Here is a 113,048-nt window from a genome sequence, read left to right on the forward strand (position 1 = left end):
GGCGGCTGCTGGTGGGCCTCGGCGCCGCGCCGACGCCGCTCGCGGCCGAGACGGCGGGTGCCGCCGCGGCGCTCGCGGCCGGCGCCGTGACGGAAATCGCCCTGGTGGCCGATGCGCTGGATCCGGCGCTGGCGGCCTCTCTCGCCGCGGGCATCGCCCTTGGCGCCTGGCGCTTCGATGGGTTGCGCACCCGGGACGTGCCGGCCCGGCTGAAGCGGCTGGTGGTGCATGCCGATGATCCCGCCGCCATCGAGAAGGCCCATGCGGCGCTCGCACCCGGCGTCGCGGGCTGCCTGCTTGCCCGGCAACTGACCGCCGAGCCCGCCAACCGCCTGACCACGCGGCGCTTCGCCGAACGGCTCGAAGCGCTGGAGGAGGAGGGCATCGAAGTCACCGTGCACGGCCGCAAATGGCTCGAACGGCATGGCTTCGGCGGGTTGCTTGCCGTGGGTGGCGGCAGCGCCAGCCCCCCGCGGCTGGTCGTGCTGCGCTGGCGCGGCGTCCTGCCGCTTCCGCCCGTCGCCTTCATCGGAAAGGGCATCGTTTTCGATACCGGTGGCATCTCCATCAAACCGGCGCAGGGGATGGAGGCGATGCGCGCCGACATGGCCGGGGCCGCGGCCTGCGCGGGCGCGATGCTTGCGCTGGCGCGGCGGAAGTCGCCGGCGCCGGCCATCGCCGTGCTGGCGATCGCCGAGAACGCGACGGGTGCCGCATCCTATCGCCCCGGCGACGTGATCCGCACTGCGTCCCGCCGCACCGTGGAGGTGATCGACACCGACGCGGAAGGCCGCCTGGTGCTGGCCGATGCGATCCATCACGCGATCAAGGAGTTCCGTCCGCGCGCGGTGATCGACCTCGCGACGCTGACCGGGTCGATCATCACCGCGCTCGGCCATCATCGCGCCGGCATCTTCGGCAGCGACGCGGCGCTGATGGCGGCTGCTGTGGCGGCGGGGGAGGCGGTGGGCGAACCGCTCTGGCCCATGCCGATCGGCGCGCGGCACCGCGAGGACCTGGCGTCGGACATCGCTGACCTCAAGCAATGCGCGCCGGCGGGCAGCGGCGCCTTCGGCGGGCGGCTGATCCCCGATGCCTGCCACGCCGCCGCCTTCCTCCGGGAATTCGTCGGCGACCGATCCTGGGCGCATCTCGACATCGCCGGCGTCGAAACCGCGGAGGCGGCCCATGCACTGGGCCCCGCCGGGCCCACCGGCTTTGGCGCGCGGCTGCTCGACCGGCTGGTGGCGATGCGCTTCGAGGCCGAGCCGTGACCGAGATCGGCTTCTACCACCTGACGCGCACGCGGCTCGACCAGGCGCTGCCGAAGCTGCTCGGCCGCGTGCTCAGCACGGGCGGGCGCGCCCATGTTCTGTGCGGGGAGGTGGAGCGCGCGAAGGTGCTCGACGCCGCCCTGTGGACGGTGCCGGACCCCGACTGGTTGCCGCATGGCATGGCCGGCGGGCGGGACGATGCGCTGCAGCCGATCCTGATCGGCACGGAGGACGCAGCACCCGGGAACGGCGCGCGCTTCCTGTTCCTGGTCGATGGCGCCGGAAGCGCACGGCTGGACGATTATGACCGCGTGTTCGACCTGTTCGACGGTGCGGCAGTTGTGGCTGCGCGGGGGCGCTGGTCCGCGGCGAAGGCGGCGGGCCACACGCTGACCTATTGGCAGCAGGGCCAGGGCGGCTGGGAGAAGCGCGGCGGCTGATGCCGGCCGCGCTTCGATAGGCAGGCCGGGATCAGCCTTCCAGCCGGATCCCGGTCAGTTCCACCAGCCGCCGCCAGCGCGCCAGTTCTTCCCGCTGGAAGGCGGCGAATGGTTCGGCCGGCATGGGCGCGGCGACGAAGCCCTGGCCATTCAGCCGTTCCTGCATCGCCGGCTGGGCGAGGATGCCGACCAGCGCATCCGACAGCCGCGTGATCACCTCCCGCGGCGTGCGCGCCGGGCCCCACAGGCCGAACCAGGCATCGACGGCGAGATCCTGCGCGTTCAGCTCCGCGAAGGTCGGCACGTCGGGCGTCTCTGGCAGCCGTGCCGGTGCACCGATGCCAAGCGCGCGCAGCCGGCCGTCGCGCACCAGGGCCACCACCTGCGGCCAGGTCGAAACGAAGAAATCCACGGTGCCCGAGACGGTGTCCGTCGTCGCCTGCGCGCCGCCGCGATAGGGAATGTGCGTCGCATCCATCCCTTCGCGCCGCACGAAGGTCTCGGCGATGACGTGGCTGGCCGACCCGGCGCCGGAGGAGGCATAAGTCACGCGCCCGCCATTCTTCCCCTTGGCGGCAAGTTCGGCGAGCGTGCGCGGCCCGTTGGCCGGGACCACCAGCGCGTGATGCACGGCGGCAAGGCGCGCGATCGGCGCGAAATCCGCGACCGGGTCAAAGGGCAGGGAGGGCAGCATCGCGGCATTGGCCGCATGCGTCTGATTGTTGCCGAGCGCGAGCGTGTAGCCATCCGGTGCCGCCTGCGCGACGGCCTGGGTGCCAACCACGGCGGCCCCGCCCGGCCGGTTGTCCACCACGAAGGTGCTGCCGGGAATCGAGTCCTGCAGCGCGGCGGCGAGGGTGCGGGCCAGCACATCGGTGGATCCGCCGGGCGGATAGGCGAGCACGATGCGCACCGGCCGCGCCGGCCAGGCCTGGGCGCGCGCGACGGCGGGCAGGGCGATCAGGGGCGTGGCGAGCAGCGCGCGGCGGCGGATCATGGCGGTTTCCTCCCGGATGGCGCGGATGCGCCGGACCTTGTGATCCTGTTGGCGCATCGCGCGGCGCCGGTCCAGCCGTGCCATGCCGTTGTAACCAATCCGTTCGTTGAATTCCCTCGCAGGCACAGCCTAGGGTTGTCGTCACAGACGTGGAGGAGGGCTTGATGGAACGCATCGAACCACCTCGGCCGGCCGTGCAGGCCGCCCGCATGCCGCCGGCGAAACGCGACGTCGCGCCGGAGCCATCCACCGGCCGCGCGCTGTGGCCGACCTTCATGCGCCGCACCCTTGATGAGGATCAGGTCCGCGCCACGATCCGGGAACCGCGCAAGCAGGCCTGAGGCACCGCTCTACGCAGCGTCGAGCTGCGCCGAGAGGTCGAGCCATTCCTCCTCCAGCGCTGCCACGTCCTTGGCGATGGCGGCGCGGCGGGTGTTGGCCCAGGTGATGTCCTCGGGCTTGAAACGAGCATAGGTCGCGGGGTCGGACAGGCGCTTCTCGATCAGCGCATCCTCGCGCGCGAGGCGGTCGAGCGCGGACTCGACCTCCTTCAGCCGGGCGCGCAGGGGGGCGGTCGCGACGCGCGTGCCGGCGCGTTCGCGGCGCGCTTCGGCACGGGCGCCGCCGGCCTCGCCGCGGCCATTCGCACCGCGTGCCCGTTCGGCGAGCAGCGCGCGGTAGTCGTCGAGGTCGCCGTCGAAGGCGGTCACCGCGCCATCGGCGACCAGCCACAGCCGGTCGGCGGCGAGTTCCACCAGATGCGGATCGTGGGTGATCAGCACCACGGCACCGGCGTAGTCGGCGAGCGCCTTCACCAGCGCCTCGCGCGCATCGATGTCGAGGTGGTTGGTCGGTTCGTCGAGGATCAGCAATTGAGGCGCATCGCGTGTGGTCAGCGCCAGCAGCAGCCGCGCCTTCTCGCCCCCTGAGAGCGCGGTGATGCGGTTGTCCGCGCGGTCGGCATCGAGGCCGAACCGCGCGAGCTGGGACCGGCACTGTGTCTCGGTCGCCTTGGGCAGCGCCGCCTGCATATGGGTGAGCGGCGTGCCGGCGAGGTCGAGTTCCTCCGCCTGGTGCTGCGCGAAATACCCGACGCGCAGGCGCGGGGAACGGAAATGCGTCCCGCCTTCCGGCTGCAGCCGGCCCGCGAGCAGTTTCGCCAGGGTGGACTTGCCGTTGCCGTTGGCACCCAGCAGCGCGATCCGGTCATCCTGGTCCAGCCGCAGGTTCAGATTGCGCAGGATGGGCGGCCCGCCATAGCCGACGGCGCAGCCATTCAGCGACAGGATCGGCGGGGCGAGTTCCTCCGGCGCGGGGAAGGCGAAGCGGACGGGGTGGTCCTCGACCACCGCCTCGATCGCCGGCATGCGTTCCAGCGCCTTGATGCGCGACTGCGCCTGGCGCGCCTTGGATGCCTTGTAGCGGAAGCGGTCGATGAAGGACTGGATATGGGCGCGCTCGGCGGCGATGCGTTCGTTGGCGGCGGCCTGCTGCGCCGCGCGCTCAGCGCGCATGCGCACGAAATCGGCGAAGTTGCCCTGGTAGAGCGCGATCCGCTGCTGATCGAGATGCGCGATGGAATCGACGCAGCGTTCCAGCAGGCCGCGATCGTGGCTGACCACGATGGCCGCGCCCGCGAAGCGCTGCAGCCAGGATTCCAGCCACATGGTGGCTTCGAGGTCGAGGTGGTTGGTCGGTTCGTCCAACAGCAGCAGTTCGGGTTCGAGGAACAGCGCGCGGGCCAGCGCCACGCGCATCCGCCAGCCGCCGGAGAATTCCCGCGACGGCCGCGCCTGCGCCGACGCGTCGAAGCCGAGGCCGGAGAGGATCGCGCCGGCGCGGGCCGGGGCGCTGTCGGCGCGGATGGCGATCAGGCGGTCGTGGATCTCGGCGAGGCGCGCGGGGTCGGGGTGGCTGTCGGCCTCGGCCAGCAGGCCAGAGCGTTCGGTGTCGGCGGCGAGCACGACGTCGAGCAGCGCCTCATCCCCGCCCGGCGCTTCCTGGGCCACATGGGCCATGCGGGCGCGGGCGGCGAGGCGGATCTCCCCACCATCGGGCTGCAATTCCCCGGTGATGGCGCGCAGCAGGGTGGACTTGCCCGCGCCGTTGCGCCCGACCAGGCCGACCTTGCGGCCGTCGTCGATCTGGAGGCTGGCGCCATCCAGCAGCGGCCGGCCAGCGATACGGATGGTCAGGTCGCGGATGGACAGGACGGTCATGGCGGCCCGCTTCTAGCCTGGGCCGGCGCCGCTGTCAGTCCAGGTCAGGGGTTGCACGCGCCGCCCAACCCGCCTATCCGGCGCGCCGAACCTGCCAGAACCCCCGAGGACAGCCACCATGGCCATCGAGCGCACCTTTTCCATCATCAAGCCCGACGCGACCCGCCGCAACCTGACCGGTGCCATCAACGCCGTGTTCGAGAAGAACGGCCTGCGCATCGTCGCGCAGAAGCGCGTGTGGATGTCCCGCGCCCACGCCAAGAAGTTCTACGAGGTGCATGCCGCCCGCCCGTTCTACAATGACCTGGTGGACTTCATGGTGTCCGGCCCGGTGGTGGTGCAGGTGCTGGAAGGCGAGAACGCCGTGGCGAAGAACCGCGACCTGATGGGCGCGACCAACCCGGCCAACGCCGCCGAAGGCACGATCCGCAAGCTGTTCGCCGAGAGCATCGAGGCGAATTCCGTGCATGGTTCCGACAGCCCGGAGAACGCGGCGATCGAGATCGCCTACTTCTTCGCCGGCACTGAGATCGTCGGCTGAAGCAAACGGCCGCCTTTGGCGGCCGGTTCTGTTTGACCCTCAGACGGCGGGCGCGGCCCATCCGGGCCGCTTGCCTTCGCGCCATGCGCTGGGGGGCGCGGGCGGTCTGGGCGCGGTCGCGCTGTGCACTCCTGGCCCGAGGCGGTTGCCTCGGGCCGTTTTGATTCGGCCCTCGGACGGAGGGCCGTTTCTCGCCGTGAGTGTTTCGGCGGCAGGGGTCCCTGCGGGACATGCCGCGCCGATGATCCGCGCAGCCCTCGAGTCAACGCGGATGGATCCGCGTGGCCTTGTGCTCGAATTGCCGGAAAGGGGCGGTGGCGCGTGACATCGCCGCCATGCTTCGCGGGCTTGGCATCGCTGTCGCACTGGATGATTTCGGCGGGGTGCTGGGATCGGCGCGGGTGCTGCGCGATATCCGCCTCAGCGCGGTGAAGCTCGATCGGCTGCTGACCGCGGGCATCGACCTACGCGCACCGGAATCGAACCGCCCCCGCACTGCCGTCGCGGCGGCAGCCGGCATGGTGCACGCCCTCGGCGCCGCCATCCTGGCTGAGGCGGTCGAGACCGCGGAACAGATGCGCGCGCTGCACGCCGCCGGTTGCGACGCCTTGCAGGGGTGGCTGCCTGGCCGGCCGGGCGCCGGGCCGGCTTGACCGCCTTTTCAGCCCAGGAAGATCAGCATCAGCAGCAGGATGACGGCGATCGCGCCCGTGGACCACGTCACGAAGGTCGTGAAGCCGTGCCATTCCGATTGCCGCTCGGCCAGGATGTCGCTGGCCTTCACTTCGACGAAGTCATAGGTGGTCTTGTGTTCGGCCACGTCACGCCCTCAACGCTCTGGTGTCCCGTCAGCGTTTAGAAAGCGCGGGCGCGGAGGGCAAGGGGTTCGCGAGGCAACCCGCCGCCATGCCGACACCCGACAGCCGCGCCCGACCCTCGGCGACCCGCACCAGACCTGCGGCCAGCCAGGCGAGCGCGGCCGGATAGATCCGATGCTCCTCGGCCAGCACGCGTGCGGCGAGGCTGCTTTCCGTGTCGTCCTGCAGCACCGGCACGGCCGCTTGGGCCAGGATCGGCCCCTCATCCACCCCGGCGGTGACCAGGTGCACGGTGCAGCCATGCAGCCGCACCCCGGCCGCCAATGCGCGGGCATGGGTATCGAGCCCCGGGAAGGCGGGCAGCAAGGAGGGATGGATGTTGATCATCCGCCCGTCCCAACGCGCGACGAAACCTTCGGTCAGCACGCGCATGAAGCCGGCCAGCGCGATGATCTCGATGCCGTGGCGGGCGAACTCGGCCTCCATGGCCGCCTCGAATCCGGGGCGGTCGCCGCGGAAGGCGCGGCTTTCCACCACGGCGGTCGGCACGCCGCGCGACGCCGCATGGGCAAGCCCGGCGGCATCGGCGCGGTTCGACAGCATCAGCGCGATCTCCGCCGGGTAGGCGGGGTCCTCCGCCGCCGCGAGCAGGGCGGCCATGTTGGACCCGCGACCGGAGATCAACGCCGCGACGCGGCGGCGGCTCATCCCGGCCAGCCGGGGGTGAGGCCGTCGATGCGCACTGCGGCGTCGCCCGATCCGGCCTCGATATGGCCGATGCGGCAAACCGTCTCGCCATGTTCGGTCAGCAGCGCGGTGGCGGCCTCCGCGTTCTCGGCAGACACCACCAGGGCCATGCCGATGCCGCAGTTGAAGACGCGCAGCATCTCCTCCGGCGCGACCTCACCCACCCGCGCCAGCCAGGCGAAGACCGGCGGCGGCGTCCAGGCGCGCGCATCCAGCACTGCGACGGCGCCATCGGGCAGCACGCGCGGCAGGTTGCCGGGCAGTCCGCCGCCGGTGATGTGCGCGGCGGCCTTCACCAGCCCCGCGCGATGCAGCGCGAGCAACGGCTTCACATAGATCCGGGTAGGTTCCAGCAGTGCCTCGCCCAGCGTCCGGCCTGCCGCGAAGGGCGCAGGCGCGCCCATGCCCGCATTGCCGCGTTCCAGGACGCGTCGCACCAGTGAGAAACCGTTGGAATGCACGCCCGAGGACAACAGCCCGAGCACCGCGTCGCCCGGCCCGACATCGCCGGTCGGCAGCAGCGCGCCACGTTCGGCAGCACCCACCGAGAAGCCGGCGAGGTCGTAGTCGCCCTTGGCATACATGCCGGGCATCTCGGCCGTCTCGCCGCCGACGAGGGCGCAGCCGGCGATGCGGCAGCCCTCGGCGATGCCGGCCACCACCTGCTTCGCGGAGGCCACGTCGAGCGCGCCGGTCGCGAAATAATCCAGGAAGAACAGCGGCTCGGCGCCCTGCACCACCAGGTCGTTCACGCACATCGCGACGAGGTCGATGCCGACCGTCGCATGCAGCCCGGCATCGATCGCCACGCGCAGCTTGGTGCCGACCCCGTCGGTGGAGGACACCAGCACCGGATCGGTGAAGCCGGCCGCCTTCAGGTCGAACAGCGCGCCGAATCCACCCAGCCCCCCCATGGTGCCGGGCCGGTCCGTCGCCTTGGCCAACGGCTTGATGGCATCGACCAGCGCGTCGCCGGCCTCGATGTCCACGCCAGCCTGGCGATAGGTGAGGGGGGAAGACGGGGAACTGGTCAGGGCGGCCTCCGATCGGGTAATGGCTGGCACGGAAGTGCCGCGCGGCGCGGTGCGTAACGTCGGCCGGCTGGGCCGGCCAGAGGGAGCGGGGACGCGATGCCGGTCAGGTCCTGCTCCGCGCGGGCGCGCGGAAAGAACCATGTGGCGGCGATGATCGCAACCGCCCTGCTTGCCTTCACCCCATTGGCGGCCGTCCGCGCACAGGACGCGCCGGCCCCCGTCAGCTTCACCCAGCGCGGCGTGCCCGCCGAGGCGACCGCCGAGAACGGCGTGGTGGCGCGCGAACGCGCCCTCGCCAGCGGCCGCCGCGCGGCCTGGGAGCGAATCGTCGGGCCGGGCGGGCGCGGCCTGTCGGACTCGCAGATCGAGGCGATGGTGACCTCCATCATCATCGAGGAGGAACGCACCAGCCCGACCCGCTACACCGGGCGGATCACCGTCAACTTCAATCCGGGTCGCGCGCGCGCCTATACCGGCGGGGCTGGTGTGGCGGAAGGCGGCGGCTCGGGTGGTGGTGGCGGTTCCGGCACAGCCGAGGGCGGCGAGCGTCGCGCGGTCAGTTCGGGCCCGGCGGCTTCGACGATCGAGGTGGTCGCGCTCTACGGCACGCTCAATGAATGGCTTGAACTGCGCCGGCGCCTGCGCGGTGCCGCGGCGCGGCTCGACATCGTCGCCATCTCGACCGATCGCGCGCGGCTGCGGCTCGGCCTGCGCACGGCGCCGGCGGTGGCGGCGGAGGAACTCGCCGGCCAGGGCATCACGCTGACCCCGGGCTCCGGGGCGCCGGGCGATGCCTGGCGCGTGGGTCTTGCAGGGCGATCCTGACAGGGTTCGCCGGCCGGCCAACCCGGCCTCGGTCGATGTCGAGGCAGGGTTGTTCACCCTGCCCAACCTCATCACCTTTGCGCGGCTGTGCTGCGTGCCGGCGGCGGTCTGGCTGATGCTGCAGCATCGTCTCGACATCGCCTTCCTGGTCTTCGTCGGCGCCGGCATCTCCGACGCGGTGGACGGCTGGCTGGCGCGGGTGTGGAACGCGCGCTCGGCGCTCGGCGCGCTGCTCGACCCGGTGGCGGACAAGGCGCTGCTCGTCTCGGTGTATGTCACGCTTGCGGCGATCAACGTGCTGCCGGATTGGCTCGCCATCCTGGTGGTGTTCCGCGACCTGCTGATCGTCGGCGGCGTGATCCTGCTGTGGGTGCTGGGCGTGCCGGCGCGGATCAAGCCGCTGATGATCTCGAAGGCGAATACCTTCGCGCAGCTCGCGCTGGCCGCGCTGGCGCTGCTGCTGAAGGGTTTCGACCTGTCGGCGCCGCTGCTGCTCGATGCCATGATCTGGCTGGTGGCCTGTACCACCTTCGCCTCCGGCGTGGCCTATGTGCTGCAGGCGGCACGACTGACGGGGGAGGGCAGGCCCTGAGCGACCAGCCGCAACCGGCGACCCGCGCCGAGCCCGCCATCCGCCCGGCGGCGGCGCGTTTCCCTGCACCTGCCGCGCCGCGCACCGCGACGCGCGCGCAGCGCACCGCCCTGGTGGTGGGCCTGGGCGGCGCGCTGCTGTTCAGCCTGTGGCTGTTCCAGGGCATCCTGACGCCCTTCGTCCTGGCGGCGGTGATCGCCTATTTCCTCGATCCGGTGGCAACCCGCCTGTCGCGGCTCGGCATCCGCCGGCCGCTCGCGGCCTTCCTGCTGATCTTCCTGCTGATGGCCGCGACGCTGATCGCGGCGCTGCTGTTCTATCCGCTGATCCTCGCCCAGATCGGCATCCTGGTGCAGCGCCTGCCCAACTACATCGCCGGCGTGGGCGCGCTTCTGCGCGACGGGCTGGAGCGGCTGGAGGAAGCGCTGGGGCCGGAGATGGTGGACCAGCGCCTGCGCGACCTCGCCATCAACCAGGCGGGCAGCATGCTGGCCTGGCTGGGGACGGCGACGACGCGGCTGATCGGCGGCGGCTTCGCACTGTTCCAGGTCTTCACCCTGGTCATCGTCGTGCCCGTCGTCGCCTTTTACCTGCTGCGCGATTGGGGGGCGATCCTGGCGCGTATCGAGTCCTGGCTGCCGCGGCGCAGTGCGGCGGTGCTGCGGCAATTGGCGCGCGACACCGACCGCGTGCTGTCCGCCTGGCTACGTGGGCAGTTGCTGTGCTGTGCGGCGCTCGGCGTCTTCTATGCGGTCGCCTTGCAGATCGCCGGGCTCGAGCTCGGCCTCACGGTCGGGCTCATGGCGGGCGTGCTGACCTTCATCCCCTATGTCGGGTCGCTGACCGGCTTCGCCGCGGCCGTGCTGCTGGCGATGGGCCAGTTCGGCACCTGGAACGAGGTGATGGTCATCGTCGCGATCTTCCTGGTCGGACAGACCATCGAAGGCTACGTCATCTACCCCTACCTGCTCGGCGACCGGGTCGAGCTGCACGCGGTCTGGGTGATCTTCGCGCTGTTCGCCGGCGGCGTGGCCTTCGGCTTCCTGGGCGTGCTGCTGGCGGTGCCCATGGCAGCGGCGCTCGGCGTCGTCGCGCGCTACTGGCTGCGGCGGTATCTCGAGAGTCCGCTCTACCTCGACCCGCCACGGACCGGGACGTGAGCTCGCCGGCCAGCGGCGGGGCGCGGCAATTCACCCTGCCGCTGCCGCTGCCCGTTTCCTCCGACCGCGCGGATTTCCTCGAGGACGCTTCGAATGCCGAGGCGCTGGCCTGGCTCGACGAGCCGGGTCGCTGGCCGGGCGGGCGGCTCGCGTTGTTCGGCCCGGCCGGGGTGGGCAAGTCGCATCTCGCCCGGGCCCTGGCAGCCGAACGTGGCTGGCGGCTGATCGAAGGGCCGGTGCTGCGCGGCCTGCCGGACCCCGCCCCCGGCGGCACCGTGCTCGACGATGCCGATGCGGTGGCCGAGGAACGCGCGCTGCTGCATCTGGTGAACCTCTGTGCCGAGCGCGGCGAGCATCTGCTGCTGATCGGGCGGGAGGCGCCGTCGCGCTGGCGCGTGGCGCTGCCCGACCTCGCCAGCCGGCTGAAGGCGACGACGGCGATCGGCATCGTCCGGCCGGGCGACGCGCTGCTCGGCGCGCTGCTCGCCAAGCATTTCGCCGACCGGCAGCTGCGTGTCGCGCCCGAGGTGCAGGCCTGGCTGCTGACGCGGCTGTCGCGTGAGGCGGGTGCGCTCGCCGAGGCCGCCGCCCGGCTCGACCGCGCCGCCCTTGCCGCCCGCGCGCCCATCACTCGTGCGCTGGCCCGCGCCGCCCTGGCCGGCTGGGACGGCTTCGGGGAGGGGGCGGAGGATGACGCTTCCGAGACAGCCGGAAGCCTGCCCTCGCCGGCCATGCCGGCGCTGCTGTAGGCTGGCCGCATGAACGACGCCGTACCGACCGCCGATGCGGAGCTGCAGGCGCTGCTGGCAAGCCCTGCGCGCTTCGCCAACAGGGAACTGTCCTGGCTGGCCTTCAACCAGCGCGTGCTGGAGGAAGCCGCGAATCCGCGCCATCCGCTGCTCGAACGGCTGCGCTTCGTCGCCATCTCGGCCGCCAACCTCGATGAGTTCTACTCGGTTCGCGTCGCGGGCCTCGCCGGGCAGGAACGGGCGGGGATCGCCAAGGTCTCGCCAGACGGCAAGACGCCGGCGCAGCAATTGGCCGCCATCCATGACCGAGCGCAGATGCTCATCTCCGGCCAGCAGGACGCCTGGCGCGAATTGCGCGACCTGCTGCGCGAGGCGGGCCTCGCGGTGGTGGAGCAACAGGAACTCGATGGCTGCGACCGCGAATGGCTGGAAGCCTGGTTCATGGAGCGGGTCTTCCCGATCCTGACGCCGCTCGCGGTCGATCCGGCGCATCCCTTCCCGTTCATCGCCAACCTGTCGCTGTGCATGGTGCTGAAGCTGGTGCGGGAGGAGGATGGCGGCACGATGCGCGCGCTGCTGCCGCTGCCGCCGCAGGTGCCGCGCTTCATCCGGCTGCCGCCGCGCGAAACCGAGACGGTGATCCGGTTCCTCCAGCTCGAGGACCTGATCGTCCTGTTCCTCAACCGGTTGTTCCCTGGCTTCATCCCGGCGGAGAGCGGCCTGTTCCGGCTGATCCGCGACACCGACGTGGAGTTCGAGGAAGAGGCCGAGGACCTCGTGCGGTCCTACGAGACGGCGCTGAAGCGCCGGCGGCGCGGGCGTCCGATCCGGCTGTCCGTGACCTCGGCGACGCCGGCCGACATGCTGCAATTCGTCGCCGAGGAACTTGAGGCCCCGCGCGGCGAGATCTTCCTGGTCGAGGGCCTGCTCGGCCTGTCCGACCTGACGCAGCTGATCGTCGATGACCGGCCGGACCTGCTGTTCACGCCCTATACGCCGCGCTTCCCCGAACGCATCCTCGATTTCGGCGGTGACTGCTTCGCGGCGATCCGGGCGAAGGACATCGTCGTCCATCATCCCTATGAATCCTTCGACGTTGTGGTGCAGTTCCTGCGCCAGGCGGCGCGCGACCCGAATGTCGTCGCGATCAAGCAGACGCTGTACCGCACGACCCGCGACAGCCCGATCGCCAAGGCGCTGATCGAGGCGGCGGAGGCCGGCAAGTCGGTCACCGGCATCGTGGAGCTGAAGGCCCGCTTCGACGAGGAGCGCAACATCGCGCTGTCCCGCGAGCTTGAAGCCGCCGGCGTTCAGGTGGTCTTCGGCTTCGTCGAACTGAAGACCCACGCCAAGGTGTCGCTGGTGGTACGACGGGAAGGGACGCAGCTGCGGTCCTACGCGCATTTCGGCACGGGCAACTACCATCCGGTCACCGCGCGCATCTACACCGACCTGTCCTATTTCACCGCCGACCCGGCGCTGACGCGCGACGCGGCGAAGCTGTTCAACTTCATGACCGGCTATGCGCGGCCCGAGAGCATGGAGAAGCTCGCCTTCGCGCCGCTGACCATCCGCCCCTCGCTGCTCGCGCTGATCGAGCAGGAGATCGCCTTCGCGAAGGAGGGCAAGCCGGCCGCCATCTGGATCAAGATGAATTCGATGGTGGACGAGACGCTGATCGATGCGCTGTACGCCGCATCCCGCGCGGGGGTGAAGGTGGACGCCGTGGTGCGCGGCATCTGCTGCATGCGCCCGGGCGTGAGGGGCATGAGCGACAACATCCGGGTGAAGTCGATCGTCGGCCGCTTCCTGGAACATTCGCGCATCTGCGTGTTCGGCAATGGGCACCGCCTGCCGTCCCGTCGCGCAAAAGTGTTCATCTCCTCCGCCGACTGGATGGCGCGCAACATGGACTGGCGCGTCGAGACCATGGTGCCGGTCGAGAACCCGACCGTGCATGCCCAGGTGCTCGACCAGATCATGGTGGTGAACCTCAAGGACACGATGCAGTCCTGGCAGCTTGGCGCGGATGGCGACTGGACGCGGCTGAATGCCGGCGACAAGCCGGTTTCGGCGCATGACTATTTCATGACCAACCCGTCCCTGTCGGGCCGTGGCAGCGCGCTGAAGGGCGCGCCGCGGCGCCCTCGGCAGGACCGCGTGATGCAGGACTGACAGTGGTGGGCACCACGATGCGAGAAGGCCCGGCCTGGTCGGGTGACGGCCAGCGACTGCCGCGTGCGGCAGTGGTGGACCTCGGTTCCAATTCGGTGCGCCTCGTGGTCTTCGAGGGCCGCGTGCGCAATCCGCTGACCATCTTCAACGAGAAGGCGGTGCTCGGCCTCGGCCGCGGGCTGGTGACGACCGGCATGCTGAACGAGGAAGCGGTGGAGCAGGCGGTCACGGTGATGGTGCGCTACCACACCGTCGCGCGCGCCATGGGTGCCGACCCGGTCGAGGTGCTGGCAACCGCTGCGGTGCGCGACGCGACCAACGGCGCGGCCTTCGTCGCCGCGCTGCGCCAGCGCCTGCCCGACCTCACGATCCGCGTACTGACCGGGCAGGAGGAAGGGCTGCTTTCGGCCGAGGGCGTGTTGCTCGGCTTTCCCGACGCGGATGGCGTGCTGGGCGATATCGGCGGCGGGTCGCTGGAACTGGTGGAACTGGCGCATGGCAGGGCCGGGCGCGCGGTCAGCCTGCCGCTCGGCGCGATCCGCCTGTCGGAGCGCGCGGATGGCGACATCACGCGCGGCCGTGCCATGGCGACCGAGGAATTCAACCGCGTCCCCTGGCTGTCCGAGGCGACCGGGCGCGACCTCTATCTCGTCGGCGGCGCCTGGCGCGCGCTGGCGCGGATGCACATCGCGCAGACCGCCTATCCGTTGTCGATCGTGCATCACTACGTGCTGTCGCGGGAGGAAGCGCGCGACCTGTCCGGCGTGGTGATGGCGGCGACGCGCCGCACGCTGGAACGCATGCCCGGCGCGCCGACCAAGCGCGTGCAGGATCTGCCCTGGGCGGCGATGGTGATGCGGCGGCTGCTGCGCGCGTCAGGCGCGCGCCGCGTGGTGTTCAGCGCGAACGGGCTGCGCGAGGGTTGGTACGCCCGGCACATCAGCGCCGCCGAGCGCCGTCGCGACCCGCTGCTCGCTGCCGCGCAGGATCTGGCGAGCCGTTTCGGGCGCGATCCGCGCCTGCCGCCGGCCTTGGCGCAATGGACCGCGCAACTGTTCGAACGTGAGTCGGCAAGCGACACGGCGCTGCGCGCGGCCGCCTGCTGGGTCAGCGACATCGGCAGCCACGACCATCCTGACTATCGCGCTGAACACGCCTATTTCCGCGTGCTGCGCCAGCCGGGCGTGGGGCTCGACCACCATGCGCGCGCCTTTCTCGCGCTGGCCGTGGCGCTGCGTTACGAGGCCGGGCCGGACGTGCCCTTCCTCCAGGCCGCGCGTGTGCTGTTGGATGTCGCGGCGGTGCGGCGGGCGGAGATCCTCGGGGCGGCGCTGCGGCTGGCCTACACGCTGTCGGGCGGCACGCCGGAACTGCTCGCCGGAACATCGCTGGAACGCCAGGGTGGGCGGCTGATGCTGCGCCTGGTGGAAGGCAGTGGCGTTTTCGCCGGGGAGAGCGTGCTGCGGCGCGTCGAGGCGCTGGGCGCGGTGCTTGGGCTGGAGGCAGCGGTCGAGATCGCCGGCTGATACGCCCGGCATCCTTGCCGGGCGCATCCGCGCGCGGGGCTGGTGGAGCGGCCGCCTGCCAAACCGAGGACACACGCCTTTTCGTTGACCGCGACCGCCCTGGCGGCGGAGGCTTCCCGCGGATGGCCGGCGACAGACCGGACCGCCAGGGAGGACACCGATGCTGAAGGGGACGGTCGGCGCCGCATGCGCCGTGCTCTGCCTGTTGCTGTCCTGCTCGCCGGCCGCGGCGCAGCGGACGCTGACCATCGGGGCGCAGACGCCGCCCTCGGCGCTTGACCCGCATTATCACAACACCACCAACAACACGATGATGCTCATGCAGATCTATGAGCGTCTGTTCGAACTCGACAACCAGGCGGTGCCACAGCCGCGCCTCGCGGAATCGATGCGAGCGATCGATGCGCTGACCTGGGAGGTGAAGCTGCGCCAGGGCGTGCGCTTCCACGACGGCACGCCCCTGGAGGCCGACGACATCGGCTACACTTTCGCGCGCATCCCGACCGTGCCGAACAGCCCCGCGCTCTATACGCCCGCGGTGCGCACCATCAGCGCCATCGAGATCGTGGACCCGGCGACGATCTGCATCCGCCTGCATGAACCCAATCCGCTGATGTTCTTCGACATGGCGGCCCCCTTCATCCTGTCGCGGCGCATCCATGGGCAGAACCCGGCAACGAGCGACTTCACCTCGGGGCGGCTCGCCATCGGCACGGGACCGTATCGCCTGGTGTCCTTCGCGCAGAACGAACGCATGGAGATCACCCGCAACCCGACCTATTGGGGGCCGGCCGAACCCTGGGATCGCGTGACGATCCGCTTCATCCCACAGGCTGCATCCCGCACCGCCGCGCTGCTGGCCGGCGAGGTGGACCTGATCGACTACGTCCCCGTGCAGGATGTCGGGAACCTGCGCCGCGATCCGCGCTTCGCGCTGTTCGAGGTGGACAGCGTGACCTTCGTCTACCTGTTCCCCGATTCCATGCGCGACACCTCGCCCTTCGTCGCCGACCGTGCCGGCAATCCGCTGCCGCGCAATCCGCTCGCGGACAGGCGGGTGCGGGAGGCGCTGTCGCTTGCCATCAACCGCGAGAGCATCGCCACGCGGCTGTACCAGGGGCAGGCGACGCCCGCGGACCAGTTCGCCGCCCCAGTCGCCGAGCACCGCCTGCCGAACCTGCCACCGCTGCCGCATGATGTCGGTCGCGCCCGCGCGCTGCTGGCCGAGGCCGGCTATCCAGACGGGTTCCGCCTGACCATCCACGGGCCGAACGGCTTCTTCCCGTCCGACCAGAACCTGCTGCAGGCGCTCGCGCAGCAGTTCACGCGCGTGGGCATCGAGACGACGGTGCAGGCGCTGCCGCCGGCCAACCTGTTCACCCGCGCTACGAACAGGGAGTTCTCATTGTTCATGACCTATTTCAGCAGCTACCTGACCATCAACCCGCTGCGGCAGGTGGTGGCGACGCGCAACCCGGACATCGGCTTCGGGCCTTTCAACCGCCAGCGCTACTCCAACCCGGCGATCGACGAACCGGTACGCCAGGCGCTGACCACCATGGATCCGGAACGGCGGCAGGTGCTGACGCAGGAGGCGGCGCGTGCCCTGCTGGACGACAAGGGCGTCCTGCCCGTGATCTTTTTGCGCAACACCTGGGCTGGTCGCCGCGACAGGGTCGTCTACGATCCATCCCCCGTGAACCACACCTCGGCGGTGCATGCCCGCCCGCCGAACTGAAGGACAGTGTTACCCATGTCGGATGCCGAAGCCCTTTCCCGCATTGCTGCCGCCATCGATGCCGGCTTCGACAGGCAGGTAGCCTTCCTGCAGGACCTGGTACGCTTTCCCTCCCTGCGCGGGCGGGAGGCGCCGCTGCAGGATTGGTTCGCGCGGCAGATGGCGGAACGCGGCTATGCGGTGGATCGCTTCTCCATCGCCGATGTGCCCGACCACCCGAAGATGGCGCCGATGGTCGATGTCGATCCGGCTGGATCGATCCAGGTGGTCGCCGCGCATCGCCCGGCGAATCCGACCGGGCGCAGCCTGATCCTGCAGGGCCATATCGACGTGGTGCCGGAAGGCCCGCATGAGATGTGGACCTACCCGCCCTACTCCGCGACGATTCGCGACGGCTGGATGTATGGCCGCGGCGCGCATGACATGAAGTCGGGCGTGGCCTGCATGGTCTTCGCGATGGATGCGATCCGCGCCGCCGGCTTCGAACCTGCTGCCGACGTCTATGTCCAGACGGTGACGGAGGAAGAGAGCACCGGCAATGGCGCGCTCGCCGCCCTGCTGCGCGGTTATCGCGCCGAGGCGGCGCTGGTGCCCGAGCCCACCGGCCATTCCATCACCCGCACCCAGACCGGGACCATCTGGTTCCGCCTGCGCGTGCGCGGCGTGCCGGTGCATGTCGCGGTGGCGCAGGATGGCACCAACGCGATCATGTCGGCCTATGCGCTGATCAATGCGCTCTACGCGCATACGAGGACGCTGAACGAGGCCGCGAAGTCCAACCCCTGGTATGCGGACATCAAGGACCCGATCAAGTTCAACCCAGGCATCATCCGCGGCGGCGACTGGGCGTCGTCCACCCCCGCCTGGTGCGAGGTGGATTGCCGCATCGGCCTCGTGCCCGGCACCACGCCGGAACAGGCGATGGCCGGCATCGAGGCCTGCGTGAAGACCGCCGCGAAGGGCGACAGCTTCATGGCGAACAACCCGCCCGAGATCGTCTGGACCGGCTTCCAGACCGATCCCTATGTGCTGGAACCTGGCAGCGAGGCGGAGACGGTGCTCGCGGCCGCCCATGCTGCGGTGCATGGCGGGGAGATGCCGGCGCGCCGCACCACGGCGGTGAACGACGCGCGGTATTACGGACTCTATTTCGGCTTCCCGGGACTCTGTTACGGTCCCAAGGGCGAAGTCGCGCACGGCTTCGATGAACGCACCTCGATCGAGGACCTCCGCTCATGCACCAGGACGATCGCGACCTTCATCGCCGAATGGTGCGGGCTGCGCCCTCGCGCCTGACGCGCCGCGCGCTGCTGGGGGCGGCGGGGGCAAGCCTCGCCGCGCCGGCTTTCGCGCAGCAGGATTGGCCGAACCGGTCGATCCGCCTGATCGTGCCCTTCGCACCGGGCGGGTCGTCGGATGTGCTGGCGCGGCTGATCCAGCCCGGGCTCGGCGCCGCGCTCGGCCAGTCCGTGGTGGTGGAGAACCGCTCGGGCGCCGGGTCGATGCTCGGCACCGAGGCGGTCGCGCGTTCGGCGCCCGATGGCTACACGCTGCTGCTGGCGGACCTTCCCTACGCCATCGTGCCGGCGCTGCAATCGCGCATGCCCTATGACGTCGAGAAGGATTTGGTGCCGGTCGCCATGGTCGGCGCGGCGCCGCTGCTGATCTTCGGGCATCCGTCGCTGCCCGCGCGCAATGCCGCCGAGTTCGCCGCGCTCGCGAGGGCGCGCCCGAACCACTACACCTACGGCTCGGGCGGCGTCGGCGCGGCGTCGCATATGATGGGCGAGCTGTTCCAGATCGCCACGGGCACGCAGTTGACGCATGTGCCCTATCGCGGCGGCGGGCCGGCCATCCAGGATCTCGCGGCGGGCAACCTCAACACGGTCTTCGTCACGGTTGCCTCGGCGGCGCCACAGCTTATCTCAGGCCAGATCACCGGGCTCGGCGTCATGGCGGCGGAGCGCATGCGCAGCCATCCGACCATCCCGACCTTCCGCGAACAGGGCATCGACCTCGTCGCCGAACATTGGTGGGGGCTGCTCGCGCCCGCGCGCACGCCGGATGCGATCATCCAGAAGATCGCGGCCGCCATGCCGGGCGTGCTGTCCGCGCCGGACATGGCGCCGCGGCTGGAGGCGCTCGCCGTCATTCCGCGCAGCGACGGGCCGGAGGCCTTCGGCCAGCGCATCCGGCAAGACATCGCGCGCTATGGCGAGATCGCGCGCGCGCGGGGCATCACCGCGCAGTGACGCTCGCGGATTTCCTTGGGCGCGTTGCCGCGGATGCGGCGCTGGCGGCAGATTTCGCGGCAATCTGCGACACCGGCGGGCGGTTGCAGGGCAGCGAGAGCGCGGCGCGCGGCTTCGCATTGCTGCATGACCGGCTCGCGGCGATCGGGCCGGTGCGCGACGAGCCGGCGCCCTATGCCGGCTGGCGATGCGAGGAGGCACGGGTCACTGACCTCGCCAGCGGGCGGGCCCTGGCCTGCGCGCCGCTACTGGGGGCAGCCGCGACGCCGCCCGAAGGCATCGTGGTCGATACACTGGATTGCGGGCGCGGCGCACCGGGCGCCTATGCCGATGCTGCCGGCCGTGCGGTGCTGGCGCGGCACGAATACCCCTTCGCTGCCTGGACGGTGCATCGGCGTGTGAAGTTGCAGGCTGCCATGGCGGCAGGCGCGGCGGCCTTCCTGATCGTGCAGCCGGAACCGGGGGTGGGGCCTGTGTCCGGGTCCTCCGGCCGTGGGGGCGGGGAGGGGATTCCGGCACTCGGCATCAGCGCCGAGGCCGGCGCGCTGCTCGCCGAAGGGCGGCGCGTGCGGATCACGCTGCGCGGGCAGGATCATGCGGCGACGACGCCGACGCTCGTCCTCGACCTGCCGGGACGCAGCGAGGACCGCGTCGTTCTGTCCGCGCATCTCGACGGGCATCCGCTGGGGGAGAGCGCGATCGACAATGCCACGGGCCTTGCCGCCGCGCTGTCCCTGGCGCGCGCGGCGGCGCCACTGGTGGGCGATTGCCCGCGCGGGCTGACGGTCTGCATCTTCGGCGCGGAGGAATGGGCGCTGGCCGGGTCGCGCGCCTGGCTCGCCGCGCTGCCGGAGCAGCAGCGCGCGCGGATGGCGGTGAACATCAATCTCGATTCCATCGCCGGCGGGCCGTCGCTGACGGCGCTGACCAGTGGCTTTGCCGCACTTGCTCCCTTCCTGCGGGATGCGGCGGCGCAGGCCGGATTGCCGCTGCGCACGCATCTGCCGCTGATGACGAATTCCGACCACGCGAACTTCGCCGCGCATGGCATCCCCGCGGCGCGGCTGGTGGCGGGTTTCGACGCGCCGGACAGCGCGCTGCGCTACCTGCTGACCTCGGCCGATACGCGCGCCATCGTGCCCATGCAGGAACTCAAGGCGGCGACGATCACGGCCGGGGCGCTGCTGTGGGCGGCGTTGAACGCGCCGGCGGAGATCCTCGCGGCCTTGCGCTGAACCCGCCCCCTGGCGCGCCGCGCGGCAGGCAGTAGGCTCGCGGCACCGGAACGGGGGAAATGGGTTTGTACGATTACATCATCGTCGGCGGCGGGTCCGCCGGCTCGGTGCTGGCGCATCGCCTGTCCGCGCCTGGCGCCAACAAGGTGCTGCTCTGCGAGGCGGGGCCGGACACGCCGCCGGGCAAGGAACCGGCCACCATCCTCGATACCTATCCGGGCCAGGCCTATTTCGATCCGCGCTTCCACTGGACGGAACTCAAGGTCCGCACCCAGGTCGTCTCCCACAACAATCCGAATGCCGACCGTCCGCCGCTGCGCAAATACGAACAGGCCCGCGTGCTCGGGGGCGGGTCGTCGATCAACGGCCAGATGGCCAATCGCGGCGCGCCGCATGACTACGACGAATGGGCCGACCGCGGTGCGGCCGGCTGGAACTGGGACGCCGTGCTGCCTTACTTCAAGAAGGTCGAGCGCGACGTCGATTTCGACGATGAATGGCACGGCCGCAGTGGCCGCATCCCGGTCCGCCGCATTCCGCAGGAACACTGGTCGAAGCACGCCAAGGCATCCGCCGAGGCTTTCCGCCAGGCTGGCTTCAAATACCTGCCCGACCAGAACGGCGCCTTCGAGGACGGCTATTTCCCGCTCACCGTGAATCTCGGCGACAATGCGCGCGTCTCGGCCGCGATCGGCTACCTTGATGCGGAAACGCGCAAGCGCGCCAACCTGACGATCTCGACCGAGACGCAGGTGATGGGCCTGATCATCGAGGGCACGCGCTGCTTCGGCATCCGCGCCCTGGTGAAGGGCCAGGAACAGGAATTCCGCGGGCGGGAGGTGATCCTGTCCACCGGCGCCATCCACTCGCCGGCGCATCTGATGCGTGCGGGCATCGGCCCGGCGGCGCATCTGCGCGAGCACGGCATCGGCATCGTCGCCGACCTGCCCGGGGTGGGGCAGGGGCTGATGGACCATCCGGCGATCTCGCTGTCCTGCTTCATCAAGCCGGAAGCGCGCATCGTCACGCCGGTTACGCGGCGGCACATGCTGGTGGGCCTGCGCTTCTCCTCGGGGATCGAGGGCGCGCCGGCGGGCGACATGTTCATGTCGGTCGCGTCCAAATCGGCCTGGCATGCGGTGGGCGAGCAGGTTGGCTCGATGCTCACCTGGGTGAACAAGACCTATTCGCAGCGCGGCCAGGTGCGGTTGGTCAGCACCGATTGGCGGGCGCATCCGGATGTCGAGTTCAACCTGCTGTCCGACCGGCGCGACCTCGACCGCCTGATGATCGGCTTCAAGCTGGCGGCGGCGCTGAACCTGTCCGCTCCGCTCGCCGCGGTCTCGGCGGATCCCTTCCCGGCCTTCTATTCCGACCGGGTACGGCGGATCGGCGTGGTGAACACGAAGAACCGCATCCTCACCTCGATCATCGCGAAGTTCCTCGATGGGCCGGCGGCGCTTCGCCGCGCCTTCATCGACCGCTTCGTGATCGAGGGCTTCCGCTTCAAGGAAGTCATGGAGGATGAGGAGGCGCTGGAGGATTTCATCCGCAAGGGCACGATCGGCGTGTGGCACGCATCCTGTTCCTGCCGCATGGGGGCGGATGGCGACCCGATGGCGGTGGTGGACACGGCGGGGCGGGTGCGCGGGGTGCAGGGGCTGCGGGTGGTCGATGCCTCGGTTTTCCCGGTGGTGCCCTCGGCCAACACCAATTTCCCGACGCTGATGACGGCGGAGAAGATGTCCGACCTCATCCTTGCGGGGGCGGGCTGACGGGCGGCTTCACCGCAGCGCACAGACAGGGCCTTGGCGCCCTGCCTCCCGCATGGGCATGCTGTCCGGGAGCCAGCCGGGGAAACACGGCGGTTTCATGTCTGGAAACTGGGAGACGACATAGATGATGAGCATCCGCGCCCGCCTTGCGGGCCTGGCCGCCGCGGCGGTCCTCGCCGTGGCGGGGCAGGCCTCGGCACAAACCGCCCCGCCTGACACCGTCGCCGCCATCCGCGCCCGCGGGCACCTGGTCTGCGGCGTCGCGGTGAATGCGCCGGGCTTCGCGCTGCCGGACAGCCGGGGCGAATTCCGCGGCCTCGACGTCGATACCTGCCGTGCGGTGGCCGCCGCCATCCTGGGCGATGCGACCAAGGTGCGCTTCGTGCCGAACACCACGGTGCAGCGCTTCCCGATGCTGCAATCCGGCGAGCTCGACATCCTGGTGCGCAACACCACCTGGTCGATGGCGCGCGAGACGCAGCTCGGCCTCGCCTTCGCCGGCATCAATTTCTATGACGGCCAGGGCTTCATGGTCCGCCGGTCGTCCAACGTGACCTCGGCGCGGCAGCTGGATGGCGCGACGATCTGCGTGCAGCCCGGCACGACGACCGAGCTGAACCTGACCGACTACTTCCGCACCAACAACATGCGCTTCACCCCCGTGGTGATCGAGCAGGCGGAGGAAATCCGCGCGGCCTTCGTCGCCGGGCGCTGCGACGCCTATACCAACGACGCCTCCTCGCTCGCTTCCTTCCGCGCGACGCGCACGACGGATGCGAACGAGTTCGTGCTGCTGCCCGAGATCATCTCCAAGGAGCCGCTTGGCCCGGCGGTGCGCAAGGGTGACTGGCGCTTCTTCGACATCGTGCGCTGGACGCTGTTTGCGCAGATCGCCGCGGAGGAACTCGGCCTGAACAGCGGCAATGTCGAGGAAATCGCGCGGACCTCGACCAACCCGGACATCCAGCGCTTTGCGGGTCGCACTGGTGACCTCGGCCGCTCCATGGGTCTCGAGAATGAGTGGGCGGTGCGCATCATCCGCCAGGTCGGCAATTACGGCGAGATGTATGAGCGCAGCATCACCCCGATCGGCATTCCGCGCGGGGTGAACAACCTGTGGAACCGTGGCGGGCTGCACTACGCGCCGCCGATCCGCTGAGGTGACGGGTGGGGGCGCTTCGCGGCGCCCTCACCGCCCCATCAGGTAGTCTACGATGCTGCGCCGCGCCGTCGCATCGCGCACCCCGTTCCCACCCATCCAGAGGCCTGGGAACATCTCCTCGGGATCTTCGAGGAAGGCGGCGAGCCGATCCGCGGTCCAGGTGCCCTCGGCCGCCCGCAGGACCGGCGAATAATCGAAGCCCGGATCGCCGCCGACGCGCCGCCCGGCCACGCGGGCGAGGTTCGGCCCTGGCCCGGCGGGCGCTGAATCCGACATTGCGTGGCAGGAGGCGCAGCGCGCCTCGAACTGCGTCCGCCCGTCCTGTGCCTGCGCCGCCTGCACCAGCATCACCAGGGTGATTGCCAGGATGGGCACGCCCTTCGCGCCGGTGATGCGCTGGTGACCGACAGAAAAAGGAGGGGGCGCGGGGGAGTTCTCTCCCCCGCCGCCTACAGCCCGTATTCGATCCTGACGATCCTGTCCGCCCCGCTTTCGCCGCCCCATGCTTCCCCTGCGAAGCCGTCCATCTGCCGGACATTGGCGTTGGCGCGGTCGGAGGGGAAGGAGAGGAAGGTTCCGGTCATCGGGTCGAACCGGACGATTGCGTTGGCGGGGAAGTCCGTCAGCCAGACCTTGTCGGATGGATCGACCCAGACGGAGTAGGCGCGCGGTCGTTCACCCGGCAGGCGCCAGACACCCCAGCGCTGCGTCATCGGGTCGAAGACCGAGACGTTGCCGCTGTTCCATTCGCTGATCCACAAGCGGCCGCTTCTGTCGGACCAGACGCGGCGGGCGCCCTGGTTCTGGGTGGGGGGTTCGACGATGCTCACGCGGCCGGTGTCGAGGTCGGCGATCTGGGCGAGGTGATTGCCGGCGAGGGAGACGTACCAAAGCGTTCCCTGCGGCGTCTTCGTGATGCCATAGGGGCCGCGGCCGCGCGGGGCCTCCCAGACGTCCATCCGCTCGGTGGCGGGGACGAAGCGTCCATAGATGCCGTTCTGGCCGGTGAACCAGTAGGTGCCGCGATCGTCGAAGACGCCGGTGTTGAGGTTGCCGTTGGCGAAGCGTTCCGGCAGCCGCCACAGGGTCACGCGATGGTCGACCGGATCGACGCGGGCGATGGCGTTCTGCCCGCCCTCGGTGACCCAGGCGGCGCCGTCCGGACCGCGGATCACGCCATGGGGTGCCGCGCCCTGGCCGAGATTGACGACGCGGATCGCGCCGGTCCGCGGGTCGAGCCGATTGAGAGTCCCGTTGCGCTGGCCGCAGAACCAGATGGTGCCGTCGCCGGCCGCCGTCACGTCGCGCGACCCGACGCGGCCGGAGCCTTCGGTACGGGCATTGTACCAGGTGACGCGGTAGCCCGGCGGCGTGGCGGCGGCAGTCCCGGGCAGCAGCGGCGCAGCCGCGGCGGCGGCGCCGAGGGCGAGCAGATGGCGGCGTTGCATGAGCAATCCTCCCGACGTTGTTTGGCCCGTCTTCCGCCGCGGTATCTTGGGTTTGTTCCGCTGGCGTGCAAGCCGGACCTGGCCGACGGGAGGCCGCGCCTCAGCCAGGCGGCGGTGCGACCGGCAGCGCTGGGGCGTAGGGCTCGATGCGGTAGGTGTCCTGGCGGAGGATCGCGATCCGGCCGGCGGCGGCGTGGCGGGTGGAGCCATCCGGGGCGCGGCCGACGATGTAGCGCCAAGCGCCGAACTGGCCCTCGGTGGCCAGTTTGCGGGCGATGCGTTCGGCCTCGGGCCCGGTGCCGAGTGCCTCGAGTTCGGCGGGCGTCAGGCCAATGATGATCTCATCGCGCTGGGAGACGACGCGGAACAGCATCACTGCTGGCGCCTGGGCGGCGGCGGGAAGTGCGAGTGCGAGCGCCGGCAGGGCGAGCGCGAGGCGACGGGTGGCATTCGGCATCATGATCCTCCATGGGCTTCGGCGCGCCCGGCCCGCCGGCGCGCAGTCTTGCGCCGGCGCATGGCCGGAAGCGAGCGATCCGTCTCACAGCCCAAATGCAAAAAGGGCGGCGGGTTTCCCCGCCGCCCCATCGGAACCAGTTGTGCCAGGCCGGTCAGCCGACCGTCAGGCGCCGCTCTGCGACCTGCTGCTTCATCGACTTCTGCAGCTTCTCGAAGGCGCGGACCTCGATCTGGCGGACGCGCTCGCGGCTGATGTTGTACTGCTGCGAGAGCTCCTCGAGCGTCGTCGGCTCCTCCTTCAGGCGCCGCTCGATCAGGATGTGACGCTCCCGCTCGTTCAGCGTCTTCAAGGCACCGGCGAGCAGGTCGCGGCGGTTGGTCATGTCCTCCCGCTCGGCGAGTTCCTCCTCCTGGCTCTCACCGTCATCGACCAGCCAGTCCTGCCACTCGCCCTCGCTGTCGGCGCGGACGGGAGCGTTCAGGCTGTGGTCGGGGCTGGCGAGGCGCCGGTTCATCGACACCACGTCCTGCTCGGGCACCTGGAGGGCATGGGCGATCTTCGCCACCTGCTCATCCTTCAGGTCACCTTCCTCGAGCGCGGACATCTGCGCCTTGAGCCGGCGGAGGTTGAAGAACAGCTTCTTCTGCGCCGCCGTGGTGCCCATCTTCACGAGCGACCAGGAATGCAGGATGTATTCTTGTATCGCGGCGCGGATCCACCACATGGCGTATGTGGCCAGACGGAAGCCGCGCTCCGGATCGAAGCGCTTCACCGCCTGCATCATGCCGACATTGCCCTCGGAGATGAGTTCCCCGACTGGCAGGCCGTAGCCGCGGTAGCCCATGGCGATCTTCGCCACGAGACGAAGATGCGATGTGACGAGCTTGTGGGCAGCCCGTTCGTCGCCCTGATCCTTCCACCGGCGGGCGAGGGAAAGTTCCTCCTCCGGCGCCAACATGGGGAACTTGCGGATGTCCTGCAGGTAGCGGGACAGGTTCCCTTCGGTCGCCATCGGGATAGCCATGCTGGAAGCCATAAGTCATCTGCCTCCTGAACCGGGCGGACCCCCCGTGACGGCGGGGCGCGCAAACGGTCATCTCGGTTGTGTCGTTTCCTCCGGGCCCTGGCCCGAGCCGCCAGCCCCGGTCACGTCGGGGCGGGCCGGATCGGGTGCTTTGATGGCACCCCTTGGAATCCGACGTCGCCGTTTCTACCGCGTGCCGTGTTAGGGCGCAAGAAAAACCGACTGCAATAGTCGGGTTACTGGCTGTTACTGTCCAGCAACGCGAGCAGGGTGGTGAAGTCGGCCGGCAGGGGAGTTTCGAAGGACAGGGCCTGGCCCGTGACGGGATGCCGGAAGCCGAGTGTGGCCGCATGCAGCGCCTGGCGCGGGAAGGCGAGCAGGGCGTCGCGCGTGCCTGCCGGCAGCAGGCGCGCGCTGGCCGGGGTGCGGCGCAGGTAGACCGGGTCGCCCACCAGCGGATGGCCGAGATGGGCCATATGCACACGGATCTGGTGCGTCCGCCCCGTCAGCAGTCGGCATTCCACCAATGAAACGGCCGTACCCCAGCCGCGTTTGACCTGATAGCGCGTCGTCGCCGGCTTGCCGCCGCGCTCGACCACGGCCATGCGCTTGCGGTCGACCGGGTGACGCCCGATTGGGGCCGAGACCTCCCCTTGCACGGGTTCTGGCAGGCCCCAGGCGAGAGCCAGGTAGGCGCGGTCCAGGTCGCGGGCGGCGAAGGCCTCGGAGAGGGCGCGGTGGGCGTGCTCGGTCTTGGCCGCGACCATGACGCCCGAGGTGTCCTTGTCGAGCCGATGGACGATCCCCGGTCGCTTTTCCCCCCCGATGCCCGGCAGGTCATCCCCGGCATGGGCGAGCAATGCGTTGACCAGCGTACCGTCCAGATTGCCCGGCGCCGGATGCACGACGAGGCCCGATGGCTTGTCCACCACGATGAGGTCGGCATCCTCGAACAGGATGGACAGCGGGATGGCCTGGGGCTGGGGCGTGGCCGGGACGGGCGGCGGGATGCGCAGGCGGTAGCGCGCGCCGGGGCGCACGGATTCGGCGGGGTCGCGGACCGGGACGCCGTCGCGGGTCGCCTGGCCGGCTTCGATCAATGCCTTGACGCGGGAGCGCGAGAGCGAACCTATCGCCTCCGCGAGGAAGCGGTCGGCGCGCATGCCGGCTGCCTCGGGTGGCGCCGTGGCTTCGGCGGCATCGGATTCGGCAGGCGAGGGGGTTGGTGTGGCTGCGCTCAAGGCTCTGGTGATCGGAATGGGGGTGCTGATCGTGGCGGGCACCGTGGCGCTCGCGGTGCTGCTCGTCCAGCGGCTTGGCGACCGGCCGGGCAGCGGCGCGGCGGCAGGGCTGTCGCTGGCGCAGCCGGAGGGCGCGCGTATCGCCGGGATCGCGGCGTCGGACAAGGCGATTTCGATCTGGGTGACGCGGCCGGATGGGGAGCGGGTGATCCTTCTGGACCCGACGGGGGCGCGGCGGATCGGCGAGGTGCGGCTGCGGGACTGACGACTGGTGACGAAGTGCGTCGATGGCGAAGAAGGGCGCTTGATCCCTGAGTAAGGGGAGGCTAGAAGCGCGCCTCCGGCCAAGGTCCCCTTCGTCTAGAGGCCTAGGACACCGCCCTCTCACGGCGGTAACAGGGGTTCGAATCCCCTAGGGGACGCCAGAACTTGCATAGAATCGGCAGAAATACGCCAATTCTGAACGAAAGCCGCGGCTCAACCCCCTCAGAGACCCCCTCACTCCCGCATAACCTCGAGCCCTGGACACGCCATCCGGAGCTGCGTTCGCGCGTGCGTAGTATGAATGACAAGCCAAGCTCGGGGCTGGAGGTCATGGGCACTCGCGGTGAGTACCGAATCCGCCCGTGGCGCGTGTGCGGCAAGCGCGCCCTCCAGCCCAACTGCGGCGGATTGCCATGAGACGTTCCGTCTTGCCTTGGCCGACTGCGGACTTGCAGCTTTCGAGTGGCTGGAGAGGGTGAGCTGCTGGTGCCGACTGCCAAGAGTTAGGCAGCTGGCGACCCGAAGCGGACTTCTCGGCGTCGCTCAAGGCAGATGCCCGGGATCTGACGGCCGATGTCGCTCTGGGCGAATTGTTAGTTATTGAATTAAATAACTCATGTCGGCTATGCTTTTGCCATGGCCGAACCTCTTTCTCCTCCAGGTCTCGCCGAGCAGGCCCCGATCGTCCCCCCGCGCCACCGCGTCGCGTCGCATCTAGCGCGGCGGTTCCATCAGATCTGCGTTGGCATCACCGCGGAGATCACCAACCCCGCGGGGCTGGCGCCCGTCGAGTTCTCCGTCCTCACGGCACTGAACGACGCGCCCGACATCGACCAGGGCACGCTTGCGCTCCGCCTCGGGGTTGACGCGGTGACGGCTCACAACCTCGTTCACCGCCTAGAGGGCCTCGGCCACATCGACCGCCGCGTGAACTCCGAGGATCGCCGCGCCCGGGTTCTTCGCCTGACCGCCCGCGGCCAAGCCGTTCACGACGACCTCCGGCCCAAGGGCCGCGCCCAGCAGGAGCTCATCCTCGCGCCCCTTGCCCCGGAAGAACGCCTGCTCCTTCTCGACATGCTGACGCGCCTCGTCGAGGCGCATGAGGTCTATGCCCGGCCCGGCAACGGCCGCCGCAGGCTGACCCGCCCCGCAGCATCAGACGCCGCCCCAAACACCGTAGCCGCCGACTGACCAAGGAGGAGCACTATGGGCATCCGCACGCCGGCCCTACCCACGCCGGCCGCCCTGCAACGTCGTGCGGCCCTGGCCGGCCTCGCGACGCTGCTCGTTGTAGGCCAGGCCCGCGGCCAAGACGCCGCGTGGCCGAGCCGCTCCGTGCGGCTCGTTACGCTCGCCTCCCCCGGCCAGAGCAACGACGCCGTGGCGCGGTCGCTGGCCGAAGTGCTCTCGCGCCGCTGGGGCCAACCGGTGGTGGTGGACAACCGGCCGGGCGGAGAGGGGATCATCTCGATCGAGGCCTTCCTGGCGGCGCGCGACGGCCATACGCTGCTGTTCAACCCGACCGGCACCTGGACCGGCATCCACCTCCTGCACGAGCGGCTTTCCTTCGAGCCGGAGCGCGACATGATCCCGCTCTCCTTCGTCGCACAGGACTTCCTCGCGCTCGCGGTTGCATCTCGGCTCGGCATCGCCTCGCTGGCGGAACTGGTCGCGTTGGCGCGGGCGAGGCCCGGCGCCATGACCTACGCCTCCGCACCGAGCATCCCCGCCCTAGCGATGGTTGCCTTCCAGCGCGAGGCGGGGATCGAGCTGACCCACGTGCCCTACCGCAACCCCTTCGCCGCGCTGCCCGACATCGCGCAAGGGCGCGTGGATCTCGCCATGCTGCCGCTCGCGCCGATGCTCGGTCTGGCGAGCAGCGGGCAGATTCGCCTCCTCACCGTGGCCAGCCCCGACCGCGCACCAGCCGCGCCGGACCTCCCGACCGCCGCGGAGGCGGGCTTCCTGGTGCTCGCCTTCCCGGGGGGCTACGGCCTCTTCGCGCCGCGCGACATGCCGGAGGCGCTGCGCCTGCGCATCGCCGAGGAGGTGCGCGCGGCGACCGCCGATCCCGAGATGGCGCGACGGGTCGCGGCACTCGGGCTGATCCCGCGTGCCGGTAGCCCCGCCGAGTTCGAGGCGCTGCTGACCCGTGAGCGGGCGCGCTGGACCGAGGTGGCGCGCCGCTACGACGTGCGGCCGGCGCAGTAGGAGCGGCGTCGCCATGACCACTGCCGCCCAGACGCCCGGACAGGTGTTGACTGGAATGATCGCCAGCGCCTGGCTCGCCCAGGCGATCTCCTGCGCTGCGAAGCTGCGCATAGCGGACCTGCTGCGCGACGGGCCGCGTCGGCCGGAGGATCTTGCGGCGGCGAGCGGCACGCTCCCTGGCCCGCTGCGGCGCGTACTGCGGGCGTTGGCAGGAAGCGGCATCTTCGCGGAGGATGAGGAGGGCCGCTTCGCACTAACGCTGCTCGCGGAGCAGCTCCGCTCTGATGCGCCGATGAGCCTCCGCGGCTATGCGGAGATGCAGGGCGCGACCTGGGTCTGGCAGTCGATGGGCGCGATGGAGCACTCGCTGCGCACCGGCGAGCCCGCGTTCCGGCAACTCTTCGGGATGCCGAGTTTCGAATACCAGAGCGCCAACCCGCAGGTCGGGCGGTTGCAGGTCGAGGGGCTGGCGAGCGTCGGCCGTGCCCAGGACGCGGCCATCCTGGCAGCCTACGATTTCCGTGGCGTCGGCACCGTCGTGGACGTGGCGGGTGGGCAGGGGGCGCTGTTGCGCGGCATCCTCGGCGCCGCGCCCGAAACCCGCGCGGTGCTGTTCGACCTGCCGCATGTGATCGCGATGGCCGGCCCGCGCTTCGTCGAGGCCGGGCTCCAGAACCGGGTCGAGCTCGTCGCGGGGGACTTCTTCGCCGCCGTCCCGGCCGGCGGCGACATCTACATCCTGCGGAAGGTGATCCATGACTGGTACGACGACCAGGCCGTTGCGATCCTCCGCACGTGCCGTGCCGCGATGCGTCCGGACGCGCGGCTGCTGCTGATCGAGACGCTCATCCCCGAGGGGAACGAGTATTCCTACGCCAAGCTGCTCGACCTGCTGATGCTGGTCTATCCGGGCGGGCAGGAGCGCACGCTGGCTGAGTATAGCGCCCTGCTGACCTCTGCCGGCTTCGACCTTCGGAGGGTGATCCCTACAGCATCGGCACTCAGCATCCTCGAAGCGGTGCCGGCGTAATCAGGCCGAGCAGGTCCGCTTTGCCCTACGGCGTGCGGCGCAAGGTTGCTGATGCTAAGCGTATGAGACCGTCCGGCGCGGCGCGGGAGATCGCCTCGGCGCCGATGGTGCCGCCAGCGCCCGGCCGATTCTCCACTGCGCGGGCTGGCCGATCCGAGGCGCCAGCCTCTCTGCCAGGCGCCTCGCCAACATGACCGGCGCGTTGCCTGCCGGGAACGGCACGATGACCCGCAGTGGCCGCCTGGGCCAGTGCGGCGCCTCCGCCGCGGTGGAGGCCGGCAGCGTGGCCAGCAGCAGTGATCGGCGGCGCATGGCTCTTCCCCGGCTCAAATGGCTATCGCTTCCAGCACCGAGACGGGCGACGCCGTGGCCACAGTGCGGCGCCAGGCGAAGCCCGCCGCGCCCAGCAGCGCGAGGAACTCTGCCTCCGAACGCTCGCGGCCGGTGCCGAACATCGCCATCATCTGCATGTCGATCAGATAGTCCGTCGGCCGGCCGCGCGCCGGATCGGGCTCCAGCAAGGCCTCGACCACCAGCAGGACGGCACCCGGCGCCATAGCCGCCCGGCAGTTGGCGAGGATGCGGGCGCAGCCCTCGTCCGGCCAGTCGTGCAGCACGCGGGCGAGGATGACGTGGTCGGCGCCCGCCGGCACGGTATCAAGGAAGCTGCCCCCGGCAGTCGTGATGCGCCCGTCCAGCAGCGCTTCGGGCCCGAGCGCGGCGACCACATCCGGCCGGTCGAAGAGCAGCCCGCGCGCTGCCGTGGCGCGCGCCAGGAGGTGGCGCAGCATGGCGCCGTCGCCGCCACCGACGTCGGCGACGAGCTGAGCGGCCGAGAGATCGTAGGCGTCAGCCACGGCGGCGTGCCGGTTGTCCGGGAAATGCGCCATCATCCCATCAAAGGCGCGCGCTTCCTCGGGATGCTCCCGCAGATAGGCGAAACGGCCCTGCCCCCAGGCGACCTCGTGTGGGATACCGCCCGTGAGCGCGGCGTCTAGCCGGCCCCAGGCCGACCAGCTTCCCGGCCCGGTCCAGAAGCACGCGGCGTAATGCGCGCTGTCCAGCACGTCAGCGCGCAGAAGCGCGGATTTCGCGCTATGCCCGACCATGGCCTTGACCGAGAGCCGGAAGACCCCGAGGGAGGCGAGGCTGCGCAGGATGCGGAGCAGCGGTCCTTCCTGCACGCCGCAGGCCGCCGCCAAGTCGCGCACCGCGACCTCACCGTCCGGTGGGACGCGGTCCGCAAGGCCGAGATCGGCGACCAGCCTCAGCATGCGGGAGATCATGAAGCCACGCAGCAGGAGCTCTAGCTCCATGCGATCCTGCGCCGTGGCACGAATGTCTGCCATCGTCCGGCCCTGCTGCTGTTGGGAGCAGCTGATGATACACTGGAACGGCGTTGATTGACTGGGGAATCCGCTCAGCACGTGAGTAGGTGATCGGGCGCGCTGGGCAGCGGATCCGGTGACTGCATCGAAATGCACCCTATGTCCGCTCACAATCCTTCTCGTCCGGCAGGGGCGAATTAGCCACTGTCCCCTTGGAGGGAAGCCGCCAAGGTATCTCGGTGGAACGGATGGACGCTATCTGGCCGGAAGCTGCCAGTCTGCTTTCGAGCGAGGGCAAGTGAGAAGCGGACCTCGCCATGGGGGGCTCCAACTGTCAGGGCCGGCCCGGAGCCGACTTGGCGACTGCTTCTGCAGTGCGAAAGGTTCCGTCGCTCTTCACTCAGGACGGATTCCTGCCGCCGAAGTGAGCCGTGTCATGAGTGCGCGCTGCTCCACGACGTAGCGGGTGAAGTCCGCGCGTCCGATGTAGCTCGCAGGGTCGAAGCCGAGCTCGGGAAAGCGAGCCTGGACCTCGGGACGGGCTATTGCCTCCGCAACGGCACGGGCAAGTCGGTCCAGCACGGGCTCGGGCGTCCCCGAGGGTGCCCAGAGCCCGCTCCACTCCGCGAAGTCGAAGCCGGGCAGCGCTGCCTCGTGCAGGGTCGGGACTTCCCCGAGCCCAGGCAGGCGGGTCAGCCCCGCAACGGCCAGCACGCGGAGCAGGCCCGCCTGGACCAGCGCGATCCCGGCCGGCGTCGAGGCGAGCATGTATTGCGTGTCCGCGCGGGCCACAGCCTGCGCGCCGAGGTTGCCGCCGCGAAAGGGGACGTGCTCCGCCTCGATCCCCGTGCGCTGCGCAAAGAGGAAGGCGGCAAGGTGTGAGGCCGAGCCGATGCCCGCACTGCTGTAGGAGACGCGGTCACCCCTGCTGCGAAGGAAGGCGATGAAGGCTATCAGGTCACGCGCGCTGTTCCCCGCAGCGACAAGGAAAAGCAGCGGAAAGGAACCGAGCCGCGAGATGGGCGCGAAATCGCGGGCGTAGTCGAAGGGCAGGGTGCGGACGAGTGCGTGGTTCACCGTGTGCGCCGAGGCGTCGGAGAGCAGCGTGTACCCATCGGGCCGCGCCTGAGCCACCATTGCCGCGCCGATCGTGCCGGCGCCTCCGGCACGGTTCTCGATCGTGATCGTCTGTCCGAGGACCTCGCTCATCGGGCCGACGATGAGCCGCGTCGTCGTGTCCGCGGCTCCGCCGGGTGCGTAGGGGACGATCATCCGGATCGGCCGATCGGGGTAGGCCGGCACGGTCTGGGCCCGCGCACGGAACCCTCCAAAGACCACGGCGGCTCCGGCCAAGCCCTGCAGAAAGGTACGTCGCATCGGCTCATCCTCACGTGGTGCTGGGCCGGTGGGCGTGATCCCACGGCGTGCGCTTGTGTCGCCGGGCGATGCTGCGCCTGCGGGCTACCGCGTAGCCAGCGCTATGTGAGCGGGCTGGGGAACCGTGAACCCGTTCTCGTCGCGATACGAGGCCAATGCCTCCGCGACCTCCTCCACGATAGCGCGGCGCACGGCTTCGCCCAGAGTAGCAACATCGGGCCCGACCGGCGTGCTCGCGAGCAGGCCGGGGATGGACTCCTCGCGATGCAAGAGGCGCCGCTCCAGCACCTCGACGCGGACTTCAACCTCGCCGAACCCCGCTTCGCGGCTTTCCCTGTGGCAGGGCACGGCGCGCTGGCGGGAAATGCTGTTCTCGGCTGGATGGTGGGGCGAGTGTCCGGGTCGCAGACGCTCACAGCGTTTCGATGGTGCGCAGCGCGTCACCGGACAGGTTGCCCAAATCCTCGCGGATCATCGCGACGAAGCGCACCAGCAACCGATGGGCGTCCGCCTCCTCGCACGCGAGATCGAGCGCGACCGTTGCAGCTTCCTCGTCGGGCAGTGCGGCGAACGCTTCGAGGAAGGTCGAGCACATGGTCGTCACCGCGACCACGCCATCGTTGCGTGCGAAATAGGCTTGTTCGAGTTGCGCGAGGCGGTGCTTGGCAAGTTGAACGTCCGCGACGCCTGCCGGCATCTTCCCCTGGGCGATGCGCGTCGGCGGCTGCTTCTGCTTCGCTTCATGCGAAGCGCTGCCGCTGCCCGGCATCCTCGCGAGATGCTGTTGCAGCCATTCGGCATCGGCCTGCTCAACATCGATCGTGCTGCGCGGGGTGCTCGTGATCAAGCCGGAGGAGATCGCGTGCAATATCGTCGAGCGCGCGACGCCGCGCATGCGAGCGTACCTGTAGAGCGAGACCTCGGGCATCAGATCGTCCCCGATGGGCCGGAACATACCGCATCCTGCCGTCGCCCACCGGGATCTCGACGCTGCGCAGTGGCTAAACTTTGACGCTACTGAGGGCATTCATTTTGCTTGTATAACGGCAGGATTGGTATCATGCACCTTGATCACAAGCCTCTTGAAAAATGCCGCGAATGGATATTCGCCACGTCCGGTCGGAACGCGCGCGATGCCGGAAAAAGGCCTGGGCGCGTGACGTCAAAATTCGGCGCTCAGAAGGGACTGCTGCAACCTAACCCTTGGAAGAACCCCAAGCGCGCCACCACAGTTGCCGCCATGACAGAACCTGCAGATGAAAGAGGTGCATTGTGCCCTATCAGCATGCGATGGCGACCCGAAGGGCCGCGATTGGCGTCGGTCTCGCGACCGGGAGCTGGTCATCCGCTAGATCTCAACCCAGCCCAAATTTTCGACCGACACGCATACTGGTTTCCGCGGGCGCCGGTAGCGCCCCCGATCTGGCCGTCCGCCTTCTGGCCGAAGGTCTATCGCGTCGGCGGGGACACCCGATCGCTGTAGAAAACAGACCCGGCGCCGATGGGGTATTGGCAGCTGAGGCGTTCGCCCAGGCGCGGCCAGGCGAGGCCCTGTTCTTCAGCTTCGTTGGAGTGAAGACCGTAGTGCCACTGATGCTGGACAGGGTGCCCTACGACCCGGACGCCGACCTCGTTCCCCTGTCTGGCTTTGCTACCGACTTCCTCGGCCTCTGCATTTCACCGTCCGTGCCTGTGCGCACCGTCACCGAATTCGTTGACCACGTCCGAGCGCACCCGGGCGCGTTCAACTGGTTCGGTGCCCCCGGTGCCCCTTATTTGATCTTCCGCAATTTCATGCGCACTTCTGGCGATCTGGACATGGCGTTCGTCTCCTATCGAAGTTCGCCGCAGGCATTGCTCGACCTCGCGAGTGGTCGCATTCACGCCGCGCTGGCACCCCTCGCGCCAGCGCTCCCGCTGTTGCGTGACGACCGCATCCGGGTCCTGCTGGTGACGAACAGGACCCGTGCGACTGCGATCCCCGAAATCCCCACCGCCACCGAGGCCGGCGCGCCTGCCTTGGATCTTGAGGGCATTCTGTGCCTATTCGGCTGGCGCGGCATGCCGGATGCGGCGCGACTGCAGATTTCCGCGCAAGCGAACGACGTGCTGGCAGATCCGGCTGTCGTGCAGGGCCTCCGCGCCGCTGGGATGGAGCCGCGTGGAAGTGTATCGCCCGCGGCGTTTGCGATGGAACTGGAGGAGCACCGTGTGCGGTGGGCGACGCTGGCGCGTGAGTTTGGCGCACGCCCGCCCCAGTGACGATGATCCGTTGAACCCCTTGCCGTCATCTCGGCGCCTTCTGCAGGAACAACCGAATGCCAGCGCCGACGCTGATCAGACCCGCCTTGAAGGAAGCGCGCGCGTGGGGCTTCGACAGCCGCCGATGGACGCACTACGTCCCTCGCGCCGACGACATCGTCATCGCGACATACCCCAAATGCGGCACGACTTGGATGCAGCGGATTGTCGGCATGCTCGTATTTCGTTCGCCCGAGCCGCGTCCGCTCTCACTCCTGTCGCCGTGGTTCGACGCGCGTCGTGAGCCAATCCAGCATATCGCCGTTGCTCTGGAAGCGCAGAACCATCGACGCTTCATCAAGAGCCATCTCCCGCTGGATGCGCTGCCGCTCTATCGGGAGGTGAAGTACATCCACGTCGCACGCGATGGCCTCGATGCTTGCGCGTCGTTCTACAATCATGTCTCGGCGTACACGCCCCGCGCCCTGGAAAACCTGGACCGCGTTGGAGCGGAGGACGAACTGGTTGGAAGGCCGTTTCCGCGTGCGCCAGCCGATTTCCGAACGTTCTATCTGGACTGGATTGCTGAGGATCCAACGCGTGGGACCGCCTCAGGTGTCGATTTCTTCGGCGTAGAGAACTCGTTCTGGGGCGAGCGGGCTCGGCCCAACCTACTCCTTGTGCACTACAACGACCTGAAGTCCGATCTCGCGGGCGAGATTCTGCGGATTGCGGCCTTCCTCGAAATTGAATGCCCGCCCGGTCTGCTCGCGCAGTTGGTCGCGGCCGCATCTTTCGACGCCATGCGCCGAGACGGCGAACAACTCCTGCCGGACGCAGCAAAGGGCTTCAAGGGTGGTGCGGGACGCTTCCTGTTCCAGGGCACAAACGGCCGATGGCGCGATGAACTGACAGCGGACGATGTCGCACTGTACCAAGGCAAGTCTCAAGCCAGCTTCACCCTTGAATGCGCTGCATGGGTTGCGCGCGGCCGAAAGCTGGCAGCAGCCATGTGACCAGCCATGGGACGTATTCGCTTCAATCCCTGCGGCGGAATGGCACGGCATCCTCGTTTCACCGCCTCCCCGGCGGGCGCGGATGCGAGCGGCGCACGGGCAGCGCCGAAGGCTGGTCGCGGGCTAGGACCTAAAAGACGCTCGACACCAAGCCTATTGCGCTGATGGTTTCCCACGCGATCATGGCGCCGATGACGAGGATGACGAGGGCTGCCCCGAGAGCGACGCAGAGAAGCAGGCCGTCCTCTTCCAAGTAGGCGAAAGCGACGAGCGCGAGCACCAGAGCGGGCAGCACATTGCTTAAAGGCAGGGGAGCCAGGAGACTGAGACCGAGGAGTAGGACCGCAGCACCGACCACGCGCTTGGTTGCCTCGAACGGTGTCGGAAAGCGCGGGCGAACAAAGCGCTCCATCCAGCGCAGCACCGGCAGGATGCGGCGGACCAGCTCGGCAAGCCGCTGCACTTCGATTGCGCGGCGTGCGACGCGGCGCGGGATTACCGGATTGTGGTGTGCCAGGATCATCTGAAGGCCGAGAAGCAGGGTCAGTATGCCGGCGACGGCTGACACGCCGGGCAGCAGACCCAGGAGCGCTAGCAGGAGAAGTATGATACCGAACGACCGCTCGCCGAGGCTGCGCATCAGCCATTCTAACGTCACCCACTCTCCCGGCGCCTGGCTAAGCAGCCCGTTCAGCACCTCGGAGGTAGGCGCCCGCAAGTTCATGGCAGTCGAGAACCTATTGGACTTCGCCATCGCTCCCGCACGGCGCTAATCCGCATCTGTGGCGTCGTCCGTCGTTAACCACTTCCTGTAAGCCGGTTCCACGCCATCATAATCGCCAGAGTTGCGCGGCCAGGCACTCAACTGTCGTCAGGCAGAATCTCCAAACTCGCGAACAAAGCGCCGCCGTCTTCGACGATGAGCGTCCGGTAGCGAACGGCACCCTTCATCGTGCCCGTCGCTCGGACCGTGACGTTGCCGCGCACCGTGATGGTGCCGTCGAACAAGCCTGCGATCTCGGCGCGCGCGACTTCTACCTCACCACGGAACACACCGGTGTGGGCGACCGCGAGTTCCGTCGCTCGGATTGCCTTGCTTTCGACCGTACCCTCGACAACCAGGCGCTCGGCATCCGTAACGGTACCCTGCAGGCTGATGCCTTTCCCCACCAGCAGCGTTCGGGCTTCAGGGCCTTCCGCAGAAGGCGCCGGTCGGGCCGAAGTGCTCGTGCCAAATTTGGCAGGGCTAGCGAAAGACATCGGCGTCCCTCCTGTGAATGCGGCGAGCCGTGTGTCTACTTCAGACATGGCCTCAGTAGGGCAACGGCATGAGACTCCGATTCCAGGCGCGTTCTGCCACCCGCAGGCCCGGCGTCTCGTAGGCAACGGGGATTTTGCCGTATGCCGTCACGAGGTTGTGACCATGGCGCTCCCTAGATCGCCGGTTGAAGGGTGAGGACCCGCTGAGCAAACGCGAGCGAGCAACTGCGACGTCGTTCTGTTTCACCATTCAACGTAAACCAGCCGGCGAAGGAGATCTCGCCAATGGGTCATGAACCTCCGTTCAGCTACGCGCTGGGTAGATGAAAGCCGGCCGGGCCTTCAGACTGTCCACCGTCGCGCCCGCGAGCATCCAGCGCTCCCGATCGTTGTTCCAGCGCAGGTCGCTTACGGGAATTGCGATGTAGCGCTCCCCAATCCCGAGGAAGCCACCGACCGATAGGACTGCGATTGCCCCGCCGCCCGCCATATCGACCATCACGTCGTGAATCTCGCCGACGTTGCGGTTCTCCTCATTGATGATGTTCGCACCGATGAGGCTACTTGCGCGGCGGGCGCTGGCGGCCGCGACAGGGACGATGATTGTCTGAGTCGGCGGAGCGGCGGCGGTAGAGGGAGCCGCCGGCGTCCGATTCGACAGGTTCTGAGCCAGTGCCATGCCTGGCATAGCAAACAGCGTTGCTGCCAAAACCGCCCGCCGCATGGGGGAGTTGCTCATCGCGTTCCTTCCTTCCGACCCGATAATAGGTTGCGAGGAAGAAACGCTGACAGTGCCTCTTTAGTTGTCCCGTGCGCCAGCGCACCCGCGGACCGCGCCACGGTTCCCGGAATGTTTCTGGCCTGTACCTCAGCAATTCCCGAAGGCGCCGCCTACCCAGGCGGTCGGCGGCGCATGAAAAAATATCGGATGCGTTGGGAACCACCGTAGGGGTCGGCAGTTTGAACAGGAGACAAAGATAACGATTGGCGAGGCAGAACGATGACGGCTCGGGACGGACAGGCCGAAGAACGCAACTTCGATGCCGGACATTGCGCTCTCGATCCTGTTGATCGCGCCGGCCTCCGCAGCACGCTGGCCTCCCGGCTGGCGGGGCTTGCCACACCCAATGCACACGATGTCGCTGGGTCGCTGCGACGAGGGTCGAACGATACCGGAACGGCGGTACTCGACCTGCCGATCCCAGCCGCCGAAGTAGAGCGCGAACATGTTTCGCATCCCATCGACATCCATGTCGGTGCCCGGGTGCGGTTGCGGCGTCAGCTTCTCGGCATGCGCCAGAAGGATCTGGCGGCTGCGCTCGGCATCACCTTCCAGCAGGTCCAGAACTTCGAGCGAGGCATGAACCGAATTGCCGCCGGCAGGCTGCATGACATATCCCGTGCCCTCGATGTGCCGATTTCCTTCTTCTTCGACGCCTTGCCGTCCGAGGTCGGCGAGCGGGCGAGAATGCCGCGCGGCATGCCGCCTGCCGAGGCCCGGGATGAGACGGGGGACGATACGTTGCACCGCCGCGAGACGCTGAATCTGGTACGCGCGTACCACGCCGTTCCCGACCCGGCGTTGCGCAAGCGGATCCTCGACCTCGTTCGGAGCTTGGCATCGGCCCCGTAGCCACGGGCCTGGGCGTGCTGCCCGAACGGAGAAACGGAACGTGTTGGTGACCACGTCGGCGATCGCGGCCACGACACAACAAATCCAGGCCTCGAAAGCGAGCCGGCATGCGACGGCCTGATTCGACGGGCTTTGGGCGAAGTTTCTACGCGCGGCGGCCCCAGCGGGTTCTCGCGTCGCGCAACACGCGCTGAGATCGAGGAGACCACCATGCGTTCGCTACGTCCCGCCCTTTTGCTCATCGTGGGCGTCGGCCTCACTGGCTGCGTCGGTGTGAACGATGGATATGGCCGGCAGCCATACGGCGGCGCCTTCAGCGGCAATTCGGGCTTCGTCACGCCATATCGCTACCCCAACCCCTCGAGCGGGTATCTGTACGACCAGTCGCATCGGTCTTGGCAGGGCAACAGCTACAGGCCGGCCCCGAACACCTACCGGCCGCGCCCGAACGACGGGCCGGGCCGATACTACGGGCAAAGCCGCGGCAACAATCCCAACCGCCACAATCCGCCCGGCCACAATAATCCGCCAGGCCGCGGCAACGGTCGCGACAGAGACTGAAACAGCCCACCGGTGATGCCCATGACGGGCTCGCCCCAGCGGGAATGCGCGCCTCGGCGAAGGCGTCTTGCGAAAGGGTACTGGCCCGGCTGAACCAGCGACGCCCACAGCAATGGAGAAGACAGACATGCGAACCGTCACCGCAGTTGCATTGGCCATGACGCTCAGTTTTTCCGCGGTCCCGGCCTCGGATGCGCTGGCACAGGGTGCTCCGGCCCCGGCCATCGTCACACAGGCCCAGACGGCGAGCGAACTCGCCGCCATCTGCGACCCCGCCTGGGGCGGCGTGCCGCGCCTGGAGGCGATCGCCTACTGCCAGGGCTTCCTGACCGGCTTCGGCCAGTACCACGCGTTACTGTATCCGCAGGGCGGCCCGGCGCGGCCTCTGTTCTGCGTGCCGGTCCCGGGGCCGACGGTGGCCCAGTCAGGCGTCGCCTTTGCCGCATGGGCACGCGAGAACACGCAATACGGCAGTGAGCCGGCGCTCGACGGCCTCCTGCGCTGGGCCCAGGCGACGTTCCCCTGCCCGGCGATCGCGCCGACGCGCAGCTCGCGCCGTACGCGGTGAGACACAGGAGACGATCATGCGCTCAACGCGACACGTTCTCCTCCTGCTGGGCACTCTGGGCCTGGCATCCTGCGCCGACATGACGCCCACGCAGCAGAGCACGGGCATCGGCGCCCTCGGCGGTGCTGCCCTCGGCGGCGTCGTCGGATCCTTCAGTGGCAATGCCGGACTCGGCGCACTGCTCGGTGCGGGCCTCGGCGCCGGCGGCGGCTACCTCTACGGCCAGTCGCAACAATCGCGGCAGCAGCCCTACTACGCCGGGAACAACAACCGGTACCGCGACAACCGGAACTACTGACCAGCGGCTGGCCGCTGCGCGCGGCAACACGCGCAGCAGACCACCATCGGTCGCCGTGCGTTCAAACAGTATTAAGGAAAAGACACGATGTCGCTCGGAATGATCCTGCTCATCATCCTCGTCATCGCCTTGCTCGGCGGCTTCACCGGGGTGGTCGGCGGCTATGGCTACGGCTTCGGCCATGGCGGCGTCGGTGTCGTTGGCGCGGTGCTGATCATCGTCCTCATTCTCATGCTGCTCGGCCGGATCTGAATCGCCCGGGTGAGGCATCGGACGGCGCACCTTCGCCGGTACATGGCGTTCGGCGTCGTCGCGCATCGCGGTTGGGGCCGGCGGGCGCTCTTGCTGCGCCCGCCGGCCCTCCACGGAATGATCGGGAAGACTCCGAGCATTCCGATCTTCGAACCTGAAGGCGGCAACCAACAATGAATCGCGACCTGCTCGTCATCGTGATAGGCGTGCTCGGCATTGGCGCCGGTGTTCTTGGGTACTGGTTCTACCAAGAACAGCATCGATCCGGCGTGGACATCAGCATTGGACCGCGCGGCGTCACCATCCAGGAGAGATAACGCCGAACTTGCACTAGGACGCAGGGCAGGGCTGCCGGGCCGCATCCGCCCAATATCATCCCGCCTGGGTCCTGCCTGCCCGGCACAATCGACGCCAGGAAATGGGTTTGATGAGCAGCACCGCCGAGCCGAGCCACCCACAGCGGTTCTTTCGCGACTTCATCAGGATGTCCGGGCCTTACTGGACGGGCCGGGGTCGCTGGCGGCCGCGTCTGCTGACCGCGACGCTCGCCCTGCTCGTGGTCGCGCAGGTCGCGCTCGCGATCCGGCTCAACATCTGGAGCGCAGACCTGTTCGATGCGCTGGAACGGCGCTCGACCGACCGCGCCATGGAGCAGATCGTCATCTTCGTGCTCATCATGCTCGGGACCATGGCGACCAACACAGCGCATCTGGTGGTTCGCCGGCGGCTGCAATTCGACTGGCGACGCTGGCTTACGACGCGGGTGATCGGCGACTGGATGGAGGATGCGCGGCACTACCAGGCCGACCTCATCCCCGGCGACCACGCTAACCCGGACGGGCGCATCGCCGAGGACGTCCGGATCGCCACGGAGGTCGCCGTCGATCTGGCTAGCAGCCTGTTCTACTGCACCCTTCTGCTGATCACCTTTGTCGGCATCCTGTGGTCGCTGTCGGGCTGGATCCGTTTGGCAGGCCTGGATGTGCCCGGGCATCTCGTCCTCCTCGCCGTCGGCTATGCCGGTACGGGCGCTGTCGTCGCCTTCCTGCTGGGTCGGCCACTCGTGCGCGCCACCGATACGCGGCAGACGAAAGAGGCCGATTTCCGCTTCAGCCTGGTGCGAGCACATGAGAGCGGGGAGCCGATCGCCGTCGCGCGCGGCGAACCCTTGGAGCGCGAACGCCTCGAATCCGTCTTCGAGACTATCGCGCAATCCTGGCGCGATCAGTCCATGGGCCTGGCGAGGCTGTTAGCCTTCTCCTCCGGCTACGTGGCCCTCGCCGGTGTGCTTCCCATCCTGGTCGGCACACCGCGCTTCCTTGAGGGCACACTCTCGCTCGGTCGCCTGATGCAGTCGGGCCAGGCGTTCCAGCAGGTCACGGCGGCGTTGTCTTGGCCGATCGACAACCTGGCCCTGATCGCAGGATGGCGCGCCTCGGTCGAGCGTGTGCTGATGCTCGACGAGGCGGTCCGCGTTGTCGCCCTGGAAGCCGCACGCACAGGGGGGACGGCGATTAATCTGGACCGTGCACCGACATCGCATCTCGGGGTTCGGGATCTGTGGGTCGCGGCACCCGACGGCACCGCCATGCTATCCGACCTCACCCTGAAGGTGGAACCGGGTGAGCATGTCCTGGTGGATGGCGACCCCGAGGCAGCGAGCGCATTGTTCCGCGTACTGGCCGGAATCTGGCCTTGGGGGCGCGGCCTGGTGCATCTACCGGCGGATACTGGGATGATCGCGGTCGGCCCCTGGCCGTTCCTGCCGCAAGGATCCTTGCGCCAGGCGCTTGCCTTCCCGGAGGAAGCGGAATGTCATGACGATGCGGCGCTGCAAGCCGCCCTTGCTAGTGTGGACCTCGGGAATCTCGCGGAGCGTCTGGACGAAGTCGCCGACTGGGCGCGCGTGTTGACCGCGGCGGAAGTACAGCGGCTGTCCTTTGCGCGGATCATCCTGTTGCGCCCACGCTGGATCGTGCTGGGTGATGCAACGGATGCGCTCGATCCGGCCTCGGCCGACGTCATGCTGCGCCTGATCGTGGACCTGCTGCCGCAGATCGGCATCGTCCTGATCGGACGGCATCCGGGATCGGCGGAGATCTTCAGCCGGCGACTGACGCTGGAGCGAGCCGCCGATGGCGAAGTCCTGCTTCATGAGGTTTACGCACGGCGCCAGGCGGCGAAGGTGCCGCGCCCCAGGTCGCTCAGCGTGATCGATCGACTACGAGAGGGATACCGGCGCTGATCGGGAAGGCTTCGGCCACCTAAGGTCGCCGAAGCCGCGTCAGCGCGCCCGCTGATGATCGGATTGGTGGAAGCCGGTGCGTTGCACGTCGCTGAAGGTGTCGTACGGGCACGGGTGTGGAAGTGGCTTCGCCCTCGCACTAGGTAGAAGCCGAGGCTTCCGCGGCGGCCGCGTCAGTGAACAGATGCGTCAAGGCGCTTGCTCGCCCTGTGCGGCACGCGACCAACGTCGGCAACCAAGCACCTGACGGACGCAAGCGCCGCAAGGTTCTTGATGAACGCCGGCGGACGTCGTCCCCTCATCGATCCGTTCAAGGAGGAGAGTGGCCATGAGGCCGCCTCGAACACCCGACGCCCAGTTGGGCGCGTATCCAACTGCGCTTGTGAAGGATCGTCCAACGCCTTCCTTCACGGACGAGTTGTTCCGTGCGCTGCCGTTGCTGCGAGGCTACGCCCGGTCCCTCACGCGCAATCGTCACGACAGCGACGATCTGGTCCAGGATTCCATCGTGCGGATGCTTGCCGCGGCAGACCGCTTTCAGCCAGGGACCAACTTCCGTGCCTGGGCCTTCACCATTCTGCGGAATCGATTCCTCACCACATCCACATCCACAGCCAGCAAGCGGCGGCTTATATGTCTGGACGATGTGGGTCCGGACATTGCGGGCATTCCACCCACCCAGATGCAGGGGCTCGAGTTCCAGAATCTCCTGCATCAGTTCACGCTTCTGCCAACCAAGATGCAAATGGTATTGCGGAGTGTCGCCGACGCGAAGGTTACGTATGCGATCATAGCGAAGGATTCCGGTTGCACCGTCAACACGGTCAAAAGCCGAGTGCATCGTGCACGGGCCGCAATGCAGAAGCAGATGCAGGCTGCCTACCACTGACGAACTCGGCAGGTAATGCCGACCAGGATGACCTCCGAATGGTCAGGGACCGGCACTCATACCGCCACGGAACTACGGTGCGTGCCGTTTACGCGCAGTGCAGGCACGACGATAATCCTGTCCTGCGTCCTGCAGCGTCGGGGCGCTGGGGGACGCTGCGGTGCGTTCACGCCGGTGCGGCTCTATGCCGGATCAGCCACGGGGCTCATAGGTGAAGGCAGGCCGCGCGGCCAGGTTATCCTTCGTCGCACTGGCGAGGTGCCAGCGGCTGGTCTGCTGGTTGTAGTCAATTCGCTCAGCGGGACCGTCACCAGGCGGGCGCCCATGCCCAGGACGCCGCCGATCGAGAGCACGGCCGTCGGTCCGGCAGGTCCGACCCCAAGGATCAGATCATCCACGGAGGCGATCGAATCGCCCGCATTGTTGTAGACGCTGGAGCCGACGATACGGCTTGTCCGCTGTTCCGCCGAAGCCTGCGTCGGCATCGTCATGGGGTTTGCGGCGGCCGGCGCAACCGCGACGGACGGAGCAGGCCGGGTGGTCGTGGTCGTCGAGGGGGCGATGCCGGGCACGGCCGGCGCCGTCGGCGTGGCGGCGGGCGGCCGCGTGTCGGCCGTCTGGGCATGGACCAGCATCGGCACGACGAGCATCGCGCTGCAGATGGTGGCCTTCAGCATCAGGTTGCGAGCGCTCATGGGTGGGGTATTCTCCGGGTGGTCGCCGGTCGGCGGATATGCCGATCGAAAGAGCAACCAGCGCGGACCTCCGAGGTTGCCTCCGCCCGTACAGGATCTTCAATCGCGCAACGGCGCCGCGCAGATGCCAACGTGGCCGCCCGCGGCTTTCGTATCGCGTGAGGGCCGCCCCTGAATCGTGGAATTGGCTGCCCGCAGGGTTCCGCGATCCTGCGGTGACCGGGTGTCGTCACCATGTTCCAGGCTTACGCAATGGAGCGAGCCGGCTTGGACCAGGACCAGAAGGCAGACCCCCGGCTCGGTCGGTTGCCAAGGGAGCCCATCGACCGGTTCACTACGCCGCTCGCCCGGTTCCTGCGGATCGAGACGGTCAGTGGCGCCGTCCTTCTGCTCGCTGCCATTGTCGCCTTCGCACTGTCGAATTCGGCCTGGGCCGATGGCTTTCTCGCATTCTGGGAGACGCCAATCGGCCTGCATGCCGGCGCCTTCCAGTTTCAGCGCCCGCTACGCGACTGGATCAACGATGGCCTGATGACGTTCTTTTTCTTCGTCGTGGCACTCGAACTCAAGCGCGAACTGATTGTCGGCGAACTCAGGGAACCACGCGTCGCCGCATTGTCCATCGCCGCGGCGGCGGGTGGCATGCTGGCGCCGGCGGCGCTCTACCTCATGCTGCAGTTCGGCCAGCCTGGCGAACACGGTTGGGGCGTCGTCATGGCGACCGATACGGCCTTCGTCATCGGCTGCCTGGCGCTTCTGGGTCGGAATGCGCCGCGGCGGCTGCGCGTCTTCCTGCTCTCGCTCGCGGTGGTTGATGACATCGGTGCCATCCTGGTCGTCGCGATCGGGTACAGCAGCGACATCGACTGGGTTGCGCTCGCGGCAGGCGTCGCGGGCCTCGCAGTCGTGTATGGCCTGAGGCAGCTCGGCATCCGGAACGTACTGGTCTATTTGCTGGCGGGTGTCCTGATCTGGCTCGCCATCGACGCCTCGGGAATCCACCCGACCGTGACCGGCGTGGCGCTCGGCCTGCTGACGCCGACGCGTGGCTGGGTCAGCGACCGCCGGCTGCGAGCCATCCTCCGCCGTGTTCTCGCCTATCCGCCTGGCAATCACTGGAGTGGGGATACCGAGGACCGCAAGCTTCTGCGCTCAGCCGGCAAGGCGACGCGAGAGGCGCTGGCACCGGTGGAACGACTGGAGATGGCCCTGCATCCCTGGGTGGCGTTCGGCGTCATGCCGCTGTTCGCCCTGGCCAATGCCGGTGTGCATGTATCCCTCGCTGGCCTTTCCAATCCCGTCACCTTGGCCGTGGTGATCGGCTTCGCCGTCGGCAAACCCGCCGGCGTCCTGGCCTTCGCCTGGCTGGCGGTGCGCGCAGGCATTGCCGTGCGACCGAAGGCCCTGAGCTGGGGCGTGCTGGCAAGCGGCGGCATGCTCGCCGGCATCGGCTTCACCATGGCGCTGTTCATCGCCGAACTTGCCTTCAAGGACGGACTGCTGGAGTCCGCGAAGCTCGGCATTCTCGTAGCCTCCATCATTTCGGCGGTAGGGGGTCTGTCAGTGCTGGCTTGGCTTGGTCATCGTGGCCGTCATCGCGCGGCCATGACGAGCGCTGCCGATACCGGAGCGCAAGAAATGATGCACCCCCGCGCCCTGTGATTCGGGCGTGCGGATCACGACGTGCAAGATGCGCGAATATGACGCGCGCCCGATTGGGCGCCGTATGACGTGGGAATGCGCGGAGCGGCGATTTGCGTCGCGCTGTGCGCGTCAATCACAGGAGAGAGCCATGGCCAAGGGTCAGAAGCGGAACAGCCGGGAAGCGAAGAAGCCCAAGCAACCCAAGGTGAAGGTCATCGCCGCTGCGTCCCCCTTCTCCGCCACACGGTCGCAGGCAGCGCCCCCGCCCGTCCGAAAAGGATAGAGACACAGGGGTTCGGGGCCGCCGACGGCACGGCGCAAGGGGGCAGGCGGCCCAACGACGACGACCTGTCATGCGAGCGCGGAATCGGACGACGCCAGGGTGCGGATGCGGATTGGTGATCGTGGCGTGAAGAATGCGCCGGCCCCGGGGGGGGCAATACGAGGCCGGCGCGGCCGACTGCTTCTGGGAAGATCGGAACTTCAACCCACCCATCGACACTCGGTACCTGCATCTCGAACAGGATCGAGAAATCTACGGCCGGCATCCTGACGATGCCGGTGGAAGCATCCGAATCAGTGTCGGGACGCCGAACCATCGCCGGACGCGTCAGCGCCTGGATGTCCAAGAACGACCGAAATGGCAACCGGATCCCCGTAGCGGCCGCGCGCCACACGTCCCCGCATCCGCGCAATATCGCCAAGCGTGACACGTCCAGCGATGGCCCGTGAGACGACCCCATGGTCAAACACGATCGTCAGCAGGCTGTCGGTAGGGGAGCGCGATGGCAACGGCGTCATGATGATCTCCAGGATCCTGCAGGCATGTGAGACCGATCGCCGAGTGACATTGCTGCGTCACGACCGCGAATGCCGGGGGGGGGGGCTATCCATCCGGATCGTGGTTGGCTCGGCGGCAAGCCCGGACGGCCCTCACGAGTGCCGGCAGGACCAGAAGACGCCGCCACGCATAGAGGTGCCAGCCTCGGAAACTACCTAACCTCGGAGCGCCGGCGGTCAATCATGGTTGCACGTCGATGGCCGCGGCGAGTGCTAGTCGGGCCAGGGCAGGCAGCGACGCAGCTCCGGTCTTCCGCATGACCGCGGCACGGTGATTCTCCACGGTACGCTGACTGATGCCCAGATCCGCGGCGATGTTCTTGCTGGGGTGTCCTGCAAGAACCCGGTCCATCACCTCGCGCTGCCGGGCTGTCAGGCCCGCGATGCTGTTCGCCGCACTGTCGTGCCAGGCCAGTTGCTTGCGCGAATCCCGAGCCAGTTCGAGCGCGCGGCCAATGCTGGCGAGCAGGTCGTCCCGGCTGACGGGCTTCTCGATAAAATCCACCGCGCCCGCCTTCATGGCCTGCACCACCATCCTCACATCGCCATGGCCAGTGATCATGATCGTCGGCACCCGGTGGCCTGCGCCTCGGAATCGATCCAGCAGTTCCAGACCGTCCATTCCGTGTAGGCGGGCATCGACTAGCACGCACCCCTCGCCGCCGGGCCGATAGGCGTCGAGGAAGGCCTTGCCGTCTGCATGATCTTCGACAAGCATGCCTACATCTTCGAGCACCGCCCGGATGGCGGCGCGCACTTGGCTGTCATCGTCGATGATGAAGATTGTCGGCGACGCCGCACCGGCCGTACGCGGCAGCGTCGGCGCCGACACCAAAAGTCGCTGAACAGTCTCGGTCAGTTCGGGCAGCTTCACCGGCTTGTGCAGCCGCACGCAGTCCAGCAGAGCGATCTCGCGGAGCGCACCGGTCGATATGTCACCGGTCAGCACGATGACCGGCACTTGGTCATTCAGCTTCTCCCGTAACCTCGCAGAAAGTTGCAGGCCATCCATCCCGCCCGGGAGGTTGTAGTCCGCGAGGATGAGATCTGGGCGAAGACCCCCGCCTGCCGCCAGGTCCAGCGCCGCGGCGCCGTCGGGTGCCGCGATGACCCGGTGGCCCTCTCCTTCCAGCGCCCGGGTCAGGAGCTGGCGTACCTCAGGATCGTCCTCGGCCAGCAGGATCACGCCACTGCGGCGCGCGCCGTCCGCACCGTCCGCACGCGGTGCCCCGGATGACGGGACCGCGTCGATGCCGTCCGATACGAGCGCCACATCGATGCTGAAGACCGAACCGCGGCCAGGCTCGGAGCGAACCTGCACCGGATGGCCAAGCATCACCCCCAGGCGGCGCACGATCGACAGACCGAGCCCGAGCCCGCGGCTCCGCTCGCGCGCGGCGTTGTCGACCTGGTGGTACTCCTCGAAAATCGTCTGAAGTTCGCCCTGCGCGATGCCGATCCCGGTATCCCATACCTCGATGCGAAGCATCCTTGCGTGCCGACGACAGCCGAGCAGCACCTTACCGTGCGGGGTGTACTTGAAGGCGTTCGACAGCAGATTGCGGATCATCTGCTCGAGCAGGCGCGGATCGGTGCGCACCGATAGGCTGCAGGGCACGACGCGCATCGCAAGCCCCTGCGCGCGCGCGTAATACGTGAATTCCCCCTGCAGCCTGGCCAGGATGTCATTCACCGGAGTTGGTGCCACCTGCGCGGTGACCGAGCCGGTCTCGATCTGATTGATATCGAGCAGCGTGTTCAACATGCTGGACATGGCGCTCAAGGTCGGATCCAGCAGGGCCACCAGATCCTGCCCTGCCTTGCCTTGCACGACTTTCGCGAGCAGCCCCTGCAGTAGCACCAGTGTCTGGAGCGGCTGGCGGAGGTCATGGCTTGCCGCGGCAAGGAACCGCGACTTCGCGACGCTGGCCTGCTCGGCAAGGTGCTTGGCGGCCTCTAGCGCCGCAGTTACGTGCCTGCGTTCAGTGGTATCGGTGAAGGTGATGACGACGCCCTCCACCCGGCCATCATGTGTGCGATAGGGCAGGATCCGCCGCATGAACCAGCCGCCGTCTCGGCCCTCGATCTCACGGTCGATCGGGACCGCCTTCGTCAGCACCGCCTGCGCATCGGCCAGAAGCGTATCGTCGACCGCCAGCGAACGCAGATCGGAAAGCGGCCGTCCGACGTCGCCCGGGATGACGTGAAACAGCGCCTTCGTGGCGGGCGTGAAGAAGCGGATTCGGAGCATCGGATCGAGGAAGAGCGTCGCCACATTCGTGCTGTACAGTACGTTCTGCAGGTCGTCCGAGGTGGTGCGCTGCCGTTCGAGCGTTTCTTGGAGCTGGCTGTTAAGCGCTGTCAGCTCTTCGTTGAGCGATTGCAATTCCTCCTTCGAGGTGAGCAGCTCCTCGTTGGCGGATTGGTACTCCTCGTTGATCGAAAGCGCCTCGTCGTGGATCGCCTTGTGTTGATCTGCCGCCCGTTCGAGATTGTGGATTGCCCCTTGCAGTTCCTGCCGCGTGGCGTCGAGTTCCTGCTCGAGCTCTTTGACCCGCGGGAGGTCGTTCGACGCTGCAGCGGCCTGGAGCGGTCCGATGAGCGCCGGCGCATCGACGAAGCAGATCAGGAACAGCGTTTCGCCATCGTGCAGCACGGGCCGCACGTCGATATTGAATTGCGCCGGCGTGCCGCCCTGTTGCGTGCGGCTGCCGGGGACACTGACACGCGCCTTGCCCTCCGCAGCCTTCTGGATCGCCGTGCGCAACCTGGCGCGCAGCCCCGGTGGGGCCATGGCGAGCAGGTCGTGGGTCGGATGTCCCGGCGCCAGACGCAGGTATCGGTCCGTCGGCCCGAGGGAATAGAGGCAGGCGTTGTTGCGGTCGATCAGGACCGCTGCCGGCGCGAAGGCGTCGATCACCAGTTGGCGGCACAGTTCGGCCAACACCTCGGGGCGCATCGGCGCGACGATCGGCCCCAGGCGAGCCGCCGACCGCGCACCGTCGTCGGTGGTGCTCGCGACGCGGAGCTCGCTGGAGCGACTGCGGCCGATGCGTCGATAGATCCGCTCCGCCCCGGCGATCGCCGCGAAGCCGTCATCGCCGCCGCCCACCGTTTCGGCACTGCCGAGCAGCAGCACACCGCCGGGGCGCAGGGCGAAGTGGAACAGGGCGATGATCCGGGCCTGTGCCTCGGGGCCGAGGTAGATGAGCAGGTTCCGGCAGGAGACAAGGTCGAGGCGAGAGAAGGGTGGATCGACCAAGATGTCCTGCACCGCGAAGACCACGGTCGCGCGTAGGTCCGGAACGACCCGGTAGCCACGTTCCTCCTTGGTGAAGAAGCGGGCGAGCCGCGCGGGCGACACCGTCTCCGTGATGCTGTCCGGGTAGAGACCGTCGCGCGCGCTTGCGACAGCATCCGGGTCGATATCGGAGGCGAAGACTTGTAGCCTGATATCGAGGCCTGTTGCGGCGATCTGTTCCAGAATGAGCATCGCCAGCGAATAGGTCTCCTCGCCCGTGCTGCATCCGGCGATCCAGATGCGAAGGGGACGGTCCGGCGAATGGTTCCGCACCAGGTCCGGCAGGGTGGTCGTCTCCAGCGCGTCAAACACCTTCGGGTCCCGGAAGAAGCTGGTGACGTGGATGTGCAGATCCTTTGCGAGTTCCTCGAGTTCCCCTTCATCGCGCCGGAGCAGGTCCAGGTAGCGATCCAGCGCCCTGCGTTCCATCCCCGCCATCGTCATGCGGCGCTCAATGCGTCGCCGCAGGGTGCCCGGCTTGTAGAGCGCGAAGTCCTGCCCGGTCTTGGCGGCCAGCAGGGCGATGATGTCGGGCAGGCAGTCCTTGTCGGCGGCACTCGGCGGCGTGCGATCGCCCGGACGCAGAAGAATGCTCGGGATCTCAGCCACCGGCAGGACGAGATCGACCGCACCGGTGGCCATCGCGGCGCACGGCATACCGTCGAAGGCGGCCTCGGCCGGATCCTGCGCGATGACGAGGCCACCCTTGTCCTTCACGGCCCGCGCGCCGAGGCTACCGTCCGTCCCGGTGCCGGAGAGGATGACGCAGATGGCGCGCGGGCCATACGCCGCAGCCAGTGAGTGCAGAAGGAAGTCGAATGGCAGGCGCGCACCGTGGCGCGCCTGCGGTGGCGACAGGTGCAACGCGCCGTCCTGGACGGAAAGATAGGTTCCTGGCGGGATCAGGTAGAGGTGGTCTGGCTCCAGCGCCATGCCGTCGGTTGCCTGGCGCACCGCCATTGCAGTGTGTCCGGCGAGCAGGTCGACCATCATGCTCTCGTGCGTCGGGTCGAGGTGCTGGATCAGAATGAAGGCCATGCCATTCCTGGCAGGCAGCGCATCCAGGAGTTTGCGGCAAGCGTCAAGGCCGCCGGCCGAAGCGCCGATGCCGACAACCGGGAAGGCGTCAGGGTCAGTCCTCAAAGGCGGTGATTGCCGCGATCGCGGCTCCGCCGGATGCGGGTCGTGTCCGGCCATTCTCGATTGTCTCTGCTGGTTGCCTCCAATGAAACCAGGAGGGAAGACACCGTAGCACGGCGAGCGCCTTGCGTCTGATCAATCGGTGCGGCCGTTCGATCCGGCTTCAAGGCTCTGCGTAGTTTCCGATGCTTCTAAGCAGGGTGACTGTGCCGCTATTCTCCTCAACGCCGCTTCCAAACGCGCCTGCCGCGCGGCGGGGTGATTGTGCGTTGCGCATGCGATCCAGGCCGCTCCGTGCATGACCGCGGCATAGTTGGAAGGATCGGACGAGGTGTTGAAGGCGAGCCGTGTGCTCATCCTGGAAGACGATGGGATTGTCGGCATCCTGTTGGCGATGGTGCTGAGGGATCTGGGCCATGCCGTCGCCGCCATCGTCGGTAGCGTGGCCGGTGCGCTGGTGGCCGCGGACCGATCTCGCCCCGACCTCATGATCGTCGATGCGCGGCTGCGTGATGGCAGCGGCATCTTGGCTGTCAGGGAGATCATCCGAGCCGGTTTCGTGCCGCATATCTTTGTCAGTGGCGATAGTCGGCGCACCCTTGCGCTGTCGCCAGGCTCGGTGGCGCTCGAGAAGCCCTATCGCGACACCGAACTCGCCGCAGCCATCCAATGCGTTCTCAGCGCTGTTCCCGTTTCCGGCGCGGACCGCGCGAGCCGGTAGGACGGCGCCCGCTGCATACCTAGGGACGCCGCCGGATGCCCGCTTCGCAGCCGTGCATCCCTTACAGGGGTCAGACAACCGCGCCGCACTGGGTCAACCCCGCTCGACGTTTGTGCTGCACATCATGGTACTTGCGTCGATGCATGCAGGCCCCGCCATCAGGTTGATGTCTGATCATGGTGCTTGCCTTAGCCGCCGTAGCAAGACTGTAGGTACGACGCGCTCTTCCAGTCACGGCGCGCAGATGATGTGCTAGTCCGATCGGCGCCCCGTTCACTCTCACATGCAGACGGCCTCCGCCGAGCGGAAAGCGATCCATTGATCCGCTATCGTTCCGCGTGCCTATGCTGGTGCCGCAATGATCCTGCGCCCGCCTACCTCCATCGCTCTGGAGGCCATGCTCGATGCGATCCTTGCCGAGAGGCAGGTAACGCTCAATTGGCTCCTGGAACGCCTGGGCGACCGTTCGTTCGGTATCGTACTTCTGCTCCTGGCAATCCTTGGTCTTCTTCCGGGTGTCTCGGCCGTCGCCGGCATACTGCTGATCGTGCCGGCGATGCAGATGATTCTGGCCCGCGGCAGGCCGATATTTCCCGACCGCGTTGGCGAACGGCATTTCGAGGTACGCAGGCTTGCCAACATGGTCCGTCGCGCGGTGCCTGTCATACGCTGGCTGGAGCGATTCATCCGCCCGCGATGGTATACGCCGTTCGAGGCGACGAAGCGGGTGGTCGGCGGCATCGTGCTTCTCCTCGGCGCCAGCCTTCTTGTCCCTCTGCCCTTGACCAATGTCCTACCCGCTCTGGCGATCACGCTGGTTGCATTCGTCTATCTGGAGGAGGACGGTCTGCTGCTTTGCGCCGCGCTTCTGGCGGCGCTCGCCATCCTCGCAACGACTGGCATCCTCATTTGGGAGACGGCAAGCCCAACGGGTTGGGTGCCGAGTCTTCTCTGAGTGGGGTAGTGCGCGCGGCACCCTAATTCCACGGATCCCTTCGCGCACCGTTCTACACCCGCACCATCTTGGATTGGCCCCGACAAGAATTTCCGAGCTTCGGAAGGTGTCAGGCCATGGCACGGTCCTCGACCATTTCCTTGCGCAGCGAGTGATTGGTGGCAGTTGCCATTCCCACGCCAGTGGCGCGGTTGCCGAGCGGACGCGAGTGGAGACGGTTCGAATCCGGTAGCGTCTCTTCAGCCAAGCACGATGCTGCTCCACCAGACCCCGTTTGCTGCCACGCCAGCGGCCTTAGGTCGCGTGGACAAACAGGCGGAGGGGGGATTCCCATCCGGACGCGGACGTGATTCCACACTGATCTCTGGGATGGAGATCGGCGTTGATCCGCGGACTGCTGACTGACGAGGAACCGCTGACAGCTTCCTTGGCTTCGCTACACTCTCCTCGCTCCGTCTGTGGATCAGGTTTGTCCACGCGACCTAGTCGAATCGAACGGGAGCCTGCTTCTTTCGGTTCACGGTGAGAGTGAAGACGTCGGGTCGGGCATAATGCCCGCTGGCGTCAAACTTTCGCCGCGAGGCTCGCGCCGCCGCCACATCGATCTCGGCGAACAGCAGGCCCTTCTCCCGGCGCATCGGCCCTGCGACGACGCCGCCGAAGGGCTTGTAAACGACGGCGTCGCCCGCGTTGATCCACTCGTCCTTGTTCGGAAAAAGCTCGTCGCGATATGGCACGCCATCGGGGATGTCGGATGCTTCCAACGCCGTCGCGCATCCGACCACCCAGCAGCCGCCCTCGCGCGCGATGTGCTGCATCGTCGCGAGCCAGGTTTCGCCGCTGTCCCACGTCGGGGCGACGTAGATGTCGATGTTCTGCGCATAGAGCGCGTAACGTGCCAGCGGCATGTAGTTTTCCCAGCAGATCAGTGCCCCGATGCGGCCGACCGCGGTGTCCACGACGTTCAGGCCGGAGCCGTCGCCGAAGCCCCAGACCATCCGCTCCGGATTCGTCGGCATCAGCTTGCGGTGGTTGTTCGCAAGCCTGCCGTCCGCGTCGATGATCGCGCAGCTGTTGAACAGCGTGCTGCCGCTGACCGAGCCGTCGACCTCTTGGTAGCCCAGTACGATGACCACCCCATGGTTCTTCGCCGCCTCCAGAAGCGGTCGCAGCCCGTCCCTGCTAAGGTCGACCGAGTTCGACTGTGAGAGGGCGTAGAGCTCATCCGTCTTTCCCATCCCGGCCCCCGGCGGCAGCCGCCAGACGAACGTCGGATAGCCGGGAAGCCATGCCTCCGGAAACACCAGCATGTCGCAGCCCTCCGCTGCCGCCTCACCGACAAGCTCGACCGCGCGCGCCATGGACTTTTCAAGATCGAGGTAGACCGGCGGTTGCTGGACAACTGCAAGCTTCATGTGATCGTTCCGCCGCGCCCCGGGTTGGGGCGAGGGCACCGTACCACGCATGCTGCGCTGCCTTCGCACGCTGCTTTTCCCGGCAACACCACTCGCAGACCCTTCTGCGGGGCATGCTTCGCTTTCCGGCGTCGCTCGTCGGCGGGCGACACGCCCAGAGAAAGTTGGATTCCGGTTCCTACCGCTGCGGGCGAAGGGATTCGAGCCCTCGACCCCAACCGCTCTGGCGAACTTGCACCGTGAAACGTAAGGCCCGACATCACCTGAGCCGTATGATGCCGGCACAGCCCAGCCGCCACTGCACGCTCGCCTTGACCGGTTCCGATCGAGGCAATATCGAGCAACCAGCATCAAGAGAGCGCGGGCAGGCTGCCCGCGCCGCCAACCGGTCCTCCGTCCGGTGGCTCCCATTTCGGGGATGCGGCCCACACGGGCAAAGGAGGCTTCAATGCCCAAGTCGAAGGTCGTCCCGCCGCAATTCTTGCGTCGGGAACTTTGGCGTATCTGTCAGGTGGAACCGGCGGTCGTCGGCGCGAAGGTTGTCTGGCGTGTCGTCGCCACGTGCCGTGAAGTCGCGGCAATGGGCGGCATCTCGGGCTGGCGCGTGCCGCGCGATTTCACGACGCGGACGGAGGCCTGGAGCGCGGTGTCGGACGCGAACAACCCGCCGAGGGATCGGCGCGGGCGGGTCCGTACTCGGTCCACTGAGGCGTGGGTACAGATCACGGACGAGACGCCTTTGCTGCCTCGCACAGCGCGCCGGGCGCGGGCCCCGACGCGAATGCCGACGCCCAAACTGGCGCAAACTGGTCGGACATCGTCTCCCGAGGCTGACACACTTCGTGCTTCCCTGGCCGAGCGCGGCGGCATGTGGACATTCATCGGACTTTGGCGTGGGGACGAGCGCGTGCCGGCGCGCCTGAAGTCGGACCTCTACGGCGCCTTCTGGGAGCTGCGAGCCGGCATTGGCGGCCGGACACGTGTTCCGGCTGGGCCGCGCTCGCGCATCCAGCGCGAACTGGGCCTGCACGAGCGGGAAGAGGTCGCACCGGGCGTGGTGAAGACGCGGAGGGAGAAGACCGATGTCGGTGGCTTCTTCGTGCGCGCCTGGGTCGCGCGGAGGGGATGCAACTGGGGGACCGATGCAGTGCCGGTCACGGACGACGCCGCAGATCGCGAGCGATGAGTGGTAGCGGCTGGAATGGTGAGATCCAAGCCGCCCACCGATTGATCTGGTCGGCTTCGGGGCAGCGTTTGGTTTGATCCGTGCGGGAGCGCTGCCGACAGCGCGCTAGGTTGCGGAGGATTTCCTCCGCTCCGCACTCGGCGTGCGAATGACGCGTGTCTGCTGAGACCGTGCAGGGCGCCCGGCGGGTGAATGCCGTTAACCTCGTCCCGCCTATGCCGTCCATCTCTTGGTATCGAGCCAACGGCGCGCACCCGGCCTCCGCGATGCTGACAGCGTGGGATGGGGTTGGTAGCCGGTGGAGGCATGCTTCGACCCGTCGTCGGCTATGGCCGGGCCTGTCCTTTCGGGCCGCTAGGCCCTCGAAATCGGCGAGAGGAAGCGCAACAAGAAATTCCATTATCAGAACGAATCTGTGTGAGGCCAGTTCGATTTCTGGGGGAGGGCTTGTTTGGAGGCAGTGCCCCCCGGTCGTCCACCCGCCCCCCGGTCAGGGCCGGGTGGGGGGGGGGGTTCGGCACCCCCACTGGGCCCCTTTGTCAGATCCTTGGGGAAGCCCCTGTCGGTGAGCGCCTCACGCGGACCGCGCTGTGGCAAAAGGCGCGGCGAACGATGCGAAGCGGCAGCGATCTATGCGTTGAGGGGGCTGCGCGAGGGGGCTTCGATCGCGAAGTACGAAGAACTGGCGGCAATGTGCGGATCGGTGCATCGCTATGGTGGCCGGTGTAGACGCCAACCAGAAGGTGCCCTTCGTCATCAGCCATTGAACTGGGCTGGCATCGCGGCGCCATCTGAGTGGGACGCTCCTACGAGGATCACCAGGCGTGAGTCGTCAGCGCCGCCAGGCGTAGCTTGACGGCGCGCTAGGCCAGGGGATCGTCCAGAAGCTCGGCTTCATGCTCGGCGGTGGCTACCGCTTCGCCATCGATGACGAACATCCCGTCCTCGACGCGACCGTTCTTCAGGGCTTCGGCCAACATCAGCAGCTCGGCGCGGGACAAACCGTCCAGGACCGACGTCTGGAGATGTTCGATCTTCTGGATGTGCAGCCCGTTCAGGCGGTTTGCCTCCGTCATGGCGTTCACCACGATCCGTCGATCACGGGCGAAGTGCGCCTCGTGAATCACCTCAGCCAGGACGGAAAGCGACCAGCGCCGCGCTTGCTCAGGGCTCGCCGTCGCCAGGTCGATGCGGGGAAGGGGCCGCGGCGGATCCACAGGCTCGCTGGAAGGCAAATGCGGTGCTGCAGCCACTACCACCGCCCGAGGCGCCGGCGCGGCCGCTGGAGCGGCCCAGGGGCCCGTTGCTGGCGGCCCCAGATGCGCGGGCGCGCTGCCCACCAGGGCGGCCGGCGCGACCCCGCCGGTCAGCTCCAGCACCCGGGACATGACATCCGGGCGGGCGGCGATCTTGTGCGCCTTCACCGCCGCCGTTGTGGCGCTGTAGCCGCTCATGCGGCAGGCCTGGGCGCGGGTCATGCCGGCGGCCAGGAGGTGGGCGAGGCGTTCGGTGCGGGCATCGGTCAAGGTGGGCATGCTGCCCTCCAGTAAGGCGGTATCAGGATACCGCATTCAAGAAAGCCCGTCACGGCTTGGGTTAGAACGGTGAGTTAGAAAGTTAGAACGCAGTTTGGCCGCGGTTAGATGGCTCTAACCGCACTAACCGGTGCATCGGCGATGCGCGGCTGCAGCCTGCAGTTTGCGGCAATCCGCCCTTTCGGAGACTACCCACCGAGGATCCGGCGATGCGATGCGCACGCGCGAGACTGGATCACCTGCCTGATCCGTTCGGTGTCGACGTTTCGCCGGACCTTGCCAGTGCGATCCCCGACCAGCGTTGGAGGAGATCGCCATCCGGCGGGCGCGGCCGCTGGAACCGAGTTGCACCCTCACCGGCCACAGCGCGCTGCGGGCACGCCCCGCTCTGTGTGAGACGCTGCCGCTTCATCGATGGATCATAGGCGGGCTTCTCGACAGTCCCGCATCCGGCCCGGTCCGTGTCGCAGTGTTGACCGCCGGTGAGGCCGAAATTCGTTCTGAGGCCGCGGTGAGGCCACGCCCATTTACTGCTATCGGCCTCAGCGAAACGAGCCAAGGATCTAGTGTTCAGCCAAACTGAGGCCGTGAGGCAGGGAATATACTACGCATAAAGACCGTGGGTGTTGTGCGCATGCCGCGGGGGGGGGCGTGCGATGAGCTCGTGAGCGGCGCGGACAGTGCGTGCAGGTGTTGAAAAATCGACTTTGTGCCGGCCTCAGCCTCAACCGAGGCTCAAACCCGCAGAAAACCTGGCTTCCAGCAACCAAGCGATGCGGCCTCAAGGCCGGCAAGATTGTGCCTCAACCTGGAGCACGGACGCGAAATCTCCGCCTTTTGACCTGCGGGCTGTAGTCGAGGGCCTGTGGGTATCGGTGTCTGTGCCGCGGTGCTCGGGCCTACAAGGAGGTTTCCACCTCGTCCTTGGTACCGACGTTGGCCGGAGAGCCATAGATTGCCCCGCAGTCCCGCTGCTCCATCAGCCACCGGCGAAATCGGCCGCCCTTCTTCACACCGAGCTTTTCCTCGGCCAGCGCGGCCTGCTTCCGAACCTGAAGTCCCGCCTGGGACAGCCAGACGCGTTCGTCGAAAGCAAAGCCCAACGCCCCACCACCGCGGAACTTCAGCCGTGCGATGTCCCATCCAAGTGCCACCAGCGCGCGCTTGGCGTTCGCGAGCGAGAAATGGTCCCTCATCGGGTCCAAACCCAATTCCATCACCATATCGAGCACCTTCGAGCACGGAAGAACCGACAAGGCCATGGTTCTCGGGCGCCAACTCGTGATCCGGCCCGCCGATGAAACCGTCGGCACTTCGGACACCCAGCGCCGCACGGCCTCCTCCAGGCCGGATTTTACACGCCGCGCCTCTGCTGATGCGGACAGAGCATCCCGCAATTCGGCGGCACAGCTATCGTCCTCCGCATACTGCTCAACCCAATATTGTTCACCGGTGCGATAGCGCGCGACTGCCTCTGCCCAGAGCTGGTCCACCTCCTGGGCCAACACATCAGTGTCAATCCGGTCCACGCCGACCACGATGAATCGCCTTGAACCAGTCGTGTCCGCGAGAAACCCGCCGCCATCGTCGTTGACGGTGCAGACCAGGATGCCTCGCCTGGCCATCAGACCCGGCAGACGCGCATAGGGAACGCGGATCCTATCGTGCGGCGTGGTGATGAACTGCTTGATCGCCGTGACATCCGACCGCTTCAGGGACGCACCCTCGGAGATATCGGTGATCCACGCCTGGTGCATGTTCAGGATGTTGTCCTTGTCTGAAAGGTTCCCCGTGACGCTTTCCGTGTGCCAACGGGGGCTTCGGGCCAGGATGCGGATTGCGGCCGACTTGCGCCCACCCTGCGGACCGGCGAGGACCATCACCGTGTCAAGGCGCGCGGCTTCCATGGCTGAGCTCTCCACTGGAACGAGCGCGCGTGCCACGGCACCGATCATCGTCATGGACAGCGCTTTCTCACCGACCGGACCGTCTTCCGCACCGCCGTGCCGGATCAGCCAACCATTCAGCCTCGGCACGCCGTCCCAAACCTTCCGTTTCTCCAATCGATGGAGATAGAGCGCAACGGGATCGATGATCGTCCCATTGGCAATCCAGCGTACCGCTTCGAGCATCACCTCCTGCGACACCATGACCTCGTGCCGCTGCGCCCACCCGACGGCAGAGTTCGTGATGTCGTCCGACCAAACCCAGACCGGCAGGCGCGTCAAAGGCTCGATGAAGTTTGGCTTCAGCTTTTCAAGTCGCAGCGCCTGCCACGCCTCACTGCCGGGCCGAATGCCTGACAGCAAAATATCTCCCGTGCGGATGTCACGGATGAGGCGAGGGCCGCCCTTGCCAGGGCCGAGCCGCAGCCCGTTCACAAGCGCATTGACGGCGTTGTGCTGGTTTGACCTCCGCTGCCTCGGTCCAGTAGCGAGCCAGTTCACCAGCGGCAGATCATCGGGCTCAGGATCGTGGCTATCCCAGGCTTCAGCCGCTGCGCCGATAGGGGCTGGCTCCGCTTCGCAGGCGCTTGGGGGGCAGACAGGGTGCTCGCCCATGATGCCTCGGCGAGCTTCCTCAGACCTGTTGCGCTCCACGGCCAACACGCTCCGAAGGCGTTCAGCGTCGGGCCCTGCCGCTGCCCAGAACGCGGCAAGCGCATCGACGAGGCCAACCACCAGGCCGTCCCGCTCGAGCCCCGACAAGACTGCATCCTCGGCCTCGATCAGCGTCATGATCGCATTCAGGTCCACCCTGTCGCCTGACGTGCCGAGGCCGTTGTGCGGCGCGCGATCCTTCAGCGTGCGCGTCAGACCAAGCAGGTTCTCGACGACGTGCTGTCCAACCTCCCATCCAAAGATGTCGCGCCGCGTGACGCCACTGCCTGACAAGGCCTCATCGACCGCCGCTGGCGTCGCGCTCGGCAGCAGGCGACAGAACATCGGTCCGGTCGCACAGCCAACAGCATCGACGATTTCGAACCTGGTCAGTTCAGCGCCGCGCGTCGCGGCGAGCAGCTCCACGGCATCCTCTGCCCGGCGGCGCACGTCCTCCGCTGACCAGCCCAGCTCGAAGCGCTGCCCACCATGCGCGTGTGAGAAGATCGACGGACATCGACCGTTGCCGCCGTCCATCACCGCCACGTTGGCGGCTGCGCCGCGATAGTCAGGCTCGATCGGGTCGAGCATGGTGACGCGCCACCCATCGCCATGCTTGCGGAAGAATTCATCCAGGTCGGCAAGCACGTCCGCCACGCGCATGGCGTTGCCATGGTCCAGCCAGATCAACGCCTCGCCATCGAGCTCCTGGCGTTCCCAATTCACGAGCCGACGCTCGGCCTCCGCTGGCGTGGCACCCCGTGCCAGCAGTCGCTGCCGGTGCGGCTCACGGTGAGCGTCTTTCAGCTGACGGATCTTGTGGGCGTGCATCTCCCGAAACTCGCGCTCGATTTCATTGAAGCGGGCTTCCTCCGCCTTTGTCAGGGCAGGTGGCATCATCGTCTCGAGGTCGAGGCGCCCTTGCCCACGGTGAACCAGCACCGGGTCGCGCGCACCCTCGCGCTGTTCCAGCCCCGCGCCCAGCGCTGCGGGGCCGCTGTACCACAGGCGTTCACCTCTACCCGACGCGGCCAGGTCGAACAGCGAGCGCACCTCGGCACGGCCAGCTTCACTGACGAACAGCCAACCCCACCCGGCTAGGACCAAATGCTGGTGCAGGCGCAGGAAGAACTTGAGCGTGCCGACGTTACCGACACCGGAATCATTGCAGATCATCCAGACGTGCAGCGAGCGGCTGTCACGCAGCAACTCCTTCGTGTCAGCATTCAGAATGCCGCAGGATGACGACGGCACGCCCAGCATCTCGACCGACCGCAGCGCGGGCCACACTGCCGTCGCTGCCGCGATCACGCCGCCGGCGGCATCCAAACGCGCGCGATAGGCGTCATCCAGATAGCCTGCATCGTGATCTCCACCCACCAGCGCGGGGGCACCAGCGACATAGGCCATATCGGCCTTTGTGCGCGTCACGAACTTCGTCGGGGGGACCGCAGCCTTCTCGATCCTGTCGGCGATGTCGGCCATCGCTGCCTTGGTCCTGATCCACGCTTCTTCGCCCACCCCCGGCTTCACGATGCGGCCGGCGACGATCAGGTCACTTTCGTTCAGGTCAGCGAGGATCGGCGGGAGATCTGCGAGGCCGGCGATGCGTGTCCTGATGGCCTTGCCGCTCGAAAGCCTGGCGGCCGGCTCCTGCCACAAGGAGCCGCTGGCGGTCAGCGTGTACGCCTTGCTCTGCCTGATCCTAGTACGAATGACGATGAACTCGACCGCTTGAGACCTGCGGGTCGCGCCGCCGGCCGAGGCTTCAGTAGGAACGGCGCCGTCCAGTCGCGGCGAATGAGGGGCGTTCTGCAAAGTCTTACGGACCATGGGAATGCCCTTTCGGCTGGTTCGAGCGCGGAAGTTTCCTCGCTACTGGCACAACCATCACGTCCGAGCTGGCTGTCCGGTGCCGAGACGAGGGGATCTCGCTGGCTGGCTGGATGAAGGGGGGGGCGATCACCCCGTGCGTCACTTCGCGCGTTCAGCCATCAGTGCGGTGAGCACTGCCTGGTAATGTTTCGGCGCAAGGGTGCTGATGTTCCGCGCGCCTTCGCCATAGTCGGCCAGAACCTGGGCCAACATCCGCATACCGACCGGCGACTCAGCCACGAGCGCCTTGGCGACATCGCGCAGCTTTTCCAGGCGGACGCGGCACTCCGCGATGAATTCGACCGTGGCGCTGTCCTCGACGAGGGTGATCCCGTCGTGTTTGCGCCCCAGCCATGCATCAAGAGCGAGTTCGTCACTGTCGAACCACTCGCGGACCTTCTGCATGACGTGATCGGGAACCCGGTCTTCGTCGGTGAGTGCGTGGGCCTCTCGCAGCGCCATAAGCCAACCGAGGGCGAACCACGCGGCGCGTGACCACGGGTCGTCAGAGGAAGTCAGATCATGAAGGACGAGGATCGCTGCGGAGAAAGGATCCATCCCGCCTACCACCTTCTCAAGACACCCTTGCAGCGGTGGGCTGATGCTATGGACCGCGAACCACAACACGTCGGACGGGGCCTGCTGCACGATCTCCCAGCTTGATCCTTCTATGGCCATGCCAAACTCTACGAGGTGCAGTAGCGCGCCGCGCCACTGTTCGAAACCGTTCTCGTCGCGGGCGAGGGTAGGCACGGGGCCGATGTGCACGATGTCGGCGCTCACGACACGGCCCTCTCAGCAAAGATTTCGCATACCTCGGGTAGCCACACCCGTGCCTCATCTCTTGAGAGCCAGCTAACTTCCTCGGTGCGCAGGTCATCCACAAATCCAGCCGCGCCCCAAACGATCGCGGAAGAGAGATTCAATGATGGAATCCGTTCAAGCGCTTCACGCATGTCTTCGATGGTCGAATCTTCTTCCCAGCCCAAACACTCGACGGCCAGGTTAAGCAGCCGTAGGGTCGTAGGCGGGTACATGTCCCACAAGGCCTCGCGGGCATCCCGCGACAGGCCCGGAAGGCCGTTCAGAATGAGCTCACGGACTGCTCCGATAACGTTCTGGACCCTCACCGCATAGTCGGTGCGGTCGTCACTGATATCGCTCATGATGCTTCCCTCCGGTTTGCGGTTTGTGCGGCACGAACCATTCGTCCGTTCTGAACAGCGGCGTGGATTTCTGCCTCACGTGCGGCGATGCCATCGATCACCACGCGGTGCAGGTCGGCGTAGACGATCAGGGAGCGTCGCCCGACGCGCGAGACCCGCAGGCGCCCCGCGGCGACAAGGTCGTAGATCGCCGTCCGCGGGATGCCGGTCCTGGCCGTAGCGCCAGGGACGGTGACGGTGATCGGCGCGTCGGCTGCGTCGGGCGGGGGCAGGCCCGCAAGGGCCTGCTGCGCGGCGGAGGCGCAAAGGGATTGCCTGCGGGTCATGAGACCACCCCCTTAGCTTCGAGCAACGACCCCTGACGATGATCGCGGCGCGGTTCGGGTTGCAGGAGCCGCCGTTCGCGATGCTGGCGCTCGAGTTCGACCCAGAGGGTGACGTCACCCTCGCGCCAGAAGCGCATGCGGGTCGCGGCGTCGCGTGCCGGCTTCGGGAATGGATTGTCATTAGCCGCACGAGCCAGGAGGCGATCCAGGCTCGTGTTCGATCCCACCACGCGGCGCTCAACAAGGTTGGTGGCGCTTAACCAGCCCGTCGGCATCAGCGCGATGCGGCGGCGGTACTGGGCCTCCGGGACCGCGCTCTGGGGGAAAGGGGTATCGGAAGGGCGGGGCACGTTGGGTCTCCAGCGAGGTGATGCTGGAGGGACATTGGCGGGCTACTGCGGCCCGATCGACAGCGCTGCCACCTTTGTTATTCAGCGTGGCGCTTACCGCGCGACGACCGGCGGTTGCCGGGCTTCCGCTTCACCGCGTCGCCAAAGATCCGCCTGTCCTCTTCCTCGAAGACGTCCGCCAGCCGCTGTACCCACATGCGGATCGTGGCGGGGCTGACATTCGCTTCAGCCGCAATGGCATTAATAATCCGACTTCCGTATGGCGCCGTCCCAGGGACAAAGATTGGCGAATTGCGGTTGACCGCCGAAGGATCGGAATTGGACGGTGCCCATTCCGAAGTGTGAATTCGGCGGCGACCCTCGGCTCGTGCCTTCGCATACGCGGCGTCGTACGCGCGCTGCACACTGGGGATGTAACGGCTGTTTGGCGACCGATGGCTGAGAACGGCCGCCTGCACCGACGGAGGCATCCACGCCAGGGCTTTCGCGTGGCCCGGACACTCGACACCAGCCGTCAGCCAGCGAGCCAACTGGGTCGCGGTTCTCGCCATAATGGCCCAGTGCTGGCGCTCATCGTCATCTGCGGGACGCGCACGCGAAACGGAACGCTTCATGGCAAACCTCCCATCGGTCAGATGTCGCGGCTCCCCGGCAGGCCAGCGTTGGACTTGCGTTGGTTGACATGCGGCAGCGACCGCATCGATTGCTTAGACGGCGCCGCCTCGATGAAGGCGCACCAGCGGTCGATGACCTCGCGGCGCCGATCCAGCAGGTCGGTGCGGGCATAGGCCTGCTCGACCGCGCTGCCGATCTTGTGGGCAAGGGACATCTCGGCAAGTTCGCGCGGCACAGCGTGATCGCCGCACCACGAGCGGAAGGAGGTGCGGAAGCCGTGAGGGGTGATCCGAGTCTTGTCCTCATCCACCCAACCCAGCCCGCCGCGCTTGGTGGCAAGATCCTGCATTCGCAGGACCACAGCGAGCAGGGACATGTCGCTGTACGGCGCGCCCTTCGGATTCGGGAATACCAGCCCACGCGCCGGCTTGTTCCCATCGTCTGGCAGCTGGCTGGTCAGCAACGCGATAGCAGCCGGCGCAAGCGGGATCCGGTGCGCCGCTCGCGCCTTCATGCGTGCAGCCGAAATCTTCCACACGCCAGCCTGGAGATCGATCTCGGACCAGTCCGCTCCGCGCGCCTCGCCGCTGCGGCAGGCCGTGAGGATACAGAGGTGAAGACATGTCGCCGCAACGCCTGGCTGCTGCCGAAGCGCCGTCAGAAAGGCCGGCACGCGCCGCCAGGGCAGGGCAGGGTGGTGCCGCGTCGTGTGGAGGGTGCTCGGCTTCGCCAGAAGTGGGCGGAGGCCGCCCTTCCACGCGGCAGGGTTCGCACCGCTCATCCAGCGCGCCGCGGCGGCGAATTCGAACACCGCCTCCAGGCGCCCGCGCACCTTCTGCGCCAGCACCGGGGTGGTCGTCCAAATCGAGGACAGGGTGTCGCGCACATCCTCGAGGCTGATGCCAGCCACCGGGCGATCGATCAGCGCAGCGGCGTGCTTCTCGATGGAGGCGCGAAATACCGGTTCCGTCTTCGCGTTCTTCCAGGCGCCCGAGTGCGCGGCGAGGTAGCCGGCCAGCGCGGCGCGCAGAGTGCGCTCCTGCGCCACCGCGGCGGCGACCTTGGCACCCTGACGCGCAACCACCGGATCTGCGCCGGTGCGGACCTGTTCCTGGGCAGCCTCAGCACGGCGTCGGGCCTCACCGATGCCCACCTCCGGATAGGTGCCGTGCCCGATCTCACGGACCTTGCCGCCCGGTACACGGAGGCGCTGCGCCCAAGCCCGGGATCCGCTTTCGCGGACCACCAGGTACAGGCCGGTGCCCTTGCCGTCGTGGTGCTTGCCGGGCTCGAGGAAGCCCCTCAGCCGCGCGTCCGTCAGCCCCTGAACTTTCGCCATCCATAGCCCCCGTTTCCCGCCCCCGCGCCGAGGGGGTTGCCCCTCAACCTGAGGGGGTTAAACCCCCTCACACGCGCCGGCTGCAGTCGGATCGAACCGAACAGAATGGGACACCGAGGGGGTGTGGTACAGACGTCAGATACAGCTGAAAAGCCGCTTAGGAAAGCAGTTTCTGGACGGAATGAGACAGAACGGGACGCCAAATCTGTCTGGGTTTAAAGGGCATGTGGCATCCCTAGGGGACGCCAATCTTTTCAAGAGGTTGGCAGGATCTGGCCGGAACCTCTCCAGCGAAATCTCCAACTCTTGGCGGCACGTGTTCGGGCATGCTCGCGCCGTGGGAACCTATGCGGCCGAGCGGCACTGGGCTTGGGGCAGGGGTAACCGCAACGCGTGTGCACCAACATTTCGGACGGACCGCAACGGCGGTAGGGCTCCCAAGGGGGGTTCAGCCCTCGGCCTCGACGGCGGCGCGCTCAGCGTGAGCACGATGCTTCACTTTTTCGATGCGGAAGCGGCATGGTGTCCTCGGTGGATGGAGGCGCCGATGCGAGGACTGCTGATCGTGACCGCGGCGGTGGGGCTGGCGGGGTGTCAGGGGCTCGAGCGGGATGCGAGCCTGACGCGTGGCATGCTGCGGGTGGAACCGCACCCCATCCATGCGGACAGCGTGCGAATCATCACCATCATCTCGCCCGTCGCGCTGGATCCCCTCGGCCGCGGCACGCCGGAGGGCAATCGAAACGTGACGCACTCGGCGCTGGGCGACCGCTGCGCCGACGCGCCGATCATCGAGGAAGGCCGCGTGCGGCTCGCCGGCGACCGCTGGTTTGCGGCACTGCGCGTGATCTGCCCGGCGGCGCGGGGCTGACGACTCGTCCGTACCCTGTGCCGGCTCGGCACGCTTCTTCATCTCGACGGCGCCTGGTGGCCCCTGATCCTGCTGCGAGCAGTGTGGGAAGCAATGGCCCGCCGCGACGCTGCATTGAGGGGTCCTGTCGCCGCGGCATAGGCTGGCCTACGCGCCCCTGCACCCTCCATCGCCACCAAGTCAGCGACATCTGCCCCACGCGCCCCGTCTCGCGCGTTCCTGCACCGTTCAGACGCCACCGTCTCCACCCGGATGGGGATAATGTCACGTTCCGCGCTGCCGTGACCCAATGAGGTGACACGTCGGACATGTCGGTCGCGCGTCATGGGCAAGAGGCGCCGCCGCACCCAGTTTACCAGCTGCGGCGGCCACCTTTCGCAAGGCCGGGGGGCAAAAAGCCTCGCTGGCGCATCATGCATCTAAAAAGTAATCTCAACTAGTATCAAAATACACAAATTGTGTAAAATATTGCTCTCTCTCTAACACTCATCGATGAGCAGCATTCTCTAAGTCCTTGGTAAGGCGGGAGACGCTGGCTGTTGCCTTGGTCGCGGCGCCCCGGCACCACCGTTACATGCCCCGTGTCATCGCCCAGCCGGCTGCTCTCGATCCGACGTGGTCATTCGGGTCCCTTACCTCCGCCTCGCGGCTGTTACGCCGCTCGACTGACAAGCTGAGGCTTGGCAACCTCTCCAGGCGCCGGAAGGAACGGCGCCATTCGGCAACCGCCGCACCGACTGGCCGCCGGAGGGAAACCGCCATCGAAAGGCCCATCGCCGAGCTCGCCGCGGCCATTGATCAGGGGCGGGGCGCCACGCCCGCCGACCTGGTACTGAAAGGCGGGCGCGTTTTCGACTTGGTCACCGGCGCGCTCATGGAGAGTGATGTCGCGGTCTGTGCGGAACGGATCGTTGGCACACAAGGCAGCTATCGTGGCCGGCGTGAGATCGACGTCTCCGGGCTGGTGCTGGTGCCTGGCTTCATCGACACGCACCTGCACATCGAATCCTCACTGGTCACACCCTTCGAGTTCGACCGCGCGGTGGCCCCGCGCGGCGTGACGACGGCAATTTGCGACCCGCACGAGATCGCGAACGTCGCCGGTATCGAGGGCATCCGCTACTTCCTGCAGGCGGCCGAGCGCACCGTGATGGACCTGCGCGTCCAGCTTTCCAGCTGCGTGCCGGCGACACAGTTGGAGACGTCCGGCGCAAGATTGGACGTCGCGGACCTATTGCCGCTGGCACAGCATCCGAAGGTCATCGGGCTGGCCGAGTTCATGGATTATCCTGGAGTATTGCGCCGCGACCCCGGCTGCCTGGCCAAGCTGCACGCGTTTCAGGGGCGGCATATCGATGGCCATGCGCCGCTGCTGCGCGGCCTGGATCTCAACGGCTATCTCGCCGCCGGCATCCGAACCGACCACGAGACAACGAGTGCGGCTGAGGCACTGGAGAAGCTGTCCAAGGGGATGGCGATCCTGGTTCGGGAAGGATCGGTCTCCAAGGATCTGCATGCGCTGGCGCCGCTCATCACGGAGCGGCACTCGCCCTTCCTTGCGCTCTGCACCGATGACCGCAACCCGCTCGATATCGCCGAGCACGGTCACCTGGACTACATGATCCGCACGGCCATCGCGCTGGGCGCGGACCCGCTCGCAGTATACCGGGCCGCCAGCCACTCCGCCGCACGGATCTTCGGTCTCGCGGACCGAGGCCTGATCGCCCCTGGTTGGCGCGCCGACATCGTCGCCATCGACGCGCTGGAGAACTGCCGCGCCCGGCTCGTACTCTGTGGTGGCGTCGTGGCGGACGAGGGCGCCTTCGCCCGGCGCCAGACGATCCCCCCCATCGCCCGCCATAGCGTGCGCGCTCCGCAGGTCTCCGCTGCCGACTTCCGTCGTCCTGCGCCCAGCGGGTCGAGCCCGGTAATCGGCATCATCCCCGGCCGCATCATCACCGAGCGGCTCGAGGCAATACTGCCCGTCGAGGATGGTGTCTCAGTGCCCGACCTTGCCGCCGACCTGGTGAAAGTCGCCATCGTCGAACGGCACGGGGTGAACGGTAACCGGGCGATTGGCTTCGTGAAGGGCTTCGGGTTGCAGCGCGGCGCCATCGCCACGACCGTCTGCCACGACCATCACAACATCGCGGTGGTCGGCACCAACGATTCCGACATGGCGCTGGCCTGCAATCGCCTGGGCGAGATCGAGGGCGGCTTCGTGGTCGCCGCCGACGGCCGCCTGCTGGCGGAGGTGGCGCTGCCGATTGCCGGGCTGATGAGTCTCAAGCCCTTCGAGATCGTGCAGGGGGAACTCTCCATCCTGCGCGCCGCCGCGCATTCGCTTGGGGTGACGCTTGACGAGCCGTTCCTTCAGCTGGCCTTCCTTGCCCTGCCCGTGATCCCGCATCTGAAGATTACCGACCATGGCATGGTGGACGTGGACCGCTTCGTCGTGATCACCTGATCCGCGCTCTCCCGGTCAGGTGGGCTCATGCTGAATGTCTGGTTTCCGCCGAATTCGGCCATTGGATGGTCGGCGGGCAGTGTCTGCTTCGTGGAAGCCAGGCACGCCCCTCGGATGACTGCGTTGGGCACGTCACGGCTGCGAAGGCCCGGTGGGTGATGTCCGGCCGGAGGCAGTACTGCACATTACGCCGCCCGACACGCGCCGCGCGGGAAGGCCGTTGGTCAGGGCGTGCCTGGTGGCATCCCCTACGGCACGCGGATCCCAGCGAAGCGGATGATGCCGTCCGGATTGGGCTCGAAGCCGCTCACGTCCGCGCGCAGGGCCCAGAACCATCGGTGATGGTACAGGAACAGATGCGGGCGGTCTGCCATCCAGAGCGCCGCTGCCTGCCGGTAACCCTCGCGGCGCTCGCCGGAATCGGTGCTGCGGCGCGCAGCGTTCAGCGCCGCATCCACCTCCGAGTTCGCGTATTTCCCCCAGTTCAGGAAGCCGTCGCTGGCGAGCCACATGGCGACATTGCCATGCGGGTCGGGGCGGCCGGACCAAATGGCGATCGCCGCATCGTAGTCGCCGCGCTGCGTCGCCGCGACCATGGTGCTGGCTTCCAGCGTTTCGATGCGGATGTCGAAGCCACCTTCCGCCGCCATCGCCTGGATGATCTGCGCCACTTGGGACTCGACCGGGCTGTTCGGCACCTTCAGGGTGAAGGCGAAGCGCTGATGGCCAGCCTGAAGCAGCAGGGCGCGGGCCCGGGCCGGATCACGCGGCGGCGGCGGCAGATCGGGGAAGTGGAAGGCGGTACCTGGCGCCTCGGGCTGGTTGGTTGGCACGAAGCGGCCTTCCAGCGCGACCTGGTTGATGATGTTGCGGTCGATGCTGCGCTCCAGCGCTTCCCGAACCCGCGGGTCCCGCAAGGCGCCGGTCGCGGTGTTGATGGACATGGTCTGGTAGGCAATGGCCGTTGCTTCCATCACGCGGAGTCGCCGATCGCGTTGGGCATCGGCGACATCGGTGGGCGACAGCCGCTCGATGATGTCGAGCTGCCCCGCGCGCAGGTTCAGCAGCCGCACCGTATTGTCCGGAATCGGCAGGAAGACGAGTCGCTCCGCGTAGATGTTCGCGGCATTCCAGTGGCCTGCGAAGCGCTCCATCTCTATGCGGTCCTGCGGCACCCGGCGGGTCAGGCGGAAGGGACCGGAGCAGATTGGCTCCTCGCGGATGCGCTCGCCGAGCCGCGCGAGGGCGGCAGGCGACATGATCATGCCGGCGCGGTCCGCGAGCACTGAGAGTAGCGGCGCGTAGGGCTCGGAGAGGCGGATGACGACGGTGCGCGAATCTGGCACCTCCACGCCGCTGACCGGCGCGAGCTCGCTCCGCCTCCGCGATTCCCGCGCGCTGCGATAGCGCTCAAGGTTGACGCGCACCGCCTCCGCATCGATGGGCGTGCCGTCGTGGAACCGCGCATCGGTGCGCAGTGTCAGCGTCAAGGAGAGCGCGTCCGACGCCCATTCCCAGTGGGTCGCAAGTTCCGGCCGGAAGGTGAGGTCCGGGCCGATATCCACGAGCTTGTCGCAGAGCGCGGAGAAGACCACGCGCTCCACGAAGGAGCCACTGACCGCCGGGTCCAGCACGTTGGGGTCGGCGCCGATGCCGAGGCGCAGCGTCTGTGCCGCGCCGGGCGGCGCGAGGCTGAACAGGAGGAGGGAGGCCAAGGCTGCGAATGCGCGCATGCGGGAATTCCCTACCAGTCTTCACTATCATCCGCGGCGGGGCGCTGAGCAGCAAGTGGTGGCACTGATCGTGACCGGTTCGCGCCGTGTCCATCTTGCTCCGCAACAGGCGGTGCCCCGCAACGCACCCGCCTGCTGACACCGTGCATCGCATCTGTTCAGCACCGCCCAACGACCGTTGGTCGGCGTTGAACAGGTCTCAGCTGAGCGGATGACTAGATCCGCGGCCGCGGCAGGCGGTTCAATCAGCCGCCTGCAGCTTGTCTTGTGTGCTTGTGTCGAAGTCGCTGGCGTCGTGGCGCTCCCGAAGCTGACTGGCCGGATCACCCTGCACGCGATTGACCATACGCCCCCGCCGAGCGGCAGGTCGTTCGGCTATCCGATCTGCCCATCGCTGGACATGCCGGTACGACTGCACGTCGAGGAATTCGGCCGCTCCATAGAGCCAGCCTTTCACCAGCCCGCCGTACCAGGGCCAGATCGCCATGTCGGCGATGGTGTAGTCCGGACCCGCGACGTATTCGCACTCGCCCAGGCGCCGATCGAGCACATCGAGCTGACGCTTAACTTCCATCGTGAATCGATCAATCGGGTATTCCATCTTGGTGGGCGCATAGGCGTAGAAATGCCCGAAGCCGCCGCCGAGGTACGGGGCACTTCCCATCTGCCAGAACAGCCATGACAAGCACTCTGCGCGGGCGGCAGGGTCCTTGGGCAGAAATGCACCGAACTTCTCGGCCAGGTAGACGAGGATGGCGCCGGACTCGAACACCCGGATCGGTGCCGTTCCGCTGCGATCGACGAGCGCAGGAATCTTCGAGTTCGGATTGATGGAAACGAAGCCGCTGCCGAACTGATCGCCCTCACCGATGCGGATGAGCCACGCGTCGTATTCGGCACCACGGTGACCAAGGGCCAGCAGTTCCTCGAGCATCACTGTCACCTTCACGCCGTTCGGCGTTGCCAGCGAATAGAGCTGCAGAGGGTGGCGACCGACGGGTAGCTCCTTGTCATGGGTCGGCCCCGCGACGGGGCGATTGATGTTGGCGAACCGGCCGCCATTGGCCTTGTTCCAGGTCCAGACGCTGGGTGGCGCGTAGTCCGGGTTCGTACTCATCCGCTCACTCCGGTGGTTGATGATGCTCAAGTGGGGGTGCCAGGACGAGGTGCCAGGGCACGGCCTCATCTTGGGACAACGGCCGCGGGGGAACGGAGTGCGCATTGGCATGCAGGCCTGCAACTTTCGCATGGCCTCCGACGCTTGTTATCGCAGAGGAGACGTCCAATGACCCTTCTGCTGATCATCGTGCTGCTGCTTCTGCTCTTCGGGGGTGGCGGCTATTACGGGTACCGGTCCGGCTACTATGGCGGTGGAGGCTTCGGAGGGCTTCTCGGCCTGCTCTTGATCATACTCGTGCTCTACCTGATCTTTGGCGGGGCGATCGTAGCTGGGCCAGTGCCGTAGCCGCGCTTGGCCGTTGGCGGCGGGTGAGGCCGAGGCCTGCGAGGAAGCCGCGGACGGTGTGCTGCTGCCAACCGGTGGCCTCGATGACCTGGGCGACGGTGGCGCCTTCAGCGGGGCCGCGCGGTGCCCTCCGCGTACATCTCCGTTCGCTCCGAAGCACCGCGAAGCCAAGCGAGGGTTGCGATCATCCTGTTGCATTCTGCAGCCATCGTGGAAACCGGCATCATCGGCTTCGATGCGCAGATCGAGGTCGAGGAGCTCAGGCTCAGACCGGGGGGGCCAGGGGACAGGGTCATTCAGCGTCACGCGACGCCTGGCAAGCAGGCGCAGCACCACTGGGTCCGCCTTCCTCGGCGATCGAGCCGGGGTTCGGCCCCCGTGCTGGCGACGCCATCGAAATGCACGAGCATGTCACGCGCGAACATGGGCTTCCGCAGGTGCGACTCTTCCGCTGCTGACATGGTCAGCCGGACAGCTGCGAGACCATCCCGCGCGCGGCGATGGAGATGGCTTCCTCCAGCACCTCGGGATCGCCAATCTGGTTGGCAAGAAGGAGGATCAGGCGTGCCGTGAATGCGCGCGTCTGTACTTCGTCCAGGCCACGCAGTCGTTCCATCAACGACGCCAGGAAGGCGTCCGGCGCGCGAAGGCGTGGATCAAGTTCAAGGTGGCTCATGCTGTGCGCCCTGCGGCTGGGATGTCATTGCCTGCCATGCGCGCCAGCGCGACATCGGCGAAGCCGGCGTCAAAGTGACGTCGGCGTGCGGCCACGTGCTGGTCGGGCCGGATCAGATAGAAACTACCGGGCGTGGCCTCGTAGCGCTCCGCGATCAGGCTTTCGACGTCGATGACGGCAGGGATCCCGGCGGCAGCGATCACCGCCGCCGCCGCCGGATCAGCCGCGATGTTCAGTACGCGCGTCGGGACGACCTGGCGCGCGGCCCAGGATCGCACTGCCGTGGCGTCACTGCCGAAGGTCAGCGCGACGACGTCGAAGCCGAGTTGTTCCAACAGCCAGGCAGGCTTGCCGTCTCGCAGCACTGGCGCGTCGGCACATGGTGCACCTGGCACCATGGCTCCCGAGAAGCCCTCGTTCGCAAGATCGGGCGTGGAGAGTGGCGAATCACGATACGTGCACGGGGTCGACAGCCGCCCACTGTTGATCAGTGGCCGGGCGAAGGCATGCTCGCGCGCCAGGTCCAGCACCGCGTCGCGCAATGCGCGGGCCATCGGCGTCTTTGGCGTGATGAAGTCCGTCGATCGCGTGGAATTCAGGATGTTCTCGTCGGCCGCCTGCACGCGCTCGCGGTCATAGCTCTCAAGCAGGCTGGCAGGTGCCTTCCCCTGAAGCACCAGGCGTAGCTTCCAAGCGAGGTTGTCAATGTCCTGCACGCCGCCGTTTGCGCCACGCGCGCCGAAGGGTGAGACCAGATGTGCCGCGTCGCCGATGAAGATCACGCGCCCATGCAGGAAGCGATCCAGGCGGCGGCACTGGAACGTATAGACGCTGACCCATTCCAACTCGAAGGGGCGGTCGGGTCCGAGCATCGCCCGGAGGCGAGGGATCACGCGATCCGGCTTCGTCTCCTCCTCCGGATCGGCATCCCGGCCCAGTTGCAGATCAACGCGCCAGACGTTGTCGGCCTGCTTGTGCAGCAGCGCGGACTGGTTGCGGTGGAACGGTGGATCAAACCAGAACCAGCGCTCAGCCGGAAAGTCACCCTGCATTACGACATCGGCGATAAGGAAGCGGTCGTGAAAGACCTGTCCCCTGAACTCCAGCCCCATCTGTCTGCCGATATTGCTGCGTGCGCCATCGGCAGCAATCAACCAGTCGGCTTCGATGGCGTAGATACCGTCGGGCGTCTCCACCTGCAGCGTTGATCCCGTAGGGTCGGATGTGATCGACAGCACCTTGTTGTTCCAGCGCAGGTCGATGTTGGGCAGGGTGGCCGCGCGCGCGACCAGGTATTCCTCGAGGTAGTACTGCTGCAAATTCACGAAGGCGGGCAGCTTGTGACCGCCTTCGGGCAGTAGATTGAACTCGTAGACCTGATCGTCGCGACTAAAGACCTTGCCGCGTTGCCAGCCGACCCCCTTCGCGACAACGCGGTCGGCGACAGCCAACCGATCCCAGATCTCCAGAGCGCGCTTCGCGTAGCAGACGGCACGCGAGCCAACGCTGACCGTGTCGTCCTGGTCGAGCACCACCACCGCGATGTCCTGCATCGCGAGGTCGATGGCGAGTGATAGCCCGACCGGCCCCGCGCCAACGATCACCACCCGATGACGAACGCGCGAACTCGAGTCCTGGTCCGGTGATCGGTGGTAGCCGAAGCGCGGGTAGACGTAGGTCGAGTGCATCTGGCGCTCTCCAGGCTGCCCACATTCGTATCGCGATCCGCGGCGCGCCGCCGTGCGGCGAGAAGATGCCGAGCGGCAGGTTCCGGATCAGCAGATCCGGGTGGCCGTTGGCCGAGGCCAGCGAGCCTCGCAACGAGACATCGTGCGCGCGGTCGCGCAGCATCCGTCAGATCTCGCGCCGGGACGGATCGAATTTGCGCGTCAGCGCGGAGCCATAGCTGCCGTACGAGAGCTCGCGCTCCGGCATTTCCGCGGCGTAGCGCGTGACGCGTTGCACATGACGCGTCTCGAACATGAATGCCATGGTGCCCTCCAGCTTGTGTGGCTTGAGCGTGGCGTTCGAAGCACCCTCGAATGCGTCGCGATCGGGCCCGTGCGGCAGCATCTGATTGTGCAGACTGAAACCTCCTGGCTTGAAGCCCTCGGGTTTCGCGTCGTATTGGCCGTAGATCAGACCCATGAACTCGCTCATGATATTCATGTGGTACCATGGCGGTCGGAAGGTGTTCTCCGACACCATCCAGCGGTCCGGGAAGACCACGAAGTCCACGTTGGCTGTGCCTGGCGTCTCCGACGGTGCGGTGAGCACCGTGAAGATCGAGGGGTCAGCGTGGTCGAACAGGAGCGGGCCCACCGGCGAAAAGCGCCGCAGGTCGTACTTGTAAGGCGCGTAGTTGCCGTGCCAGGCAACGACGTCGAGCGGGCTCCATCCGATCTCGGTCTCCCATAGCGCGCCGGCCCATTTCACCACGAGGCGGTGCGGCCGCTCGACATCTTCATATGCCGCAATCGGCGTCAGGAAGTCGCGTGGGTTGGCGAGGCAGTTTGCGCCGATCGGCCCCCGCTCCGGCAGAGTGAAGGCGCCGCCGTAGTTCTCACAGAGGTAGCCACGCGCCGGACCACCACGCAGGTCCACGGCCAACTTCACGCCGCGCGGGATGACCGCAATCTCGCCGGGCGCGATGTCAATCACGCCAAACTCGGTACGGAGCCGCAGCGCGCCAAGCTGCGGGACCAGCAGCATCTCGGCATCGGCGTTCCAGAACACCTCGTCGACCATTGGCTTGGTGACCAGGTAGATGCTTGCGGCCATGCCGGCCTGGGAAGCGACATCGCCGGCGGTTGTGATGGTGCGGATGCCATCCAGGAAGGTCTGGGGCATTTCGGGCATCGCGACCGGCGCCCAGCGCATCGGTGCGGGCGGCACCACCGCTTCGGCGCAGGGCGCGCTACGCCATAGGCCGGCCTCGGTTGCACGCATGGCGTTCCAATGCGCGACCGTTGGACGGATGCGGTAAAGCCAGCTCCGCTCGTTGGAGGCGCGCGGCGCCGTGAAGGGCGAGCCCGACAGCTGCTCAGCGTAGAGTCCGTAGGCGCAGCGCTGCGGGGAATTTCGTCCGACGGGCAGGGCGCCCGGCAGCGCTTCGGTCTCGAAGCCGTTTCCGAAGCCGGACATGTAGCCCGGCGCGAGCCCAACTTTGGTGGAGATCTCCTGAACGATCGTCATGGCCATCGCTCCCGTCAACGCGTGATCTCGGCGGACTTCATCGCAGTGCCATGCTCCAGCGCCTTCCACATTTCGACGTCGCGCTCGGCGGTCCAGATGCGCGGGCGATCCAGCCCCTTCGCCTCGTCAAAGGCGCGGCTGACGTTGAATGGCATGCAGTGCTCGAAGATTACCCACTGCCCGTATTTCGGGCGCATGGTCGCCATCGCCTCATCGTAGACCTGTTTCAGCGTCGCGCTCTGCGCCACACCTCTCTTGGCGATGGCGAAGAGGTCCGAGGTGAAGGAAGCAGTTCCTGCCAGCGCCTCCTCAACCTCGGTCCTGTTCATCAGACTACGGCCGCGGCCTGGGACCAGCTTCTCCGCACCCAGCGCACGCACGGCAGCGAGCGTTGCGGGCCAATCGGAAAAATGGGCATCGCCGCAATAGGGAGTGGCCCCGAACTCCACCGTGTCTCCGGCGAAGCAGACCTTCTCCTTCGGCAGCCACACGACGGTGTCACCGGCGGTGTGGCTGCGGCCGATGTGGATGATCTGCACTTCCCGTTCGCCCATCCACAACGTCATGCGCTTGTGGAAGACGATGTGCGGCCAGGTGAGGCCCGGAATGCCCTCCTTTCCGCGGAAAAGACGCGGAAATCGTCCGATCTCGCTGTCCATATCCTGCTGGCCGCGCTCCACGATCAGGTCCCGCGTGACGTCGGAGGCAACGATCTCCGCGTTCGGGTAGCCCGAGGCGCCGAGCACACGCACCGCATGGTAGTGGCTCAGCACGATGTGCGTGACAGGCTTGTCCGTCACCTCACGGATGCGCGCAATGACGTCCTGTGCCATGCGGGGCGTCGCCTGTGCGTCCACTACCAGCACGCCCTTGTCGCCAATCACGATGCCAGAGTTCGGGTCGCCCTCGGCCGTGTAGCCGAAAAGGCCGGGACCGAGTTCGTCGAAGGAGACCGTCTTCTCGGCAAGGTCCTTGGTGCTGGCAAAGCCTGACATGGGACGCTCCTCCTCCGGGTTGCCCAGGATTGGCCCAGGGCATTGGCCTTCTTATCGGCATTTTGTCCGCTTTCGGGAAAGGACAATGCTGACCTGCGCGCCCGACCTGGGGGAAAATGCGACCCGACAGGATTGGCCGAAGCCCGATCGATGGCTCTCGAGAAGCGAGCGGCAATGAACTGCCGCTTGACGTGCGAAGCACCGGATACCCCTCCTGAGCGTCGTGAGAGGGCGTGTCAGGCGCCTTCGGATTTCAGGACACCGCGGCGGACCTGATCGAGCTCGATGCTCTCGAACAGGGCGCGGAAGTTGCCCTCTCCGAAGCCCTGGTCGCCCTTGCGCTGGATGAGCTCGAAGAAGATCGGGCCGATCACCGTGTTGGTGAAGATCTGCAGGAGCCGCCCGCCGGAAGGCGAGCCATCCATCAGGATGCGGTTCTTCGCGAGCCGGGCCATGTCCTCGCCGGTGTCGGGAAGGCGTTTTGGCAGGAGCTCGTAGTAGGTCTCGGGCGTGTCGAGGAAGCGGACGCCGCCGTCGCGCAGCATTTCCACGCTGGCGTGGATGTCGTCCGTGCCCATGGCGATGTGCTGGATGCCTTCGCCCTTGTAGGCGCGCAGGTATTCCTCGATCTGCGACTTGTCGTCGCTGCTCTCGTTGATGGGAATGCGGATCTGCCCGCAGGGGCTGGTCATGGCCTTGGACTTGAGGCCCGTCAGCTTGCCCTCGATGTCGAAGTAGCGGATCTCGCGGAAGTTGAAGAGGCGCTCGTAGAAGCCGGACCAGGCATCCATGCGGCCGCGATGGACGTTGTGCGTGAGGTGATCGATCACGCTCAGGCCCGCGCCCTTCGGCTTTGGGTCGGCGCCGGGGATGGGGCGGAAATCCACGTTCCAGATGGAACCCTGCGGACCGTAGCGGTCCACCAGATAGATCAGCGAGCCGCCGATCCCCTCGATGGCAGGGATGTTCAGTTCCATTGGCCCGACGCGGCCATGGAAGGGACGCGCGCCGAGCGAGACGGCACGATCGAAGGCCGCCGCGGCATCGGCCACACGGAAGGCGATGGCGCAGCAGGAGGGACCATGGACGCGGGCGAAGCCCTGCGCGAAGGAGGTGGGCTCGGCGTTGAGCACGAAGTTCACCTCGCCCTGCCGCCAGAGCGTGACCTGTTTTGAACGATGTCGGGCGATCGGCGCGAAGCCGAGGTTCCGGAACACGCCTTCCAGATGCGCGATGTCAGGGCCGGTGAACTCGACGAACTCAAAGCCGTCGGTGCCCATCGGATTGGCTTCGCTGATCTGGCCGGCGATGGCGGTACGGTCGGGCGGGATGTCCATTGGGTTCGTCCTCAGTCGGAAAGGGGGACGGGAATGTCGGAGGGATCGGCAGCGCCGGGTGGGATGGGCTCGACGTCGCGGGCGGCATCGAGCATCGCCGGCAGGCCCTCCATCGCGCGGAAGAGCTCGGCGTAGTCGCGGATGACGAAGTAGGTCGGCTGCAGGTCATCGATGAAGTAGTCGCTGTGCAGCACGCGCTCCGGCGCAAAGCGGACCCGTCGGGGCTTGGGCGAGGTCGTCGCGTGCACAGTCTCCTTCGCCGAGGAGAGGATGCCAGCGCCGAAGGCGCGGATCGTGCTGTCCTCCTCGATCAGGCCGAACTCCACCAGATGCCAGTAGAGGCGCGAGAGCGGCCTCAGCGTCCCTTCCCGCGTCGCGATCTCTCCGAGCGCGCCGTAGGCGGCCATGAAGTCCGCGAAGACGGGGTTTGTCAGCAGGGGCACATGGCCGAGGAAGTCGTGGAAAACGTCGGGCTCCACGATGTAGTCGAGCTCTTCCGGGCGGCGGATCCAGGTGGTGACGGGGAAGCGCCGCGCGGCGAGATGGGCGAAGAAGGCATCGCCCGGGATCAGGCCGGGGACGGCGACGAGCGACCAGCCGGTCAGGCCCGTGAGCATCTGCGATGCCGTCCCGAATTCGGGAATGCCCTCGGCGCAATCGAGCCGCGCCAGTCCCTCTCGCCACGCTTTCGCCGCGTGGCGCGGGAAGAGACCTGCCTGGCGGGCGTAGAGCGTGCGCCAAGTGGCGTGGTCCTCCGGCAGGTAGGCCTCGTGACGCTGGGGTACGGTGAAATCTGCGGCGGCTGCGGCGTAATCACCGCGGAGGCCGGCAGGCAGTTCGGCCTGTTCCGCGACCATGGGAATGATTCTCCGATCCGGCACGCAGATTAGCGCGGCAGGGGGAGGGGATTTCGTGCCATCTGGGACGAAATCCTATTCAGTTTGAGGGAAATTCCCTAAGAATGCCCCTCCCGATGGCGAAAGACACTCTCCTCCTGGACGAGGCCGACCGCCGCATCCTGCGCGCCCTTCAGCGCGACGGGCGGATGCCGATCGTGACGCTGGCGGAGGAGGTGAACCTTTCCGCCACTCCCTGCCAGCGACGCGTCAAGCGGCTCGAGGATGCGGGCGTCATCGCCCGCTATGCCGCGGTGCTCGACCCGGCGCGCGTCGGCCTCCCGCTGCACGCCTTCGTGGTCGTCACCCTGGTCAGCCACGCCGAGGATGTCGTCGAGGGATTCCACGCCGCTCTTGCCCGCGTGCCCGAGGTGCTGGCCGCCTGGGCCACGAGCGGGGACAACGACTACCTCTTGCAGGTGGTCGCGAGCGACCTCGAAGCCTATGGCGAGTTCGCAACGCGGACGCTGCTGCGCCTGCCGGGCGTGAAGGACACCAAGAGCACCTTCGTATTGCGCACGGTGAAGGCGCCGGCGGGCCTGCCGGTGTGAAGTCCTCGGTACGCTCGTGATCGAAAACGATTGAAGGAATGCGCCTGGCCTACGCCGGCGGCTTGACCCCACGTCTCCGACCAACATTCGCAGGTGGCTCACGTCCTGGTGATTTGGCGTCTCGGTAACGCTCGCCGCACTACAGATGCGGGCAGGCCGATCAACCAAGGCGCGAGTCGCAATTTGGAACAGCCGGACACACGACAGGCGTCGCGACCACTCGGCCAACGGTTTGCGGCGGGCCGCCGGAGCCTCCTCTCCGGTCTGCCCCTGCTGTTGACCGCGGCCGCGGCTGGCGCCGAGCCGGCCGCTGAATGGCGGCTGTTCCGCAGCCGCTTCCTCGCCCCGGAAGGGCGCCTCGTGGACACCGGAAACCAGGGCGTCTCCCACAGCGAGGGCCAGGGCTGGGGCCTGATCTTCGCTGCCGCCTTCGACGACCGCCCGGCCTTCGACCTCATCCTGTCCTGGACGAGGCGTGTCCTGAAGCGGCGCAACGACCACCTTCATGCCTGGCGCTTCCAGCCCGGCGCGACGCCCGCCGTGGCGGACCCGAACAACGCCACGGATGGGGACCTCTACATCGCCCTTGGGCTGTTGATGGCGCATGCGCGCTGGCAGCATGCCGCCTACCGGGATCTCGCGATCGCGATCGGTCGCGACCTGCTTCGTCACACGCTGCGCCAGCGGGACGGCAAATCATTCCTGCTGCCGGGCGCTGCCGGATTCGAATCCGGCGCGGGCATGGTGCTCAACCCGTCCTACATCGTCCTGCCCGCGTATGCGGCACTCGGCCGTGCCATGCCGGGGGAACGCTGGGCGCGCCTTGCGCAGGATGGTGTCGATCTGTTGCGACGGGCGCGCTTCGGCGCCTGGGGGCTGAGTCCCGACTGGGTCCTGCTGCCATCATCGGCCGGCGCGCCGTTGGGGATGCCCGCGGCCTGGCCGCCGCGCTTCTCCTTCGACGCCGTGCGCGTGCCGCTGATGCTGGCCTGGGCAAGGGAGATCACGCATCCGGCGTTGCTCGGCGCGCAAGCCTTCTGGTCGGATCCGCGTTGGACTGCCCCGCCGGCCTGGGTCGATCTCGTCTCGGGAAACACCGCGGAGTTCGCGGCCTCGCCGGGCGTGCAGGCCATCGCAGCCTTCGCTGCCGCGCGAATCGCCAGGCGCGGTGCGGCGGTGACGTTACCGTCCGTCAACGCATCCGGTGACTACTATTCCGCATCACTCACCTTGTTGGTGCGGGTGGCCTGCGCCGCGACGGGAACGAGCGTCGCGTGAAGCGCGCAGGGGCGAAAATGGCGGTGTGCGCGCGGGGCGCAATCGCGCATGGGCGGAAGCGGCCGGGCTGGAACTGGGGGACTGGATGTGATGGAGCGTGACCCGGATATCGCCTCCCTGGCCGCGCGGCTGGGTATGCGCCGATGGACGTACAAGTCCTTCAATCGACCTCCGATATCGCCGATGCCGCCGCGGGTGACGGACGCCCCTGCGCCGCCGCTGCCGGCGGTCGAATCGCAGCCCACGCCACCGCTCGCAATTCCGGCCCCCCATGCCCCGGCGGTCAGCCTACCGTTGCCACCGGTCATCCCCGCTGCCGCCGTTCAATTCCCATTGCTGATGCAGGCCTTCGCCCGCTCGGCATCACCACAACCTCAGGCCGCGCCGGTTGCTGGTGCGCAGCCATTTCTGAATCTGCGCCGCGTGGTTGCGAATGCGTCCGGCGAAACGGAGAACTGACCAGTATGCCTCTGCTTTGCCTCACCTCTCCCAAGGGCGGCGTCGGCAAGACATCGCTCGCTGCAGCGCTTGCGCACGCGTTGCAGCGCGCTGGCCGTCAGGTGCTGGCAATCGACTGCGACCCGCAAAATGCCCTTCGGTTGCACCTTGGGCTGCCGATCGCGGATGGCGGCGGATACTTCATTCGCCTGCAGGACAAGCCCGACTGGCGCGCCTGCGTCAGGAACACACCGGCCGGGATCGCGCTGCTGCCCTATGGCGAGACCGATATGCGCGGCGCGCTCGCCACGGCCGCGCTGCTTGATCGCGACCCGGAAGCCCTGGCTGGTCCGCTGCGCGGCATGCTTGCGGATCCTGCGCTGATCGTGGTGGCGGATACGCCACCGGGCGCTTCGGCCGCGCTGTCCGTGCTGGCGTCGCAGGCCGCGCTTGTTCTCGCGGTGCTGCTGGCCGATGCGGCGAGTACTGCCCTCATCCCGGATATCGAGGGCGGGCGCTTCCTGGGACGCGGGACGCTCGGATCGCTGCTCGGGCCGAAGCTTCGGATCATGCTGAACCAGGTGGACCGCCAATCGCGCTTGTCGATCGCAGCGGCGGAAGGGGTCGCGACGCATCTCGGCCCGCGTCTCGCCGGCGCCGTCTGCCGGGATGAGGCTGTGGCGGAGGCGCTGGCCTGCCAGCAACCTGTCGGCATGCACGCGCCCACAAGCAGCGCGGCGGGCGACATCGCCAACCTTGCCGCGGCCGTGCTTCAGGACCTGCCGCCGCCTGTTGCTGCGGCGCCGGCACCATCGCCGGTGTCGTCGCCGCTGTTCCCCTGGGTGCGGTCATGAACCTGGCATCCAGGATCCTGCGCGCGGGGATCGCGCTCACCGGGCTGGTGCTCGCCCTTGTGGTGATCGTCACGCTGCTGGAGGCGGGCGACCAGGCACTGCTCGCGCTCGGCGGCATCGCGACCTTCCTGGTGCTGAACCGCTTCTCCGGACGACGCGTGACGGTCGTGCTGGCGATGCTCTCCTGCGTAGTCTCGCTCCGCTACCTGCATTGGCGCGTCGCCGACACGCTGGAACCGGACACCTTCTGGCAAGGCTTCTTCATGATCGGCCTTGTGCTGGCCGAGGCCTATGCCGTGCTGGCGCTGCTGCTCGGCTATTTCCAGACATTGTGGCCACTGGAACGCCGGCCCGCGCCAATGCCGGCCGACCCCGACACCTGGCCGACGGTGGATGTCTACATCCCGACCTATAACGAGGATCTCGAGGTGGTGCGCCCGACCGTCCTCGCTGCCTTGGCGATGGACTGGCCGCCGGAGAAACTCAAGGTCTGGATCCTCGATGACGGCCGTCGTTCCGCCTTTCGCGACTTCGCGGAGGAATGCGGCGCCGGCTACATGGTGCGTCCCGACAACAAGGGTGCGAAGGCGGGCAACCTCAACCACGCCATGGCGCATACCGATGGCGAGTACATCGCGATCTTCGACTGCGACCACGTGCCCACACGCGCCTTCCTGCAGATGACGCTGGGGTGGATGCTGCGCGACCCGAAGCTCGGCATGCTGCAGACGCCGCACCATTTCTACTCGCTCGACCCGTTCGAGCGGAACCTGTCCAACGGGCGCGACGTGCCGAACGAGGGCCTGATGTTCTACGGCCTGGTGCAGCCGGGCAATGATCTGTGGAACGCCACCTTCTTCTGCGGGTCCTGCGCCGTGCTGCGCCGTTCCGCCATCCTCGAGGCCGGCGGCGTGCCGACCGAGACGGTGACCGAGGATTGCCACGCATCCCTGCGCATGCAGCGGCTGGGGTGGAACACCGCCTATCTGCGCGTGCCACTGGCGGCGGGCCTCGCGACCGAACGGCTGATGATCCATATCGGTCAGCGAATGCGCTGGGCCCGCGGCATGCTGCAGATCATGCGGGTGGACAACCCGCTGCTCGGGCCCGGCCTCAGCCTGCCGCAGCGGCTTTGCTACTTCAGCGCGATGTTCCACTTCCTCTTCGCGCTGCCGCGCGTGGTGTTCCTCTCCTCACCGCTCGCGTTCCTGCTGCTCGGGCACAGCGTCATCGCGGCATCACCGCTCGCCATCGTGGCCTATGCCGGGCCGCACATCTTCCACGCCGTGGCGACGGGCAGCCGCGTCGCAGGCAGCGTCCGTCATTCCTTCTGGAGCGAGATCTACGAGACGGTGCTCGCGCTCTGGCTGCTGCCGGTGACGCTCGCGACGCTGCTGGACCCCAAGAAGGGCAAATTCAACGTGACTGAGAAAGGCGGCCTTCTGCCGGAAGGCTACTTCGACTGGCGCGCGGTATGGCCGAGCGCGGTGCTGGGCGCGCTGTTGATCGCCGGCGTCCTGGCCGGGGCCCATGGCGTCGCGACCAACCCCTGGGGCAGCCTTGAAGGCCAGGCCTTCCTGCTGAACGGCATCTGGGCGCTGCTCTGCCTCGTACCGACGCTCGCCTCGGTGGCGGCCGGGCGGGAACGGCGGCAGTTGCGGATGCGGGCACGCGTGGACGTCGCCCTGCCGGCAATCCTCGCGCTGTCGGATGGACGACGCATCGATGCCCGCACGCAGGACCTCTCCCTCGGCGGCGCCGGCCTGATCCTTGCGGAACGGCCCAACATCACGCCGGATTCCGCCGTAACGCTGGAACTGCCGATGGGGCACGAGACGCTGGCGATCCCGGCAACCTTCCTTCGTCTCGATGGCGGGGAGGCGCAGTTGCTGTTCCGCGCCGCGACGGTCGAGGAGGAGGCCACGATCGTGCGCGCCGTCTTCGGCCGCGCCGATGCGTGGATCGATTGGGACCGTCATCGCCGCGACCGCCCCCTGCGCTCGCTGCTGGAGGTGGTGGCGACGATGGGGTCTGTCTTCACCGGTCGTTCCCAGCTGTCCTTCGCCTGGTGGCGCGCGCGGCGGCAGCGGCGGGAGGAATTGCGACGCCCGGTCGCCCCGGTCGTTGCGGAGCGGCGCACGGAGGTGCTCGCACCGCGGAGCACGACGCCGACGCGCGGGGGGCTGGCGCTGCTCGCCCTGATGGTCCTTGCCGCACCGGCGATGGCGCAGCGGCCGGCGTCGCGATCCGCCCCGCCGGCGACGCCATCGCCAGTGGCTCCGGCACCCGAGGCGCCGCCGCCCTTCACTCTGCCGCCGCCATCAGTGCTGGGCCTCGACCCGAGCGTCGCCCCGGTGCCTGCCGCATCACCACCTCCGGCCGCTGCGCCGAGCCGCCGCATCGTGCGCACGCTGCGCCAGCTGGGCCTGCGCGGGCCGATGCAGTTGCGCGGCGTCTCCCCGTTGCAGGGCGTGCAGTTCGGCATCCGCAGCGACGAGGTCGTGACGGACGCCCGCCTCATCATCTCTGGCGCGGCATCGCCGGCGCTGGTCCCGGAACTCAGCCAACTCACCGTCACGCTGAACGACCAGTTGCTCGGCGTGGTGCAGCCCGATCCGGCGCGACCGGCGTTCGGGCCGGTGGAATACCCGATCAGCCCGGCCTTCTTCACTGAGATGAACCGGCTGAACTTCGCCTTCAGCGGCCGCTATCGCGCCGAATGCATCGATCCGCTGTCGGACCTGCTGTGGATGACGGTGGCCGAGAGTTCCTCGCTGCAGATGACGGTCGAAAGGCTGCCGCTGCCGCCGGATCTCGCACGCCTGCCCGAACCCTTCTTCGATCCACGGGAGCTGCGTGAAGCCCTGGTGCTGCCTTTCGTCCTGCCCGACGCGGCAGGCAACGAACTGCTGCGCGGCGCTGCCTTCGCTGCGTCCTGGTTCGCGCTGCAGGCGGAATACCGTGGCGCACGCTTCCCCGTGTCCTCGAGCCTGCCGGGCAGCGGCAATGCTGTCGTCGTCGCGACACTGCAGGATGTGCCGGAAGGGCTGACGCTGCCCGCGCTCACCGGGCCGACCGTGGCGCTGGTCGCCAATCCGCGTGACCCGGACGGCCTGATCCTGCTGCTCGCTGGGCGCAATGCGGCGGAAGCGGCGACTGCCGCCATGGCGATGTCGCTCGCGCCGCAATTGCTGTCCGGCACCAGCGCCACCGTCTCGATGCCGCGCCCGCCGCAGCGGCGACCCTATGAAGCGCCGCGCTGGCTGCCGACGGATCGTCCCGTCAGCCTCGGCGAACTCGTTGAGCGCAGCGAGTTGCAGGTCACCGGCTATGCGCCCGGCCCGATCACCGTGCCGCTGCGCACCGCACCCGACCTCGCGACGTGGCGCCAGCACGGCTTTCCGCTGGACCTGCGTTTCCGCGCCCCGCCAGGTCCCATCCTGGATGTGGAGGTCTCGCGACTGGACGTGTCGGTCAGCGGCACCTTTCTGCGCGCGCTGCCGCTGCGCCATCAGGAGAGCTGGCCTTGGACCTGGCTGCTGCGGCAGGTTGGCATCGGGCAGCTGCCGCGCGAAACCACGACGCGCGTGCCGCCCTGGCTCGTCTCGGGCCGCAACGAGCTACAGCTGCGCTTTGACATGCGGCCGATGCATCGTGGCGACTGCGTTGCCGTCCCGGCCGATGTGCAGGCGGTCGTGGAACCCGGCAGCACCATCGACCTGTCGCGAGCGCACCGCTTCGCGATGCTGCCGAACCTTGCCTACTTCGCCAGCGCGGGCTTCCCGTTCACGCGGCTCGCCGACCTGTCGGAGACGGCGGTGGTGCTGCCGGACCGCCCGTCACCGGTCGAGGTCAGCGCGTTCCTGGGCGTCGTCGGCGGCTTGGCGAACATCGTCGGCGTGCCGGCGACCGGGCTCGCGGTCGTGCGGCCGGGACAAGTGCAGCAGGTGGCGGATCGCGATCTGATCGTGATCGGCACGCTCCAGCGCCAACCGGCCCTGGCGACGCTGCTGCGTGACGTGCCGCTGCGCATCGATGAGGCCGGGCGGCTGTCCATGTCGCTGCCCGACCAGATGGAGGGGTTCGCGCGCCTGATCTGGGACGGCCCGCCACCCGAGGAGCGCATCCGTGCCGCGGCGCTTCTGGCGGCACCGGCCGAGGGGCTGGGTTTTGTCGCCGGTGCGCAGTCGCCGCTGCGCGCCGGCCGGTCGGTGGTGGCCATCGCCGCGCCGACACCGGCGGCCGTGGAGGCCATGGCCGAGGCGGTGCGCGACCCCGCTCGCATCCCGCGCGTGCAGGGCGATCTGGTACTGATGACGGCCGATGGCATCGAGTCGTTCCGCACGGCCTCGTCGTACGGCGTCGGCTCCCTGCCGTTCTGGATGTGGCCAAACCACTATCTGGGGGCGCAACCATGGGCGCTGCTGCTGATGATGATCGGCGCGAGCCTGCTGATCGGCATCCCCGTGCTGGTGACGTTGCGACGGCGCGCGGTGCGGCGGTTGCGGGGGCGTGGCGCATGAACCGGCCGCGACCCTTCCACGGGCTGCGTGCCGCCCTGCTCGGCGCGGCCGCGGCCGCGGCGCTCTTCGGCCCGGCGCTGGCGCAGACGACGGGCGCGCTTGGCGTGCTGCTGCAACAGGCCCGGCACTGGCAGGAACAGAACCGCCCGGACCTTGCCCTGCGATCCTTCGAACGCGTCCTGGCGGCTGACCCGCGCAACCCAGAGGCCCTGGCCGGCGCGGCTGAATCACAGGCCGCCCTGGGCGATCGGCAGGCCGCCGAGGCGCTGCTTGCGCGTCTGCGCGCCGTTGCACCGGGCGCCCCGGCGATCGCCGGGACGCAGGATGCACTGCGCGGTGTCACCGTGAATCGCGATGCGATCGACGAAGCGCGCCGCCTGTCCCGCGACGGGCGCGTGCCCGAGGCGCTGACACGCTATCGCGATGCCTTCGGTGCCGGCACGCCGCCCGATATCTACGCCGTGGAATACTGGTTGACGCTGGCCGGCACCGAAGGCGGATGGGAGGAAGCGCGGCGACAGCTCGCTGCCCTGGCCGCGCGCAGGCCGCAGGACGGGCGCGCGCGCGTCGCGGCGGCGCAGGTGCTCACGTGGCGGGAACCGACACGGGCGCAGGGTATCGCCCAGCTTGCGGAACTCGCGCGCGACCCGGCGACCTCGGCCCAAGCGGTGCAGGCCTGGCGGCAGGCGCTGCTATGGCTTGGCACTGGGCCGGCCGCGGAGGCGCCGTTGCAGGCCTTCCTCGCGATGCGGCCAGGCGATGCGGCAATCGAACGGCGCCTTGCGGAGGTGCGCGACCCGACGCGGCGCGCTGCCGAGGCTGGCGCAGGACCACGCCAGGAAGGCTTTGAGCAGCTCGACGCGAACCGCCTGCGAGACGCGGCGCGATCCTTCGAAGCGGCGCTCGCCCGCAACCCGGACGACGCGGACGCGCTGGGCGGTCTCGGCGTGGTGCGGCTGCGCGAAGGGCGCGCGGCCGAGGCGCGCGGCCTGCTTGAACGCGCCATCGCAGCCGACCCGGCGCGCGCGGCGAATTGGCGGCCGGCACTGGACGGCGCGGCCTATAGCGTCGAGCTCGCCGAGGGCCGCGCGCAATTGCGACGCGGCGAGATCGACGCTGCGGAGGCGACGTTGCGGCGTGCCGTTGCGCGCAATGCCGCCGACCGCACGGATGCGGAGGTGCTGCTCGGGGACATCGCGCTGCGGCGCAACGATGCGGCGGGCGCCGAGCAGCGCTTCCGCACCGCCTTGGCGCGCCGGCCGAATTTCCAACCGGCGATGGAAGGGCTGGAACGATCCCTGCGCCAGCAGGGACGCACGGCAGAGGCGGAAGACCTGGCGCGCCGCCTGCGCGTGCCGGCGCCGGCCACTGCCGGGGGCGGAAGCGGCGGCGCCGGGTCGCGCCTGCGGGCGGAAGCGGCCCGCGCGCCGGATGCGGCCACGGCGACGGCGCTGCTGCGTGGTGCATTGGGTGAGGCACCGAACGATCCATGGATCCGGCTTGACCTTGCGCGTGCACTGGCCCGGCAGGGTGAGGGTGCGGAAGCGCGCGCCATCATCGAGGCCCCGCTGAGCGAAGCACGTGCCGGATCGGATGCGCTGTTCGCTGCGGCTCTGTTCGCGGAGGAGCAGGGGCGTCTCGCCGATGCGGCGGCGCTGATCGCGCGTGTGCCGTCGGGGCGACGCTCGCCCGACATGGCGCGGCTCGCGCAGCGCACCCGCGTCGCGTCGGAGGTCGAGGAGGCCGCCGCCATCGGCGGTTTCGAAGGGCGACAGCGGCTGCTGGCCATCGCTGCCCGGCAGGATGCATCCGGGGCGGCGGCGGCGTCGGTGGTGCGCGCCTTCGGGCGGCTCGGCGACACGCGCGGGGCCGAGGAGGCGGCGCGCGTCGCCGTGGCGGTGAACCGCTCGCCCTCGGCCGCCGCGCGGCTGGCCATCGGCGGCGCCTTGCTGGAAGCGGGGCTGGAGCAGCAGGCCACGGCGATGGTGCGCGGCGTGGTGACCGATCCCGGCTTGTCCACCGAGAACCGGCGTCAGGCGGATGCGCTGCTCGCCGGCATCGCGGTGCGTGCCTCGGACCGTGCGAACGAAGCCGGTGACCAGGCGGCGGGCTTCGACCGGCTGAGGCCGGTGCTGAGCCGCACCCCGGATGATCCGGCGGCCAACCTCGCTTTGGCGCGGCTGTACCAGGGCGCGCGGCGGCCGGAGGATGCGCAGCGTATCGCGGAGGCGGTGCTGGCCCGCGATCCGCGCAACCTCAATGCGCGCGCCGGTGCGGTGGATGCGGCGATCGCCGCGCGCGACTGGCGGCAGGCGCAGGCGCTGGTGGATGAGGGTCGGGCGCTGGCGCCGAACGAGGCCCGCGTCTCCCTGATGCAGGCGCGGCTGTCACGGGCGCAGGGCGATGGCAGGGGCGCGCTGCGCGCCGCGCAGCTGGCGGAGGAACAGCGCCGTTCGCAGTTGGGCGAGGCCGTCCCGATGGCCTTCATCCCCGGCGAGATGGTGGACTCCAACCCCTTCCGCAGCGCGGGGATGACAGTGGGCGCACCCATTGCGCGCGACCCGCTTTCGGCCGACATCGCGCGTGAACTGGAAGCGGCACGGGAGGCGACGGCAACGCGTTTCGTTGCGTCGCCCTATGTCCGCGGGCGGTCCGGCACGGCAGGGCTCGATCGGCTGAGCGAGGTCGCGATGCCGATCGAGGCCTCGGTCGGGGTGCCGGGCATCGGCGGCCGGCTCGCGGCGACGGTGATGCCGGTCTCCATCAGTTCGGGGTCGCTGCCGGCCGATTTGGTCTCGCTGCAATCCTTCGGGGCAAATCCGATCGCCTATCCGGGCGGCATGCTGGCGCCGCGCGGTGATACTGCGGGCGGCGTCGGGCTCAACCTCGCCTATCAGCGCGACTGGTTCCGCGCCGATATCGGCAGCACGCCCATCGGCTTCCGGCAGACCAATGTCGTCGGCGGGCTGGAGGTCTCACCCGGCCTTGGCGGCGGTTGGCGCGTGCGCGTGGCGGGGGAGCGGCGGGCGGTCACGGACAGCCTGCTGTCCTGGGCCGGGCAGCGCGACAGCCTGACCGGCGAGGTCTGGGGCGGGGTTGTCCGCACCGGTGGCCGTGCGCAGGTCGAATACGCGCAGGGCAATGGCAGCCTCTATGCCGGCGGTGGCTATGCCGTGTTCCAGGGCAGCGGCGTCGAGGACAATTCGCGCATCGAGGCCGGCGCCGGCGGGTCCTATGCCGTGGTGCGCCGGCCGGATGAATCGATCAACGTCGGGCTCGACCTGGTCTACTTCGCCTATGACAAGAACCTGCGGTTCTTCACGCTGGGGCAGGGCGGCTACTTCAGTCCGCAGAGCTACACGGCGCTGAACGTCCCGGTGGATTGGCGGGCGCGTTCGGGGGATTGGTCGTGGCGGCTCGGCGGGTCACTGGGCTATGCGGTGTGGTCGGAGGACCAGTCCCCGGTCTTCCCGAGCGATCCTGGGCTGCAGGCGCAGCTTGTCGCACGCGCGGCGCAGAACCCTCTCATCATCGCGGTGAATCCGTCGCAGAGCGAGAGCGGCGTGATCGGCAGCCTGCGCGGCGACCTCGAATACGCGTTGTCGCGTGACCTCGTCCTGGGCGCACTCATTCGCTACGACCGCGCGGCCAATTGGAACGAGGGTCGGGCCGGGGTGTATGTACGGTATCGGCTGCCGGAATAGCGCGGTGGTCGCGTATCCTGGCGCGATGCGGCCGGCGATTGCGCCCGTCGGGGCCGGCATCGCCGTGCACGCCGTCCCCGTCCTCCGCCCAGGAATTCGCGCCTGGCACGTGCACGGGCAGGGAGGGCGAGGGGGGGCGGTTGGGCGGCGCGGGTTCGAAGCCTGCCGCACCGACCATCGCATCCCCCGGCGCCATCAGCCCCGCCAGAACGGCTTGCTGCATTCCAACTCGACGTCATAGGCGGTGAGACCGGCATCCTTCCTCTCCCGCGCCGTCATCGTCGCCATCTCGGCGCGTTCACGCAGGCGCGTCGTCCAGCGATCGACCAGCGCCCGCCAGGTGGAATTCTGCGACGCAGACGGCCCGGTCCAGGTCATGGTGCGCGCGTTCATGCCACCAACTCCGCCGGCGCCATCTGCGCAATGCCAGCGCCGAAGGACCAGTCCACCGGCGTGTTCTCCTGCAGCACGATCATCACATCCTCGGGCCGGATGCCGAGCGCTTTCGCGCGCGCGGCGAGGGATGCGTAGAGCGCGCGCTTCTTCTCCTCATTGCGGCCACGGCGGAAGGTGACCTGCACCACCAGCGCGTCCGCACCGCGATCCACGCCGAAATAGGTGCGGTCCAGGATCAGCCGCTGCGGCGCATGCGCGGTGACGACCTGGAAGCGGTCATTGACCGGGACGTCCACGGTCTCGACCAGGGCGGCATGCACGGCATCCGCCAGGGCTGCGATGCGGGCCTCGGGCCAGTGCTGAGGAACATCGATGCGAACGAGGGGCATGGAGGATCTCCTTTGCTGCCCCCCTGTTTCGCGCATCGCCCGGCAGGCGATAATTCGGTATGTTCGCGCGGGATTGATGAACTGGAGTCCGTAATGGGCCAGTCGGACGAGATGGCCGCCTTCCTGCGCATCGTCGAGCGCGGGGGCTTCGCGGCCGCTGCGCGCGGTTCGCCACTCACGCCCTCCGCCCTATCCAAGCTGGTCCAGCGGCTGGAGGCGCGGCTCGGTGTCAGGCTGCTGACGCGCACCACGCGCCGCATCGCCTTGACGCCGGAAGGGGAAACCTATGTGGCGCGTGCCCGCGACATCCTTGCTTTGATCGAGGCCACCGAGACCGAGGTGACCGCCGGCCGCGGGCGGCCCCGCGGGCATCTGCGCGTGAACACCGGCACGGCCTATGCCCGGCACCGGCTGATCCCGCTGCTGCCGGCCTTTCGCGCCGAGTACCCGGACATCACGATCGACCTGACGGTGACCGATCGGCGCGTGGACCTCATCGCGGAAGGGGCCGATGTGGTGCTGCGCACGGGGGCGCTGGAGGATTCCGGACTGATCGCACGCCGCATCGCCGAGGGGCGGCGGGTGATCTGTGCCGCGCCTGCCTATCTGGCCAGGCGAGGCACGCCGCGGCAGCCGGCCGACCTGCTGACGCATGATTGCATCGTGCTGCATGGCCACGCGCGGCTGACCATCTGGCCCTTCCGCGACGGCGACGGAATCGCCGCCTTGGCCGTGCGCGGCCCGCTCACGACCGACAGCGCCGATGCGCTATGCGACTTGGCGCTGGCCGGCCTCGGCATCATTCGCGTGAGCGAGTTCGTCGTCCTCGACGCGATCGCCGACGGGCGGTTGCTGCCGTTGCTGGAGGCCGAGCATGCATCGGAGGAGGTGCCGGTCTGGGCGATCACCGCACCGGGGCGCCACCGTATGCCGCGCATCCAGGCCTTCGTGAACTTCATGGCCGCGCATGCGGCCATGTGAGGGCCGTCCGTGTCATACCCTTCGCCTTTCCGGTGACCGGGTCATCGGAAAGGCGAATGGTACGGCGCGCGGGGTTGGTGGGGCGGCCGCGCGCAAAACCAAGGCTCTGATGCCGAGTCAGCCGGAAGGCTGACCGGTGTTAGCCCCGCGTGACCGCCTGCGGCAGGAAGGCCCCGTTGTAGTACGGCGTCACCGAGACCGGCTTGCGTGCCGCGTACACATAGGCGGGGTGGTAGATCATGTGGATGATCGCCTCCTCGCCGATTGCGATCTCCGAGGCACGGGCGAGCAGGCCGTTGCGCTTCGTCTCATCCATTTCGGTCAGCGCCTGGGTCACCAGCGCGTCGCCGCGCGGGCTGGCGTGCCGTGTGCGGTTCGCCGTGCCGAGGCCCTGCGACTGGTTGTATGCGTGCACCAGCGCACGATAGGCGTAGGAGATGTTGTCCGCCCCGTATTGCGCGGCGAAGACACTGAATTGCTGGCGCGCGGCGGCGGGGAAGAAGGCGGCGTTGGGCAGCGTCGCGACCTCCGTCCGTACGCCGATGCGCGTCCAGAACTGCGCGATGGCCTGCGCCACCTTGTCGTCATTCGGATAGCGGTCATTGGTCGCGTGCAGCGTCAACTGGAATCCGTTTGGATAACCCGCGGCAGTCAGCAGGCTGCGTGCACGCTCGGGATCATAGGGTGTCACGCCAAGCGCGGCGGAAGTACCCGGCGTGCCGTCGGGCAGCAGGTTGGAGGCGACAGTCGCGGCACCTTCCATCACGCGATCGACGATCGCGGTGCGGTTGATCGCGAAGGACAGCGCCTGGCGCACGCGCGCATCCTTGAACGGATTGCGCGTCATCGGCTGGCCATTGGCGTCGCGCACGAACGGCGACACGTCGCGGTCCATGTCCATCGCGATGTACATCACGCGCATGCCGGCGATCTGCGTGACGTTCAGCGCGGCATCGCGCCGCAGCCGCGCGATGTCGGCGACCGCGACCTCATCCACCGCCTGCACGTCACCGGCCAGAAGCGCGGCCATGCGGCTGGAATCGGTGGCGATGACCTTGAAGTTCGCCGCGGCGAATGTCGGTGCCGGGCCGAACCAGTGCGGATTGCGCTGCATGGCGACGAACTCGCCGAAGCGGTAGTCGGTCAGCGTATAGGGACCGGAGAAGACCTTCACCGCCTGGCTGTTGAAATCCGCCGTGCGCAGGTTGGGGCCGAGGGATTTCGCGATCACCGCGACCTCGGTCATGTCCTCGACCATGAAGGGATAGGGTTCGGCGGTGTGCAGCAGGATGGTGCGGGGGCCGGTGACCTCGGTGCGCGTGATGGCGCGCACGAAGATGTGGTAGGCCCCGGCCGACCCCTCGATGGTCGGCACGCGCGCGATGGAATAGGCGACGTCCTCGGCCGTGATGGGGCTGCCGTCGGAGAATTTCGCGTCGGCGCGGACAGTGAACTCCCAGGCGCGCCCGTCCTGCACCGGCCGCCAGGATTGCGCCACGCCGGGTTCCGGCTTGCCGTCCGGCGTCATGCCGACCAGCCGCGCATGGACGGCGCGCAGCAGGTTCTGCTCGCCGGACAGCCGGAAATGCGGATCCATCGAGGTCGGGCTGAGCTTCAAGCCGGCACGCAGCATGCCGGCCGCATCGCCCTACGCCGCACCAGGTCGTGGCAGGCCCGCCGCCAGAAGCCCGGTGGCCGACAGCCGCAGGAACTCGGAGCGCTTCATGGCCTTGCCCTTCCCTGGATCCCTGGCGGTGATCCTTGGGGAAGGGAGGGGCGGAGGCAAGCGCGGCGGCGTCAGCCCGCCTCGCCGGCCCCGTAATACAGCGCGACGGTGTGTGTCGCCTCGGCGAACATCAGCCAGCGTTCGGCCAGCAGCCCGGCTGTCGCCAGCCCGGCAGCGGCGATGGCGAGCACCGCCGCGGGCACGCCGCCAGTCAGCAGCGCGAGGCCCAGCAACACCGCCGGTCCGGCGAAGCCCGCGAGGGATGCGATGCGCCGTAGCCGCGCCGCATGGACGCGACCGATGCGGAAGGCCATCTCCCGCAGCAGGTAGTTGGTCTCGGTATGCGGGGGGTCGAGGGTGCGGACCTTGCCGATGAAGCCGAGGCCCGTGGCCGTTTCCATCGTCGCGATCGGCCGGCCGGAATCGACGCTGTTCCAATAGGCGCGCTTCAGCACGAAGGCTGCCGCGCCGAGCACTGCGGCGATCGCCGCCGGGATCGTCGCAGCACCCCAGAAGCCTGCCAGCATCGCGAGCAGCGCCGCACCGGAGAAGGCGCCGAACAGCAGGTAGCCGGGTGCGACCAGCGGGTGATGCCACTGCCGGATGGTCGGGAGCGAGGCATAGATCATGCCGGTGCACCACACCGTCACCACGGCACCTGCGGCGGCAAGCAGCCCGGCGGGCAGCGCGAGCCACTCGGTCTGGCCGACCAGCGCGAGGAAGAACAGGCCGGCCGGCGTGAAGGTCAGCACCGCCGCCACACCTTCCCGCGACAGCCAGGAGGAGCGCCACTGGCTCAGCGCCCGCCAGGCGCGCTCCGGCCGCCCGAGATGGGCGGTCGAGGACAGCAGCCCCAGCATAACCAGCACCAGCGCGACGCCGACGGCGAGCGCCCCGAAGCCCGCCGTGCGCGGCACCATGCCAAGCGCCCGCAGCAGCCCCATCCAGAACAGCAGCCCGTAGCCCGCACCCGAGGCGACGGTGAAGAAGATGATCGATGGAGCCGGATTCATCGGGACAGCACCTTGTCGACCCAGCGCAGCAGCGGGTTCTTGATCTGGGACGGCAGCGGCCCGGCATCCTTCGGCGGCCCGGCATCGGGTTTCGGCGCGCGGCGCGGAGGCAGGTAGCGGTTGACCGGCTTGTAGCCGAGCTCAGGCATCAACTCGAAACCGCCGCGATCGGCCACCAGCTTGGAGACATCGCTGTTGGGATCGCCAAGGTCGCCGAAGTGGCGTGCATTGGCCGGGCAGGTGGACACGCAGGCCGGGACGCGGCGCTCCTCGGGGATGGTCTCGTTGTAGATGCGGTCCACGCAAAGCGTGCACTTCTTCATCACGCCCTGGTCGTCGTCGAACTCGCGCGCGCCATAGGGGCAGGCCCAGGCGCAGAGCTGGCAGCCGATGCAGATATCGGTGTTGACCAGCACGATGCCGTCCTCGGCGCGCTTGTAGGACGCGCCGGTGGGGCAGACGGTCACGCAGGCGGGCGTTTCGCAATGCAGGCAGGACCGTGGGAAGTGGACGGTGCGGCCTTCCTCGCCTTCGCCGGCCTCATAGGAATGGACGCGGTTGAACCACACGCCCTCCTGGCCGGCGGAATAGGGGTGATGGTCAGGCAGCGGCGCCATGTGGCCGCTGGTGTTCCATTCCTTGCAGTTCGTCGCGCAGGCCTGGCAGCCGACGCAGGTGTCGAGGTCGATGACGAGGCCGAGCTTCTTCGCCCCCGGTTGCGGCAGCGAGGTCATGACTTCTTCCCCCCTGCATTGAAGCGAAGGATGTCGGGTGGTGCGGGCATGTCCGGCGGTGGTTCGAGCATGGTGGGATAGGGCGCCGTCACGCCTTCCTCGCCGGGAGCGACCTTCGTCACCTTGACGCGCAGGTCGTACCAGGCGGCCTGTCCGGTGACCGGGTCGGCATTGGCGAGGCGTGGACCGGTCTGCGCCGGCAACCACTCGCTGATGACATGGTTCAGCAGGAAGCCGCGCTGCGATTCCGCGGCATCGGCCGACAGCATCCAGGCCCCCGCGCGCTTGCCGATGGCATTCCAGGTCCAGACGGTGTCGCGGTTCACGCCTTCCATCAGCGAGAGCTGCGCCTTCACGCGCCCGTTGCGGCTTTCCACCCAGACCCAGTCGTCCTGGGCGAGGCCCTCTGCCGTCGCGCGTTCGCGCGACATGTACAGCTTGTTCGACCCGTGGATCTGCCGCAGCCAGGCGTTCATCGAGCCCCAGGAATGGTACATCGCCATCGGCCGCTGTGTGACGGCCGACAGCGGATAGGGTTCGGTGTCGTGCTGCTGTTGTTCGAGCGGCGCGTACCAGAAGGGCAGCGGGTCGCAATAGGTCCGCACGCGCTCGCGCAGATGCTCCGGCGGCTGCTTCGCGCCATGGCCCTCGGCGGCGAGGCGGAACTTCTGCAAGGGTTCCGACCAGATCTGCAGCACGATCTGATTGGAGTTGCCCATCATCCCCATCGCCTTGGCATTGGCGAGGTAGGTCGCGTTCGCGTGCTTGAAGTAGGATTCCTCGGGCGCCAGGTGGTGGCGCCAGAAGCAGCCATTGTCGATGTAGCGCTGCAACTGGTCCTTGTTGGGGTCGCCGACACCCTTCTTCGATCCGTCTTCGCCGCGCCAGCCCGCCAGCGGACCGACGCCCGGCGTGCGCTGATGGTTCACGATGTAGTCCGGATAGTCCTTGAAGCGCGGGCTGCCATCCTCATTGACGAAAGCGGGCAGGCCAAGCCGCGCACCGAGTTCGATCAGCACCTCCTGGAAGGGCCGCACGTTGCGGTCGGGCTTGACCACGGGTTGGCGGATCGCGTCGCCCGGCCCATGCGAGGACCCGATCGGGCGATCGAGGATGCTGATCGCATCCCAGCGTTCCAGATAGGTCGTATCCGGCAGGATCAGATCCGCATAGGGAACCGTCTCGCTGAAAAAGGCATCCGAGTAGATGACGTGCGGGATGACGTAGTCGCCATTCTCGTCCTGCGCCGTCAGGCAGCGGATCGTCTCCAGCGGGTTCATCGCGCTGTTCCACGCCATGTTCGCCATGAACATGAACAGCGTGTCGATCTTGTACGGATCGCCCTTCTCGGCATGGCCGATGACGGAATGCATCATCCCATGCAGGCCGAGCGGCGCCTCCCAGGAGAAGGCATGGTCGATCCGCAGCGGCGTGCCGTCATCCTCGACCAACAGGTCGTCCGGCCCGTGCGTGAAGGCGAGGATATTGCCCGCGAGCGGCGTATTCGGCTTGGCACCCCTGCCGGCGGGCCCCGGGCCAGGGGGGATCGGCCGCGGGAAGGGCGATTTGTAGCGCCAGGACCCCGGCGTATCGACCGCGCCCAGCACCATCTGCAGGATGTGCAGCGCGCGGCAGGTGTGCATGCCGTTGGAATGCGCGCTGATGCCACGCATGGCGTGGAAGGCCACGGGACGGCCGACCATCGTGTCATGCTTGCGGCCCCAGACATCGGTCCAGGGAATGTCGAGCGTCAGTGGCTGGTTGAAGGCGACATCGGCGATCTCGGCGGCGAGGCGCCGGATGCGATCGGCGGAGAAGCCACAGCGCTCCGCCACGGCCTCCGGCGCATATTCCTCGCCGAGATAGCGTTCGGCCATCAGGTTGAACACCGGCTGCACGCGCCGGCCATCGGGCAGGGTGAAGTCGCCGACCAGCACGGCGCTCAGCGTCACGTCGTCGGCGGCGATCGCGCCGCGCGCGCGGTCCCAGGCCAGCGGCTTGCCATCCGCATCGCGGGCGAACAGCCCGTCATCCGCCCCGCCCGGATTGCGTACCACGAGCCACGGCGCATTGGTGTAGCGGACGAGGAATTCGCCATCGACGCGGTCGGTGCGGATCAACTCATGGATCAGCGCCATGATGAGCAGCCCGTCCGTGCCCGGACGGATGCCGACCCATTCATCGGCGACGGCGGAATACCCGGTGCGCACCGGATTCACGGAGACGACCTTGGCCCCGCGCTTCTTCAACCCCGCAAGGCCGGTCTTGATCGGGTTGGAATCATGATCCTCGGCGACGCCGAAGATCATCAGGTACTTCGCGTGCTCCCAATCCGGCTCGCCGAATTCCCAGAAGGATCCGCCGATGGTGTAGAGCCCGCCGGCCGCCATGTTGACCGAACAGAACCCGCCATGCGCCGCGAAATTGGGCGTGCCGAACTGCGCCGCCCAGAATCCGGTCAGCGACTGCGATTGGTCACGGCCGGTGAAGAAGGCGAGCTTCTTGGGATCCGTCTCCCGCACATGCTTCAGCCAGCCCGTGGCGATGTCCATCGCCTCGTCCCAGGAGATCTCGGCATATTCGCCCGACCCGCGCGGCCCGACGCGCTTCAGCGGCGCCTGCAGCCTGGCCGGCGAATACTGCGTCATGATCCCGGCGCTGCCCTTGCCGCAGAGCACGCCCTTGTTCACGGGATGGTCGGGATTGCCTTCGATGTAGCGGACGCGGCCATCCTTGAGATGCACGCGGATGCCGCAGCGGCAGGCGCACATATAGCAGGTGGTGGTCTTCACCTCGTCGCCGATCGGCGCCGAATAGATGATCCTGTCTGTCGCGCCACCATCCGCCGGCATGGTCTTCCCCTGAACGTCTTCACCGGAGTAGCGCATGCCCCGCGGGCTGCGCAAAGGGGGGCGGCGGGGCGATGCGAACGCCTCGCAACCGGCCGCCCTGACCCTACGGCGCGCGACCGGCGGAGAAGGCCAGCGTCATCTCGTCCGTCCGCGCCTCATAGGTGATGCCCTGGCGCATCGCCCAGGTGTTCACCTGGAAGTAGAGCGGGATCAGCGCCGTCTCGTCGCGGATGGCGCGGCGCGTCGCCTCCTGGCTCAGACGTTCGCGCTCGGCATCGTTCATGGTGGTGCCGGCGCGCTGGATCAGCGCGTCGATCTCAGGGTTGCTGAACCGGCCGCGATTTGCCGTGCCCATGCCAAGTGCGGTGTCCCAGGAATGCACCTGCGTCACCAGCATGCCCAGCACCTCCGGATTGGGGGAGAAGCCGGCAAGGTTCGCCGAGTAGCGCAGCTGCGCCGCCTCGGTCAGCCAGACGCCGCGCGGCTTCACCTCGACGCTCGCCTGCAGGCCGATGCGCGTCCAGAACTGGGCGATCGCCTGCACCACCTGTTCGTCATTCACATAGCGGTCGTTGGGGCCGTTCACCTGGACGGCGAAGCCGCGCGGGAATCCGGCCTCGGCCAGTAGCCGCCGCGCGCCATCGGGGTCGAAGGCCGGCGGGGTGAGATCGGGCGAGGTGCCGAAATACCCCGCGGGCCCGAGGTCGCCGGCCGCCACCGCCTGGCCCTGCAGGGTGCGCGTCACCAGCGCCTCACGGTTGATGGCGATGGATAGCGCTCGGCGCACCCGCGCATCGCGCAGCGGGTTGCGCAGCGGCGATCCGTCGGGGACGCGGATATGCGGGCTTTCCTCCCGCCCGGAATCGAGCGTGAGGAAGATCAGCCGGTTCGATGGGCTCTGTGCCGTGGCGAAGCGCGGGTTCGTCCGGAAGCGTTCGAACTGCTCGGGCGGGATGATCTCGATCAGATCCACATCGCCCGATTGCAGCGCGGCGACGCGCGCACCCGCATTGGCGATGGGGCGGAATTCAACGGTGGGGAAGGCGGGGGCAGTGCCGGTGAAGGCATCGTTGCGCGCATAGCGCACGGGCTGGCCCGGCTGCCAGGAGGTCAGGCGGTACGGCCCGCTGCCGATCATCGCTGAGCCGTCATTGAAGGCGGCGGTCGTCAGCCCGTCCCGCTTCGGCACCACCATCACCAGCGCCAATTGGTTGAGCAGCAGCGGGAAGGGGCCGTTCGTGCGCAACCGAAGCGTATGCGGCCCGACCGCCTCCACCGCGGTGACCGGGCGCGTCGCGTAGCGGAAGGAGGACGGGCTGTTCGGCACATCCCCCGCGCGCTGGATGGTGAAGGCGACATCCTCGACGGTGACAGGGCGGCCGTCGGAGAAGCGCGCCTGCGGGTTCAGCTCCAGCTCCCAGGTGGTGTCATCGATCACGCGCCAGGACCGTGCGATGGCCGGGCGCAGCACCTGGCGGTGGTCCTGTTCCACCAGCGGCTGGAAGACATGCCGTGCGAAGGCGATGTTGGTGATCAGGCTGGCATAGTGCGGGTCGAGGCTGGTTGGCCCGGCCTCGACACCGATGCGCAGGGATGCGCGGTCCTGCGCGGCAGCAGGCAGGGCGATGGCGGCCGCTGCGGCGGCGATCAGCAGGCGTTTCATGCGGCATCCTTGCGCGGCATCAGCGGGCAGAGATCGAGCGGCGCGCTCCCCGCGCGCGGCAGCCAGCCACCCGCAACGCGCCCGAAGATAGGCGTGGCGAAGGCCGCGCGCACCGGAATATCGGCGGGCCAATCGCCGCGCCAGCGATCGCCCTGCGCCATCGCCACCAGCAGCCCTGCCGGCCGTACGCCGGCGCGTTCCAGCAGGGCTACGCCCGCCAGCGCCGAGGACCCGGTCGAGATCACGTCGTCCACCAGCAGCGCCCGCCGCCCGGCGAGGCGAGGCAGGATGCGCGGGTCAAGCCACAACCGGCGTTCTGCCGGCGCGGTGGAGGATGAGGCCGGCACGGACAACGCCTCATCGTACCAGCGCTTGCGCGACCATCCCGGGGCGATCCAGTTGGCGTGGCCGAGACCTTCCGCGACCAGCGGCGCGAACACTTGGCCCAGCGTCGGCATGCCGACCACGATCTCGGCGCCGAGGTCGCTTGCCGCCTCCGCCATCCAGCCGCCGATCCGTTTCGCCACCGCGATCGCCGCCTGGTTGGCGATGAAGCCGGCGACCGCGACATCGCCATAGTCGCGCAGCGGCAGCACGAGCCGCGAGCCATCCGGCATCGGCGCGGGATAGCGGTCGGTGAAGGGTCCGTCCTCGCCGTCGGGGGCGGAGAAGGCTTGCCAGAACTCCATTGGGGCGCCCGTAGTGGAATGGCCGCCAACGTGGCATCTTCGCCGCAGCGCAGCAACGGAGACAGATCATGCCCACGCCGGAGGACCTCTCCCCCCTCGCCGAGGACATGACCGCCTGGCGCCGGGATTTCCACCGTCACCCGGAACTCGGCTTCGAGGAGACGCGCACGGCCGGCATCGTCGCCGACCTGCTGAAGAAATGGGGCATCGCGGTCGAGGAGGGCATCGGCGTCACTGGCGTCGTGGGCAGCCTGACCGGCACGCGCGCAGCGGGCGGCAACCGTGCCATCGGCCTGCGCGCCGACATGGATGCGCTGGCGATGCCGGAGATGACCGGCGCTGCCTATGCCAGCACGGTGCCGGGGAAGATGCATGCCTGCGGCCATGACGGCCACACGACGATGCTGCTGGGTGCGGCCCGCTGGCTCGCGGCCAACCGCGACCGCTTCGGCGGTACGGTCCATTTCATCTTCCAGCCGGCGGAGGAATCGCTCGGCGGCGCGGCGCGCATGGTGAAGGAGGCGCTGTTCGACCGCTTCCCCGTCGATGCCGTCTACGGCATGCACAACCTGCCCGGCCTGCCGGTCGGCACCATCGCGGTGCCGAAGGCGGCGGTGCTGGCATCTTCCGACACCTGGGAGGTGACCTTCCGCGGTGCGGGCGTGCATGGCGCGCGGCCGCATCTCGGCACCGATGCGCCGCTCGCCGCTGCGCAGTTCATCGCCGCACTGCCGATGATCGTCGCGCGAGAGATCGACCCGCTGCAGGCCGCGGTGCTGTCGGTCGGCCACATGGCGGCGGGCGCGCGCAACGCGCCGAACGTCATCCCGTCCGATGTCTTCCTCTGTGGCACCGCCCGCGCCTTCACCGAGGAGGTCCGCAGCCATCTGGAAACACGCCTGATCGAGGTCGCGCAGAGCGTCGCGAAGACCTGCCGCGTGCTGGCCGAACCGCGCTACATTCGGCGCATCTCGCCCACCATCAATCGCGCCGAGCAGGCGGCAGTGGCGGTGCGCGCGGCGCGCAGCGCGGTTGGCGATGGGCTGACGCTCGACGACCATCCGCCGCTGACGCCCGGTGAGGATTTCTCCGAGTTCCTCGCCGCTCGGCCCGGAGCCTATGTCTGGCTCGGCACTGGTGATCCGGCCCATCCGGAGGGCTTCCACCACAATCCGCATTTCGACTTCAACGACACTGCACTGACGCACGGTGCCGCCTTCTGGTGCAGCCTGGTGGAACAGGAACTCGCATGACGCGTCGCGTCTGCATCATCGACACCGACCCCGGCACGGACGACGCCATCGCGTTGTGGCTGGCGCTGGCTTCGTCCGAGCTTGATGTGCGGCTGGCCAGCGTGGCCGGCGGCAACGTCGGGATCGAGCATACGCTGCGCAATGCGCGCGCGATCGTCGGTCTGACGGGGCGTTCCGTGCCCGTGGTGGCGGGGGCGCAAGGCCCGCTGCTCGGTGCCTTCCGTTCTGAGACGCAGGTCCACGGCGCCGATGGCCTTGCCGGCGTCGCCCTGCCGGAAGGCCCGCCCGCGAGCCTCGGCATCGCCGCGGATGCGATCCGCGCAGTGCTGCGTTCCGAAGCGCGCGTCACGCTGATCGGCATTGGCCCCGCCACCAACCTCGCCTTGGCGCTGGCGACCGAACCGGCGCTGATCGGCCGCGTCGAGGAGATCGTCCTGATGACCGGCGCTTGGTCCGAGGGCAACATCACGGCATCAGCCGAATTCAACGCCTGGTCGGACCCCGAGGCGCTGGCGATGCTGCTGGAGTGCGGGCGGCCGGTGACACTCGCGACGCTGGAGCTGACCGGGCAGGCCTTGGTGACGCCCGCGCGCATCGCGGGCCTGCGTGCGGCGGGCGGCGGCGTCTGCCTGGACGCCGCGGCGCGTATCATGGCGGGCGTGCCGCCATCGCGCCGCTTCGCCCATCGCGGCCATCCGCTGCACGACCCCTGCGCCGTCGCCTGGCTGATCGACCCCGGCCTGTTCACCCATCGCGACGTGCATGTCCATGTCGAATGCGGCGGCATCGCGCGCGGGCGCACGGTGGTGGACCGCTGGGACCGCAGCGGCGCAGCACCCAATGCCCGTTTGCTCGACACGCTCGATGCCGATCGCTTCTTCGCGTTGCTGACGGAGCGCCTGGCCGCGCTGCCGTGACCCTGGCGTGCCAACGTCACGAACAGCGCGACGCGGCCGAAAAGCGGCTTCAACGGCCCGAACGCGGCCTCGGCGCGCAACCTTCCGGGAGATCGCGGGCGGCTCGCGAAACTGCGCCTTGTCGCCTGAAGCCCTTGCCCGCGCGCAGATGGCGCGCTACGGCCGGGAGGTCGGGTCCAAGGGAGCAAAGACGGTGAACCGTCGGCAAGCACTGTCCATCGCGGCCACCACACTGGCCGCGCCTCGCCTGTCCTTCGCGCAGGACGCCTGGCCGAACCGGTCGGTGACGCTGCTGGTCCCCTTCGCTGCGGGCGGGTCGAACGACGTGGTCGCACGCCTTGTCGCGCCGGTGCTGGAAGCCCGGCTTGGGCAGCCCTTCGTGGTCGAGAACCGGCCCGGCGGCGGCGGGTCGCTCGGCATGGGCGCGGTCGCGCGGGCACGGCCGGATGGTTCGCTGTTCCTGATCTCCTCGGCCTCCAATCACATCTTCCATCCGCTGGTCTCGGGCGATCTCGGCTATGATCCGCGGGAGGCGCTGCCGGCCGTCTCCATGATGGTGGACGTGCCGAATGTGATCGCGGCGACGCCGAGCCTCGGCGTGTCCACGGTTCAGGAGATGATCGCCAAGGCGCGCGCGACGCCGGGCGGCCTGTCCTTCGCGTCGTCGGGCGTCGGCACCTCGAACCATTTGGCGGGAGAGTTGTTCAGGCTGCGCACCGGCCTGGACCTGACGCATGTGCCCTATCGCGGCGGCGGGCCGGCGATCAACGATCTGATCTCCGGCACGGTGCCGCTTGGCTTCATGAATTTGCCGACCGTGGCACCGCCGGCTTCGGATGGGCGGGTGAAGATCCTGGCGGTCTGCACGGCCGAGCGCGTGTCGATCCGTCCCGACATCCCGACCGTGGCGGAACAGGGTGTGGCGGATTACGCAGTGCGGTCGTGGACGGGGCTGTTTGCGCCGCGCGGCACGCCAGGCCCGATCATCGAACGCCTCGCCGCCGCGATGCGGGAGGCACTGGCCGCGCAGGCCGTCAGCAGCCGATTGGTGGCGACCGGCAGCGAGCCGCTATGGATGTCGCCTGCCGACACCAACGCTTTCGTCCGGCAGGAATTCGATCGTTGGGCGCCTGTGGTCCGCGCCGCCGGCATCACGACGCAGGGCTAGGCGCCAATGACGCCGATGGAGATCGATGCGCTCGCATCGCTGCTCGCGGCCGCACGGCGGGAGTCCCGGCAGGTGATCCCGCCGGCGGTGCTGCCGACAACGCCGGAGCAAGGCTACGCGGTGGGGGAGGCGGTCGCCGTCCATCTCGGCTGGCCGCGCCGCGGCTGGAAGGTCGCGGCCACCACGCCCGAGATGCAGCGCCGCCTGCGGGCGAAGGAACCGACGCGCGGGCCGATCTACAGGCACCTCGTGCAGTCATCGCCGGCGGTGATGACCTATGCGCCGCTGGTTGATCCGATCATCGAGTGCGAGATCGTGCTGCGTCTGGGTGCCGACCTGCCACCGCGCGGGGAACCCTGGACCGAGACTGAGGTGCAGGCCGCTGTTGCCGCCGCCCGTGGCGGGATCGAAGTGGCGGCATGCCGCTTCCCGATGGATGCGCTGCCGCCGATGCCCGCGATCCTCGCCGATGGGGCGGGCAATGGACGCTATGTCCTCGGTCCCGAGATACCGGGCTGGCGCGACCGCGACCTTGCGGCGCTGCCGGTGACACTCGAGGTCGATGGCATCATCCGTCGCAGCGGCACGGGAGCGGAGGCGATGGGCCATCCCTTCAACGTGCTGCTCTGGCTGGCGGAGGCGCTGCGCCAGCGCGGGCAGGGCCTGATCGCGGGCGATCTGGTCAGCAGCGGCACCTGCACGGGAATGCTGCGGCCCAAGGCCGGCCAGCGGATGCTGGCGCGCTTCGGTGAAGGCTGCGAGGTCGCGTTGGACCTGCGTTGACGGCCGGTGAGGCTTGCCGCAGCGTCCGCGCGACGATCGAAGGAGCGCGCGATGAAGATGCCGACCCATGGGCGCTACGCCCACAGCGCCATCCCGCAGCGGCCGACCTATGAATGGCCGAACGGGACACGGCTCGCGCTGGTGGTGTGCAACAACATCGAAGCCTTCGCCTTCCGCGCCGGCCTCGGTTCCGACAGCACCGGGGCTGCGGCGCCGCAGGGGCAGCGCAACTACGCTTGGCGCGACTACGGCAATCGCGTCGGGCTGTGGAACATGCTCGACATGCTGGACGAGCTGGCGATTCCCTGTGCGCACAACGTCAATGGCGCGGTGCTCGATGCCTGCCCGGAGATCGCGCCGGCGCTGAAGGCGCGCGGCGATGAGTTCATCGGTCATGGCCGCACCAATGCCGAACGCCAGGACGGGATGTGGGAGGAGGATGAGCGCCGGCTGATCGCCGAAAGCCGCGACGCCATCATCCGCCATGCCGGTGTGGCGCCGCAGGGCTGGCTTGGACCGTATATCGCACAATCGGCGGTGACGCTCGACCTGCTGAAGGAGGAGGGCTTCTCCTATGTCATGGACTGGCCGGCCGATGACCAGCCCTTTTGGATGACGACGCGGGCCGGGCCGATGCTGTCCGTGCCTTACTCCATCGAGTTGAACGACAGCCCGGCGCAGATTTTTCGGCAGCACACCGGACGGCAATTCGCGGAGATGATCGTCGATCAGTTCGACGAGATGTTGGAGCAGTCGCGTAAGCGGCCGCTTGTCTGTTCGATCGTTCTGCATCCCTTCATCGTTGGTCAGCCCTTCCGGTTGAGGGCACTGCGCGGCGCACTGCGCCACATCCTGTCGCATCGCGAGCGGCTGTGGCTGACGCGCCCGGGCGAGCTCGCGCGCTACGCCGCATCCCTGCCGCGCGGCGTGGTGCCGGGGTCCGAGGCGCTGTGATGACCGACGAGGAGGCCGGCCGTTCGCGCGATTTCATTGGCTATGGCCGCAATCCCCCGGATCCGCGCTGGCCGGGCGGGGCGCATGTCGTCTGCAACTTCGTCATCAACTACGAGGAAGGCGGCGAGGTCAGCGTCCCCGACGGCGATCCGAACAGCGAGAACGCGCTGACCGAAGGCAGCACCGCCCCGGTGAAGGGCCGCGACATGGCCGCGGAATCCATGTTCACTTATGGCAGCCGCGCCGGCTTCTGGCGGCTGCATCGTATCTTCACCAAGCGCGGCTTGCCGTGCACCGTCTTCGCTGTGGCTCGTGCGCTGGAACGCAACCCCGAAGCCTGCGCGGCGATGCGCGAAGCGGGCTGGGACGTCGCCGGCCACGGCCTGCGATGGGAGATGCACAACGCCTTCGACCGCGCCACCGAACGCGCCCGCATCGCCGAGGCGACCGAGATCATCGCCCGCTGCATCGGCGAACGCCCGGCTGGCTGGTACACGCGCTACGCGCCATCCATGCATACGCGCCGCCTGCTGCTAGAAGCGGGCTATGAATATGACAGCGACGCCTATGATGACGAACTGCCTTACTGGGTGAAGTGCGCCGGCAAGGACGCGCTGGTGGTGCCTTACTCCCTGGTCCACAACGATGTGCGCTTTCCGCGCATGGGCATGACCTCCGGCACCGAATATTTCGACTACATGCGCGACGCCATCGAATGCGTGTTGCGGGAGGACCCGCCGCGCACGCTCTCCTTTGGGCTGCACAACCGCATCATCGCCCATCCCGGGCGCGCGATGGGTCTAGCGCGGCTGCTGGATTGGATCGCGCAGCAACCGCGTGTCGCGGTGATGCGGCGCGTCGATATCGCCCGCCACTGGCGCAAGGAACATCCACCGACATGACACGCGACCTGCCGAACTGGCGTTCCCTTCTCTATGTCCCGGCCAGCGCCGAGAAATTCGTCGCGAAGGCGCATGAACGCGGCGCGGATGTGGTGATCCTGGATCTGGAGGACGGCGTCGCGCCGGACGCGAAGGACGCCGCGCGTGCCGGGCTGTCGGCGTCCGTGCGCAGCGTGCGGCAGAACGGCGCCGATGTGGTGGTGCGCATCAATCGCCCGCTGCGCATGGCGGTGCAGGACATCGCCGCGGCTGTCGCGGCCGGCGCCGATGGGGTCGTCTGCACCAAGATGATGGGCGCGGATCATGTCCGGCTGCTGTCTGAACTGGCAGCGGAATCCGAGGCCGAAGCTGGGCGTGCCATTGGCTCCGTCCGCTTCATCGTATTGATCGAGGACGCCGCCGCGATCGCCCATGCACAAGCCATCGCGGCGGCCGATCCGCGCGTAGTGGCGTTGGGCGTGGGTGGAGAGGACCTGGCGACCGACCTCGGCGCGGAACCGACGCCCGATGCGCTCGACCTGCCCAAGCGCATCGGTGTCGTCGCGGCACGGGCGGCGGGGGTTCTGCCGCTGGGGTTCATCGGCACGGTGGCGGGGCTGAAGGATCTCGATGGCTATCGCGCCATGCTGCGGCGGTCGAAGGCGATCGGCTTCGCCTGCGCATCCTGCGTGCATCCATCGCAGGTTGCCATCATCAACGAGGAATACGGCGCACGGCCTGAGGAGGTGGAGCGCGCGAGGCGCCTGGTCGCAGCCTTCGAGGCGGCGCTGGCAGAAGGCAAGGGCGCTGTCGCCTTCGAGGGCAACATGATCGACAAGCCGATCGTGGACCGGGCGCGGCGCTTGATCGCGCGGGCGGGCTAGACCACCGCGGTCATCCCCCCATCCACATAGAGCAACTGCCCGTGCACGAAATCCGAAGCCGGCGCGGCGAGGAACACCGTGGCACCCACCAGTTCCTCCACCTTCCCCCACCGACCGGCGGGGACGCGCTTGCATAGCCAGTCCGTGAACTCGGCGTTGTTCACCAGCGCGCTGGTCAGTTCCGTGTCGTAGTAGCCGGGGGCGACACCATTTACGTTCACCCCATGCTTCGCCCATTCGGCGCACAGCGTACGCGTCAGCATCCGCAGCGCGCCCTTGCTCGCCGCATAGGGCGCGATGGTCGGGCGTCCCAATTCGCTTTGCACCGAGCAGATGGTGATGATCTTGCCCGCGCCCCGGGCGACCATGCGCTTGCCGGCTGATTGGCAGCAGTACCAGACGCCGTCGAGATTGGTCGTCAGCACCTCCCGCCAGGTCTCGGGCGGCATCTCGACGGATGGCACGCGCCGCATGATGCCGGCATTGGCGACCAGGATATGCAGAGGGCCGTGCGCGGCCTCGATCGCGGCGATGCCGGCCTCGACCGTGGTGGCGTCGGTCACGTCGAAAGCCGCGGTCTCGGTGGCGATGCCCGCTTCGGCCAGCTTCGCCCGCGCGGTATCGAGCTTGCCGGCGTCGCGCCCATTCAACACGACCTTGGCCCCGGCCTCCGCCAACCCCTTGGCGAGCGCGAAGCCGATCCCCTGGCTCGATCCCGTGACCAGGGCAAGCTGGCCCGTCAGGTCGAACAGTGCACGCGACATCGGCGTCTCTCCCTGTAAGATGCGGCGCAAAGGCTAGGGGGGAGTGACCACGATGGACAAGCCGGGGCTGCTGGTGGTGGGCGTGTTGCCCGATTGGGACCTCGAGGCCCTGGCGCGCCGCTTCACGCTCCATCTGCTGTATGAGGCGCCGGACCGCGCCGCTTTCCTGACGCAGCATGGGCCGTCCATCCGTGCCATCTCGACCAAGGGCGAACTCGGCGCCGACCCGGCGATGATGGATGCCTGTCCAAACGCGAAGATCATCGCCTGCTACGGCGTCGGCGTGGATGCGATCGACCTGCCGGCGGCCCGTGCGCGCGGCATTGCCGTGACCAACACGCCGGACGTGCTGACCGAGGATGTGGCCGACATGGCCTTCGCCTTGTTGCTTGCGACCGCGCGCGCGATCCCGGAGGGCGACGCCTATGTGCGGTCCGGCACCTGGGCGAAGCAGGGGCCGATGCGGCTCGCGACCCGGGTCTGGGGCAAGCGGGTCGGCATCGTGGGCCTTGGGCGGATTGGCCGCGCCATCGCGAAGCGCGCGGAGGGCTTCGGCATGGCCATCGCCTATTCGGGGCGCACCAAGAAGGACGTGCCCTACACCTTCCATCCGAGCCCGGCGGCACTCGCCCCGCATGTGGACATCTTCATCGTCTCGGCGGCCGGAGGCGCTGCGACAGCGGGCCTGGTGGATCGCGCGGCGATCGAGGCGCTGAACCCCGGCGTTATCTTCGTCAATGTCTCGCGCGGATCGGTGGTGGATGAGGCCGCGCTGATCGCGGCGATCAAGGGCGGCCGCATCTCCGTCGCGGGCCTCGATGTCTTCCACAACGAACCGAAGATCGATCCGGTCTTCGCGACGTTCCCGAATGTCGTGCTCTCCCCGCACCAGGCCTCCGGCACGGTGGAAACACGCAAGGCCATGGGCGCGCTGATGCGCGAGAACCTCGAAGCCCATTTCGATGGACGCCCGCTGCTGACGCCGGTGCCGTGATGCGCGCCGTCGTCATCCACCCGCCGCACGACCTGCGCGTCGAGGACCGCGCCGTCGCCGATCCCGGTCCCGGCCAGGTGCGCGTGGCGATCCGCGCCGGCGGCATCTGCGGGTCCGACCTGCATTACTACCAGCATGGCGGCTTCGGCACCGTGCGGGTGAAGCACCCGATGGTGCTGGGGCATGAAGTTGCCGGCGTGATCGACGCTGTCGGCGCTGGTGTGACGGGCCTCGCGCCCGGGCAGGCCGTGGCGGTGAATCCGTCGTTGCCTTGCGGCACATGCCTCTACTGCCAGGCGGGGGACCAGCAGCATTGCCTGGAGATGCGCTTCTACGGCAGCGCTATGCGCGACCCGCATGTCGATGGCGGCTTCCGCGAGGCGCTGGTCTGCGAGGCGACCCAGGCCGTGCCGCTGCCGGAGGGCCTCGACACCACGACCGCAGCCTTCGCCGAGCCGCTGTCGGTCTGCCTGCATGCGGTGCGCCAGGCGGGGCCGCTGCTCGGCAAGCGCGTGCTGGTGACGGGCGCGGGTCCGATCGGCGCGCTGACCATCGCCGCGGCGCGCCTCGCCGGCGCGCGGGAGATCGTGGCGACCGACCTGACCACCGCCCCCGAAGCCACGGCGCGACGCATGGGCGCGGATCGCTTCATCGCGGTGAGCGGCGCGCCCGACGCGCTGGCACCCTTCGCCGCGCGCAAGGGCTGGTTTGACGTGGCCTTCGAGGCCTCGGGCAGCGCGCCGGCCCTGCTCGGTATCCTGCCGGTGCTGCGCCCGCGCGGGACCATCGTGCAGATCGGGATCGGCGGCGATGTCGCGGTGCCGCTCTCGGTGCTCGCGGCGAAGGAGATCACCTGGCGCGGCACCTTCCGCTTCCACGAGGAATTCGCCCTCGCTGTCGAGACGCTGGCCCGCCGCGCCATCGACGTCGCGCCGCTGCTGACCGCGCAATTCCCGGTGGATCGCGCGGCGGAGGCCTTCGCGCTGGCCGCCGACCGGTCGCGCGCGATGAAGGTGCAGATCGCGTTCTGAACGCGCCCTCTATTCCGCGGCCTTCTTCACCACGGGATCGCGGAGGATCGAGACCCCGCGCAGCCGCGCGACTTCCACAGCACCCAATACCGGCGCCAGGATCTCGTCATTGTGCTCCCCGATGCGCGGCGCCGGGCGCGCCAGCACGCCGGGCGTGCCGGACAGGCGTGGCACCATCCCATGCATCGGCAGCCAGCCGCCGGGCATGTCCTCGTCCGGCACTTCGATCAGCGCCTCGCGCTCGATGGCGTAGTGGTCGCGCTCGAGCATCGCGGTATCCATGATCGGCCCGATGGTCACGCCGGCCTTGTCGAAATGCGCGAGGTTCTCCTCGAGCGTCCGTTCCCCGATCCAGCCGCCGATGATGCCGTCCAACTCCTGCCAATGCTGCAACCGCGCCGGATTGTTCACGAAGCGGGGGTCGGTGATCATGTCCTCCCGCCCGATCGATCGGAACAGCTTCTCCGTCATCCCCTGCGTGGACGCCGACAGGCACACCCATCCGCCATCGCTGGTGCGATAGGCATTGCGCGGCGATGTGTTGGTGGACCTGCTGCCCGTGCGCGGCTTGCGCCGGCCGCTGATGCGCCAATTCGCCACCTGCGGTTCCAGCACGCTGAACAGCGGTTCGAACAGCGACACGTCGATCACCTGCCCGCCGCCGCCTGCTTCGGCATGACGCAGCGCGATCATGGCGACCGAGGCGCCATACAGCCCCGCATAGGCATCGCCCATGAACATCGGCGGCAGCACCGGCTCGCGGTCGTCGAAGCCGTTCACCGCGGCGAAGCCGGAATAGCCCTCAACCAGCGTGCCGAAGCCCGGCTTGTGGTTGAAGGGTCCATCCTGGCCCCAGCCGGAGATCCGCACGATCACCAGCGCGGGATTGATCGCCAGCAGTTCGGCGGGGGCAAGCCCCATGGCCTCCAGCACGCCGGGGCGGAAGGATTCCACGAACATCGCGGCGCCCTTCACCAGCGCCTTCACCACCGCGATGCCTTCTGCCCGCTTGAGGTCCAGCGCCACCGATTTCTTGTTGCGGCAGATCGTCTTCCACGATGTCTCGACGCCGCCGACGCGCCAGGCGCGCAGCGTGTCGCCCTCGGGCGGCTCCACCTTCACCACCTCGGCGCCGTGGTCGGAAAATACCTTGGTCAGGACATTCCCCGCGACCAGGCGCGAGAGATCCACCACGCGCACGCCATCCATGGCGCCGCGCGCGGCCGGGTCGAAGGATTTGCGGTGGATGCCGGTCATGATGGCCCTCAGTCGATGCGGATATTCGCGAGCTGCGCGACCTCCCGCCAGCGGGCGATGTCGGTGCGCAGCATGGCGGTGAACTCGTCCGGCGTCGCGGGGGAGGGGCGGGCGCCCTCGCCCTGGTACAGCCGCGCCATGTCGGGGTCGCGCAGCGCGGTGTTCGCCTCGGTATTCAGCTTCTCGAGCAACGGCGCCGGCAGGCCGTGCGGGGCGAACAGCCCCCACCAGATGGCGATGTCGTAGTCGAGCCCGCTTTCCGTCACCAGCGGCGCGGGCGGCGACCCTTCCGGCACGCCCTGCGAACTGTAGGCGAGCAGCCGGACGCGCCCGTCGCGCACCACGCCGGCCGCGCTCGGCAGCGTCGTGATCATCAGCTGGATATGACCCGCGACGAGGTCCGTCACCGCCGGGCCCGTGCCACGATA

General features: G+C 68.2%; 101 protein-coding genes, 1 tRNA gene and 1 riboswitch (1 of these 103 running past the window's edge). Of the genes, 55 read left to right on the plus strand and 47 right to left on the minus strand.

Translation table 11 applies throughout. From position 1 onward, the window contains the following. Both AC2YHJ_RS15940 and AC2YHJ_RS15945 read left to right on the plus strand, forming a co-directional pair. A partial coding sequence (locus AC2YHJ_RS15940) for a leucyl aminopeptidase family protein (RefSeq protein ID WP_487397067.1) occupies positions 1–1,274 on the plus strand: 1,274 nt, incomplete at its 5' end. Next, a complete protein-coding gene (locus AC2YHJ_RS15945; RefSeq protein WP_487397068.1) occupies positions 1,271–1,714 on the plus strand; it encodes a DNA polymerase III subunit chi in 444 nt (147 codons plus the stop codon). The genes AC2YHJ_RS15940 and AC2YHJ_RS15945, both read left to right, overlap by 4 nt. 31 nt (positions 1,715–1,745) lie before the next feature. On the opposite strand, the gene AC2YHJ_RS15950 is transcribed toward AC2YHJ_RS15945, so the two are convergent. Next, a complete protein-coding gene (locus AC2YHJ_RS15950) occupies positions 1,746–2,711 on the minus strand; it encodes a Bug family tripartite tricarboxylate transporter substrate binding protein (RefSeq protein ID WP_487397069.1) in 966 nt (321 codons plus the stop codon). Between the two features lie 164 nt (positions 2,712–2,875). On the opposite strand from AC2YHJ_RS15950, the gene AC2YHJ_RS15955 reads away from it, so the two are divergent. Next, on the plus strand, positions 2,876–3,052 hold the full coding sequence (locus AC2YHJ_RS15955; protein ID WP_487397070.1) for a hypothetical protein: 177 nt from the start codon (positions 2,876–2,878) through the stop codon (positions 3,050–3,052). Between the two features lie 9 nt (positions 3,053–3,061). Here the strand turns inward: AC2YHJ_RS15955 and AC2YHJ_RS15960 are convergent, their stop codons facing one another. Further along, positions 3,062–4,930: an ABC-F family ATP-binding cassette domain-containing protein gene (locus AC2YHJ_RS15960; protein WP_487397071.1), complete on the minus strand. Its 1,869-nt coding sequence runs from the start codon at positions 4,928–4,930 to the stop codon at positions 3,062–3,064. 118 nt (positions 4,931–5,048) lie between these two features. Between AC2YHJ_RS15960 and ndk the strand changes: the two genes are divergently transcribed. Then, the gene (gene ndk, locus AC2YHJ_RS15965; RefSeq protein ID WP_487397072.1) at positions 5,049–5,471 is read left to right on the plus strand and encodes a nucleoside-diphosphate kinase; all 423 of its coding nucleotides are present in this window, start codon (positions 5,049–5,051) and stop codon (positions 5,469–5,471) included. Between the two features lie 314 nt (positions 5,472–5,785). Further along, complete coding sequence (locus AC2YHJ_RS15970; protein WP_487397073.1) at positions 5,786–6,124, plus strand: EAL domain-containing protein; 339 nt, start codon at positions 5,786–5,788, stop codon at positions 6,122–6,124. 8 nt (positions 6,125–6,132) lie between these two features. Here the strand turns inward: AC2YHJ_RS15970 and AC2YHJ_RS15975 are convergent, their stop codons facing one another. From AC2YHJ_RS15975 to purM, 3 genes are read right to left on the minus strand one after another with little or no spacing between them, the layout of a single operon-like run. Continuing rightward, positions 6,133–6,291 carry an aa3-type cytochrome c oxidase subunit IV gene (locus tag AC2YHJ_RS15975; protein ID WP_487397074.1) on the minus strand — a complete coding sequence of 53 codons (159 nt, stop codon included), beginning with the start codon at positions 6,289–6,291 and terminating at the stop codon, positions 6,133–6,135. Between the two features lie 28 nt (positions 6,292–6,319). Then, the gene (gene purN, locus AC2YHJ_RS15980; RefSeq protein WP_487397075.1) at positions 6,320–6,997 is read right to left on the minus strand and encodes a phosphoribosylglycinamide formyltransferase; all 678 of its coding nucleotides are present in this window, start codon (positions 6,995–6,997) and stop codon (positions 6,320–6,322) included. Further along, positions 6,994–8,070: a phosphoribosylformylglycinamidine cyclo-ligase gene (gene purM / locus AC2YHJ_RS15985; RefSeq protein ID WP_487397169.1), complete on the minus strand. Its 1,077-nt coding sequence runs from the start codon at positions 8,068–8,070 to the stop codon at positions 6,994–6,996. The genes purN and purM overlap by 4 nt, the downstream gene beginning before the upstream one ends. Before the next feature lie 150 nt (positions 8,071–8,220). Here purM and AC2YHJ_RS15990 point away from each other — a divergent pair, with 150 nt between their 5' ends. The 12 genes from AC2YHJ_RS15990 to AC2YHJ_RS16045 all read left to right on the plus strand — a co-directional run bounded on the left by AC2YHJ_RS15990 (position 8,221) and on the right by AC2YHJ_RS16045 (position 23,256). Then, positions 8,221–8,895 carry a hypothetical protein gene (locus AC2YHJ_RS15990; RefSeq protein WP_487397076.1) on the plus strand — a complete coding sequence of 225 codons (675 nt, stop codon included), beginning with the start codon at positions 8,221–8,223 and terminating at the stop codon, positions 8,893–8,895. Beyond that, complete coding sequence (locus AC2YHJ_RS15995) at positions 8,879–9,487, plus strand: CDP-alcohol phosphatidyltransferase family protein (RefSeq protein WP_487397077.1); 609 nt, start codon at positions 8,879–8,881, stop codon at positions 9,485–9,487. Before AC2YHJ_RS15990 ends, AC2YHJ_RS15995 begins: the two co-directional genes overlap by 17 nt. A gap of 113 nt (positions 9,488–9,600) precedes the next feature. Further along, on the plus strand, positions 9,601–10,647 hold the full coding sequence (locus AC2YHJ_RS16000; RefSeq protein ID WP_487397078.1) for an AI-2E family transporter: 1,047 nt from the start codon (positions 9,601–9,603) through the stop codon (positions 10,645–10,647). Continuing rightward, a complete protein-coding gene (locus AC2YHJ_RS16005) occupies positions 10,644–11,396 on the plus strand; it encodes an HdaA/DnaA family protein (RefSeq protein WP_487397079.1) in 753 nt (250 codons plus the stop codon). The genes AC2YHJ_RS16000 and AC2YHJ_RS16005 overlap by 4 nt, the downstream gene beginning before the upstream one ends. A 9-nt stretch (positions 11,397–11,405) precedes the next feature. Beyond that, positions 11,406–13,571, plus strand: coding sequence for an RNA degradosome polyphosphate kinase (locus AC2YHJ_RS16010; protein WP_487397080.1), 2,166 nt, complete (start codon positions 11,406–11,408; stop codon positions 13,569–13,571). Positions 13,572–13,588: 17 nt separating this feature from the next. Beyond that, positions 13,589–15,097: a Ppx/GppA phosphatase family protein gene (locus AC2YHJ_RS16015; RefSeq protein WP_487397171.1), complete on the plus strand. Its 1,509-nt coding sequence runs from the start codon at positions 13,589–13,591 to the stop codon at positions 15,095–15,097. Positions 15,098–15,257: 160 nt separating this feature from the next. After that, complete coding sequence (locus AC2YHJ_RS16020; protein ID WP_487397081.1) at positions 15,258–16,835, plus strand: ABC transporter substrate-binding protein; 1,578 nt, start codon at positions 15,258–15,260, stop codon at positions 16,833–16,835. Between the two features lie 15 nt (positions 16,836–16,850). Next, positions 16,851–18,131: an ArgE/DapE family deacylase gene (locus AC2YHJ_RS16025; RefSeq protein ID WP_487397082.1), complete on the plus strand. Its 1,281-nt coding sequence runs from the start codon at positions 16,851–16,853 to the stop codon at positions 18,129–18,131. Continuing rightward, positions 18,071–19,087 (plus strand): tripartite tricarboxylate transporter substrate binding protein, encoded by a 1,017-nt coding sequence (locus AC2YHJ_RS16030; protein WP_487397083.1) that lies wholly within the window; start codon positions 18,071–18,073, stop codon positions 19,085–19,087. The genes AC2YHJ_RS16025 and AC2YHJ_RS16030 overlap by 61 nt, the downstream gene beginning before the upstream one ends. Next, entirely contained in the window at positions 19,084–20,322 is a 1,239-nt protein-coding gene (locus AC2YHJ_RS16035) for a M28 family metallopeptidase (protein WP_487397084.1), read from the plus strand. Before AC2YHJ_RS16030 ends, AC2YHJ_RS16035 begins: the two co-directional genes overlap by 4 nt. A gap of 59 nt (positions 20,323–20,381) precedes the next feature. Then, positions 20,382–22,097 (plus strand): GMC family oxidoreductase, encoded by a 1,716-nt coding sequence (locus tag AC2YHJ_RS16040; protein WP_487397085.1) that lies wholly within the window; start codon positions 20,382–20,384, stop codon positions 22,095–22,097. Between the two features lie 127 nt (positions 22,098–22,224). Continuing rightward, on the plus strand, positions 22,225–23,256 hold the full coding sequence (locus AC2YHJ_RS16045) for an amino acid ABC transporter substrate-binding protein (RefSeq protein ID WP_487397172.1): 1,032 nt from the start codon (positions 22,225–22,227) through the stop codon (positions 23,254–23,256). Positions 23,257–23,286: 30 nt separating this feature from the next. Here AC2YHJ_RS16045 and AC2YHJ_RS16050 read toward each other — a convergent pair whose 3' ends face one another. The 5 genes from AC2YHJ_RS16050 to AC2YHJ_RS16070 all read right to left on the minus strand — a co-directional run bounded on the left by AC2YHJ_RS16050 (position 23,287) and on the right by AC2YHJ_RS16070 (position 27,354). Then, entirely contained in the window at positions 23,287–23,634 is a 348-nt protein-coding gene (locus AC2YHJ_RS16050; RefSeq protein ID WP_487397086.1) for a c-type cytochrome, read from the minus strand. Between the two features lie 74 nt (positions 23,635–23,708). Further along, positions 23,709–24,707 carry a Vgb family protein gene (locus AC2YHJ_RS16055; RefSeq protein ID WP_487397087.1) on the minus strand — a complete coding sequence of 333 codons (999 nt, stop codon included), beginning with the start codon at positions 24,705–24,707 and terminating at the stop codon, positions 23,709–23,711. A gap of 100 nt (positions 24,708–24,807) precedes the next feature. Next, positions 24,808–25,167, minus strand: a complete 360-nt coding sequence (locus AC2YHJ_RS16060; RefSeq protein ID WP_487397088.1) for a hypothetical protein — start codon at positions 25,165–25,167, stop codon at positions 24,808–24,810. Positions 25,168–25,318: 151 nt separating this feature from the next. Continuing rightward, positions 25,319–26,203: an RNA polymerase sigma factor RpoH gene (gene rpoH, locus AC2YHJ_RS16065; RefSeq protein ID WP_487397089.1), complete on the minus strand. Its 885-nt coding sequence runs from the start codon at positions 26,201–26,203 to the stop codon at positions 25,319–25,321. A gap of 224 nt (positions 26,204–26,427) precedes the next feature. Then, complete coding sequence (locus AC2YHJ_RS16070; RefSeq protein ID WP_487397090.1) at positions 26,428–27,354, minus strand: RluA family pseudouridine synthase; 927 nt, start codon at positions 27,352–27,354, stop codon at positions 26,428–26,430. Between the two features lie 64 nt (positions 27,355–27,418). On the opposite strand from AC2YHJ_RS16070, the gene AC2YHJ_RS16075 reads away from it, so the two are divergent. The 5 genes from AC2YHJ_RS16075 to AC2YHJ_RS16095 all read left to right on the plus strand — a co-directional run bounded on the left by AC2YHJ_RS16075 (position 27,419) and on the right by AC2YHJ_RS16095 (position 30,937). After that, a complete protein-coding gene (locus tag AC2YHJ_RS16075; RefSeq protein ID WP_487397091.1) occupies positions 27,419–27,697 on the plus strand; it encodes a DUF6476 family protein in 279 nt (92 codons plus the stop codon). Between the two features lie 84 nt (positions 27,698–27,781). Next, positions 27,782–27,857, plus strand: a tRNA-Glu gene (locus AC2YHJ_RS16080). A gap of 475 nt (positions 27,858–28,332) precedes the next feature. After that, the gene (locus AC2YHJ_RS16085; RefSeq protein WP_487397092.1) at positions 28,333–28,887 is read left to right on the plus strand and encodes a MarR family winged helix-turn-helix transcriptional regulator; all 555 of its coding nucleotides are present in this window, start codon (positions 28,333–28,335) and stop codon (positions 28,885–28,887) included. Between the two features lie 15 nt (positions 28,888–28,902). Further along, complete coding sequence (locus tag AC2YHJ_RS16090; protein ID WP_487397093.1) at positions 28,903–29,907, plus strand: Bug family tripartite tricarboxylate transporter substrate binding protein; 1,005 nt, start codon at positions 28,903–28,905, stop codon at positions 29,905–29,907. Between the two features lie 13 nt (positions 29,908–29,920). Beyond that, entirely contained in the window at positions 29,921–30,937 is a 1,017-nt protein-coding gene (locus AC2YHJ_RS16095; protein ID WP_487397094.1) for a methyltransferase, read from the plus strand. 326 nt (positions 30,938–31,263) lie between these two features. Here AC2YHJ_RS16095 and AC2YHJ_RS16100 read toward each other — a convergent pair whose 3' ends face one another. The 3 genes from AC2YHJ_RS16100 to AC2YHJ_RS16110 form a co-directional block, all read right to left on the minus strand. Further along, positions 31,264–32,253, minus strand: coding sequence for a methyltransferase (locus AC2YHJ_RS16100; RefSeq protein ID WP_487397095.1), 990 nt, complete (start codon positions 32,251–32,253; stop codon positions 31,264–31,266). A gap of 408 nt (positions 32,254–32,661) precedes the next feature. Continuing rightward, positions 32,662–33,642 carry a Bug family tripartite tricarboxylate transporter substrate binding protein gene (locus AC2YHJ_RS16105; protein WP_487397096.1) on the minus strand — a complete coding sequence of 327 codons (981 nt, stop codon included), beginning with the start codon at positions 33,640–33,642 and terminating at the stop codon, positions 32,662–32,664. Positions 33,643–34,054: 412 nt separating this feature from the next. Then, entirely contained in the window at positions 34,055–34,597 is a 543-nt protein-coding gene (locus AC2YHJ_RS16110; RefSeq protein WP_487397097.1) for a hypothetical protein, read from the minus strand. Between the two features lie 335 nt (positions 34,598–34,932). Between AC2YHJ_RS16110 and AC2YHJ_RS16115 the strand changes: the two genes are divergently transcribed. Together AC2YHJ_RS16115 and AC2YHJ_RS16120 are read left to right on the plus strand one after the other, a co-directional pair. Then, a complete protein-coding gene (locus AC2YHJ_RS16115; RefSeq protein WP_487397173.1) occupies positions 34,933–35,904 on the plus strand; it encodes a Bug family tripartite tricarboxylate transporter substrate binding protein in 972 nt (323 codons plus the stop codon). A 56-nt stretch (positions 35,905–35,960) separates the two neighbouring features. Beyond that, positions 35,961–36,899, plus strand: a complete 939-nt coding sequence (locus AC2YHJ_RS16120) for a sulfotransferase domain-containing protein (RefSeq protein WP_487397098.1) — start codon at positions 35,961–35,963, stop codon at positions 36,897–36,899. A 130-nt stretch (positions 36,900–37,029) separates the two neighbouring features. On the opposite strand, the gene AC2YHJ_RS16125 is transcribed toward AC2YHJ_RS16120, so the two are convergent. From AC2YHJ_RS16125 to AC2YHJ_RS16135, 3 genes are all read right to left on the minus strand, one after another. Beyond that, the gene (locus tag AC2YHJ_RS16125; protein WP_487397099.1) at positions 37,030–37,653 is read right to left on the minus strand and encodes an exopolysaccharide biosynthesis protein; all 624 of its coding nucleotides are present in this window, start codon (positions 37,651–37,653) and stop codon (positions 37,030–37,032) included. A gap of 107 nt (positions 37,654–37,760) precedes the next feature. After that, complete coding sequence (locus AC2YHJ_RS16130; RefSeq protein ID WP_487397100.1) at positions 37,761–38,159, minus strand: bactofilin family protein; 399 nt, start codon at positions 38,157–38,159, stop codon at positions 37,761–37,763. A gap of 304 nt (positions 38,160–38,463) precedes the next feature. Further along, positions 38,464–38,898: a PRC-barrel domain-containing protein gene (locus tag AC2YHJ_RS16135; RefSeq protein ID WP_487397101.1), complete on the minus strand. Its 435-nt coding sequence runs from the start codon at positions 38,896–38,898 to the stop codon at positions 38,464–38,466. A 453-nt stretch (positions 38,899–39,351) separates the two neighbouring features. On the opposite strand from AC2YHJ_RS16135, the gene AC2YHJ_RS16140 reads away from it, so the two are divergent. From AC2YHJ_RS16140 to AC2YHJ_RS16175, 8 genes are all read left to right on the plus strand, one after another. Further along, complete coding sequence (locus AC2YHJ_RS16140; protein WP_487397174.1) at positions 39,352–39,792, plus strand: helix-turn-helix domain-containing protein; 441 nt, start codon at positions 39,352–39,354, stop codon at positions 39,790–39,792. A 210-nt stretch (positions 39,793–40,002) separates the two neighbouring features. Next, positions 40,003–40,353, plus strand: a complete 351-nt coding sequence (locus AC2YHJ_RS16145; RefSeq protein WP_487397102.1) for a hypothetical protein — start codon at positions 40,003–40,005, stop codon at positions 40,351–40,353. A gap of 127 nt (positions 40,354–40,480) precedes the next feature. Further along, positions 40,481–40,921, plus strand: coding sequence for a Rap1a/Tai family immunity protein (locus AC2YHJ_RS16150; RefSeq protein ID WP_487397103.1), 441 nt, complete (start codon positions 40,481–40,483; stop codon positions 40,919–40,921). Between the two features lie 16 nt (positions 40,922–40,937). Next, positions 40,938–41,219: a YMGG-like glycine zipper-containing protein gene (locus AC2YHJ_RS16155; protein WP_487397104.1), complete on the plus strand. Its 282-nt coding sequence runs from the start codon at positions 40,938–40,940 to the stop codon at positions 41,217–41,219. Between the two features lie 87 nt (positions 41,220–41,306). Beyond that, positions 41,307–41,471: a DUF3309 family protein gene (locus AC2YHJ_RS16160; RefSeq protein ID WP_487397105.1), complete on the plus strand. Its 165-nt coding sequence runs from the start codon at positions 41,307–41,309 to the stop codon at positions 41,469–41,471. A gap of 173 nt (positions 41,472–41,644) precedes the next feature. After that, complete coding sequence (locus tag AC2YHJ_RS16165) at positions 41,645–41,788, plus strand: hypothetical protein (RefSeq protein WP_487397106.1); 144 nt, start codon at positions 41,645–41,647, stop codon at positions 41,786–41,788. A gap of 110 nt (positions 41,789–41,898) precedes the next feature. Further along, complete coding sequence (locus tag AC2YHJ_RS16170; RefSeq protein WP_487397107.1) at positions 41,899–43,716, plus strand: ABC transporter ATP-binding protein/permease; 1,818 nt, start codon at positions 41,899–41,901, stop codon at positions 43,714–43,716. A gap of 328 nt (positions 43,717–44,044) precedes the next feature. After that, on the plus strand, positions 44,045–44,605 hold the full coding sequence (locus AC2YHJ_RS16175; protein ID WP_487397108.1) for a sigma-70 family RNA polymerase sigma factor: 561 nt from the start codon (positions 44,045–44,047) through the stop codon (positions 44,603–44,605). 182 nt (positions 44,606–44,787) lie between these two features. On the opposite strand, the gene AC2YHJ_RS16180 is transcribed toward AC2YHJ_RS16175, so the two are convergent. After that, complete coding sequence (locus AC2YHJ_RS16180) at positions 44,788–45,300, minus strand: hypothetical protein (protein WP_487397109.1); 513 nt, start codon at positions 45,298–45,300, stop codon at positions 44,788–44,790. A gap of 267 nt (positions 45,301–45,567) precedes the next feature. Here AC2YHJ_RS16180 and nhaA point away from each other — a divergent pair, with 267 nt between their 5' ends. After that, the gene (gene nhaA, locus AC2YHJ_RS16185; protein ID WP_487397110.1) at positions 45,568–46,962 is read left to right on the plus strand and encodes a Na+/H+ antiporter NhaA; all 1,395 of its coding nucleotides are present in this window, start codon (positions 45,568–45,570) and stop codon (positions 46,960–46,962) included. 1,003 nt (positions 46,963–47,965) lie between these two features. Here nhaA and AC2YHJ_RS16190 read toward each other — a convergent pair. Then, entirely contained in the window at positions 47,966–52,282 is a 4,317-nt protein-coding gene (locus tag AC2YHJ_RS16190) for a chemotaxis protein CheB (protein ID WP_487397111.1), read from the minus strand. A 274-nt stretch (positions 52,283–52,556) separates the two neighbouring features. Between AC2YHJ_RS16190 and AC2YHJ_RS16195 the strand changes: the two genes are divergently transcribed. Together AC2YHJ_RS16195 and AC2YHJ_RS16200 are read left to right on the plus strand one after the other, a co-directional pair. Next, positions 52,557–52,946, plus strand: a complete 390-nt coding sequence (locus AC2YHJ_RS16195; RefSeq protein WP_487397112.1) for a response regulator — start codon at positions 52,557–52,559, stop codon at positions 52,944–52,946. A gap of 397 nt (positions 52,947–53,343) precedes the next feature. Next, positions 53,344–53,901: an exopolysaccharide biosynthesis protein gene (locus AC2YHJ_RS16200; protein WP_487397113.1), complete on the plus strand. Its 558-nt coding sequence runs from the start codon at positions 53,344–53,346 to the stop codon at positions 53,899–53,901. 482 nt (positions 53,902–54,383) lie between these two features. Here AC2YHJ_RS16200 and AC2YHJ_RS16205 read toward each other — a convergent pair whose 3' ends face one another. After that, complete coding sequence (locus AC2YHJ_RS16205) at positions 54,384–55,316, minus strand: carbon-nitrogen hydrolase family protein (protein ID WP_487397114.1); 933 nt, start codon at positions 55,314–55,316, stop codon at positions 54,384–54,386. 342 nt (positions 55,317–55,658) lie between these two features. Beyond that, positions 55,659–55,767, plus strand: a riboswitch (SAM-I-IV-variant riboswitch). Between AC2YHJ_RS16205 and AC2YHJ_RS16210 the strand changes: the two genes are divergently transcribed. Next, complete coding sequence (locus AC2YHJ_RS16210) at positions 55,765–56,502, plus strand: hypothetical protein (RefSeq protein ID WP_487397115.1); 738 nt, start codon at positions 55,765–55,767, stop codon at positions 56,500–56,502. (Overlaps the previous riboswitch by 3 nt.) 863 nt (positions 56,503–57,365) lie before the next feature. Here the strand turns inward: AC2YHJ_RS16210 and AC2YHJ_RS16215 are convergent. From AC2YHJ_RS16215 to AC2YHJ_RS16250, 8 genes are all read right to left on the minus strand, one after another. Beyond that, entirely contained in the window at positions 57,366–58,037 is a 672-nt protein-coding gene (locus AC2YHJ_RS16215; protein WP_487397116.1) for a hypothetical protein, read from the minus strand. An 899-nt stretch (positions 58,038–58,936) separates the two neighbouring features. Continuing rightward, positions 58,937–62,470, minus strand: coding sequence for a VapE domain-containing protein (locus AC2YHJ_RS16220; RefSeq protein ID WP_487397117.1), 3,534 nt, complete (start codon positions 62,468–62,470; stop codon positions 58,937–58,939). Between the two features lie 141 nt (positions 62,471–62,611). Further along, positions 62,612–63,295, minus strand: coding sequence for a hypothetical protein (locus AC2YHJ_RS16225; protein WP_487397118.1), 684 nt, complete (start codon positions 63,293–63,295; stop codon positions 62,612–62,614). Further along, complete coding sequence (locus AC2YHJ_RS16230) at positions 63,292–63,678, minus strand: hypothetical protein (RefSeq protein ID WP_487397119.1); 387 nt, start codon at positions 63,676–63,678, stop codon at positions 63,292–63,294. The genes AC2YHJ_RS16225 and AC2YHJ_RS16230 overlap by 4 nt, the downstream gene beginning before the upstream one ends. Then, the gene (locus AC2YHJ_RS16235) at positions 63,675–64,004 is read right to left on the minus strand and encodes a MerR family transcriptional regulator (RefSeq protein WP_487397120.1); all 330 of its coding nucleotides are present in this window, start codon (positions 64,002–64,004) and stop codon (positions 63,675–63,677) included. Before AC2YHJ_RS16235 ends, AC2YHJ_RS16230 begins: the two co-directional genes overlap by 4 nt. Then, positions 64,001–64,354 carry a hypothetical protein gene (locus tag AC2YHJ_RS16240; protein WP_487397121.1) on the minus strand — a complete coding sequence of 118 codons (354 nt, stop codon included), beginning with the start codon at positions 64,352–64,354 and terminating at the stop codon, positions 64,001–64,003. The genes AC2YHJ_RS16235 and AC2YHJ_RS16240 overlap by 4 nt, the downstream gene beginning before the upstream one ends. A gap of 77 nt (positions 64,355–64,431) precedes the next feature. Beyond that, positions 64,432–64,968, minus strand: a complete 537-nt coding sequence (locus tag AC2YHJ_RS16245; protein WP_487397122.1) for a hypothetical protein — start codon at positions 64,966–64,968, stop codon at positions 64,432–64,434. A gap of 17 nt (positions 64,969–64,985) precedes the next feature. Beyond that, positions 64,986–66,308, minus strand: a complete 1,323-nt coding sequence (locus AC2YHJ_RS16250) for a tyrosine-type recombinase/integrase (protein WP_487397123.1) — start codon at positions 66,306–66,308, stop codon at positions 64,986–64,988. A 547-nt stretch (positions 66,309–66,855) separates the two neighbouring features. Here AC2YHJ_RS16250 and AC2YHJ_RS16255 point away from each other — a divergent pair. Both AC2YHJ_RS16255 and ade read left to right on the plus strand, forming a co-directional pair. Then, positions 66,856–67,179 carry a hypothetical protein gene (locus AC2YHJ_RS16255; RefSeq protein ID WP_487397124.1) on the plus strand — a complete coding sequence of 108 codons (324 nt, stop codon included), beginning with the start codon at positions 66,856–66,858 and terminating at the stop codon, positions 67,177–67,179. Positions 67,180–67,753: 574 nt separating this feature from the next. After that, positions 67,754–69,646: an adenine deaminase gene (gene ade / locus AC2YHJ_RS16260; protein ID WP_487397125.1), complete on the plus strand. Its 1,893-nt coding sequence runs from the start codon at positions 67,754–67,756 to the stop codon at positions 69,644–69,646. A 248-nt stretch (positions 69,647–69,894) separates the two neighbouring features. Here the strand turns inward: ade and AC2YHJ_RS16265 are convergent, their stop codons facing one another. Together AC2YHJ_RS16265 and yghU are read right to left on the minus strand one after the other, a co-directional pair. After that, a complete protein-coding gene (locus AC2YHJ_RS16265) occupies positions 69,895–71,379 on the minus strand; it encodes an ABC transporter substrate-binding protein (protein ID WP_487397126.1) in 1,485 nt (494 codons plus the stop codon). Between the two features lie 241 nt (positions 71,380–71,620). Continuing rightward, complete coding sequence (gene yghU, locus AC2YHJ_RS16270) at positions 71,621–72,526, minus strand: glutathione-dependent disulfide-bond oxidoreductase (RefSeq protein WP_487397127.1); 906 nt, start codon at positions 72,524–72,526, stop codon at positions 71,621–71,623. Between the two features lie 138 nt (positions 72,527–72,664). Between yghU and AC2YHJ_RS16275 the strand changes: the two genes are divergently transcribed. Further along, on the plus strand, positions 72,665–72,844 hold the full coding sequence (locus tag AC2YHJ_RS16275) for a DUF3309 family protein (RefSeq protein ID WP_487397177.1): 180 nt from the start codon (positions 72,665–72,667) through the stop codon (positions 72,842–72,844). Here AC2YHJ_RS16275 and AC2YHJ_RS16280 read toward each other — a convergent pair. The 7 genes from AC2YHJ_RS16280 to phhA form a co-directional block, all read right to left on the minus strand. After that, positions 72,786–73,004: a DUF3489 domain-containing protein gene (locus AC2YHJ_RS16280; RefSeq protein WP_487397128.1), complete on the minus strand. Its 219-nt coding sequence runs from the start codon at positions 73,002–73,004 to the stop codon at positions 72,786–72,788. The two genes, AC2YHJ_RS16275 and AC2YHJ_RS16280, sit on opposite strands and share 59 nt — an antisense overlap. Positions 73,005–73,307: 303 nt before the next feature. Beyond that, positions 73,308–73,520 (minus strand): DUF2783 domain-containing protein, encoded by a 213-nt coding sequence (locus AC2YHJ_RS16285; protein WP_487397129.1) that lies wholly within the window; start codon positions 73,518–73,520, stop codon positions 73,308–73,310. Continuing rightward, on the minus strand, positions 73,517–75,208 hold the full coding sequence (locus AC2YHJ_RS16290; protein ID WP_487397130.1) for an FAD-dependent oxidoreductase: 1,692 nt from the start codon (positions 75,206–75,208) through the stop codon (positions 73,517–73,519). Before AC2YHJ_RS16290 ends, AC2YHJ_RS16285 begins: the two co-directional genes overlap by 4 nt. Before the next feature lie 166 nt (positions 75,209–75,374). Then, positions 75,375–76,715, minus strand: a complete 1,341-nt coding sequence (gene hmgA, locus AC2YHJ_RS16295) for a homogentisate 1,2-dioxygenase (RefSeq protein ID WP_487397131.1) — start codon at positions 76,713–76,715, stop codon at positions 75,375–75,377. Between the two features lie 14 nt (positions 76,716–76,729). Next, positions 76,730–77,710: an MBL fold metallo-hydrolase gene (locus AC2YHJ_RS16300; protein WP_487397132.1), complete on the minus strand. Its 981-nt coding sequence runs from the start codon at positions 77,708–77,710 to the stop codon at positions 76,730–76,732. Between the two features lie 236 nt (positions 77,711–77,946). Beyond that, positions 77,947–79,047 carry a 4-hydroxyphenylpyruvate dioxygenase gene (gene hppD, locus AC2YHJ_RS16305; RefSeq protein ID WP_487397133.1) on the minus strand — a complete coding sequence of 367 codons (1,101 nt, stop codon included), beginning with the start codon at positions 79,045–79,047 and terminating at the stop codon, positions 77,947–77,949. Between the two features lie 11 nt (positions 79,048–79,058). Further along, positions 79,059–79,904: a phenylalanine 4-monooxygenase gene (gene phhA, locus AC2YHJ_RS16310; RefSeq protein ID WP_487397134.1), complete on the minus strand. Its 846-nt coding sequence runs from the start codon at positions 79,902–79,904 to the stop codon at positions 79,059–79,061. Positions 79,905–80,020: 116 nt separating this feature from the next. Between phhA and AC2YHJ_RS16315 the strand changes: the two genes are divergently transcribed. The 6 genes from AC2YHJ_RS16315 (at position 80,021) to AC2YHJ_RS16340 (ending at position 91,291) form a co-directional block, all read left to right on the plus strand. Then, the gene (locus AC2YHJ_RS16315; protein WP_487397135.1) at positions 80,021–80,494 is read left to right on the plus strand and encodes an Lrp/AsnC family transcriptional regulator; all 474 of its coding nucleotides are present in this window, start codon (positions 80,021–80,023) and stop codon (positions 80,492–80,494) included. A 276-nt stretch (positions 80,495–80,770) separates the two neighbouring features. Next, positions 80,771–81,772 carry a family 8 glycosyl hydrolase gene (locus tag AC2YHJ_RS16320; protein WP_487397136.1) on the plus strand — a complete coding sequence of 334 codons (1,002 nt, stop codon included), beginning with the start codon at positions 80,771–80,773 and terminating at the stop codon, positions 81,770–81,772. Positions 81,773–81,862: 90 nt separating this feature from the next. Beyond that, positions 81,863–82,231: a hypothetical protein gene (locus tag AC2YHJ_RS16325; RefSeq protein ID WP_487397137.1), complete on the plus strand. Its 369-nt coding sequence runs from the start codon at positions 81,863–81,865 to the stop codon at positions 82,229–82,231. Between the two features lie 5 nt (positions 82,232–82,236). Continuing rightward, positions 82,237–83,064 carry a cellulose biosynthesis protein BcsQ gene (bcsQ, locus tag AC2YHJ_RS16330; RefSeq protein WP_487397138.1) on the plus strand — a complete coding sequence of 276 codons (828 nt, stop codon included), beginning with the start codon at positions 82,237–82,239 and terminating at the stop codon, positions 83,062–83,064. Further along, on the plus strand, positions 83,061–87,587 hold the full coding sequence (bcsA, locus tag AC2YHJ_RS16335) for a UDP-forming cellulose synthase catalytic subunit (RefSeq protein ID WP_487397139.1): 4,527 nt from the start codon (positions 83,061–83,063) through the stop codon (positions 87,585–87,587). Before bcsQ ends, bcsA begins: the two co-directional genes overlap by 4 nt. After that, positions 87,584–91,291: a cellulose biosynthesis protein BcsC gene (locus tag AC2YHJ_RS16340; protein ID WP_487397140.1), complete on the plus strand. Its 3,708-nt coding sequence runs from the start codon at positions 87,584–87,586 to the stop codon at positions 91,289–91,291. The genes bcsA and AC2YHJ_RS16340 overlap by 4 nt, the downstream gene beginning before the upstream one ends. A gap of 195 nt (positions 91,292–91,486) precedes the next feature. Here AC2YHJ_RS16340 and AC2YHJ_RS16345 read toward each other — a convergent pair whose 3' ends face one another. After that, positions 91,487–91,684 (minus strand): DUF1127 domain-containing protein, encoded by a 198-nt coding sequence (locus AC2YHJ_RS16345; RefSeq protein ID WP_487397141.1) that lies wholly within the window; start codon positions 91,682–91,684, stop codon positions 91,487–91,489. After that, on the minus strand, positions 91,681–92,076 hold the full coding sequence (locus AC2YHJ_RS16350; protein WP_487397142.1) for a tautomerase family protein: 396 nt from the start codon (positions 92,074–92,076) through the stop codon (positions 91,681–91,683). The genes AC2YHJ_RS16345 and AC2YHJ_RS16350 overlap by 4 nt, the downstream gene beginning before the upstream one ends. A gap of 93 nt (positions 92,077–92,169) precedes the next feature. Between AC2YHJ_RS16350 and AC2YHJ_RS16355 the strand changes: the two genes are divergently transcribed. Further along, positions 92,170–93,057 (plus strand): LysR family transcriptional regulator, encoded by an 888-nt coding sequence (locus AC2YHJ_RS16355; RefSeq protein ID WP_487397143.1) that lies wholly within the window; start codon positions 92,170–92,172, stop codon positions 93,055–93,057. Between the two features lie 139 nt (positions 93,058–93,196). On the opposite strand, the gene AC2YHJ_RS16360 is transcribed toward AC2YHJ_RS16355, so the two are convergent. From AC2YHJ_RS16360 to AC2YHJ_RS16385, 6 genes are all read right to left on the minus strand, one after another. Further along, positions 93,197–94,690, minus strand: coding sequence for an ABC transporter substrate-binding protein (locus AC2YHJ_RS16360; RefSeq protein ID WP_487397144.1), 1,494 nt, complete (start codon positions 94,688–94,690; stop codon positions 93,197–93,199). 164 nt (positions 94,691–94,854) lie between these two features. After that, positions 94,855–95,796: a dimethyl sulfoxide reductase anchor subunit family protein gene (locus AC2YHJ_RS16365; RefSeq protein WP_487397145.1), complete on the minus strand. Its 942-nt coding sequence runs from the start codon at positions 95,794–95,796 to the stop codon at positions 94,855–94,857. Continuing rightward, the gene (locus AC2YHJ_RS16370) at positions 95,793–96,530 is read right to left on the minus strand and encodes a 4Fe-4S dicluster domain-containing protein (RefSeq protein WP_487397146.1); all 738 of its coding nucleotides are present in this window, start codon (positions 96,528–96,530) and stop codon (positions 95,793–95,795) included. Before AC2YHJ_RS16370 ends, AC2YHJ_RS16365 begins: the two co-directional genes overlap by 4 nt. Then, positions 96,527–99,418: a molybdopterin oxidoreductase family protein gene (locus AC2YHJ_RS16375; RefSeq protein ID WP_487397147.1), complete on the minus strand. Its 2,892-nt coding sequence runs from the start codon at positions 99,416–99,418 to the stop codon at positions 96,527–96,529. Before AC2YHJ_RS16375 ends, AC2YHJ_RS16370 begins: the two co-directional genes overlap by 4 nt. 67 nt (positions 99,419–99,485) lie before the next feature. Then, positions 99,486–101,045 (minus strand): ABC transporter substrate-binding protein, encoded by a 1,560-nt coding sequence (locus AC2YHJ_RS16380; RefSeq protein WP_487397148.1) that lies wholly within the window; start codon positions 101,043–101,045, stop codon positions 99,486–99,488. Continuing rightward, the gene (locus AC2YHJ_RS16385; RefSeq protein ID WP_487397175.1) at positions 101,042–101,782 is read right to left on the minus strand and encodes a phosphoribosyltransferase; all 741 of its coding nucleotides are present in this window, start codon (positions 101,780–101,782) and stop codon (positions 101,042–101,044) included. Before AC2YHJ_RS16385 ends, AC2YHJ_RS16380 begins: the two co-directional genes overlap by 4 nt. Positions 101,783–101,802: 20 nt before the next feature. On the opposite strand from AC2YHJ_RS16385, the gene AC2YHJ_RS16390 reads away from it, so the two are divergent. The 7 genes from AC2YHJ_RS16390 (at position 101,803) to AC2YHJ_RS16420 (ending at position 108,574) form a co-directional block, all read left to right on the plus strand. Then, complete coding sequence (locus AC2YHJ_RS16390) at positions 101,803–102,987, plus strand: amidohydrolase (RefSeq protein ID WP_487397149.1); 1,185 nt, start codon at positions 101,803–101,805, stop codon at positions 102,985–102,987. Beyond that, positions 102,984–103,904: a nucleoside hydrolase gene (locus AC2YHJ_RS16395; protein WP_487397150.1), complete on the plus strand. Its 921-nt coding sequence runs from the start codon at positions 102,984–102,986 to the stop codon at positions 103,902–103,904. Before AC2YHJ_RS16390 ends, AC2YHJ_RS16395 begins: the two co-directional genes overlap by 4 nt. Before the next feature lie 118 nt (positions 103,905–104,022). Then, entirely contained in the window at positions 104,023–105,072 is a 1,050-nt protein-coding gene (locus tag AC2YHJ_RS16400; protein WP_487397151.1) for a Bug family tripartite tricarboxylate transporter substrate binding protein, read from the plus strand. 6 nt (positions 105,073–105,078) lie between these two features. Continuing rightward, a complete protein-coding gene (locus tag AC2YHJ_RS16405; protein WP_487397152.1) occupies positions 105,079–105,855 on the plus strand; it encodes a 2-keto-4-pentenoate hydratase in 777 nt (258 codons plus the stop codon). Positions 105,856–105,906: 51 nt separating this feature from the next. Beyond that, complete coding sequence (locus AC2YHJ_RS16410; RefSeq protein WP_487397153.1) at positions 105,907–106,809, plus strand: polysaccharide deacetylase family protein; 903 nt, start codon at positions 105,907–105,909, stop codon at positions 106,807–106,809. After that, a complete protein-coding gene (locus AC2YHJ_RS16415) occupies positions 106,809–107,711 on the plus strand; it encodes a polysaccharide deacetylase family protein (RefSeq protein ID WP_487397154.1) in 903 nt (300 codons plus the stop codon). Before AC2YHJ_RS16410 ends, AC2YHJ_RS16415 begins: the two co-directional genes overlap by 1 nt. Beyond that, on the plus strand, positions 107,708–108,574 hold the full coding sequence (locus tag AC2YHJ_RS16420; protein WP_487397155.1) for an HpcH/HpaI aldolase/citrate lyase family protein: 867 nt from the start codon (positions 107,708–107,710) through the stop codon (positions 108,572–108,574). The genes AC2YHJ_RS16415 and AC2YHJ_RS16420 overlap by 4 nt, the downstream gene beginning before the upstream one ends. On the opposite strand, the gene AC2YHJ_RS16425 is transcribed toward AC2YHJ_RS16420, so the two are convergent. Beyond that, the gene (locus AC2YHJ_RS16425; RefSeq protein ID WP_487397156.1) at positions 108,571–109,338 is read right to left on the minus strand and encodes an SDR family oxidoreductase; all 768 of its coding nucleotides are present in this window, start codon (positions 109,336–109,338) and stop codon (positions 108,571–108,573) included. The genes AC2YHJ_RS16420 and AC2YHJ_RS16425 overlap by 4 nt on opposite strands. Before the next feature lie 52 nt (positions 109,339–109,390). Between AC2YHJ_RS16425 and AC2YHJ_RS16430 the strand changes: the two genes are divergently transcribed. Together AC2YHJ_RS16430 and AC2YHJ_RS16435 are read left to right on the plus strand one after the other, a co-directional pair. Next, the gene (locus tag AC2YHJ_RS16430; protein WP_487397176.1) at positions 109,391–110,332 is read left to right on the plus strand and encodes a 2-hydroxyacid dehydrogenase; all 942 of its coding nucleotides are present in this window, start codon (positions 109,391–109,393) and stop codon (positions 110,330–110,332) included. Next, a complete protein-coding gene (locus AC2YHJ_RS16435; protein WP_487397157.1) occupies positions 110,332–111,363 on the plus strand; it encodes an L-idonate 5-dehydrogenase in 1,032 nt (343 codons plus the stop codon). The genes AC2YHJ_RS16430 and AC2YHJ_RS16435 overlap by 1 nt, the downstream gene beginning before the upstream one ends. 9 nt (positions 111,364–111,372) lie before the next feature. On the opposite strand, the gene AC2YHJ_RS16440 is transcribed toward AC2YHJ_RS16435, so the two are convergent. Both AC2YHJ_RS16440 and AC2YHJ_RS16445 read right to left on the minus strand, forming a co-directional pair. Beyond that, the gene (locus AC2YHJ_RS16440) at positions 111,373–112,620 is read right to left on the minus strand and encodes a CaiB/BaiF CoA transferase family protein (protein WP_487397158.1); all 1,248 of its coding nucleotides are present in this window, start codon (positions 112,618–112,620) and stop codon (positions 111,373–111,375) included. Positions 112,621–112,628: 8 nt separating this feature from the next. Next, a protein-coding gene (locus AC2YHJ_RS16445) for a Bug family tripartite tricarboxylate transporter substrate binding protein (RefSeq protein WP_487397159.1) crosses the window boundary here: on the minus strand, positions 112,629–113,048 show its 3' portion. Its footprint extends 552 nt past the window's final position; only the last 420 of its 972 coding nucleotides appear in the window; its start codon lies off the right edge, out of view; its stop codon occupies positions 112,629–112,631.

Source organism: Roseomonas sp. SRI_022, from assembly GCF_057586215.1.

What these genes read in the sequence shown, in the direction of transcription:
- AC2YHJ_RS16255 (WP_487397124.1), top strand. Translation starts at nt 66,856, where the DNA reads ATGCGAGGACTGCTGATCGTGACCGCGGCGGTGGGGCTGGCGGGGTGT.
- AC2YHJ_RS16175 (WP_487397108.1), top strand. Translation starts at nt 44,045, where the DNA reads ATGAGGCCGCCTCGAACACCCGACGCCCAGTTGGGCGCGTATCCAACT.
- AC2YHJ_RS16360 (WP_487397144.1), bottom strand. Translation starts at nt 94,690, where the DNA reads ATGCTGCGTGCCGGCTTGAAGCTCAGCCCGACCTCGATGGATCCGCAT.
- AC2YHJ_RS16420 (WP_487397155.1), top strand. Translation starts at nt 107,708, where the DNA reads ATGACACGCGACCTGCCGAACTGGCGTTCCCTTCTCTATGTCCCGGCC.
- AC2YHJ_RS16380 (WP_487397148.1), bottom strand. Translation starts at nt 101,045, where the DNA reads ATGAAACGCCTGCTGATCGCCGCCGCAGCGGCCGCCATCGCCCTGCCT.
- AC2YHJ_RS16165 (WP_487397106.1), top strand. Translation starts at nt 41,645, where the DNA reads ATGAATCGCGACCTGCTCGTCATCGTGATAGGCGTGCTCGGCATTGGC.
- AC2YHJ_RS16405 (WP_487397152.1), top strand. Translation starts at nt 105,079, where the DNA reads ATGACGCCGATGGAGATCGATGCGCTCGCATCGCTGCTCGCGGCCGCA.
- AC2YHJ_RS16395 (WP_487397150.1), top strand. Translation starts at nt 102,984, where the DNA reads ATGACGCGTCGCGTCTGCATCATCGACACCGACCCCGGCACGGACGAC.
- phhA (WP_487397134.1), bottom strand. Translation starts at nt 79,904, where the DNA reads ATGGTCGCGGAACAGGCCGAACTGCCTGCCGGCCTCCGCGGTGATTAC.
- AC2YHJ_RS16120 (WP_487397098.1), top strand. Translation starts at nt 35,961, where the DNA reads ATGCCAGCGCCGACGCTGATCAGACCCGCCTTGAAGGAAGCGCGCGCG.
- ade (WP_487397125.1), top strand. Translation starts at nt 67,754, where the DNA reads ATGCCCCGTGTCATCGCCCAGCCGGCTGCTCTCGATCCGACGTGGTCA.
- AC2YHJ_RS16145 (WP_487397102.1), top strand. Translation starts at nt 40,003, where the DNA reads ATGCGTTCGCTACGTCCCGCCCTTTTGCTCATCGTGGGCGTCGGCCTC.
- AC2YHJ_RS16375 (WP_487397147.1), bottom strand. Translation starts at nt 99,418, where the DNA reads ATGCGCTACTCCGGTGAAGACGTTCAGGGGAAGACCATGCCGGCGGAT.
- AC2YHJ_RS16285 (WP_487397129.1), bottom strand. Translation starts at nt 73,520, where the DNA reads ATGAGCCACCTTGAACTTGATCCACGCCTTCGCGCGCCGGACGCCTTC.
- AC2YHJ_RS16100 (WP_487397095.1), bottom strand. Translation starts at nt 32,253, where the DNA reads ATGGAGCTAGAGCTCCTGCTGCGTGGCTTCATGATCTCCCGCATGCTG.
- AC2YHJ_RS16045 (WP_487397172.1), top strand. Translation starts at nt 22,225, where the DNA reads ATGAGCATCCGCGCCCGCCTTGCGGGCCTGGCCGCCGCGGCGGTCCTC.
- AC2YHJ_RS16350 (WP_487397142.1), bottom strand. Translation starts at nt 92,076, where the DNA reads ATGCCCCTCGTTCGCATCGATGTTCCTCAGCACTGGCCCGAGGCCCGC.
- AC2YHJ_RS16390 (WP_487397149.1), top strand. Translation starts at nt 101,803, where the DNA reads ATGCCCACGCCGGAGGACCTCTCCCCCCTCGCCGAGGACATGACCGCC.
- AC2YHJ_RS16190 (WP_487397111.1), bottom strand. Translation starts at nt 52,282, where the DNA reads ATGGCCGGACACGACCCGCATCCGGCGGAGCCGCGATCGCGGCAATCA.
- AC2YHJ_RS16325 (WP_487397137.1), top strand. Translation starts at nt 81,863, where the DNA reads ATGGAGCGTGACCCGGATATCGCCTCCCTGGCCGCGCGGCTGGGTATG.
- AC2YHJ_RS16440 (WP_487397158.1), bottom strand. Translation starts at nt 112,620, where the DNA reads ATGACCGGCATCCACCGCAAATCCTTCGACCCGGCCGCGCGCGGCGCC.
- AC2YHJ_RS16205 (WP_487397114.1), bottom strand. Translation starts at nt 55,316, where the DNA reads ATGAAGCTTGCAGTTGTCCAGCAACCGCCGGTCTACCTCGATCTTGAA.
- AC2YHJ_RS16430 (WP_487397176.1), top strand. Translation starts at nt 109,391, where the DNA reads ATGGACAAGCCGGGGCTGCTGGTGGTGGGCGTGTTGCCCGATTGGGAC.
- AC2YHJ_RS16110 (WP_487397097.1), bottom strand. Translation starts at nt 34,597, where the DNA reads ATGTTCCGGCCCATCGGGGACGATCTGATGCCCGAGGTCTCGCTCTAC.
- AC2YHJ_RS15950 (WP_487397069.1), bottom strand. Translation starts at nt 2,711, where the DNA reads ATGATCCGCCGCCGCGCGCTGCTCGCCACGCCCCTGATCGCCCTGCCC.
- AC2YHJ_RS16410 (WP_487397153.1), top strand. Translation starts at nt 105,907, where the DNA reads ATGAAGATGCCGACCCATGGGCGCTACGCCCACAGCGCCATCCCGCAG.
- AC2YHJ_RS16315 (WP_487397135.1), top strand. Translation starts at nt 80,021, where the DNA reads ATGGCGAAAGACACTCTCCTCCTGGACGAGGCCGACCGCCGCATCCTG.
- AC2YHJ_RS16070 (WP_487397090.1), bottom strand. Translation starts at nt 27,354, where the DNA reads ATGCGCGCCGACCGCTTCCTCGCGGAGGCGATAGGTTCGCTCTCGCGC.
- AC2YHJ_RS16265 (WP_487397126.1), bottom strand. Translation starts at nt 71,379, where the DNA reads ATGCGCGCATTCGCAGCCTTGGCCTCCCTCCTCCTGTTCAGCCTCGCG.
- AC2YHJ_RS16245 (WP_487397122.1), bottom strand. Translation starts at nt 64,968, where the DNA reads ATGAAGCGTTCCGTTTCGCGTGCGCGTCCCGCAGATGACGATGAGCGC.
- AC2YHJ_RS16040 (WP_487397085.1), top strand. Translation starts at nt 20,382, where the DNA reads ATGGGTTTGTACGATTACATCATCGTCGGCGGCGGGTCCGCCGGCTCG.
- AC2YHJ_RS16370 (WP_487397146.1), bottom strand. Translation starts at nt 96,530, where the DNA reads ATGACCTCGCTGCCGCAACCGGGGGCGAAGAAGCTCGGCCTCGTCATC.
- AC2YHJ_RS16200 (WP_487397113.1), top strand. Translation starts at nt 53,344, where the DNA reads ATGCTCGATGCGATCCTTGCCGAGAGGCAGGTAACGCTCAATTGGCTC.
- AC2YHJ_RS16155 (WP_487397104.1), top strand. Translation starts at nt 40,938, where the DNA reads ATGCGCTCAACGCGACACGTTCTCCTCCTGCTGGGCACTCTGGGCCTG.
- bcsA (WP_487397139.1), top strand. Translation starts at nt 83,061, where the DNA reads ATGAACCTGGCATCCAGGATCCTGCGCGCGGGGATCGCGCTCACCGGG.
- AC2YHJ_RS16290 (WP_487397130.1), bottom strand. Translation starts at nt 75,208, where the DNA reads ATGCACTCGACCTACGTCTACCCGCGCTTCGGCTACCACCGATCACCG.
- AC2YHJ_RS16300 (WP_487397132.1), bottom strand. Translation starts at nt 77,710, where the DNA reads ATGTCAGGCTTTGCCAGCACCAAGGACCTTGCCGAGAAGACGGTCTCC.
- AC2YHJ_RS15955 (WP_487397070.1), top strand. Translation starts at nt 2,876, where the DNA reads ATGGAACGCATCGAACCACCTCGGCCGGCCGTGCAGGCCGCCCGCATG.
- AC2YHJ_RS16220 (WP_487397117.1), bottom strand. Translation starts at nt 62,470, where the DNA reads ATGGTCCGTAAGACTTTGCAGAACGCCCCTCATTCGCCGCGACTGGAC.
- AC2YHJ_RS16250 (WP_487397123.1), bottom strand. Translation starts at nt 66,308, where the DNA reads ATGGCGAAAGTTCAGGGGCTGACGGACGCGCGGCTGAGGGGCTTCCTC.
- AC2YHJ_RS16230 (WP_487397119.1), bottom strand. Translation starts at nt 63,678, where the DNA reads ATGAGCGATATCAGTGACGACCGCACCGACTATGCGGTGAGGGTCCAG.
- AC2YHJ_RS16365 (WP_487397145.1), bottom strand. Translation starts at nt 95,796, where the DNA reads ATGAATCCGGCTCCATCGATCATCTTCTTCACCGTCGCCTCGGGTGCG.
- AC2YHJ_RS16180 (WP_487397109.1), bottom strand. Translation starts at nt 45,300, where the DNA reads ATGAGCGCTCGCAACCTGATGCTGAAGGCCACCATCTGCAGCGCGATG.
- AC2YHJ_RS16210 (WP_487397115.1), top strand. Translation starts at nt 55,765, where the DNA reads ATGCCCAAGTCGAAGGTCGTCCCGCCGCAATTCTTGCGTCGGGAACTT.
- bcsQ (WP_487397138.1), top strand. Translation starts at nt 82,237, where the DNA reads ATGCCTCTGCTTTGCCTCACCTCTCCCAAGGGCGGCGTCGGCAAGACA.
- AC2YHJ_RS16215 (WP_487397116.1), bottom strand. Translation starts at nt 58,037, where the DNA reads ATGCCCACCTTGACCGATGCCCGCACCGAACGCCTCGCCCACCTCCTG.
- AC2YHJ_RS16055 (WP_487397087.1), bottom strand. Translation starts at nt 24,707, where the DNA reads ATGCAACGCCGCCATCTGCTCGCCCTCGGCGCCGCCGCCGCGGCTGCG.
- AC2YHJ_RS16235 (WP_487397120.1), bottom strand. Translation starts at nt 64,004, where the DNA reads ATGACCCGCAGGCAATCCCTTTGCGCCTCCGCCGCGCAGCAGGCCCTT.
- AC2YHJ_RS16105 (WP_487397096.1), bottom strand. Translation starts at nt 33,642, where the DNA reads ATGCGACGTACCTTTCTGCAGGGCTTGGCCGGAGCCGCCGTGGTCTTT.
- AC2YHJ_RS16020 (WP_487397081.1), top strand. Translation starts at nt 15,258, where the DNA reads ATGCTGAAGGGGACGGTCGGCGCCGCATGCGCCGTGCTCTGCCTGTTG.
- AC2YHJ_RS16355 (WP_487397143.1), top strand. Translation starts at nt 92,170, where the DNA reads ATGGGCCAGTCGGACGAGATGGCCGCCTTCCTGCGCATCGTCGAGCGC.
- AC2YHJ_RS16150 (WP_487397103.1), top strand. Translation starts at nt 40,481, where the DNA reads ATGCGAACCGTCACCGCAGTTGCATTGGCCATGACGCTCAGTTTTTCC.
- AC2YHJ_RS16425 (WP_487397156.1), bottom strand. Translation starts at nt 109,338, where the DNA reads ATGTCGCGTGCACTGTTCGACCTGACGGGCCAGCTTGCCCTGGTCACG.
- AC2YHJ_RS16085 (WP_487397092.1), top strand. Translation starts at nt 28,333, where the DNA reads ATGGCCGAACCTCTTTCTCCTCCAGGTCTCGCCGAGCAGGCCCCGATC.
- AC2YHJ_RS15960 (WP_487397071.1), bottom strand. Translation starts at nt 4,930, where the DNA reads ATGACCGTCCTGTCCATCCGCGACCTGACCATCCGTATCGCTGGCCGG.
- AC2YHJ_RS16010 (WP_487397080.1), top strand. Translation starts at nt 11,406, where the DNA reads ATGAACGACGCCGTACCGACCGCCGATGCGGAGCTGCAGGCGCTGCTG.
- rpoH (WP_487397089.1), bottom strand. Translation starts at nt 26,203, where the DNA reads ATGGCTTCCAGCATGGCTATCCCGATGGCGACCGAAGGGAACCTGTCC.
- AC2YHJ_RS16095 (WP_487397094.1), top strand. Translation starts at nt 29,921, where the DNA reads ATGACCACTGCCGCCCAGACGCCCGGACAGGTGTTGACTGGAATGATC.
- AC2YHJ_RS16275 (WP_487397177.1), top strand. Translation starts at nt 72,665, where the DNA reads ATGACCCTTCTGCTGATCATCGTGCTGCTGCTTCTGCTCTTCGGGGGT.
- AC2YHJ_RS16170 (WP_487397107.1), top strand. Translation starts at nt 41,899, where the DNA reads ATGAGCAGCACCGCCGAGCCGAGCCACCCACAGCGGTTCTTTCGCGAC.
- AC2YHJ_RS16415 (WP_487397154.1), top strand. Translation starts at nt 106,809, where the DNA reads ATGACCGACGAGGAGGCCGGCCGTTCGCGCGATTTCATTGGCTATGGC.
- AC2YHJ_RS16125 (WP_487397099.1), bottom strand. Translation starts at nt 37,653, where the DNA reads ATGGCGAAGTCCAATAGGTTCTCGACTGCCATGAACTTGCGGGCGCCT.
- AC2YHJ_RS16090 (WP_487397093.1), top strand. Translation starts at nt 28,903, where the DNA reads ATGGGCATCCGCACGCCGGCCCTACCCACGCCGGCCGCCCTGCAACGT.
- AC2YHJ_RS16345 (WP_487397141.1), bottom strand. Translation starts at nt 91,684, where the DNA reads ATGAACGCGCGCACCATGACCTGGACCGGGCCGTCTGCGTCGCAGAAT.
- ndk (WP_487397072.1), top strand. Translation starts at nt 5,049, where the DNA reads ATGGCCATCGAGCGCACCTTTTCCATCATCAAGCCCGACGCGACCCGC.
- AC2YHJ_RS16015 (WP_487397171.1), top strand. Translation starts at nt 13,589, where the DNA reads ATGCGAGAAGGCCCGGCCTGGTCGGGTGACGGCCAGCGACTGCCGCGT.
- AC2YHJ_RS16160 (WP_487397105.1), top strand. Translation starts at nt 41,307, where the DNA reads ATGTCGCTCGGAATGATCCTGCTCATCATCCTCGTCATCGCCTTGCTC.
- AC2YHJ_RS16115 (WP_487397173.1), top strand. Translation starts at nt 34,933, where the DNA reads ATGGCGACCCGAAGGGCCGCGATTGGCGTCGGTCTCGCGACCGGGAGC.
- AC2YHJ_RS16130 (WP_487397100.1), bottom strand. Translation starts at nt 38,159, where the DNA reads ATGTCTTTCGCTAGCCCTGCCAAATTTGGCACGAGCACTTCGGCCCGA.
- AC2YHJ_RS16025 (WP_487397082.1), top strand. Translation starts at nt 16,851, where the DNA reads ATGTCGGATGCCGAAGCCCTTTCCCGCATTGCTGCCGCCATCGATGCC.
- AC2YHJ_RS16340 (WP_487397140.1), top strand. Translation starts at nt 87,584, where the DNA reads ATGAACCGGCCGCGACCCTTCCACGGGCTGCGTGCCGCCCTGCTCGGC.
- hppD (WP_487397133.1), bottom strand. Translation starts at nt 79,047, where the DNA reads ATGGACATCCCGCCCGACCGTACCGCCATCGCCGGCCAGATCAGCGAA.
- AC2YHJ_RS15990 (WP_487397076.1), top strand. Translation starts at nt 8,221, where the DNA reads ATGATCGCAACCGCCCTGCTTGCCTTCACCCCATTGGCGGCCGTCCGC.
- AC2YHJ_RS16030 (WP_487397083.1), top strand. Translation starts at nt 18,071, where the DNA reads ATGCACCAGGACGATCGCGACCTTCATCGCCGAATGGTGCGGGCTGCG.
- hmgA (WP_487397131.1), bottom strand. Translation starts at nt 76,715, where the DNA reads ATGACGATCGTTCAGGAGATCTCCACCAAAGTTGGGCTCGCGCCGGGC.
- AC2YHJ_RS16060 (WP_487397088.1), bottom strand. Translation starts at nt 25,167, where the DNA reads ATGATGCCGAATGCCACCCGTCGCCTCGCGCTCGCCCTGCCGGCGCTC.
- AC2YHJ_RS16135 (WP_487397101.1), bottom strand. Translation starts at nt 38,898, where the DNA reads ATGAGCAACTCCCCCATGCGGCGGGCGGTTTTGGCAGCAACGCTGTTT.
- AC2YHJ_RS16435 (WP_487397157.1), top strand. Translation starts at nt 110,332, where the DNA reads ATGCGCGCCGTCGTCATCCACCCGCCGCACGACCTGCGCGTCGAGGAC.
- purN (WP_487397075.1), bottom strand. Translation starts at nt 6,997, where the DNA reads ATGAGCCGCCGCCGCGTCGCGGCGTTGATCTCCGGTCGCGGGTCCAAC.